Raw genomic sequence first — 115,343 nt, forward strand, 5'->3', positions numbered from 1 at the left:
TTATTTTAGCGGCCGCCTTAGGGATAGCCTTCAGCAGCAGTGTACACCTTCCATCTGCGGCAGCAGCACAACCGACTTCGATCGCTATACCGACCAATTTGGCTTTAGGCGGCAAAGTAACGGCCAGCGGAGAATATGCGCCGCACCAAGGGAAAGATAAAGCGTTCGATCAGGATGTTTTTTCAAAATGGTTGACATTCAGCAGTCCGGCCTGGCTGCAATATGAATTTCCCGCTGCGAAAGTCGTGACCTCTTACACCATTACTTCCGCGGAGGATGAACCTTACAGAGACCCGAAAAGCTGGGTGTTAAAAGGCTCTAATGACGGATCTAACTGGACTCAACTGGACACACGGCAGAATCAAAGCTTTACCTCCCGGCACCAAACCAAAACTTACTCATTCACCAATCAGACCGCTTATAAATTCGTGAAATTCGATGACTTTAACAATCAGAACGGAAGCGGTATTTTGCAGCTGTCCGAAATCAAATTATTCGACGGCAGCGCAAAGACATGGAGTACCACCAAACCCACCGTTACGGCCAGCGGAGAACATACGCCTACCAACATCAAAGAGAACCTGGTGGATGGAACAAGCGTGACCAAATGGCTGATTAAAGACGATACCGCATGGCTTAAGTTCGACTTCGGCCAACAAGTGACGCTCGATGGCTATGCGCTTACGGCAGCTAATGACAGACCCGAACGCGATCCCAAAAGCTGGGTTCTTCAAGGCTCCAACGATGACAAAACCTGGACCAGTATAGACACGAAAAGCGATGAGAACTTCAACGTTCGGCATCAGCGAAAGCATTACCTTCTATCGAACAACACCAAGGCCTTTCAATATTACAGGCTCAACAACATAAAAAATCACAGCGGAAACTCCATACAATTGGGTGAAGTAGAATTTTCGCGCACCAATGACATCGGGCATGCCGTTAGCCCCGTCATCGAAGTAAAGAACCTGGATGCATCGGGCAACGGCAGCTTATTCACCAAAGCCCTTCCCAATGCCGAGAAAGAAATATTGGCAGTCGCACGTAAAGTACACGAACTGTTATACAGTAATCCCGCAGATGCCCCTGTTGACGTCAAAAAAATCTTAGTAACCATTGAAGATGTTCCCGGAGTGGCTTGGACATCGGGAGACGCTACTCAGAAGACGGTCGGTTTCAGTTCCCAGTATCTGAAAAAATTCGTAGCCAGCCCTTCCAAATCGCTTCGCGAAGAAATCATCGGCATCCTTTATCATGAGATAGGTCATGTTTATCAGTACAGCAACTTTGACGTGGAAGCGATAGCCGACAGCTTGCGTTATGAAACAGGCTACCATGACCGGTACAGCGCCACCAAGGGTGGAACCTGGCAGACGAAAGGAACGGCGAACTTCCTTCGCTGGATTGAAGATTCGAAAAAACGCGGCTTCATCCGTGAACTGAACGCGGCTCCGATCCCTTACAACATCATCGGGAATGCCAATGAAATTCAGTTGTGGAAAGAACGCCAATTTAAAGTGATTACCGGAACAGACGTGAACACGCTTTGGAGCCAATATCAGGCGACGTTGTCTGATTAGTGGTGAAAGTTAATGATGGTTGAACGCAGATGAAATTATTTTGAAGAACGTGAATTTTCGGATGTATTTCCGAGGTTTGCGTTCTTTTTTTGTTTTTGATGGAAAGGAGGTTAGGGGTTCGTTTAGTTCGTAAAAAGAGAGATATAATGACTACGTAATCTGGAGCGTGGATATGTTATGCAATTGGGGAAAAGTAAATCTTTCGACTTTCCGCATCCAACTGAGAAGTGGTGATGGCCTATGACAACACAAAAAAGTATTCAATAGATTAGCAAAGGAAAAATCATCATATTTGCTGCAACACGTGCATAATGTGGTGAATTGGTTCCCTTGGTCGGAAGAAGCGGTTGAGGTCGCCAAACGCGATAACAAACTTTTCTTCTTAATCTATTGGGTAATTGCTATTTATTGACCCACACGTACCTATCATTGATGGGATGAATCAATTTAATAAAACAACTGTTAATAAATACTGGTGGAAGTTTCTTTTACTGTGATATAAGAAGAAACATTCGTCATATTATTCCATTTAATAGTATGATATGACTAAAGCTCATAGGTACAATTTCACTCCTAGTTTGTTCGTTTTTTAATAGTGTTTTGTTAGACTGATGAACTTCGTAAATATTACATTATACGAAGCACATCAAAAGCAGTAAAACAATGAAAACCAATAAAGCCATGAAGAGATTATTTAATGAAATCAAGCCATCACAAATTAAGAAAAGATGTGGTCAATAAACTTTCTCAAATATCTCCGCTTATACAAGCCAAGTTTATTCAATTTTATTAGTTAAAGTATAATGAAAATATGAAAGCTATAGGAGTTAAAATACATTGTCGAAGTTATTGTTCACTAATTTTCTTCTGAATACTTTTTTCTAGTGGTAAAGATGAATTTTACATTAAAACCGATGGTGGGAAGAGAAAACTTAATACTCGAATTGAATTAAAGTCTAGAAGATAAATTTAATACAACATAACTCCTAATTCAAAGGCGCACCTTCTGTCATGCTTTTACGAAGTAACTTGGAAAAGCTATGTTTCAATATGGGCCGGAGACCAGTTTTGAGCGAACATGATTAAATTAATAGGCTGAAGAAAATCAATAATGGAGGCAAGTTCGAGAAGTGATTCTGTGGTATAAGAACAATATACAAGCAGCGACTTCTAACGGAGCCTTGGTCTGCGTGATGGATTTTAGAGAGGCATTTGAACAGACAACCTCTTGCGGGGTTCATGAAAATAAAATGTTATAGGAAAACGTCAAGCACATATACAACGAAAAAGGAAGATCAATAGATATGAAGTCCAATGATTCTATAAGAATTGTAAGGTTCGCTGACGAGGGGTTTGATCTAAAAGAAAAAAGAGAGGGAACGTCCTTTTATGACTTAGAGGTCGATGATTACTGGAATGATTACTCAATTATTAGAGAGAAAGACAATATTAATAAGGGCATTTATGGATGCTATTCTCATTTTTATAAATTCAATATGATGAATCTGAAAGATACAGGTATACTTGGATTCCGAAAGGGACATCGAATAAATGTTGGGTACCTACCTATGGATTATTCGGTATATGCCAGGAATATGAGACCAGATTGTAACAAAACTAGAATCGTTAAAGTTTTTAAAGAAAATGAAAATCCGTTTGATAAATCAGTCTATTTAACTCAGGATGACTCTTATTGGGATGCGTATGCTTGGGTAAAGATGAAACTTTCACTATTAGTACGTAGAACAGAGGAATACCTACAGTTAAATAATACCAAAATGGTTCCAGAGCATATTAGTGAAATATTTCTTACAGCTATAGATATAGAGAATTTAAAAAATAGAAAACGTATATTTTTTGGATTTCCAATAAAGTGTATACCTTTGACAAAAGAAAGTTAGTAGTAATTTAAGAAACGATTTTTTCAGCGTTTGGCAGCAATTCAAGACCTTATAACCCCGTAGACTGGTTTCCTTGATCAGAAGAAGCTTTCACCAAAGCTAAGCAGGAGAATAAATTTGTCCTCATATCTATTGGGTACAGCTAGTTGTTGACTACCAAAATCATATGTAACTAAATGAATGATGGAACATATCTACCTAGAATTTAGATTTAACGAAAAAAAGCTGACACCCAAAGGTGCCAGCTTTTTTTCTATTTCTCCTGCAGCATCATTTCCCACAGCTGCGGGGTATCGTAGCCGAGACGCCAGGCGGCGACGCCGGCCAGGTCGTACTTGCGCGCAATAGCGAGGCGCTGCTTGACCGTGTCGTTGTCTTCCAGCCAGAACACGTGCTTTTTGCCGTCTTCGGTATAGTCCACTCGGTACTGCTTGAACTCGTTGTCCCACGTTTTAACGGCTTTCTTGGCCGTGATGAGCGCGGGGATGTCCTTGAGCAGGATCGCCTTGTTCTCTACAGGCTTGCCTGCGGCATCCAGGGTCCAGTCACGGACATAGTAGGGGATGCCCATGATCAGCTTGTCGCGCGGAATCCCGTAGCTCAGGAATTCGATCACGCCCTGCTCGGCCCAAGGAAGACCGGATACGGAACCCGGCTCCGTGCTGCCTTTCCAGTATTGGTCATAGGCCATGATGGCAATGTAATCCACGTATGAAGCGAGCTTCTCATGATCATACGCGGTTTTGTCGTTCCATTTGATGCTTCCGCGCGGCAGATCGACCGAAACGCTCAATTTTTTCGCGTGGGCGGCATCCGCAAACTGCTTCACAAAGGCGGTGTAGCTCGCCCGGTCTTTGGCGCTCAGGCTTTCAAAGTCGAGATTGAGCCCGTCCACTTTCAAAGCGGCGGCTTTGTCGACGATCTGGCGGATGAAGGCGGTCTGTGCCGCGGGATTCGCCAAGAAAGCCGAGGTCATTTCCGCATTAAACTGATTGTTGATCAGGGGATACACGGTAAATCCCTGCTTTTTGAGCCAGTCGACCGTAGCCGCTTCGGATTTGTCGTCGACTTTGCCGCTCGCGTCCGCGAGCTGGAAGTAGGTGGGCGATACCACATCAAGGCCGATGGTACCGGATGCTTGCGCTTGGATGGTCGAGGCTGCGGAAGAGCCCGTCCAGCCCCAGTACTGCATTTTGCGGAGATTATCCCAGATGACATTGCGGTCCAGGGTGCGGATCGTGCTGTTCGAGTATTTGGATGCGTACTCCAGCGCCTGGGGAATGGTGTTAAAATCTCCGATCAGCGTATTGTTCTGCAAAACCTGATAATACGGATAATTGCTCCAGATAATTTTGCCGTTATAGGAAATTTCGCTATGTGCCCAGCGGGAAGCGTATGCCGCGGCCGCGTCCAGCGACTGGAATTCACTCAGGAAATTATCGTTCTGATACACTTTGTAGGAAGCCTCATTCGTATGCACAACGGTATTGTCTGTCGTTCTGACGACTTTGGAACCTCCCCATTTGAGAGATTCGTTGATCGCATCTTCCAGATAAGCGAAGCTCCAGGCGGGCGGCGAATATGTATCCTGATAGACCCGGTAGACAGGCGTTCCGGAACGGAGCGAGCTTTTGTCGGCGGCACTGATATTGTCCCAGACCCACTTATTCGTGCTCAGATCGATGATGTGGGCATGCCTCCATTTACGGGCTTCGGCGGTCGCGTCAGCCAGCGTCGTGAAATCCCACGATGACTGCGTGTTGTCGCCCTGATAGACGCGGTATTTGGGATAGTTGTTCCAAACCCAGCCGCCGCTCTGCAAATCTCTTACGCTCGCATGCCCCCAGCGTCTGGCTTCGGCAACGGCCGCGTCCAGGGTAGGAAACGTCCACTGAGGCTGTGTAAAATCATATTGAAACACCTGATAACGGGGAAAGTTGTTCCAAAGCCACTTGCGGGTGGAGATTTCTTCGACGTGGGAATTTTTGAACTGTTTGGCGTAGGCCTCGGCCTGACTGTAGTCGGAGAGCTCCGTTACGATTTTGTTGTTCTGGTAAACCCGGTATTTCGTGGTTTTGTCCGCCGCCTGAGCCTGCAGGGGGGAGCAAAGACTGACGACGACGGCTCCTGTTAGTATCCAACGCACTGCTTTCATTTATCACGCCTCTTTCTATCAATCTTCCTATTATTTGACGTTCAGGCGTGCCGTTTAGTTGCGTTTTTCGGCATAAAAAAAGAAAAAGCCTCCCCGGCTTCTGCCGGAAAAGGCTTTTTTTCCACTCTCTTCGTCTATTCGTGGATATAAGCGACGATTTCGTCTTCGAGATCGAGCTGGATCTGGTCGCGGAAAACGCGAATTTGCTGCTGGCTCAGATACTGCATGATGGCCTCATAAATGTTAGCCTCGATCAGAATCTGATTGCGGCCTTCCGCAAATACTTCCGCCGAGAATCCGAGATCCTCGTCCCACATGAGGACAACCTCGACTTGGGAAGGGTGGAGCTGTTTGCGCTGCGCCATGTTGACGCATAACGCGTTGGTGATTTCCTGTTCGGTCAGTTTCATGTCAGGTTGTGCTTCTCCTTCATCTTATCGGCTTTACGCTTGTCCATGAAGTAGACGACAATGCGGCGGATCACCATTACGATGAGCAGGATGGCAAGCATGTTGACCATGAAGCCGAGTACGTTGCCGAGCATTCCCATGCCGCCGAACAATCCGCCGAAGAGCATGCCGGCCAGACCGCCGATCAGAAGGCCTTTCATCAGACCGCCGCTGAAAAATCCGCGTTTTTGAGTCGGAGCGGTGGATGTCGTTTTGGACGAATTGCTTGGTGTCGATTTGTTCACGTTTGTATCGTTGGATTTATTGGTTGTGGATGGTGTATACGATTTTTTGGTGGAGCTGTACGACTTCTTGGCCTCGACGGTTCCGGGCATAGTCACCGAAAACGTGAGCATACAGGCCATAACTAAAAGCAACCATTTCTTCAAAATAAATGTCCCCCTTAAATAATTATGCGAACGAGGTTCGTCTGCAAACATGCTATACGTACGGAAGCGGGCGGCGGTTTCACTTTTTTATAAAAATTTTATAGGAAGGCTCAAAATTTCGACAATCACTGATAATAATTATCATTATTGGTTACAATGGCTGTAGAACTAAAAAAAGAGGCCCGCGGAAGGCCTCTCTTTTCGGGTAAGCATCAGGACAGTTTCGATTCGAAGGTTTTGCAGTCGGTTTCTTCGGAATGACGGGTCTGATTGCCGTGGTGGCTCACGACATAAATCGATTCGGCCGCGCATTTGTTTCCGTTGGACCAGTGTTTGCAGGAATTCACTTCACACAGAACATCTTTAGCCATGCTGATTCACCTCCCTTTTCCAGCTTTATTAGGGTGGGCGTATTTGGCATGGTTTTATACGTGCGCGGCCAAGAAAATTTTAAATTTTGCGGGCATTCGGGCAAGTTTTTTAACGATGTTCCGGTCTCTGGGGATATACGTCTAAGGCGACGTTGGACGATGCCGCGTATTTTGGTTAACATGGAAAAGAAGGCATGATGTCGGCGATTATTTGGGATGAGGGGAAGCGGACTATGGAGCGTTATCCGAAAGAAGTACTGAATTATTTGGTTCATTTTCACGGGGATCGTGATTTTTTTGAGTGTCACGAGATTTTGGAAGAATACTGGAAGGAAAACCCGGGCCATCCGTATGCGGAAACGTTGGTCGGTTTGATCCAAGTGGCCGTCGGCCTTTACCATCAGCGGAGAGGGAACAAGGCGGGGGCCGTTAAAATGCTGGGCAGTTCTCTTGCTTATCTGAAAGTGGAAGATTTGAAAGGTCTCGGCTTGGCGGGGGAAGACCTGGTTGCCCGGGTGCGGCAAAGAGTGCGGGAAGCGGAGCTTGATGCGGTACCGTACGAAGATCTGGATCTTCCCGTAGAAGATCCTTCCTTGCTGGAAGCGTGCAAGCGGGAGTGCGCTCTGCGCGGCTTCGGTTGGGGAGAGGCGAGCGACGCAAGCAATCTCATGCTGGTCAACCGCCACAAGATGCGGGACCGCAGCGATGTCGTGGAGGAAAGAGCCCGCCAGTTGGAAGCCAGGAAGCTGCGCCGGAAAGGAGGCGAGGACCAATGAAGGACAAAATCGCGGTCGTCGACGACGAGCCGTACATCGCCGAAGTGGCCCGCCTCTATCTGGAGCATGCCGGGTACCATCCGCTGCTGGTGGATCACGCGGCGGAGGTGCTCCCTCTGCTGCGCGAGCACAATCCGTCGCTCGTGATCCTCGACGTGATGCTGCCGGACGGGTCCGGCTTCGACGTGTGCCGCTCGATCCGCTCCATGAGCAAGCCGCTCTGCGACGTCCCGGTCATTATGCTGACCGCGCGCGGCGAGGCGTTTGACAAGCTGGAGGGCTTCAATGTCGGAGCGGACGACTATCTCGTGAAGCCCTTCGATCCCAGCGAGCTGATCGCGCGGGTCAAAGCGGTTCTCCGGCGCAGCAAACCGGAAGAAGCGGCCATCGCGCCGGCCGATCCGTCGCTGCCTCTGCCGATCCGCATCGGCGCCCTGACCATCGACTTCGCCCGTTACCGGGTGGAGCTGGAGGGGAGCCGGATTGATTTGACGCCGAAGGAGACGGAGCTTCTCTATTTCCTGGCCAGCAAGGCGGGGAGGGTGTTTTCGCGGGACGATCTGCTCGCCGGAGTCTGGGCGTTCGATTTTCCGGGCGGCACGAGAACGGTGGATGCCCACGTCAAAAATTTGCGCAAGAAGCTGGGCAGCCATCCCGAATGGCGGATCGAAACGCTTTGGGGGATCGGCTATTCGTTCGAGGTGACGGCGCATGAGAAGGGCTGAGCGCCTTCTGGAGTTTTGGCGGGGGCGGTTCGGCAGTTTGTATCTGCGGGTCTTTCTTCTGTTCCTTGCCGTGTGCGTGCTGTTTTTCGTGGGACTGGCCTTGTTCTGGAACATGTATTTCCAAAATTTCTTTTACAAAGACAAGCAGGAATTTTTGAAAAAAGGCTACGTGGAGGTAACCAAGCTGCTGGCTCCATTCCAGGAAGGAACCTTGTCCACCCGGGAGCTGCGGATGGCGACACGCATCGTCGCGCGCGGAGTGAACGGGCGTATTTTTCTCGTGGACGACAAAGGAGTTATTCTGAACGGGTCCACCGAATATGAGACGTTCAAGCTGCCTCCGACTCTGGAAAAAACGCTGGGCAGCGGCCTGGAAGGCAAGTCGGGCTTCCTCTTCGACCAGCCGCCGAGCGAGAGGCGTCCGGGCGACAAGCGCCCGATGGACACGCTGCTGACGTACTATGCGCCGGCCCAGATCGGCGGCGAAACGATCGTCGTATTCCTCCAGGTGCCGGTGGCCGAAATACGGCAGACGATCTCGGTCATCCGGCTGATCATCCTCCTGCCGCTTCTGTTCTCGCTGCTGGCCGTCGGACTGCTGCTGTATTTCATCTCGCGCCGGATGACGGCCCCGCTGAAGCAGATGAACGAGCTGGCCTCGGCCATCGAGCAGGGAGACTTGTCCCTGCGTGTGCCTGTCACCTCGAAGGACGAGGTGGGCGAGCTGGCGGAGAGCTTCAACCGCGTGGTCGACCGGCTGCAGGAGTGGGAAGGCACTCGCCAGGAGTTCCTGGCCCAAGTCTCCCACGAGCTGCGCTCCCCGCTGACCTCGCTCCGGGGGCTGATCTCCGCCATGCGGGACGGGATTATCGAGCCGGACAAGTACGGCCACTACTTCCGGATCTGCGAGTCGGAGGTCCGTCGTCTGGAGCGGCTCGTCCAGGAGCTGCTCGATCTGGCCCGCATCCAGAACGGAGCCGGACTGCGCGAGCTGAAGCCGGTGGACATGGTAGCTCAGACCGGGGAAGTGCTGGACGTGATGCGGGAGATTTTCGCCCGCAAGCGGCTGGAGCTGTCCGAGCGGGTCGACGTGCCAGCCGGGGAAGGGCTGTTCGCCAGTCTCGACGCCGACCGCTATGCGCAAATTGTGCACAATTTGCTGTACAATGCGGTTCAATTCACGCCCGAAGGCGGGGCGGTTAAGGTCCGGCTGGAGGGGAAAGCGGACAAAGCGGTTCTCACCGTGAGCGATACGGGAATCGGGATGACGGCGGATGAAATCCAGCGGATCTGGGAGAAGTTCCACAAAGTCGACCGGACCCGCGGAGGCACGACGGAAGGCGTCGGACTCGGCCTGACGATTGTAAAGCATCTGGTCGAAGCGATGAACGGCCGCATTACGGTACAGAGCCGGCCCGGGGAAGGCACTTCTTTTTACGTGGAGTTTGTGCGTGTAAACGGAAGGGTCGGATATCCGGGCGAAAAACCCGGAGATCCGGATTCCTCCGCTGGATGATTTTCACACTTCTTTTACAAATCGAGCATCTTTTCATCAAAGCCGTTTCTTATCCTGTTCATAGGGACAGGTTGAGAGGGCGGCGAGGCAAAGCAAGTGCCGGACCGTCGTCAAAACCAATCCTGTCCTTCGGGGCAGGATTTTTTGCGTTGGGGGAGGGGACCATGAGTTTTCGCGGGAAGCTTCATTTGCGCTGGATAGGGGCGGCCTGCCTGCTGCCTCTCGCGTTTACGCTTACGTTTGCGTTTGCGGGCAGTTGGTCTCCTCATACGGATACGCTTGAACCGGTGGCGGAAGCGTTATCCGCTTCTCAGCCCGGTTACGAAGCGAACGGGGCTGCCGCTTTTCAAGGCGGGAACCGCCCGGAAAATACGGAACCTGCCATCCAGACGAGCAGGGAGCGCCTTCTTGTCTTGTTTTGCGCAACGCTGCTCGAGGTCGGGAAAGAAGCGGGCTTTTCGCTTACCCCGGCGCAGGCGGAACAGCTTGCCGGGATTCTTCAGCACAGCGTCGGCCGCGGTGAAATGACGCAGGAGGAGAGCGAAGAAGCTAAACACCTGCTTACGGGGAAGCAGAGGGACATGTTTGAGAAGGTTTTTGCGGACGACGCCAAACGAAGTTTACAAGGGCGCGCCCTCGAAACCGGAGGAACCCCGGAGCACTGCGGCGATACCGCTCCCAATTTTTACGGAAGCGTTCCTAACGGAGGAACAGATGCGGCCGGGGAATCTTCGGCTCTCCGGCCTGCCGAATGCGGGCCGCTTAAGGAAGAGCCGGAACTAAATCTGGAGCAGCAGACACTGCATATGTTGAACCGCCAAAAATCAGCGGCCATCACAGGGAGGAACAAATAGACGATGAAATGGTCAGGTAAAGTAATCGGAATGAGCTTGGCCGGCGTTCTGCTGGTCGGGGGCGGAGGCTATTTTGCTTTCGGAGCCGTTAAAAAGCCGATGGCGGGCGCCGCCGCTCAAGAGGTCGTGGTTGCCGTCAAGAAAGGGGATATCCGCTCCACGGTTTCGGGGACGGCCCAATTCGAGCCGAAAGAAAAACAGACGATCGTCTCTCCTGCGGACGCCACGATTAAAGCGATGCATCTTACGCGGAATATGCCCGTTAAAGCGGGGGATGTCCTTGTAGAGCTGAGCAGCCCGACACTGGAAAATAATTTACAAAAAGCGCTGATGACCCAGGCGGACATCGAGAAACAAATCGCCGAGCTGCGGCGGCAGCAGGCTAATATGGGCACCTCCGCTCCAATCGGAGGACAGCTTGTGCTTGCTCCTAATATTGAAGTCGGTTCGAACGTCAATAAAAATACAAAGATCGCCACGGTCAACGATACGACCAATCTGCTGGCAACGGTGCTTTTCCCGTATGAGGAAGCTTTGCAGCTGCGGAGCGGAGAAGAAATCGACCTGGCGGTCGACGGATTTTCTATTACCAAAACAGGCAAGGTAGACGCCGTGAACAAGACCGCCAAGTCCGACGGAAAGGGCGGAAAAGCGCTAGAAGTGCAGATCCGCATCCAAAATGACGGCACGCTTGATGCGGGACTTAAAGTGAAGGCATCCGCACGGATCGGAAACGTCTCTGTGGATGCGGTGGCCGAGAGCTCGCTGGACTATGCCAAATCGGCTCCGGTCGTAGCGGGTGTGCAGGGCACGATTTCTTCGCTTCCGAACAAGTCGGGAACTGTGGTTAAGGCGGGGGCCAGCGTGGCGGTGCTGGAGAACGATACGATCCAGAGCGATATTTCCGATAAGGAAGCGGCGCTGGAGCAGCAGAAGCTGGCCGTGCAGGAGGCGCGGGACAAAGTGGCCGATCTCGTTGTAAAGGCCCCTTTTGACGGCGTGTTCTCGACTGATTTCGTCAATACGAAAGAGAACATTCTGGCAAGCCTGACGCCCGGAGCGAAGGTCAAAAACGCGTTCGAATTCGGCGCCGTGGCGAACATGGAATTGATGCAGCTTCCGATCCAAGTGGATGAGCTCGATTTGAATGCGATCAAAACCGGAATGAAAGCCGAGGTATCGGTCGACTCCCTGCAGGGGAAAAAGTTCGAAGGCGAAGTGACGCAAATCTCCAGCATGGGCACGACGACCAACGGGGTGACGTTCTACGACGTGATTTTGGCCGTCAAAAATACAAACGAGCTGAAATACGGCATGACGGCGACCGCGAATATTTTGATCGAAAACAAAACGGGTGTCCTGTACGTGTCACCGGAGGCGCTTCAGTCGCGCCAGGGCAAGCGGTACGTGACCCTCAAGAAAGCGGACGGCACACTGGAAGCGCAGCATGAGGTGAAGATCGGCATCCGCAGTACGACCCAGGTGGAAATCACCGAAGGGCTGAAAGAAGGAGACAAGGTCGTGGTGCCTCAGAAAACCCAGCAGACGAAAATGACCCAGCAGGAGATCGACCGGCTCAGACAGCAGTACCAAGGCGGTCAGGGCGGTCAGGGAAGCGGAGGCTTCCAAGGCGGAGGCGGATTCCCGGGCGGCGGTCAAGGGGGCCAGGGGGGCCAAGGCGGCGGAGGCCAGCGTGGGAACCAGACGAGATAAGGCAGGTCGGTCAAGGAGGTGATTGGCATGAACATGATTGAACTTCAGGGCATTACGAAAGTGTACCGCCAAGGCGCCCAGGAGCTGACGATTCTGAAGAAGCTGGATTTATCGGTCGCCGCCGGTGAATTTGTGGCCATCGTAGGTCCGAGCGGTTCCGGAAAATCCACGCTGATGAATACGCTGGGTCTCCTGGACGTTCCGACGACCGGCAGCTACTTTCTCGACGGTGTCCAGACCGAGCGATTATCGGACAATCAGTTGTCTGAACTGCGCAACCGCAAGATCGGATTTATTTTTCAGCAGTTTAATCTGCTCCCTCGTTTGTCGGCTTTCGAGAATGTGGAGCTGCCGATGATCTATGCGGGCATTCCCGCCAAGCAGCGGGCGGAGAAAGCGAGAGCCGTGCTGGAGAAGCTCGGCATGAAGGGGCGGGAACACCACAAGCCCAGCGAACTGTCGGGGGGCCAGCAGCAGCGTGTGGCCATCGCCCGCTCGCTTACTTTGTCGCCGCCCCTGCTGCTGGCCGACGAACCGACGGGCGCGCTGGATACGCGGACCGGGCAGGAAGTGCTGGAGCTGATTCTCGAGCTGAACGGGCAGGGGCATACCATCGCGCTGATCACGCACGATCTGCATATCGCGGACTGCGCGAAACGTATCGTGTCGATCCGGGACGGGGAAATCGTGGGAGACCGGCTGAGCCTGCCGCAGGCGGCGCAGGGGGTGCCTTCATGAAATTCACCGAACTGATCCGGATGGCGATGAAGACGGTGACCGGAAGCCCGCTCCGTACGTTTCTTACGATGCTGGGTGTGATCATCGGCGTCTGCTCCGTCATCGCGCTCGTTGCGCTGGGCAACGGAACGACCGACAAGATCAAGGCCCAGTACGAAAATCTCGGCACGAATCTGCTCGTCGTGAACGTAAACGGCATGGGCCGCGCCACTCAGCTGGATTACAATGAGCTGATGCAGTTCGAGGGCTTCCCCGAAATTAGCGCTATCGCGCCCACGATGACCAAGAACGGGGCTCATATCAAAGCGGACCGCACGCAGGATACGTCCAATGTGATCGGGACGAACGACCGTTACCAGAGCATCGTCAAAGCCGATGTGGCTTCGGGCCGGTTTTTAAGCCCGTCGGATCTTGAGTTCCGGAGCAAAGTGGCGGTCATCGGCAGCGAGGTTGCCAAAACGTATTTCGGGGGGCTGGATCCGGTAGGAGAGACGATCCGCATTGAAGGCATTCCTTTTACCGTCATCGGGCTGTTGAAAGAAAAAGGCTCGAATATCGGCGGCACCTCCGTGGACAGCTCCATTCTCGTGCCGCTGGAGACGGCGCGCCGCCAGTTCCAGCTCGGAACGATCCGGACGACCTATATCGAAGCTCCGACGCGTGATGATATTTACAAAGCGCAAAACACGATGAAGTCGTATCTGACTTACAAATTTAAATCCGATACCGGATTTACCCTGATCAATCAGGATGAGCTGCTGGCCGCAAGCACGAAAGCGACCGATACGCTTACCAAACAGCTTGTCAGCGTGGCTGCGATTTCTCTGCTTGTAGGGGGCATCGGCATTATGAACATCATGCTGGTCACCGTAAGCGAAAGGACCCGCGAAATCGGAATCCGCAAATCGATCGGAGCCAAGCGCCGGAGCATTCTGCTTCAGTTTCTCGTGGAGGCAACCGTCATCAGCGGGCTGGGCGGCCTGTTCGGTCTTCTGCTCGGCATCGGCATCGTGTACGGGTGGCCGCTCTTTTCCAAAGAGCAGACCTTGCGCCTGTCGCTGGACGTTTGTGTGTACGCGTTCGCGTTCTCGGTGCTGGTCGGCGTCGTATTCGGCCTTTATCCGGCGAACAAAGCGTCCAAGCTGCATCCGATCGACGCGCTGCGTTCCGATTAAATCCGCCCGAATTCATCTCAGGAGGTAACGAAGTGGAAAAAGACAAACGCAACAAGCTCCCTAAACTGCTCGTCACACTCACAGCCACTGTCGCCATCTCTTCCGCCGGCTGGTCTGGCCCGTTCACCGGCAAGGCTTCTGCAGGGGCGGAAGGGATTTTCGTATCGCCGAAAGTTTACTTTACCGTCGAAGACGTATCTTTGGCCAAAGGGACAGGCAAAAGCTCTCTGCACTTCACGCTGCTGCTTCACAATGAAGGAAGCGGAACCGTCGATCTGAACGCGTTTGCGGTCAGCGTAAACGCGCCGGACGGAAGCAGATACACGCCTAAGCTCAGCGGAACTTCCTCCGCCCGGGTATGGCCGGATTCGACGGGACGCTACATATATACGGCCGAGGTTTCCTCGCAGGCTTCGCTCGATACCTTGAAGCTTTCGCTGAACCGCTGGGCTTCGGACGGGATCTCGAAGGGAGCGGGCATCGGCAGCCTGCCGCTTGCGGCCGACGCGGCTCCCGCCCCGGATAAGCCGGTCCGGGTTCAACTGAACGAAGCGGATGCGTCGCTGCCCGAGGATGCCGTGCTGACGATCCGGGCGAAGGACTCCATCCGCTGGAACCGCGACAGCGGCCAGGAGCTGTACACCCACTTGACGGTTGTCAATCAGGGATCGGCAGCCCTCAAGTGGAACGACAACGTCCTGCTGTCCGTGCAGGACGCCAAGGGCCGCACCTACACGGCTGCGGTCGTCGGTGGAGCGGACACCCTCCTGGAGCCGCAGGAGCCGGCCGTCCTGACGGTGAAAACATCCGCTGCGGGCAGCGCATCGCCCGGAACGGCCTTGAAGCTCGTCCTCGGCGCGAAAAACAGCGGAGGCGCCTTCACGATCGGGACTGTGCCGGTTCCGGATGAAACGACTGCCGTGGGCGTGGGGGACACCATCCCTTACGTTTACGGCGACGGGCTTGAACTGACGTACCGCAGCGCGGTGGTCAACGCCAAAACCGACGGGACGACCGTGCAGACCGTAGTCGAATTCCGCAACACGGCCAAGGAGTACGTCCGGCTGCCGGATTTGTCCGCGGTGTACCAGTTCGGCAGCCGCGCAACCGTCGACGGCGTGATCGACGCGAAGCCGGCCTTGGCTTTTCTCGCTCCGGGCGAATCGGCGTCGTACCGCTACACCGCGTCTCTGCCGGCGGGCGTCTCCAAACACGCGATCGAGCTTCTGCTGCTCGCGAAGGAGTCGTCGGCGGAGACCGCGCCCGAGAGCGGCGGCGGATCAACCGGCTCGGCAGCCGCATCCGGTACGCCGGGCACGTCCGCCTCGGGCGCGAAGGCAACCGCGTCGTCCGCCGGGACGACCGCGGGCAGCGCGGCCTCTTCCGCGGACAAAGCGGCCGCCTCGGCGGACTCTTCCTCCGCAGCCGCATCATCGTCCGGCTCCGGCAAGAACACGTCCGCCGGCTCGACCGGCTACGTGCCGGCGGCCGCGCTGTCCCTCGCCAAGGCGGAATCCGGCAAGGGCGGCGAATATGCGGCCGCCCGGCCGTACACCCTTGGCGAGAAGCTGCCGCTTCCGAATGGAGCGCTGGAAGCGGGGCTCGGCGTTTCGCTTGTGGAATTCCACAAGCACGAGAACGAAGAGTACGGCTATCAGACCGCCGTCGCCAAGTACAAGTTCACCAACACGTCCGGCAAAACGCTGGATCTGCCGCAGCTCGGCATGGAACTGACTACGCCGGACGGGCTCGTCTACGCGGGCGCTCGCCAGTCGTCGGCAACCGCAAGCATTCTTCCGGGTACATCCGCGGTGGTGAGCTACTCCTACATGATCCCGCCGTCGGACAAGACGGAAACGCTCGCCATGACGGTCACGGACGCCAACAAGATGTCGCTCGGTTCCTACAAGGTCGCCTACCAGGCGGAGGCGGAGAACGGGCCGGTATCGTTCTATCCGTTTGAGGTTGCGTTTAACGATTCCACGGTCGGCTGGACTTACAGCACGAAGACCGATGCTCAGTATACGTATAAACTGACACTGGATATGACGATTACACGCAAAGAGCAGGTGATCGTGGATTCGAATTTCTCCAAAATGGAGATCGAACTGCTTGATCCCGACAACCGCTCTCTGGCCAGTCAGACGGTTCCGTTCCTGGGCACCGGCCGCCTCGTATCCGGCAAGCAGACGTTCTTCTTTAACGATGTCAAATCGGAGCAGTTCAGCTCGGGCGCCCATTTTAATATCTACGAAGTGATTGAAACTCCGAACGGTCCCGTGAGACGTCTGATCAAAACGATCCAGGGCTGACCGCCGCAAATGAAATCACGAAAAAACGCCGCCGACAAGCGGCGTTTTTTTTTTTTTTTGAAAGAAAAAAAACTTTCTGGAGTGATCTCATAAAGACTTTTTTCAATTATATATTGTTAAATAAAAATTAACGTTGTAAAATTCCGCTTCCTTTACTAGCATAGAGGGGACGCGTAAATCCGGAAAGCAGGGATGCGGGCACTTATACAGAATACGATTCGGGCGCTCAGCGGATAGCTGGTCCTGTCGATAGAGGAGTGAGTCGGAGTTGAAACGTTTTGCACAGGCATCCTATGTCATGTACTTTCTGGCGGGATTGGTTATCACGACGATCGGTTCCGTGCTGCCGCAAATTTTACGGCATTACGAGGTCACTTACACAATGGGAGGCCAGCTTGTTTTCTGGGGATCTATCGGATTTCTGGTCGGAGTGCCGGTGGCGACTCTTTTGTTAAACCGCTTTAGCGAAAAGCAGATCTTGGCGCTGGCGTGTCTGATTATTGCGGGTTCCCAGTTTATGATGTGGTCGCTTCCGCCGTTTTCGGCTCTGCTGGCGATCAATTTTACGAATTGCCTCGGAACGGCTGCCGTCGAAACGATTGTGGCGACGCTCATGATGGAGGTTTTTGTGAAGCGCCGGGCGGTTGTGATGAGCTACCTGGAAGTCTCGTTCGGCCTGGGGGCCCTGCTGATGCCCGTCATTTCCAGCCTGCTGATCTCGGTGGATTTGTGGAGATACTCGTTCGTGGTTACGGGAGTCATGGCCCTTGCGATGACGGGAGTGTGGGTCGTTATTACCTACTCCAAAACGGACCTCGACGAAAACGCCGCGAAGGACGCAAGCAACATGGCGCCGCCCGAAAACATTTCGGCCCGCCTGAAATGGCTGCTGCTCGTTTTCTTCGGCTTTATGATTTTTATGTACTGCGGAATCGAAGGAAGCATGAACAATTTCCTGTCTTCCATCTTTATCTCGTACCTGGATGCGGCGCCTTTCCTTGCGGCACTCAGCGTCGGTCTGTTCTGGGGAGCGATGGTTCTGGGGCGTCTCGCCACGGGCTGGATTATCCGGAAGGTCACTTACAGCCGGTTTCTGTTTATCAGTATGGCAAGCAGCCTGATCGTGCTGGCCGCCTTCATCGTGCTGCATAACATCTGGACCGGGTATGTCCTGATTATTGCGCTCGGCTTGCTGCTGTCCGGCGTGTATTCGATTACGATGGTGTATGCCAATCATACGTTTCCGGGTCTCGCCCGGCTTGTGACAAGTCTGATTACCGGCCTGGCGGGTCTGGGGGGAGCCGTTTTCCCGGCGTTGATCGGATATGTCATGGATCAGGCGGGCAGTTCCTGGGCGCTCTGGATGACGGTCGGCTTCGCCGTGTTCTATCTGCTCGGTCTTGCGGTGGTCGAAGCCGTCTACAAAAAAACGGGCGGGTCCGGCAATCCCGCGCAAGCTTCCTAAAGCAGGAAGTCCGGCAGCGGACGGCCGCCGGTACGTACAAAAAACCGCCTTCGGGCGGGCGCAATGCGTTTGCAGCGCCTGCCGCCGAAAGGCGGTTTTTTTGTATGTAACCAGGTGGATGAGTGACGTCCCGTTCATTAAATGAACGGAAACTCTTCCGGGTTCGTTTTTACGGGGGTGGCGTCGTATCCTTCCGTAAGCAGGTCGAGTTTGCCCGTTTGTGGGTTCATGACCAGGCCGTGTACCGGAAGGTTTTTCGGCAGAAGCGGGTGATTGCGGATAATGTTCACGCTTCCGATGACCGCTTCGTCGATCTGCTCGAAACCCGTCAGCCACTTGTCGAGGTTGATGCCGGAGTTGTGCAGGGTGTCCAGCACTTCGTTCTGCACGCCGCGTTCCCGCGCCTTGCTCAGAACCTTCTCCGAGTTCAAGCCGGTCATGCCGCAGTCGCGGTGTCCGATTACGAGTACTTCATCGGCGTCCAGCTCGTACACGGCCACGATAATGCTCCGCATAATACTTCCGAACGGGTGGGAGACGAGAGCGCCGGCATTTTTAATGATTTTGGAGTCGCCGTTGCGCAGGTTCATCGCTTTGGGAAGCAGTTCCACCAGACGGGTGTCCATGCAGGTCAGGATAACCATCCGTTTATCGGGAAACTTGGTTGTCAAATACTGCTCGTACTCTTTGGATTCCACAAACGCTTCATTGTAATTTAGAATTTCGGAAATTAAACTCATATAAATCCTCCGCTTCTTTTGTGTGGTTTCTTTTTATGGCAAAGACAGCCTGGGGGCCGTCTCATGCTAATTCACGCAGTTGACCAGTCTCATGGCCGGATTGTAGGTCTGCTGGCTGCTTTTCAGGACATAGGTTCCCCGCTGGGGCATATAGTCGACCGACAGATTCTCCTCGAAGAAAACTTCTTTGCGAGGATCGTACTGCACGGTGAACGCATTGCTCTGCGCTTCTACGTCTCCTTCGGTATGAACGGCTTGTATGTGAAGAGCGGCTACGCCGGCCAAGGCGCATCCGCAGCCTTCCGTATCGTAAAAAAGCCTAAGGATCGCGCCTTCGGGCAGACGGTTAGTCAGGGCTTCGACGGCCGCTTCGCTAAAGTGAATATACATTCGTAAGCTCCCTCCTTTTTATCAATTGTATCACAAACGGAAGAATTTGATTATCTCCCGCATAGAAAGTATGATGACAGTATACCTGTTTAGTGAAAGGAGAATCCACCATGAGCCAGACAGACTATCAGGGCAAACTGGATGAATTCCGCAAATACATACGTAAGATCAAACATTATGAAGAAGCAGTCGGCCTCATTTATTGGGACTTGCGCACCGGGGCTCCCAAGAAGGGCGCATCCGAACGTTCCGAAGTTATCGGCGAGCTGTCCACCGAAGCGTTCCGGTTATCGGTATCCGACCAAATGGGCGAATACCTGGATTTCTTCTCCAATGCGGCGCGCATCGAGGAGCTTGACGAAACGAACCGGCGCATCGTTCAGGAAGCCAAGAAGGAATTTGACCGCAGCAAAAAAATTCCGCCTGAAAAATACCAGGACTACGTCGTGCTGACCTCCAAAGCGGAAAGCGCATGGGAAGAGGCGAAGGAAAAGAACGATTTCGCCATGTTCCAGCCTTACCTGGAAAAAATCGTGGAGACGAACCTGGAATTCGTCGAGCTTTGGGGCTACAAAGGGCATAAATACAATACCCTTCTCGATATGTACGAACCCGGCATGACCGTCGAGAAGCTGGACGAAGTGTTCGGGGCTCTTCGCAGCGAAGTGGTGCCTCTCCTGGCCGAAATCAAGAAAGCGCCGCAGCCGGACCGTTCATTCCTGCGCCAGACGTTCGACAAAGAGAAGCAGAAGCATTTCTCGTTGTTCATCTTAAAGGAACTGGGCTACGACTTTGAAGCGGGACGTCTGGACGAGACCGTGCATCCGTTCGCGACCGGCCTGAATCCGGGCGATGTCCGCATCACGACCCGTTATCTGCCTGAAGACGCGACAAGCGCGCTCTTCGGTACGATTCACGAGTGCGGGCATGCGCTCTATGAGCAGAACATTTCGGAAGATTTGATCGGAACGAATCTGTGCACGGGAACGTCGATGGGCATTCACGAGTCACAATCCCGTTTCTGGGAGAATATGGTAGGAAGAAGCCGCGAGTTCTGGTCCCGCTATTACGCCGATCTGCAGCGGACCTTCCCCGGACAGTTCGACAAGGTGAGCGAAGAGGCGTTTTACCGAGCGATTAACCATACCGAGCCTTCGCTGATCCGGATTGAAGCCGATGAACTGACCTACAATCTCCACATCATGATCCGCTACGAGCTTGAAAAAGCGCTGTTCAGCGGTGAGCTCAAGGTCGCCGATCTGCCCGAAGCCTGGAACGCGAAATACCGCGAGTACCTGGGCATCGAGGCGGACACGAACGCGGAAGGCGTGCTTCAGGATGTGCACTGGGCCGGCGGTTCCTTCGGGTACTTCCCGTCTTATGCGCTCGGAAACATGTACGCCGCCCAGTTCACCAACACGCTGCGCAAAGAAATTCCGGCGTTTGACGAGCTGCTGGTCAAAGGCGATTTTGCTCCGATCAAACAGTTCCTGGTCGAGAACATTTACCGCTACGGCAAATCCCAGACGCCTAACGAGATCGTCCGCCGCGTGACGGGCGAAGATCTCAATCCGCAGTATCTGGTGGATTATCTCAAGGACAAATATAAGCCGCTTTACGGCTTAAGCTGATAGAAGTTGTAAAAAAACGCCCCGGATGACGTTGGCCGCTTCGGCCACCGCCTTTCGGGGCGTTTTTTTTGCGTGGAGGGCCTTCCGCCCGTTAACCCGCCCGCCTGCTTGTGCATAAGCTGATAGCAATCAAGAAGAATGGAGGAGACGCCATGAAACGAAGATCTATCGTCTTCCTCCTGCTGTCGGTGCTGTTGGCGGGATTGGTTCTGCCGGGCTGCTCGAAACAGGAAGAAGTCAGCAAAATCCGTATCGGTGAAGTCACGAGATCGATCTTTTACGCGCCTCAATATGTCGCGCTTTCGCAAGGCTTTTTCAAGGACGAGGGACTGGAAGTGGACCTGACCACTACGGCCGGAGGGGACAAAACGATGACCGCGCTGCTCTCCGGCGGCATCGACGTGGCGCTGGTCGGATCGGAAACGTCGATTTACGTGCATCAGCAGGGAAGCGACGATCCCGTCATCAATTTTGCCCAGCTTACACAGACGGACGGCACCTTTCTCGTATCGCGCACGAAACCGGCCGGAGATTTCGATTGGAACTCTCTTAAGGGAGAAACCTTCCTCGGCCAGCGCAAGGGCGGAATGCCGCAAATGGCCGGCGAATTTGCGCTGCGGAAGCACGGCATTGACCCTCAAAAGGACCTAAACCTGATCCAGAATGTCGATTTTGCGAACATCGCTTCCGCTTTTTCTTCCGGCACCGGGGAATATGTCCAGCTTTTCGAGCCTCAGGCATCTGTATTCGAGAAAGAGGGAAGAGGATACGTGCTGGCCTCGTTCGGCGTCGAAAGCGGCAAACTGCCGTACACCGTTTACATGGCGAAACAAAGTTTTATCAAGAAAAACCCGAACGCGGTCCAGAAGTTTACGAATGCCGTACAGCGGGCCCAGAACTGGATGCACTCGAAAAGCATTAACGAAATCGCGGATGCGGTTCTGCCTTATTTTAAGGATACCGATCCGGAAATCGTGAGAAGCGTGGTGAAACGGTATAAAGATCAGAACACCTACTCGGCCGATCCCATCATAGACGAAGCGGAATGGAGCAACCTCCAGGACGTCATGACTCAGGCGGGTGAGCTGAAAACGAAGGCCGATTGGAGCAAGCTGGTGGACAACAGTTTTGCCGAGAAAGCCAAGGTGAACGCGAAGTGAGCAGGCATGGCCTGCCTAATGCCGCGGCTGCCGGCTCTGGCCGGGTGGCCTTTCTCATGCAAGCGGATAAGGAGGGATGCGGTCATGGATACAGCGGCCACGGTTCAAGTTAACGGCATGACGCATGTGTACGTGTCGGACGCCCAGGCGAACCCGGCACTGGAAAATATCGGGCTGACGATCCGCCCCGGCGAGTTCGTCAGCCTGCTTGGCCCGAGCGGATGCGGCAAAACGACGCTTTTGTCCATCATCGCCGGTTTGATCCGGCCCACCCGGGGGCAGGTGCTGATTAACGGCCGGGAAATCGTTTCCCCTACTTCCCGGGTCGGGTATATGCTTCAGCAGGATTACCTGTTTCCGTGGAGGACGATTTACGGCAATGCCGTCATCGGACTCGAGCTGCTGGGCAGGCTGAACAAGGAAACGGAGGCGTACGTCGATCATCTCCTGGAGGAGATGGGGCTTGCCGCATTCCGCGATTACCGGCCCGCCCAGTTGTCGGGCGGAATGAGGCAGCGCGTCGCTCTCGTCCGGACGCTGGCCGCGAAGCCCGAGCTGTTGCTTCTGGATGAGCCGTTCTCCGCGCTCGATTACCAGACTAAGCTGCAGCTGGAGGATCTCGTCGTGCAGACGCTCCGTTCACGGGGCAAAACGGCGCTGCTCGTCACGCATGATATCACGGAAGCCATCGCGATGAGCGACCGGATTATCCTGCTTGAACCGCACCCGGGCCGGATTCGGCGGGAGATTGCCGTGCCTGAGCACATCCGGCGGACGCTGCCTGTCGAAGCGAGAGAAAAGCCGGGATTTCACGAGCTTTTCCACGAGATATGGCAGGAATTCGAGCGTATGGGCGGAAAGGAGGCGGAAACGTGAACCATCATCCGGCAAATGAAACTCCGCAGAATCAAGAAGCCGGTATCCACGCACAGGTGCAAGGCCGGGAGCATACGGACGGCAGAACGCTTGCGGATGCTATCCATGCGGCTCACCTGGAGACCAAACGCAAAGTTGCGGTTCGGGTCCGTGTCACCCAACTGCTTATCCTCGTGATCGGCCTGGGCATATGGGAAGCCGCGGGCCGCCTGAAATGGATCGATGTGCTGCTGTTCAGCTATCCGAGCAAAGTGTTTGTTCTCCTGGCTTCCAAAATTGCGGACGGATCCATTTTTCCCCACACGGGATACACCGTCTATGAGACGGTTGTCGGCTTCGTGCTCGGCACGCTTTTCGGGACGGCGCTGGCGATGCTGCTCTGGTGGTCGCCTTTCCTGTCGCGCGTGCTCGATCCGTACATCGTCGTGCTGAACAGCATGCCGAAAGTGGCGCTGGGTCCGCTGTTTATCGTCGGCTTCGGTCCCGGGATGCTGTCCATTATCGCGACGACGCTTTCGGTGACGGTCATCATTACGACGCTTGTGGTATACGGGAGCTTCAAGGAAGTCGACGACAATTACGTGAAAGTCGTCCGGATCTTCGGGGGGAGCCGAGGCGAGGTCTTCCGCAAGGTGATCCTTCCCGCCTCTTTCCCCACGATCGTGGCAACGTTGAAAGCGAACGTCGGCCTCGCCTGGGTCGGGGTCATCGTCGGCGAGTTCCTGGTTTCCAAGATGGGACTCGGCTACCTCATCGTGTACGGTTTCCAGGTGTTCAATTTCACGCTCGTCATAGCAAGTCTGGTCGTCATCGCGATCGTCGCGACCTTTATGTATCAGGCCGTCGTCTACCTGGAGAATAAATTGATGTCCCGCCGGTAAGTCTGATAGAAGCGTAACATGCCGGCTCTTGTGACCGGTGGACTTGAACAATATCGCCGAACATGGAATAATCGAAGCAGAAAAAATTCACTCGACGGAGCAAACATCTATGAACATTCCTTTCATCGGCATTCGCGTCTTAAAAACGGCTTTGGCCGTCATCGTATCGATTACCTTGGCCCGGTGGATCGGCTTAACCAGCCCGAATTCCGCAGGGCTTCTTGCTATTTTGGGCATTCAGGTAACGAAGCGCAGAGGCATCAACAACGCTTTTCAGCGGATTGCGGCTTCCATTCTGGCCGTTCTTTTCGCATCCGTCCTGTTCGGCCTGCTCGGCTTCCGCGTTTGGGTGCTCAGTTTGTTCGTACTTATCGTTTTCCCGGTCCTGCACCGGATCAAGCTGAGCGACGGAGCGGTTACGGCTTCCGTAACCATTTTTCACATCTATAATGCACAGGCGATCAGCGCTCCGCTTATTTTAAATGAAATCATCCTTCTTATCGTCGGGCTGGGAAGCGCCACGCTGATCAACATTTCGTATATGCCCAAAGCGGACAAAGAAATCGAATTTTACCGGTCCAAAGTCGAGAGACTTTTCTCGGATGTATTTCTGCATATTGCCGAACATCTGAGGGATACGACCGTCGTCTGGAACGGCAAGGAACTTCTCGAGCTGGACGATGTGCTGAAAACGGGAACCGAAACGGCAAGCCGGTCGCTTGAGAACGCGCTGCTTTTCGGCACGCATACGTATACGGACATGCAGCTCTATTTTTACATGCGCAACGAGCAGTTCGAATCCCTTCAGCGGATGGCGCTGCTGGTGTCCCAGGTCAGTAAGGAGCTGCCTCTCGGGGAAAGTCTTGCTTCGATTTTCGAAGAGCTTAGCAAAGACTGCAAAGTAGACTATTACACCGGACGCTCAGAGAAAAAGCTGGCCGCCCTGCAGGCGAACTTCAAGATGGAGACGCTGCCGCAGACGCTTTCAGAATTCGAGGCGAGAGCGGCCCTCCAGCAGTTGACCCGCGAGCTGAGCCATTATTTGAACATCGCCAAAAAGCAAAAAAAACAGAAGCCCGCATCCGCGCGCTCCTGATCATGTTGTTGCCCTAGGCGACTCCCCCGAACCAGACGGCCCGGGGCTTTTTATATCGTTGAAATGAAGACTATGCCAGTTTCTCGATTGAAAGAGAAGCGCTTACCGTCGGTGTTCCTCCGCCGATTGCGTTTTGTAAAGTCAACGCGCCCGTATTATCGATCCGGTTTAAGGTCAATACTCCACCGGCCGTTAATTGAACGACAACCTGCCCGGGGTAGGGGTTGTTTCCGGCATTGGTTCCGTAGTTGCTGCATGGGACTAAAGCTGGAGGGAGCGGACCGGCACCATCCGGGTCAAAGAACAAGCCGAAAGCGTTATTTCCGGGTGTAGGGAACACCTCATACGTTATTTTATAAAATCCGCTCTCGTTTATGACAATGCTGGACGGAGGTGCGAATGTGACGGCTGTCGCATTGATGACGAAGCCGTTAAAGGATACGGCCCCGCCTTGCCCCCCCGGTGTGGGTGCAGCGGCTATCGTCTGCGCCTCTGTGCTGCACAAAAAGGCAAACGATGAAATTCCGCCTGCGGGTCCCTGGGGTCCCTGGGGTCCTTGAGGTCCGGCAGGACCTTGGATTCCCTGCGGTCCTTGCGGACCTTGGGCACCGGGGAGTCCTTGCGGTCCTTGCGGTCCAGGAACAGGCGTTACGTTTACGGTAGGCGGGGGACAGGATACTCTTACGATTTTCTTTTTTACAATAACAACTTTCTTTTTTCTTTTCGGCTTACACACGATAACCGTTTTTTTATGACATCTCTTTTTGTGTGGACAACTCATTAAGATACCTCCTCGGAATGTTTAATACAAGATCATCCTATGACAGGTATCTAAGGGTTGAAAGGACTATAACCTATTGTCGGAAAAAGAGGTTAACGCGGAGAGGCAGCCGTTTAGTGTCTATCAATTAAGTCCAGTCAAAATTTTATAGGTTTCATAAAGTGATAGTGGACAATGAGATGCCTCACTATTCAAGGCCCCTTTTAGGGGCTTTTTTTATTCAAAAGATTCACTAAACCCGTAAGATGTCAGACTCAGATCCCTGCTTTATACGGTAACAGGCATAAATATCCCGCGATGAAGCAGTTTGTCTCCCTCGAATCTCTTTTTAGCCACTCTATTCGTTACTGATTTTATGAATAAACGCATTCGAAACATCGAATCGTGGACCCGTTTGCGGATCGCCCGTCAGGCCGGAGCTTCGATAATCCAAAGAAAAGAGCAATAACGCAAGTTTTGGTATTTCCGGTACAACATCTCTTAGTAAGGCGAATGTCCTCCTGGTGGGAGAGGGCTGCACAGGTGTCTTTGCGAAGGAGGATGTCGCTAACCGATGAACCCATCGTGCGGGGGCTGCATCAGCTTCAATAAAGAGCCGTAGCGCATAAAGAAGTTCCGCGCAACCGGGCCGCTTGCTTTGAGCATGGTTTCGGAAGGCTTTGAAGAATCTTCGTGCGGGGTTCTTTTTATCCGCGGTAACGATTCCGTTCGCAGCGGATAAAGCAGCCGATCTAAGTGCCATGAGGAATGGCTGTCGATGGTTTGGGGGCTTATGGCAGTGGAAACACGGCACGGCCAAAGCTCGATTCGTGAAGCGGAACGAAAAGATAACCGGCTGCGTTCAACCGCAGCCGGCTATTGAAGAGTGACCGTTATGGGGCCTGATTTCATCGGGATCGGTTTATTTCCATTTAACTAGTATAAGAAGACGAAGCTTGATTTAATGCGGAATTTACAAATTATCTTGATTTGATTGCGTCCGTTCAATCAACAATCGCCTATGTCCTGCATACACTTGTAATGAATGATTGCATGGAGGAGGTTGAAAGGATGTCAATAGATAGAAATTTGCAAAGCAGAGAGATCATCGTGAAAGCTGTCTGCGGCAAAGGACGCAAATTTTCGCACGTAAGTCATACCGTGACTCCGCCTCATGCTCCAACCAGTATCTTAGGCGCCTGGATTATCAACAATCAGTACGAAGCCGTCAAGTCTGGAGAGGGAGTCGAGGTCGTCGGTACTTACGATATCAACATCTGGTATTCGTATGATCGGAATACGAAAACCGATGTCGCGAAAGAAACGGTATCTTATGCGGAGGTAGTCGGCTTGTCGTACCTCGACAAGCGGCACAAGTCTGCCACAGCGGAAGTTTCTGCGGTCGCAACGCAGGAACCGAACTGTGTGGAAGCGAGCATCTCCGGAGGCGGGAACGTGCTGATCCGCGTAGAGCGCGAATTCCATGTGGAGCTGACGGCGGAAACGAAGGTGCACGTGATCGTGGATCCGAGCGGCGGAGATTACGAGGAGAAGCATGTAGACTTCGATCTCATCGGCGATGATGGAGATTTCGAAGATTTGAACCCCGATCTGCTGGAAGATGATTTAAGTTAAAGGTTACTTCATCATATGCCGCGAAAGAAGCTGGGGCAGAGGGCATTTGCCCTCTTTTTTGTTTCTCCGGGTAAAAATGGGCAGCCGGGAGGAGGACGACTATGCAGCTCTTCGTGCAGTACTCCGGGCGGGATAAGCGGACGGCTTCTGTCATGAGCCGGGAACTGGATCTCCTGAACATTCCGCACGGGGAAAAGCTTCCGGACAAGACGCCTGTGAGAATCGCGGCCTGGGGCAAACTGTCGGCGGAGCAGGAGCGGGTATTGACCGCACTGCCCCGGCGCGCTCTGCTGCAGCCTCCGGAAGCGGTCTCCCTGGCGCTCCGGGAAGAGGACGCAAGGATGCAGCTTGCCGTACACGGCATCCGGACGGTCCCGAACTCCGCGGGAGAGGCGGAAGATCGCCGTGCTCGCGGCAGCCGTCCGGGCGGGCCGTATTCCTACGAATACCGCATACCGGTTTTCCATATGGAGGCCCTCGCCGTTTACCGGCAGAAAAACAACTTGCTGCTGCTTCCCGGCACGGCCGGAAAAAAGCCGTCCGGTTTCCAAGAAGTCAGCCTGGACCAGCAGACGTTTCACACCCAGCGCGCCGTCCGCGAGTCGGTCAAGGCGGTGTACGCCCTTGGCCTCGACTACGGCCTCGTGCATATCGCCATCGAGCCTTCCGGCAGGACGCTCGTGCTGCGCGTAGATCCGTCACCGCCGCCGGATGAGCCTCTGGCGGCGCTCTTCGCGCAAGCGATCGGACGCTATGCCGATCAGCTCTCGCAGGAGCTGGCGCGGACGGAGCCCGCAGTACTCGGGAGCGATCCCGAGTTTCTGCTGGTTAATCCGCGCGGCAAAGTCGTGTCCGCCTCCAAGTATCTGGAGCGGGAAGGCCAGGTCGGCTGCGACGCGATCGTGCTCAGCGGCCACCGCGTCATTCTGCCGCTGGCCGAGCTGCGGCCGCAGCCGAGCAGCGAGCCGGCGCAGCTGGCCGCCAACCTGCGCCGGACGATGCGTACGGCCGCGCGCAAGATTGGCGACGACAGCCTTGCCTGGATCGCCGGCGGCATGCCGCTGCCGGGCTTTCCGCTTGGCGGGCACGTTCATTTCAGCCGCTGCTGGCTGAATTCGCACTTGCTGCGCGCGCTGGATAACTACCTGGCTCTCCCTCTTATGATGATCGAGGGGGAGACGACAGCGCAGCGCCGCCCGCGCTACGGGCTGCTGGGGGATTACCGCCGTCAGCGGCACGGCGGATTTGAGTACCGGACGCTTCCGAGCTGGCTGGTTTCGCCCGAAATCGCCCTCGGCGTGTTCGCGCTTGCGCGGATCATCGCGGACCGTTATTTCGAGCTCGATCAGAGGCCGCTGGACGAGATGGAGGCCCAGGAAAATTATTATGCCGGCAATAAGCCGGCCTTGGCGGATGCCGCGGAAAGCTTATGGGCCGATCTTGAGAAACAGCCTATGTACGGGGAATTCGCAAGGTATCTGCGTCCGCTCCGGGAACAGTCGCGGCGCATGGAAGGCTGGCAGGAACTCGCCGATTTCCGGCGGAGCTGGAAAATCGGCCCCTACGGACGGAAACAGGATACCGTGCAGGAAAACATGCTATAATAGAAGAATCATAGACAGCCTTATCCGCTGAACGTTTCGTCGGAGGTTTAGAATGACTCAATACACACCCATGATCCAACAGTATCTGGCAATCAAGGCTCAGGTGCCGGATGCTTTTTTGTTTTTCCGTTTGGGAGATTTCTATGAATTGTTTTTCGAAGACGCCATCAACGCTTCCCGCGAGCTGGAGATAACCTTGACGGGGCGCGGCGGCGGTACGGAAGAACGGATCCCCATGTGCGGGGTTCCCTATCATTCCGCGGACAATTATATTTCCCGTCTCATCGAGAAAGGCTACAAGGCCGCCATCTGCGAGCAGGTCGAAGACCCTTCCGCAGCCAAAGGCGTCGTCCGCCGGGAAATCGTCCGGATCGTGACGCCGGGCACCGTGATGGACGGCAAGACGCTCGGGGACGCGAACAACAATTACATAGCGGCCGTCGCACAGGTCGGCGGCCGGTACGGCTTCAGCGCCTGCGACGTGTCCACCGGAGAATTGTATGCAACGTCCCTGTCGGACTCGTTCCAAATGCTGATCGACGAGCTGAACGCGTACGCTCCGGCAGAGATTATCGGGGACGGACTGCTTCTTGACCGGGTCCGGGACCAGATTCCGCTTACGGCGAAGTCCACGGTGTTTACGGCGTGGGAGCGGGCGGCGGACGACAAGCTCGCTCCGCAGTTCGGAGGAGAGGCGGCCGGGAAGCTGGACGCCTCCGCAAGACGCGTCGTTTCGCTTCTCCTTGCCTATTTGCATGAAACGCAGAAACAGAGCTTGACTCATATCAAAGAAATTCGCGCCTACTCGCCCCAGCAGTTTATGACGATGGACCCTTTCACCCGGCGCAATCTTGAGCTGGTGGAAACAGTCCGGGAACGCAGCCGTAAAGGGTCGCTCCTGTGGCTGCTGGACGAAACGGTTACCGCCATGGGCGCCCGCATGCTGCGCCGCTGGATCGAGAAGCCGCTGATGCAGGCCGATGCGATCCGCAGCCGGCACGACGCGGTGGAAACGCTGTACAAACAGTTTATACTGCGCGACGATTTGCGCACCGTTTTGAAAGAAGTGTATGATCTGGAGCGGCTCGTCGCCCGGATGGCCTACGGAAGCGCCAACGCCCGGGACATGATTGCGCTCCGTGTATCGCTGGAGCAGGTGCCCCGGCTGAAAGACGTGTGCGCCGGCGCGGGCGCCCGGGTACTCGAACGTCTTGTCGACGAAATGGATCCCTGCTCCGACATCTCGGAGATGATTCTGGGAGCCATCGAAGATGATCCGCCTGTGTCCGTACGCGACGGAGGCATGATCCGCGAAGGCTACCACGACTACCTGGATCAGCTCCGCGAAGCGAGCACCAACGGGAAGAAGTGGATCGCCGAGCTGGAAAGAAGCGAGCGCGAGGCGACCGGTATCAAGTCGCTTAAAGTCGGCTACAACAAAGTGTTCGGTTACTACATCGAGGTAACCAAAGCCAACGTCGGCTCCCTTCCCGAAGGGCGCTACGAGCGCAAGCAGACACTTGCGAACGCGGAACGCTTCGTCACTCCGGAATTGAAGGAGAAAGAAGCGCTTATTCTCGAAGCGGAGGACAAACGCACCGATCTGGAGTACGAGCTGTTCGTTCAGCTTCGCGAACGGATTTCCGCCCAGATCGGACGCCTCCAGAAGCTGGCCGAGGCGATAGCGGAGCTGGACGTGTACCAGTCGCTGGCAGCGGTGAGCGCGTCCAACCGGTTTGTCCGGCCGGAGATCGGCGACGGTTACGACCTGCATATCGAAGAAGGCAGACATCCGGTCGTCGAGGCGGTGCTTGAAAGCGGGGCGTTCATCGAGAACGAGACGAAGCTTACCGCCGGCGACGGAAGCATGCTGCTGATTACCGGCCCGAACATGGCGGGTAAGAGCACGTATATGCGGCAGGTTGCCGTAATCTGCCTGATGGCGCAGATCGGCTGCTTCGTACCGGCAAGCAGCGCCAGGATTCCGATCATCGACCGCATTTTTACTCGGATCGGCGCAGCCGACGACTTGATCGGCGGCCAGAGCACGTTCATGGTGGAGATGATGGACATCCAGGTCATGACGGAGAAGGCCACCGAGCGCAGCCTCGTCATTATCGACGAGCTGGGCCGGGGAACCTCGACAGGGGAGGGCATGGCGATCGCCCAGGCGGTCATCGAGTTCCTCCATCACGAGATCGGGTGCAAAACGCTCGTCTCCACCCATTTTCACGAGCTGGCTCACTTGGAGGAAAGTCTTCCGCAGCTGAGGAACTACTGTATGGCCGTCAAAGAAAGCGGCCAGCAGGTTACGTTCCTGCGCAAGCTGATCCGGGGCGCGGCCAGTACGAGCTACGGCATCTACTGTGCCCAGATCGCGGGCCTGCCGGACGCCATTATATCCCGCTCGTACGAGCTTCTGCAGACTTTCGAAGCACGTGCGGCAGCCGACGGGCCGGAACCGGGAGCCGGGTCATCCGGCGGGGCCGTTCTGACGGAGGAACCTGCGCCCCGTACGTCCGCGAATGCGACAGGGGCCGGGGAGGCGACCGCTCCTTACGGTGTGCCGGATGGAGCGGTGCCCCAGCGCTCCGCCGTGGAGCAGTTGAGTTTTTTTGAGGAGGCGAAGCCGCAGGCACAGGCGCCTTCCGCCAAGCCGGACGCGCAGACGCAAGCGGTCATCGACGAGCTTAAAGCGCTGGATCTGCTGAACATAACACCGCTGCAAGCGATTAATGTCATTTACGAGCTGAAGAAAAAATTACAGGCCTGACAGCGGAAAACCGCTTTTTTCTAATTAAATGGTTCCAAAGAAGAATGACGCACGAAGCCGGGATTAAACGATACCTAGGGTCCGCCCTCCGTTTTCCTACGCATCGTATCTTAATAAAAGGGTGATTATGAATGGGTTTTCCCGGTATTCGTAAATTAAAAGCGGCCGCAGCCGCCGCAGTCGTGTTCGGTGCGGTAATCCCTGCTTCGGCATGGGCTCAGGAGAGCGCGCGCACAACGGATGAAGTAAGACAAGTACTCGGCCAATACCATGTAAGCGGGATTACGACCGATGAGCTTAAAGGTCTGAGCATTGCCGACATGCTGAAAAAAATTAACGCCAAGGACCCGTACACAACATATTTCACTAAAGAACAGCTGGAAAAATTTACGGACAGCCTGGAAAATAATTATTACGGAATCGGCGCCCAGATGGGCTATGACGAGACCGGCGTGTATGCGGACAAAATTTTCGAAGGATCCCCTGCGGAAAAGGGCGGACTAAAAAAAGGCGATTACATTCTGAAAGTCGCCGGCGTTTCCACGCAAGGGAAGAACCTGAGCGAAGTGGTAAGCGGAGTTCTCGGTCCCGAAGGAACCAAAATCGAACTGACAGTCAAGCGGGACGGCAAAGAGCTGAACTTGACATTAACCCGGGCGAAAATTCATTTGCCGAACGTGGAAGGCTACCTCATCACGCCAAGCACCGGTTACATTAAAATCGACAGCTTCTCAAGCGATGCCGATGAAATTTTCGATGCGACGTTTTCGGCTCTGCAAAAAATGGGCATGAAATCGCTGGTCATCGATTTGCGCGATAACCCGGGCGGTCTCGTGGAATCGGCGCAAAATATCGCCTCCAATTTCATCAAGGAAGGCGTCTTCGCCCATACGAAAAACCGTAACAACGAAGATACGCCTCTGCAAATCAAAGGCGGATCGACTCAGAACATTCCGGTCTTTATGCTGCTGAATGAAAATAGCGCCAGCGCTTCCGAAATGCTTGCCGGGGCCTTGAGAGACTATGGAGTTGCCAAAGTGATCGGCATGAAGAGCTACGGCAAGGGAAGCATGCAGAGCTTGCACAGTCTCAGCGACGAAAGCGCCGTGAAGGTGACCTTCGAAGAATATTTGACGCCCAAAATGAAGCCAGTCAACGGAATCGGCATTGCACCCGACATCGAAGCGGACGGTTATACGGCCCAGCTCATTACGGCCCTGCGCAAAGCGGGAACGAATTCCTTCGAGGTGCGGGTAACCAAGCATGACGTAACCGTCAATCAGATGGAAGTGACGGAGCCGTATAGACCGATCCGTGAAGGAGGAAACGTCTTTGTCGCTTCCCGTACGCTGGCAGCCCTGATCGGCGCCGATATCAAGTGGAATCAGGCCGAACAGGCGGTTAACATAAGTACCGGTAAAGGAATCCACACATTCCCGATGTCGCCCGACACCCTTCTGCTCAAGAACGGGACGAGCTACATCAATCTGGATAAATTCGACGATATCTATCCGCAGCTGCACTGGGAAGATGCCGATAATCTTTTGCAGCTGGAGACGGAGAAGGAGTAGGTTAAGATGGGCAAAATTCGGCTTCTTGACGAGCATATCGCCAACCAAATCGCAGCTGGCGAAGTTGTAGAGCGTCCGGCATCGGTCGTAAAGGAACTGGTGGAGAACTCCATTGACGCCGGAAGCAGCCGCATCGATGTCGTGGCGGAAGAAGGCGGATTGCAGCTCATCCGCGTAACCGATAACGGTTCGGGAATCGAGAGCGAGGATTGCGAATTGGCTTTCTACCGCCATGCGACGAGCAAAATTCAGTCGGGGAAAGATCTTTTTTCCATCCGTACCTTGGGATTTCGCGGCGAGGCGCTCCCGAGTATCGCGGCCGTTTCCAAGACGGAATTCGTGACGTCGACGGACGGGAGCGGTCTCGGACGCAAGCTTGCCGTGGAAGGCGGGGACGTCGTTACGCAGGAAGAAACGTCCGCCCGCAAAGGGACGGATATTTCGGTCAAAGAGCTGTTTTACAACACTCCTGCCCGGCTGAAATATATGAAAACCATCCAGACGGAGCTGGGTCATATTTCCGACTATATGTACCGGCTCGCGCTGGCACATCCGGAAATCGCTTTTACATTGAAACATAACGGCAATAGTCTGCTCCAAACTCTCGGCGGAGGCGACCTGCTTCAAGTTATCGCGGGCGTGTACGGGTCGGCTGTCGGCAAGCAGATGATCGCGGTCGGGGGAGAGAGCCTGGATTACAAAATTTCCGGCTACATCTCCCGTCCCGAGCTGAACCGCGCGAACCGCAGCGCCATGTCCATCATGGTAAACGGCCGGTACGTGCGGAGCTTTGCCGTTCAGCATGCCATTATGAGCGGATTTCATACGCTTCTTCCGATCAACCGTTTTCCGGTGGTCGTTTTGCATATTGAGATGGACCCTTCTCTTGTGGATGTGAACGTGCATCCGTCCAAGCTTGAAGTCCGTTTCAGCAAAGAGCCGGAGCTGGTAAAAATGATCGAGGACATGATCAAGGAAGCTTTGGGGCGTCAGGTCCTGATTCCGAAAGGCGTTCAGGCTTCCGCCCGGATCAAGGAATCGTTCGTTCAAGAGACGATGACGCTGTACCGTCCGGAAGCGGATCCCTTGCTGAAGCAGGGAATTACCCCGGCACAGTGGAGAGAACAGCTGTCCGTCCCTGAGGACGGACAAGCCCCAGCTTCCGCGGACAACCGCGAAAGGGCCGGGGAAGGGGATGACATCGCCCAAGAGGCGGACGAGCGCCGGCGCAGCCTGGCTTCGCTCGACTCGCTTGCTCCGCCGGATGCCGCCGGCGAAAGCGGAGACGGATCGGCAGGCTCCGCGGCAGAGGCCCTCGCACCGGACGGTGCCGGCAGGCGGGAGCAGCAGCTCCCTGCCGCCGGCGGACCAACCGGCGAGCAGGCCGGGGCCGAAGCGGCACACAGGCCGCCGGGCGGCGCGGGAGCGCAGGGCGCCGGCAGCGGAGCCGCAGGCTCGTCCGGGCGGGCCGCGGCGGGCGACCGGCGCATAGGCTCCGCCTCGGGCGCGGAAGTCCCGGACGGCGTGCCCGCGCCTGCCGCGCAGGAAGCGGCGGCTTCCCGCCTGCGCGAGCCGCAATCCCGGCCGGCCGCGTCGGAGCCCTACGGCGCTCCGTACGGCTCCGCGGCATACGGTGGCCAGCCGCGCGGCGGGGCGGCCGCCAGTGCTGTGGGCCGTACCGGCCGCGCACCGGCGCCGGACGACCGGCCCTACTCCCGCGAAGCGGCGGGGAGCCTGCTTGCCGCGCTGCCGACGCGCAGCGACAAGGAAGCGCTCAAGCGGCCGGATTTTCCGTCGCTTTCGCCGATCGGCCAGCTGCACGGCACGTATTTGCTCGCCCAGAACGAAGCGGGCTTTTATATGATCGACCAGCATGCCGCCCACGAGCGGATCAATTACGAATACTACTACACCAAGTTCGGAGAACCGCAGGAAGCCAGCCAGGAACTCCTTGTTCCGATCCCGCTGGAGTTTACTTCGGCGGATTTTCAAGCCCTTCGGGACAAGCTGCCGCTTTTGGAGCAGGTAGGCGTTTATCTGGAAGCTTTCGGGGGTAATACGTACCTGGTGAGAGCCTATCCGCACTGGTTTCCGGCAGGAGACGAGCAGGCGATCGTAGAGGAAATGTGCGAATGGATTTTAACGGAGCGCAAAGGAGTGGACCTGTCCAAGCTGCGGGAAAAATCATCCACTCTATGTTCCTGCAAAGCTTCTATCAAAGCCAACCAGAGTCTGAGTACCGCGGAAATGGAGGCCCTGCTTGACCGCTTGGGCGGATGCGGCAATCCTTACACGTGTCCTCACGGCAGACCGATCGTCATTTCGTTTTCGACCTACGAGCTGGAGAAAATGTTCAAACGCGTCATGTAAAAGTTGGCATCCGTCCGCTTGGTTGAAGCGGCAAATGCCCAGATACGGCGTGCTTTTCCGGCCTGTGCCCGATTCGAAGGGATACGAACACGCGTTTTGACGTGCGGAAAGACTTTGTGATATGGTGTACATGTCCTTTGGCGGAACGGGCGACCGTCCTGTCATCGGACTTAAAACTCGCTAACGGATAATGAGGGAATGTTGTGCTTGTAACCACATCGTACGACCCAGCCTCCGAAGACGTGGACAAAGCGATCGCCGCAGCCCGGACGCTGGGCGGCCGCTTTGTACCGCGAAAACGGCTGACGCTTTCCGGATTGCGTTCGCGTTTCGGAGAAAACGAAATCCTTCTGATTACGAAGGAAGGCTTAAAATATGACTTCGGCGGTCCTCACGCGCTCTTTTTCCATCCGAGCATGGCACTGGTCCGCTATAAACGGCTTCGGCAGGGTTCTTCCGATCCGCTTCTTGAGTTGTCGGGAGCAGGCCGCGGCGATGCCGTTGTAGACTGCACGGCCGGACTCGCTTCCGATTCGATCCTTTTTTCCTTCGCAGTAGGGGAGGAAGGTTCAGTAACGGCTTGGGAGCATGGCCGGGTGCTGGCCTATTTGCTCGAGCAGGGCCTTGGCTCCTACCAAACGGGAGAAGCCGAATTCGACGCCGCCATGAAGCGCGTTGCCATCCGACAGGGAGATCATCTTGACGGGCTGCGCGCCATGGAAGACAACAGCTGCGACATCGTGTATTTCGATCCGATGTTCCGGGCGCCGATCCAGGAGTCTTCAGGCTTGTCGCCTCTGCGCAGTGCGGCGGACGACCGCCCTCTGGAAGCGGTCGCCGTGGAAGAAGCCCGTCGTGTCGCCCGGCGCTGCGTCATCCTCAAGGAAGGCCGGCAAAGTGGAGAATTCGAGCGGCTCGGTTTCCGGGAGACCGTCCCTACGGGCAGCAAGCTGGCGTACGGGGTGATCCGATGCTGAACAGCCCAGGCGCCAAACCGAAGCTGCTTGTTCTGATCGGCCCCACTGCGGTCGGCAAAACAAAGCTGAGCCTTGAAATAGCGGAGCGGTGGAACTGCGAGATCCTTTCCGGGGATTCCATGCAGGTCTACAGAGGGATGGATATCGGGACCGCGAAAGCGACGCCCGAAGAGAGGGCCGCAATCCCTCATCATATGATCGATATTCACGATCCGGGTTACCCTTACTCCGTCGCCGAGTTTCAGCAGCGCGTCAGGCAGCTTGTGCCTGAGATTACAGAGCGGGGGAAGCTTCCTTTTCTCGTCGGCGGGACGGGACTCTACGTGGAATCCGTCTGCTACGAGTATCAGTTTCTGGAAGCCGGGGCGGACGAAGAATTCCGCCACGAGAAGAATCGGTTCGCGGAGGAGCATGGAGACGAAGCTCTCCACCGGACGCTTGCCGAGGTGGACCCGGATTCTGCGCTTAAGCTGCATCCCAACGACCGGCGGCGCGTCATTCGCGCGTTGGAAGTGTATCATCTGACGGGAAAACCGTTATCGGCCCATAACGCCGCCCAGAAAAAAGAATCCCCTTACGAACTATGTATAGTCGGACTGACCATGGACCGTCAGCTGCTGTACGGGCGCATCGAAGAGAGAATCGACATCATGATGGCCGAAGGGCTGGTTGATGAAGTGAAAAGACTGCTCGAAAGCGGAGTGCCCCGCCAATCGGTTGCGATGCAGGGTCTCGGCTACAAGGAAATGGTCTCTTACCTGGACGGGGAGATCTCCTTGGAAAGAGCGGTCGAACTCTTGAAACGGGACACGAGACACTTTGCCAAAAGGCAGCTTTCCTGGTTCCGTCACATGAAGGATATCCAGTGGATAGACGTCACGGATACCGCAAACTTTTCTGGGCATCTCGAACATTTCCATGCTATAATAACAGGAAAGTTTGTACACGATAACGAATATAATGCATAAGCAAACGCTTGCTTTTAGACTTGGCTTAGTTTGATTATGTTAAGGGGGACCTTCTGATGAAACAATCGATCAATATTCAGGACAATTTTCTGAACCAGCTCCGTAAAGAAAGCATTCCCGTTACCGTTTACTTAACCAACGGGTTTCAAATCAGAGGGTTGATCCGCGCTTTTGACAACTTTACGATCATTATCGACAGCGACGGCAGACAGCAAATGGTGTACAAGCACGCCATCTCCACGTTTACGCCTCAGCGTTCCGTATCTTTGATGCCGGCGCCTGAGCAGTCCGCTGCCGAATAAACGATCGGCAACTTTTTGTTTACCTGCTTCGTCTAAATTACAGAACCGTCCGGAACAACCTTATTTTATAGGGTTGTTCTTTTACTAGTATGACACTTTTGCAAGGCAGCCAGCCCCAGAGAGAGCCATGCACAGAAAGAGAGGGAGCGTTGATGGCAGCAAGCAGTAAAACGCCTTCGAAAGGCAAGAAACCGAAAAAAAAGGGGAGTGCGGCGAAGGTTATATTGGGTGTGATTATTGCCGCCCTTCTCGCGCTCATATGCGCGATGAGTATTTATTTAGTCGTTTATTTGAATGGTCTTAAAATTCTTACCGCGAACATAGACAAATTGGACGATGCCCTGGGAGCATCGGTTATTTATGATGCCGACAAACAGGAAATCGCCAAGGTCATCAAGGAGAATCGCGAGAATGTCAAATTCGAGGAGTTTCCGAAGCAGCTTGTGAATGCTTTCGTGGCGACGGAAGACCGCCGCTTTTTCGAACATGCGGGGGTTGATTTCTGGTCGCTCGGCCGTGCGGTCGTCAAAGACGTTATTGCTCGCAGCGCAGTCGAAGGTGGCAGCACGATTACCCAGCAGCTCGCGAAGAACGTATTCCTGAACTCGGATAAAACGTTCTTCCGTAAAGGGACCGAGATGTCCATTGCACTGGCTATCGACAACAAGTACAGCAAGGAACAAATCCTAGAGAAATACCTCAACCGGATTTACTTCGGCAGCCAGGCTTACGGGGTAAAAGCGGCGGCAATAAGGTATTTCGGCGTGTCCGACCTCAACCAGCTTCAACTGTGGCAAATCGCTACATTGGCCGGTCTTCCGAAAGCACCATCGAAGTATTCGCCGATCTCGGATCCCGAGGCGTCCAAAGATCGCAGAGCCGTCGTTCTCAAACTTATGGCGGATCAGGGGCTGATCACCGAAGAGGAACGCGCCCAGGCGGCGGCCGTCGATTACGATCCTAAATCTCAGACACCGGTTGCGCAAAGCAACCTGTTCCCGAGCTTCCGTGACTACGTCATTAAAGAAGCTTACGATTTATACGGGGTTACGGATGAGCAGATCTCGAACGGCGGGTATAAAATTTATACGACGCTGAACAGCACGGCCCAAAAGGCAATGGATAAGGCGTACACGAACGCGAAGCTGTTCCAGCCGGACGGACCGGAGCAGCCGATGCAGAGTTCGATGGTCATTATCGATAACGCCAGCGGCGGGATCGTTGCGATGACAGGCGGCCGGGACTATAAATCGGGAACGTGGAACCGTGCGTATAAGCCGCGGCAGCCGGGCTCCTCGTTTAAACCGCTGGTTGTTTACGCGCCTGCGATCGAGAAGAAGGGCTACCTGCCTACATCCATGCTGGACGACACCAAGCAGGAATTCGGCAAATACGCACCGAGAAACTATGACGGGCAGTATCTGGGTCAAGTCGATATGACCTATGCGATCAAGAAATCCAAAAACATTCCGGCCGTTTGGACGTTAAGCAAAATCGGCATCAACACCGGTAAAGATTTCGCCAAGCAGCTCGGCATTACGTTCGACGAAAACGACAATAACCTGGCCATGGCCCTGGGCGGTATGACCAAAGGGGAGTCTCCGCTGCAGATGGCGCAAGCTTATGCGGCCTTTGCGAACAACGGCGTTTATAATCAGGGTCACGCGATCTTGAGAATTGAGAAAAGCGACGGAACCGCAATCGATTATAAAGCCGAGCCTAAGAAAGTGATGAGCGAGAAAACATCCTGGTATATGACCCAAATGATGAAAGAAGTCGTATCCAGCGGCGGAACGGGTGTAAGAGCGGATTTCGGCCGTCCTCTGGCCGGTAAAACAGGTTCGACCCAGCTCGATTTGAAGGGGCTGGAATCGCACTACCGCGATATCTGGTTCGTCGGTTATACGCCTCAGTGGACCGGGGCCGTCTGGGCCGGTTTCGACAAGACGGATTCGAAGCACTATATCCGCAAAAATTATTCGGACCGCGCCAACATGGTCTTTAGCGCCGTCATGGCCGAAGCGATGAAGGGCATTCCTGTAAAAGATTTCGAGCGTCCGAGCGGAGGCAAACAAATCGAGCAGGAGAAGCCTCCGGTCCAAGAGAAGAAGAGCGTGACGGACTTGAGAGCAGGCTGGCAAAACAGCGGCGTGCGCTTGAGCTGGACGGCTGCCGAAGGAACAAGCGCCTACCAGGTCTTCCGCAAAGGACCGGGGGAAACCGACTTCAGCCAGCTTACGCCTTCCAACTCAACGGAATACATGGATCAAACCGTCCAGCCCGGCGGCACTTACGAGTACTATGTCGTTCCGGCCAACGGAGACGCCGCAGGGGTCCAATCCAACGTTGCGTCCGTTAACGTTCCGGGAACGGAGCCGACTCCGCCGCCTTCCAACCCGGATGAGAATAACAACGGGGAGAACGGCAACGGAAACAATAACGGGAACGGCAACGGCAATGGCAATGGAAACGGAAATAACAACGGAAATGGAAATGGACATAACAACGGAAACGGCAACTCAGGTAAAGATAAAGATAAAGACAAAGATAAAGACAAGGATAAAGACAAAAAACCGGGCAATACGGGCGGCGGCACAGGAAACGGAGGCAGTACCGGCGGCAGTACCGGAGGTACTGTTTCTCCGACACCGACCCCAACGCCGTCTGAACCGGCAGGATCGGGAACCACAGGTTCCAGAGACGGTGACCTGCAGCCGAATAACGGCTAGCAGCCGTACATTCAACATCCCTTACTTAACAGGTGAGGGGTGTTTTTTTATGAGTTGAAAATAGCTGTAAATTATTTCAATTCGCCTCTTGTATTTCTTATTAATCCCAGTATAATACTAGGTATAAGATGCTGAAGGAGCTGATGGTCATGCGAACCCCCTCTGTACAAGAATGGTCCCGTAAATGGGTAGATGATCATCTCGATCTGTATAATTACGCCGGCTCCCTTGGAGATACGGAGTGGCAGCAAGCGATAATGGAATTGCTCAAGTTCAGGGACAACTACGTTCAGCAGGAAATTCGGGCGAGGTTGAGACAAGATCTTTGGAAAATGTATGATTCGATTAATTTAAAAATGCTGGAGCTGTTCGAACAGCTAAGGCAGTGCAAGGACAACACTCAGATTGAAACGATCCGGGAGCAGGTATGGGTTCTTAAATCGCAGAGGATTGAAATATCGAAGAAAATATTAGCGGTCAAGTAAGATGGGGATGTTTTGAAGTTTATTCGGTTTCTTACGCCGTGAAGTCTTAGAAAGCAAAAAAAAAGACATGCGGTCGTCCGCTCTGCCGGGATGATGACCCTACTCATTGTGGGATGAATAGGCGATTCAGTTAGGAAGTCCGGATTACATAGACATTTGTTTCATCTCGCTCATCATCTTCATCATCATTGTCATTTTCTCGTCGCACTCTTGCATCTTGCCCATCATCATGTCCATATCCATGTTCATTTCGGACATCATGTTCATCTGCATCATGCTGTCCATCATGGATTTCATGGTGTTCATTTTGCACATCATTTCATCCATACACATGGTCATCATCATTTGCATGCACATTTTTTCCATGTTTGTCGCCTCCTTTCACTATCAAATTTTTACTACTCTAGTAAGATACCCCATTTACCAATAAAAGACAACCTATATCGGACAATTCGGCAGAAATATTTCTGTCTTTTTTTGGATTTTAACAGAATTGTCAAGATATCCGGACCCGGACAGCAAAAAACTGACGAGAGAATGTCTCTGCGTCAGTTTTTTATCGTTAACCGCTGCGATATCTTCTCAACCATTAACGACGGTGCCTCCGTTGACGTGAAGAATTTGCCCCGACATGTAGGAAGAGTCGTCCGAAGCGAGGAAGACGTAGCTCGGAGCGAGCTCCTCGGGCTGCCCGGCCCTTTTCATAGGTGTATCCGAACCGAAAGCCGCTACCTTGTCCTCCGTAAAGGTGGACGGAATAAGCGGTGTCCAGATCGGTCCCGGAGCTACGCCGTTTACGCGGATCCCTTTTTCGATAATGGATTGGGAGAGCGCGCGGGTAAAGGAAACGATGGCCCCTTTGGTGGACGAGTAGTCGATCAGCGTCGGGTTTCCTTTATAAGCGGTGATGGAAGCCGTGTTGATAACAGCACTTCCTCTTTTTAAATGAGGGAGGGCTGCCTTCGTAAGGAAGAACATCGAGAAAATGTTGGTTCGGAACGTTTTTTCAAGCTGCTCCGCCGTAATATCTTCAAGGCTGTTCTGCGGATGCTGCTCCCCCGCGTTGTTGACGAGAATATCGAGTTTGCCGAACTCGCCGACAGTCTGGTCGATCACTTTTTTACAGAACGATTCGTCTCCGAGGTCGCCCGGGATCAGAAGGCATTTGCGGCCCTCCCGCTCTACAAGGGACTTGGTTTTCTCCGCATCCGAATGCTCGCTTAAGTAAACGATGGCCACGTCCGCCCCTTCCTGTGCGTAGGCCACGGCAACCGCACGCCCGATTCCGCTGTCACCTCCGGTAATGAGCGCGACCTTGTCTTTAAGCTTGCCGGCCGGCCTGTATTTGCTGTTCTCGAATTGCGGCTGAGGGGTCATTTGCGTCTCGATACCGGGTCGATTGTTCTGGTGCTGCGGCGGGAATGTCTGCTTCTGCTCCTTGTTCGTCGTCATGAAAACCGTCTCCTTTCTGTTCTAGCTTCCTTTTGCACGGAAAAAAATCATGTTGCTGCATAACCCTGTAATGGTAGCTGAATTCGGGCTTGAATCCTGCGCTTTCATACAAATGAAGAGCGGCCGCATTGTCCTGCAGCACTTGCAGGAAAACGGACTGTGCGCCGTCGTCGGCGGACCAGGCAGCCAAATGAGCCAGCAGCGCTTTCGCGAAGCCGTGTCCCCGGCGGTCTTCCCGGACAATGATGTTGGACCAGATCGCCCGGCCGCCGGAGGCAAGGGCCGTACCCAGTGCGACGGTCTCGCCATCGCGCGACAGCAGGCGGACGAATGCCTTCGGAGCGGGCATGCGTTCCAGCAGACCTTCGTAGAAGGAGCGTGCTTCCTCGGCATGACCCTCCAGCAGCATGTAATCTTCCATCCATGCCGGGTCCGGGGACGCAAACAGCTCGGCGGTGATGTCGGTACGGTCTTGATGCGGGCGCAGCCTCGCGTTCAGTTCCGTTGCCGGAGCGATCATACCGAAGCAGGGGGCCGTTACAATGCCGCCCCTCTCTTCCAGCATGAAATCCAGCTCCGGCGGCGACGAATCACTGATATGAAACACGGCTGGCAGGCCGCGGTCACGATAGAATCGGCATATCCGCTCATACCAGTCGGGCTCGGCCGGAAAATCTCCGACGGCAAGCACGCTGTTTGCGCGCTTCGTAAATCCGCCAGACGCTCTCAGGCGCCAATGGCCAAGCACTTCGCTTTCCTCGGGAGGCCACTGGTCCGCCGCCCATTTTTCCAAAGCAAGCCAATCCATCTTCTTGTTCATCGGGTCATCTCCTTGACCTAACTCGTCTTTACCACACACGGGAAACAACTAAACGAGCCGGCATCTTATAAACATGCATAGATATGTATAAAAATACAGCCTTCTTCATTTTTATTCAAGCATTTTCATGATCAGCTCCGCTGCCGGTACGAAAATATCTTTTTCGACAAAAATGATTTAAAATAAAAGAAAAACGCTGTGGAGGTCCCTATGCTGTTTATCGATAATCAATCCATTACAAAACCGCAAATCAATTTGGCGATAGAGGAATATGCACTCAAAAATTTGCCTGCAGACGAAACCTATCTGCTTTTTTACATAAACGAGCCTTCGATTATTATAGGAAAAAATCAGAACACGGTGGAGGAAATCAACACGGAGTATGTGGAACAGAACGGAATTCACGTTGTCAGACGCTTGTCGGGAGGCGGGGCCGTTTATCACGATCACGGAAATCTGAATTTCAGCTTCATCACCAAGGATGACGGCGAATCGTTCCATAACTTTCGTAAGTTCACGGAGCCCGTTGTACAAGCTCTGCGCAAGCTGGGGGTGGATGCCGACCTGAGCGGACGCAACGATATTCAGGTGGGAGAACGCAAAATTTCGGGCAACGCCATGTTCGCGACGAAAGGGCGCTTGTTCAGCCACGGAACGCTGCTTTTTCAATCCGACATCGAGCATGTCGTTTCGGCGCTGCGGGTCAAAGCGGACAAAATTCAATCCAAAGGCATCAAATCCATCCGCAGCCGTGTCGCCAACATTACGGAATTCCTTAATAAGCCCATGACGATCGAAGAATTCAGACAAGAGCTTCTGGAAACTATTTTCGGCATGAGCGCATCGGAAGTGCCTCAGTATGTATTAACGGAGAAGGACTGGAAGGCGATCCACGAGCTTTCGGCGGAGCGCTACGGCAACTGGGATTGGAATTACGGCAAATCGCCGAAAAGCGAACTCGTCAATTCCAAGCGTTTTCCGGTGGGAACGATTGATGTACGGATGAACCTGGAGGAAGGCCGCATCGGTAAAATGAAAATTTACGGCGATTTCTTCGGGGTCAAAGATGTCGAGGAGATCGAACGCCTGCTTACCGGCGTGAAGTACGATACCCAGTCGCTGGAACAGGCACTCGAGGGGACGGATATTACCGCCTATTTCGGCGCAGTCGGCAAGGAAGAATTTATCGGGCTGCTGACTTTGAAAGGAGAGGAGGCGTAATGCCTCGTCTTTCCCGCAAATCATCGCCTCCGGCGGCATGTCCCCAGTGCAGCGGCAAGAAGTATATTTCGTTTAACTGGGCCCGGTTCCAGCACGGCCACGATGCCGAATCGAAGCAGGTGCAGCGGGCGCTCAAGATCGAGAGACAATTGAAGCATGGCTGGGAATATGCGTGTGAGAACTGCGGCAGCAGATGGTACCTCGGAAGAGACGGCATTATGATGTCGTATATTCACCCTTCCAAAGCCGGTCTGGTGGAGCATTGGAATGCGGGTACCTACGAGGTATCCGATGAGATTTGGGACGAGCTGGGGAAAATCGGGGCCACGGCTCAAGGCAGCATTGCCGGCGGCCGGACTTCCGCGGAAGTTCCCTGCCGGGTGACGACCGTGCGCGGCGAAACGTTCGACATGGCGTACGTCAGCTTTCAAAGCCGGCCACCGATCGATTTGTGGCAGGACGGCCGCCGTATCCGTTTTTGCGACGAGGTCGCAAGCGTGGAGCCGTCTCCTTATACGCTTCCGGCCGATGTCAGGCTGGCCACTTCCCGGGCGCAGGAGATCCGGATGGGCTACGCGCCTACTGCGGTTCAGGCGCCTGACGGCCATCTTTTCCAGTTGAACTGGGCGAACGATTTTTTTGCCTCGGGACCCTATAAGGGTGAAGATCTGAGGCTTACCGACTTGGCCGGGGATTGGGATCAGGCGGACATGGCAGGCGTGCCTTCGGAGTATATCCTTTACTTTATCGCGGATTGGCGTGCCGATCTGGATTCGCTTTATTTGGACGCGGCAGGCGGCCGAGCTTCGGAGCAAATTTCCGCGGCGCTGGATGAAGACGGTGACACTTCGGCAAAGGATGCATCCGGAGAGTTGGAGCAGGCTGAAGGCACGGAAAACCGTGAATAATGACTTCGTTAAGTCGATAAATATCTGATTCGTGCCTGTTTTTTGAAATGTATAGATAGAGCAAAGAGGGGCGGAAGATCCCCTCTTTTTTATGGTTAATATGAAGCTTTTGCGGGAAGGAAAAGGAAAGTCTAAACCCGGTTTACACTCGTTTAAAGAGTTTTCTAAAAATCAATGGAGTATTCTATAGGTTTTGGGGCTTTGGAAGAAACCGTTTCAACAATCCCCCGGTCATATTGAACCTCTCTTACATAAATGGATTTGTAATATTGTTTATAAATATCGGTCTGGCGCACCTGCGTGGAAGAGGTATCGTACTGGACAGCTCCATAATAATCACGATGAAAAGGCGCGGTTTCCGGTGCGGTGTACACCTTGGAGTGAGGCCATGCATAGCTGAATTCTCCCGAAGCGTTTCCGACCACGGCCAGCCTTACAAGTTTGACGATACCGCTGTTGTAGACTCCGCTGATTTGCAGAGAAGCGGTTATTCGCTTAGGTTCGGTTAGGGTATGACTGCTGCCGCGAGCAGTGGACACTAGGAAAATGTCATTTTCTCTCGGGCTGGATGTCGAGCTCGTCATGCTCGTTCCCGCGTTCGAATAGACGGAGTGATCATAAACTTCGGAAATTTGTTCCGCAGGATCGAGAGCAGGTTTACTTTGCAAGGCAGGACTCTTCTGTTTACGCTTGGGATCCGTATACCGAACGGCCGCATCTGTGATTCCCCGGTGCTCGGACAGAATGCTGAACGTGCTGAACCGGATACCGCTTGCGGTGTCCGTATACTCGGATTCTATAGCTGCACCATAAACCGCAGTGGCAGGGGTGACTGCCGTAAAAACTGCGGCAAGCAGTGCCGGAACTAATTTCTTCACGGATTCACTTCCTTCAAAATGAGGATACAAGGCGACCTTAACATATGTTCCAGTATATGGCAATAAACGATTGCTTCGGAAACCCGGTACCCGGGCCTCAAGCTCCCTTTAAATATGCGTACGTCCCGCCGCCAAGTTTGTTGCATGACCCCGTTCCTTCCCTGCATATAATTACGAAAGAGGTGAGGAGAATGGACGCAACTTCAAGACGAATAACGGTCAGAAGCAATTCACAGATCAATATTGTGTTCAACAGTCAAGAGGCTGCGCCGCTTACACAGGAACCGGAAAACACGACCCTGGATATCCAATCCGAAACGTTCAACGAAACGCTCAAGGAACTGAACACGATGATCGGCCTGCAGGAAGTGAAGGATCTCATTTATCAAATGTACGCGACGCTGCATATCAACAAGCTGAGAAGCGCAGCCGGACTTAAAGATAACGCACAGGTTTACCATATGATTTTTAAAGGCAATCCGGGGACCGGCAAAACGACCGTGGCGAGAATACTGGCCAAGTTGTTTAAAAGCCTGGGAGTTCTGAGCAAAGGACATCTGATCGAGGTGGAGCGTGCCGATCTCGTCGGAGAATATATCGGGCATACGGCCATCAAAACGAGGGATTTGGTCAAAAAAGCGCTCGGCGGCATCCTTTTTATCGATGAAGCCTACAGTCTGGCAAGAGGCGGCGAGAAGGATTTCGGCAAGGAGGCGATCGACTGCCTCGTGAAAAGCCTGGAAGATCACAAAAATGATTTTATATTGATTCTCGCCGGGTACCCTGACGAAATCGATTATTTTTTATCGACGAATCCGGGGCTGCCTTCGCGTTTTCCGATTCAGGTTGATTTTACGGATTACAATGTGGATCAGCTTATTCAAATCGCGGAATTGATGATGAGCGAGCGTGATTATACCATGCGCCTCGAATCGGTCAATAAACTGAGGGACGTCATTATAATGGAGAAAGAAACGAGCCTTAATTTCAATAATGCCCGGTTCGTGCGCAACGTGATTGAGAAATCGATAAGAAATCAGGCGGTCCGGTTATTAAGCCGGTACAAAAAGCCGTCCAAGCAGGACCTGATGGAGATCCTGCCTCAAGATGTGACGGTAACGGAAAATAAGCTTAAAATGGAGTACGGCGTTTCTTAACCCGCCTAAATGGAGAGTGTACGGCTAAAGCAGTGCCGCAGGCTGGCATGAAAACCGCCGACTAGAGCTCGGAGCACGGTCTGCCCGGCATAGGGCGAAAAAACTTATCTGCAAAAAGATAAGTTTTTTTATTTGCAAGCTGCTTGTGCTTTTCCGGCTTAAATGCGCCTTAACGGCTGCGTGAATAGACTCCGTATAAGCGATGAAAGGATGAGACCTCGCCGAAGGCAAAAGAAATTGGTGAATACCTTTGTAAAAAAGGTAATAATGAGAGATAATGATGCTTTAGATCCCTTAACGAGCCTATAATTCCCACCAATATGGCGATACATATACCCAAAAGGAGACACTGTATGAAACAAACAGGTCATGAAGTCAGAACCGGAATGAAAGACCGCGCTATTCTTGTAAGCCTGGTCACGGATAATATGAAAAAACACGAAGAACTCGTGGCTTACTCTCTCCAAGAGCTGATCCAGCTCGCGGAAACGGCCGGCGTCGAAGTGCTGGAAACGTTGACGCAGAACCGGGAAAGCGCCGATACGAAATGGTTTATCGGCAAAGGCAAGGTCGAAGAGCTGAAAGCGCTGATCGATGAGCACGAGGCGACGACGGCGATCTTCGACCAGGAACTGTCGGGCGCGCAGGTGCGCAACCTGGAGGAAGCGCTGGATGTCAAAATTATAGACCGGACGCAGCTCATCCTCGATATTTTTGCCGGGCGCGCCCGCACCCGCGAAGGGATCGTGCAGGTGGAGCTGGCGCAGCTGAGCTACCTGCTCCCGCGGCTTTCGGGGCACGGGAAGAACTTGTCCCGTCTCGGCGGGGGCATCGGGACAAGAGGTCCCGGCGAGTCCAAGCTGGAGACGGACCGCCGGCACATCCGCGGCCGCATCAGCGAGCTGAAGGCGCACCTTCAGGAGATGGTCCGCCACCGCACGCTGCACCGCGAACGCCGGCGCAAAACCGGTGTCTACCAGGTGGCGCTTGTGGGGTACACGAACTCGGGCAAATCGACGCTGCTGCGTCAATTGACGAACGCGGACGTGTACGTGCAGAACGAGCTGTTCGCCACGCTCGATCCGACTTCCCGCACGCTGGAGCTTCCGAGCGGCAAGGAAGTCGTCCTGACCGATACGGTCGGATTTATCCAGAACTTGCCCCACGATGTCGTTGCGGCATTCCGGGCCACGCTGGAAGAAGCGTGCGAAGCCGATTTTCTGCTTCACGTCGTGGACAGCTCCAGCCCGATGCGCGAGGAGCAGATGCGGGTGGTGAATGAAGTGCTGGGCGATCTGGGAGCGAGCGGCAAGCCTCAGGCGGTGCTTTTTAACAAGATCGATTTATGCACAGAGCAAGAGCTTCAAATGCTGACGACGAACCTGCCGAACTTGCGGATCTCCGCCTATGACGAGGAAGACCAGGAAAGAGTAAGACTTCTGATTCAAGAAACGCTGATGGGAGACAGCCGCACGTTCCGCATTCCGGCGGATAAGGGAGATATCATCGCTCTTGTGTACCGGGTAGGCGACGTGGCGGAGAGCGGGGCGGAAGAAGACGTACTGACGTTCCGGGTGAACATTAATAAGGATGATTACGATAAAGTGCAGTATCTGCTTGCTCCTTACGAAGTCAAGGAAGAGAAGGACAAGCAGGACACGCAGGGAGAATAAGGGAGAGGGAACGGACGATATGCAATTCGATTCAGACATCATGGCCATTATGGAAAAGGCGGAAGAAGGCGTTCAACCGCGCTTCCGTGAGATTGAACGGACGATCGACCACAATCAGTGGAAGGTGATCGCCGCTTTTCAAAACCAGGGCATAAGCGATTATCATTTCGCTTCTTCTACGGGTTACGGCTACAACGACAGAGGCCGCGAGCTGCTTGATCTCGTGTATGCGGAAGTGTTCGGAGCGGAGGCTGCGCTCGTGCGTCCTCATTTCGTATCGGGGACCCATACGATCGGCACGGCGCTTTTCGGCGTATTACGGCCGGGGGACGAGCTGGTTTATATCACGGGCAAGCCTTACGATACGCTGCATAAAGTAATCGGGAAGCCGGGTGACGGCACCGGTTCTCTCCAGGACTTCGGGATCGGCTACCGGGAGGTACCGCTTCTGGGCGACGGCTCCCTCGACGAAGCCGGTATCCGTGCGGCGATTACGCCGAAAACGAAAGTCATCGGCATCCAGCGTTCGCGCGGATACGACTGGCGCGCGTCCTTTACCGTTGCGGCCATCGGGGAGATGGTGAAGCTTGTGAAAAGCATCCGTTCGGACCTGATCGTATTCGTCGACAACTGCTACGGCGAATTTACCGAACGGCTGGAGCCAAGTGAGGTCGGAGCCGATCTTATCGCCGGGTCTTTGATCAAGAACCCGGGAGGCGGGCTTGCGGCTTCGGGCGGGTATATCGCCGGCCGCAAAGAGCTTGTCGAACTGGCGGCCTACCGGCTGACGGCGCCTGGAATCGGCGGCGAAGTGGGGGCCATGCTGGGAACGACCCGCTCGCTGTATCAGGGGCTGTTCCTGGCCCCCCATCTCGTCGGACAAGCCGTGAAGGGGTCGGTGGTCGCCGCGGCCGTCTTCGAGCAGCTCGGCTTCAAAACCCGGCCGAGACCGGAAGATCCCCGCACGGATCTGATTCAGGCGATCGAGTTCACGAGCGCCGAGCATCTGATCACGTTTGTGCAGGGGGTTCAGCGGGCATCGGCGGTAGACGCGCATGTGACGCCGGAGCCGTGGGATATGCCGGGGTACGAACACCCCGTCATTATGGCGGCAGGCACCTTCATCCAAGGGGGAAGCCTGGAATTGTCCGCCGACGCTCCGATCCGGGAGCCGTATATCGCCTACATGCAGGGCGGTTTGACCTATTCCCACTGTAAATTGGGCGTGTTGACGGCTCTACAGCATATGAAGGAGCGGGGTTTGCTCTAAATCTCATGTGAGGTTCGGGCAAAAGGTTGAGGGTAATCCGCGAAAAGCGGAAAAGAAACGGGCATTTCGGCTTTTTAAGGGGCTGAAATGTCCGTTTTATTTTCTCTTGTAAATTAATCTAACATGACTTGACATGTTTCCGTACTTTCCTTTACAATAAGAGCAGAACTTAACGTTCAGGAGTGAATCGATCATGAGTGATGATATCCGCAGAAATATGGCTCTTTTTCCAATCGGTATTGTAATGAAACTGACCGATTTGACTGCCAGACAAATTCGTTACTATGAGCAGCACGAACTCGTGATCCCGGCAAGAACCTCCGGCAACCAGCGGTTGTATTCGTTCAACGATGTGGAGAGACTGCTTGAGATCAAGGATCTGATTGAGAAAGGCGTTAACATTGCGGGCATTAAACAAGTGCTGCTGCCGATCTCCAAAGACTCCGAGGAAGCTACCGTTATTACCGAACAAACCGAAGTGAAACGCAAAGAACTGACAGACACCCAGCTGCACAAAATGTTGAAGCAGCAGCTGCTCGGCGGGGGCAAGCGTCCGGGTCAGGTATCGCTGATTCAAGGTGAGTTATCCCGATTTTTTCCAAAATAAAAAACAATGGGGTAAGAGGAGGAGAAGTTTATGACAGTTTCTTACACGAAAGAGGATATTCTAAAAATCGCCAAAGAAGAGAACGTCCGTTTTATCCGTCTTCAATTCACCGATCTCCTTGGCACGATCAAAAACGTGGAAATCCCGGTCAGTCAGCTTCAAAAAGCGCTTGATAACAAAATGATGTTCGACGGTTCGTCCATTGAAGGTTACGTGCGTATCGAGGAATCCGATATGTATCTGTACCCGGACCTGAATACGTGGGTCATCTTCCCTTGGGTGACGGAAAGCAAAGTTGCCCGTCTGATCTGCGACGTTTATCTGCCTGACGGGACTCCTTTCCCTGGCGATCCGCGCGGAATTCTGAAACGTGCTCTGAAGGAAGCCGAGGAAATGGGCTACACGTCGATGAACGTAGGTCCCGAGCCGGAATTCTTCCTGTTCAAAACCGACGAGAAAGGCAACCCGACCCTCGAACTGAACGACCAAGGCGGATATTTTGACCTGGCTCCTACGGATCTTGGCGAGAACTGCCGTCGTGAAATTGTGCTTAAGCTTGAAGAAATGGGCTTCGAGATCGAGGCTTCCCACCACGAAGTGGCTCCGGGACAGCACGAAATCGACTTTAAATATGCGGATGCGATTAAAGCTGCCGACCAGATCCAGACGTTTAAACTTGTCGTTAAAACGATCGCCAGACAGCATGGGCTGCACGCAACGTTCATGCCGAAGCCGCTCTTCGGCGTAAACGGTTCCGGTATGCACTGCAACCAGTCTTTGTTCAAAGGCGGAGAGAACGCATTCGTAGACGAGAAAGATCCGTTGGGCCTCAGCGCAGACGCTCGTCACTTCATGGCCGGTGTCCTGCAACATGCCCGTGCATTCGCAGCGATTACAAACCCGACCGTCAACTCTTACAAGCGTCTCGTGCCCGGTTACGAAGCACCTTGTTACGTAGCCTGGTCTGCGAGCAACCGCAGCCCGATGATCCGTATTCCGGCTTCCCGCGGCCTCAGCACGCGTGTTGAAGTTCGTAACCCGGATCCGGCGGCTAACCCGTACCTGGCTCTGGCGGTTCTGCTGAGAGCGGGTCTGGACGGCATTAAGAATAAAACTCAGCTGCCGCCTCCGACCGACCGCAATATCTATGTCATGACCGAAGAAGAGCGTATCGAGCAGGGAATCCCTAGCCTTCCGGGTAACCTTAGAGAAGCGCTTGACGAGCTGATCAAAAGCGAAGTGATCAGCGACGCGCTGGGCGAACACGCGCTTGCGCATTTCGTGGAACTGAAAGAAATCGAGTACGACATGTACCGCACTCAAGTTCACGCTTGGGAACGCGAGCAGTACATGACGCTTTACTAAGATAGCCGGGCCGGGTAAGGCCGATCGAAGAGTGGTATTCAAGATCATACGATCAGCTCCCGGGCTGCCGCATAAAAAAAGAACCCGCAGAAAGCAATTTCTGCGGGTTCTTCTATGTTATTAGCGTAATAGGCAGCTGCATTGCCAAGGCCGGATTAATGGATGTTGCGGAACAGACCAATCACTTTGCCCAGAATCGTCACATTATTGAGCAAAAGAGGATCCATGGTGGAATTCTCGGGCTGCAGACGGATATGATCGCGTTCTTTGTAGAAACGCTTCACCGTCGCTTCGTCTTCATCGGTCATGGCGACGACGATGTCTCCGTTGTTCGCCGTCTGCTGCTGACGGACGATCACCATATCTCCGTTGTGAATGCCGGCTTCGATCATGCTCTCGCCCACGACATTCAGCATAAAGACGTTATAGTCGCTAACGAGGTGCATCGGAAGAGGGAAGTAGTCTTCAATGTTCTCGGTAGCCGTAATCGGCATACCTGCGGTTACTTTGCCGATGAGAGGGACTTGCGCGATGGAAAGCGCGAAATCGGAATCTCCGTCCGTAATCTCGATGGCTCTCGGTTTCGTCGGATCGCGGCGGATCAGCCCCTTCTTCTCCAGACGTTCGAGATGCCCGTGCACCGTCGAGCTGGATGCCAGACCTACGGCTTCCCCGATTTCTCTGACGGATGGCGGATAGCCTTTATCTTTCACTTCATTCTTGATAAATTCAAGGATGGCCAGTTGGCGCTGCGAGACCTTGCCCATTACGTATCACTCCAGTATGTATAAATTACCTAGAGTATAGCACAGAACCGGAGTTCGTACAAACATAAGTTCGAAAAAATGCGTTGACACAAACATTCGTTCGTGTTAAATTCAAAACAGAACAAATGTTTGGAGGCGTTATTGATGAATGCATACTTTGCCAATCCGGAACTTTCCTTACATACAAGAAGCGGGGATCAGCCCGCAACCGACAAGACTTCACCGCACACAACGGCAGCTAATAGAGCGAACGATCATCGGGAGAACAGCAGCCGTTATACGTCGCGTGTTTCCGATTTCAAGAGCGAACAGGGTGCCCTTAAAGCGGGAGAGAGAACAAATGTTCGATATGCAAAAAATTCTAATCGCAATATCGTCCGCACGGCCGTAATCGCGATTGTACTGCTGATCGCTTTCAGCTGCGGCATTATGGTTCAAGCGTTCGCGAGCGGCGAGAACAGCCCGGCCGACGGACAACGTCAGGCAGCGGTTCTTAACAAGCAGGAGAACGCAGAGCCTTCCGTCATCGTACAAAGAGGGGACACGCTGTGGAGTATCGCTGCGGCTCAGGTTCCGGAAGGTTCCGATGTGCGGGCGTATATTTACAAGCTGCGCAAGGTTAACCAGTTATCCGCGGGAGACGTCCTTAAAGCAGGCGATGTCATCAAACTGCCGTAAGTCTTTCTTCTATTAGAAGGTTTTCTCCGCAAGTATCTGCATGCCCCACACGCAGCCCGTTAACGGACCCGAAATGAAAATACCGAATAATCAAAAGACATGTCCTGTCAGGATATGTCTTTTTATCGTTTATCGTGTCCGTTTAAGTCAGGCGGCTTCTTGACAATCCCCATAGCGAATGGCAAAGTATAAGATATTGAACGGCTGAATAGGAGGTTTACGTATGAGTGACAGTTTCCAACTTAAAGTACAGCGCATTAACGAGTTGGCCCGGAAAGCAAAAAGCGTCGGATTATCGGAGGCTGAGCTTGAGGAGCGCAACGAACTGCGTAAAGAATATATTGCAGCTATGAAAACACAGCTAAGAGGTCAGCTTGATTCCATCCATTATACGGATGAACAATAAATCATCGGCCGACTGAGGCAGTAAAGGGGATCTATAAGATGACGGTAAAAGCAATTTTGTTCGACTTGGACGACACTCTGCTGTGGGATGACCGGAGTGTGAAGGAGGCGTTTCAAGCTACCTGTGAGGAAGCGGCCCGCCATGCGGATGTGAGTCCGGCGGAGTTGGAAGCCTCCGTACGCAAGGAAGCGCGCGCTTTGTATGAAACTTACGAAACGTTTCCTTTCACCCAGCACATCGGAATCAACCCGTTTGAAGGGCTGTGGGCCAACTTTACGGAAGGAAAGCAGGAAGAGTTCCGCAAGCTGCAGGCTCTGGCACCCGGTTACCGCAAAGAAGCGTGGACCCGCGGACTCGCCGCTCTCGGCGTTAACGATCCGGAGCTGGGAGCGCGGCTCGCCGAGCAGTTTCCCGCCGAACGGAGATCTCGTCCCATCGTTTATGAAGAGACGTTCGAAGTGCTCGCCGAGCTTAAGAAGTCTTACAAATTGCTCCTGCTGACGAACGGATCCCCCGATCTGCAGCGCGAAAAACTGGCGGGAGTCCCGGAGCTGGCTCCTTACTTCGATCGCATTGTAATCTCCGGCGAATTCGGCGACGGTAAGCCGGCCGTCACGATTTTCAATCACGCCATGGAGCTTCTCGGTCTTCAAGCCGGGGAATGTGTAATGGTAGGCGACAAGCTGACGACCGATATTCTCGGGTCCTTCCGCTGCGGGATGAAGAACATGTGGATTAACCGGCACGGTATGCTCTTTAACGGAGAGGCCAAGCCAACGTTTGAAATCACCTCTCTTCGTGACATCCGGGGTATTCTGGAAGCGGAGCGGGAAGTTCAAATATCGGGATAAAAACAAAACCCGCCGCTCGTTTCTATACGAGCGGCGGGTTTTTTCTCGGATAAGTTAAATGAGTAAGCGCCGTTGTCCGGCTTGAGGCGTCTTATGCTTTTTGAAAAGTCGGATCCTCGAACGGGTGGGCAATCCAGCCTTCGGTTTCGATAAAGAGGCGGACGGCAACGATTTGACGATTGTCCATCAGAGTAAAGAAGTGCGGCTTGTGTTCCGGTACGGAAATGACATCGCCCGCTTCCAGCTCTACGTTGAAATAACCGACATCGTCGGAACCTTTGATGATAAAAATTCCTTTACCTGCCGTGATGGCACGGACTTCGTCCTCGGTGTGCGTATGCACTTGTTCGAATTTTTTAAGAAGCTCGTCCAGGTTCGGAGTCGCATCGGAAAGTGCGATGATGTCCCATGTCTGGTAACCGCGGCGTTTGGCGAGATCGCGGATTTCTTCGTCGAAGGTGCTCAGAATTTGAGCTTTCTCCTCGTCGGACAAAATGAATTTCTCCTGAATGTCGGCAGGCAGCTTGTTCGGATTCCAATGCTCGTACAAAACTTCCTGGCGGTCCAGAAATGCCCGGACATTCTCCTCTCCGGAAATGCGTTCACCCGTGTTGCGAATATGAATTTCAGCCATTTCTCATCCCTCTTTCTTTCTCGGAAATAATAGCCGCCCGTAGGTCGGAATAGGTTTATACCTGATTATAGAGGATAAACCTCCGGCTGTCGATGATTCCCGGCAAAAAACACGACTTTTCCGATGGGATTTGAAAAGAACGCTTCTCCTGCTGGAGAAACGCTCTCTTTTTTTGCCGATATAGAGGTCCGGTTAAGGAGCCGAGTCGGGTTGAAATCGTCAGGATTGTTTATCCCGCTCGGTCGTTTCGATGCTTTTCTCCACATCGTCCACCATTTCTTTGGTTGACGTGCGGAATTCGCGCAGCGTATCCCCGAAAGCGCGTCCGAGCTGCGGCAGCTTGGAAGGGCCGAACAAAATGAGGGCCAGCATCAAGATGATGAGCAGTCCCGATATGCCGATATTGTTGAGCATGGGAATGCCTCCTTTCCAAGTTGATTTAGGTGTTCAATCAAACTTAACTGGTTCCGGCGGACAGGTTCATCCTGCGGACGTAGCGGGCGGACAGAAGGATGCTGCATTCAAACAGCGCAATCAGCGGAATCGTGACGGCAATGTGGGAGAAGAAGTCGGGAGGCGAGATCGAAGCCCCGACGATTGCCAGTCCGATGTAGGTATATTTGCGCGTTTTACGCAAGTTTTCGGGCGTCAGCAGACCGAGCCTTGTAAGAAACAGCACGAGAAGCGGCAGTTCGAACGCGATTCCGAGCGGGAACACGACGTTGAAGACGAGACCGAAAAACCGGTCGATGCCGTAGGTCTCGGCGGCCCCGATGCTGCGGTTGATAGTCTGCATAAACCGGATCATCATCGGAAGCACGACCGTGTAGCCGAAAGCGGCGCCCGATAAGAAAAGCGCGAAGGAAACAGGGACATAGATCAGCGTCCCCTTGGCTTCCTGCTCGCTCAGGCCCGGCCTGACAAACGCCCACAGCTGATACAAGAGCAGCGGCAGAGTGAGCAGGACGGCGAACAATACGGCGCATTTCATGTAGATGGCCAAGCCGTCCGGAAGGGCGAACACGTTCCAGTGAAACGAAAGCGCCGCCGGAGAATCTTTTACCGCGTTCAAAATAACGGGGGAAACGTAAAGCCCTCCGATCAGAGCCAGCAAAAACCAGGCCGCCACCAGAATGAGCCGTTTGCGCAGCTCCTCCAGGTGACCGATCATTTCGGATGGCCGGTCCATAAGCCGTCACCTCATTTCTATGCCCAGAGCCCTGACGGTTCAGACCAGCGGGCCGCTTTTTTTCAAATAAGTCAAAATTCCCTCGGCGGCGCGGTAAGCGAGTGCCCCCAGTGTTCCGGTCGGGTTATACCCGCTGTTGTGAGGGAAAGCGGAAGCGCCGACGACAAACAGATTTTCGACATCCCACATTTGCATGTAGCTGTTGACGGCGGAGGTTGAAGGATCGGCCCCCATGATGACCCCTCCCGTGTTATGGGTGGACTGATAGGGCACGATGTTATAGGTGCTGATCGTGTTGGACGTCTCGACCTTGGTCGGTTTCATTTCCTTCATCACGGCCGTCGTTTTCTCGGCAAGGTATTTGACCATCTCCTTGTCCTGGTCTTCGAAATCGTAGGTCAGGCGGAGCAGGGGAAGCCCGTAAATATCCTTGTAGGTCGGATCGAGATCCAGATAGTGGTGCTGCCAAGGCATGTTGGCGCCCTGCGTGCTGACGTTCAGGAACCGGTTGGCGTATTTGATCGTGGTCTGCTTAAATTCTTTGCCCCACCTCGGGGTGCCTTGGGGCGCCGGGTTGTGGGCGATCGGACGCAGTCCGGCCTGGGTAAAGCGGATGTTCGCCCCGTGCAGGAAATTAAGGGGGCCGTGGTCGAAGTTGTCGCCGTTAAAATCGTCGAAGCAGCTCCCCAGGGCCCCCGCCCCCGCGAAAATGCTGAACTCCTGATCGTCGTAGAAGCCGGCTGCGCCCCCGCCCGTAATCTGATAGGCATAATTTTTGCCGATGACGCCCGTTCCGCTTTTGGGATCGTAAGGTTTGCCCAGATTGGACGTGAGCAGAAGCCGGACGTTGTTGAACACATAACTCGCCAGAATGACAAGGTCCGCAGGCTGCTCGAATTCTTCGCCGGTAGGCGTATTGACATATACGACTCCCGTCACTTTGCCCCCGGTGTGCAGAATTTTGGTGACGTTCGAGTTGGTGCGGATTTCGAGATTGCCGGTTTTCTCGGCAACGGGGAGAACGGTAACGACGGGATCGGCTTTCGCCCCGTACTCGCATCCGTACCGTTCGCAGAACGCGCAGTATTGGCAGGCCGCACGGGCGATTCCGTCGGGATTCGTGTAGTTCTCCGACAAGTTGGCGGACGGGATAACATACGGGTGATAGCCGAGCTTCTTGGCGGCGTCCTCGAAAAGGACCATCCCCGGCGTCTTTTTCATCGGGCCGGTCGGAAAGGGGGCGGAACGTTTGCCGACCATTTCGTTTTGCTCTTTTTCACCGGAGATCCCGGCCATTTTCTCGTACTTGTCGAAGTACGGTTCCAACTGGTCGTAGGTGATGCCCCAGTCCTGCAGCGTCATGCCCTGCGGAATTTTATTTTTGCCGTAGCGTTCGATCGTTTTGGTACGGATTTCAAAATCGTAGGGCAGAAAACGGTAGTTCTGGCCGTTCCAGTGCACGCCGGCGCCGCCGACACCGTCTCCCATCAGGAAGGAACCGTAGGAGCGCATCGGAAGGGCGCGTACTTTCTCGCTGCTGCGGAACGTCACCGTCTCCTTCGACAAGTCCTGCATAAGCTCGTAACGCTGGGAATAGCGGAGTTCGTCGTGGGCCATGTAGTAGTCTTCGGTTTTGCGGCTTTTGCCGCGTTCCAGTCCGACGACTTTGTGCCCGGCCTTCGTTAACTCCGAGGCCAGAATACCGCCGGACCAGCCCATTCCGACGATCAGGATAGGTACTTTGGGAAGTTTGGTTGCCATTCTTCGTTGTTCCTCCTAGTCAGGAATGATTCGTATGGTCGTGCAAGCTGAGCGGTTCCATGACGGTAAACTCTTTTTTGTCAATGATCGCCGTGTAACTCATCTGATCGCCGGGGTACTTGCGCATCCTCCAGCCCGCCATGTTTTTGTTGCCGCCGTAAAGCGGGTCCGCATACGCACCCTCGATGGTCAAACTGCGCAGCATTTCGAAAAAAGTCTGGCTCGGTACGCCGTTCAACTGCACGTCTTTGCCGCTTTCGAAAGCTTTCAGCACTTCGTCCTGCTCGTTCTCGGCCAGGTCCGCAAACCCTTTCTGGTACTTTTGCTTGCTGTGGTCGTTCATGACCGTGAGGCCCATCACAAACAGCTCATGCCGCTTGTAGCTTGCCTGATAGCCCTGAGTCGCCTCGGCTTTATAAAAGGGACCCATCATATAATCGCGGGCGTTCATCCCCCACTGGCCGGCAAGCTGATGGTCGATATAGTAAGCGACACCAAGCTCCTTGGCTCCGGGGCCCAGTTCGTCCTTCGGAAAAATACGCTCCGTCGCGGCTTCCGTAATACGCAGCTGCTCTTGATTGAAAAACATGGGAGCCTGGTTGTAGTCCTTGGTGTTGCCTGCCTGAGCCTGCCCTTGTCCTTGGGGGCTGCCCGGAGCGGCCTGTTTGTTCTTGGCCATGGAATTGCCGACGATACCGCCGACGACTCCTCCCGCCACAATTCCGCCGAGCGCTACGCCGGACAGTTTCAGAAACTTCCGCCGGGACTCGTCCCGGGGCTGCTTGGTCTGCTGATTTTCTGACATGATGTTCCTCCTGTAAGGGAAGTGGGGTATTCGAGATAGGTGGTTATATCCAAGTATCACCTTTTTGCCGATATGTATGTAAGAAAAAAGAAAAAACGGAATCTATCGGAAGATTCCGTTTTTTAAAGCTGTTCCGTGTGCTTGTCGGAAGTACTCGTTGAATGCTTAAACGTGGAGACTGCGACGCTATTTCTTGGCGGCGAGCCATGCGGCCAGCGCCTGAATATCGGTATCGCTCAAGTTGCCCTTGAAAGCAGGCATTCCGCCTCTTCCGTTCAGAACAATGTTCTTGACGTCCGCCTCGCTGAGGCGGCTGCCCGCCTTTTGAAGGTTCGGGCCTACGCCGCCGCCCAGATCGGCACCATGACAGGCGATACACTGGGCCTTGAAAAGAGATTCGGCTTGGGCCGTCTGGCTTCCGCTGCCTGCGCCTTCGGGCGCGTTGCCGCCTGCGGCGGCTCCGGGGGAAGCGGTCGGCGACGCCGCGGGCGGTGCCGTTGAAGCCGGAGTCGTCGGCTGAGGCGTAGGCGCGGTTTGCTTTTGGCCGCAGGCCGCCAGCGAAGCGGTTACGAGCAGGGTGCCGACCAAGGCTGTCATCCGTTTGTTCATGCAAATCACCTCCGTTCGATTACATTCAGTAAAAGTTTCCCGACTATAGTTTGGCGTCCGTGTCCCGGAGATATTCTCGCTGGCTCATTACGGTTTCGAAGGCTTTTGCAATCCGTTGGGTTTTACGGTGAAAAAACGACAATTTTCTTTTCTTCGCCCCACGTATCTGCTAAACTATTTCTTAACTTGTGCGCTTTTCTACGTTAAAGGGCGCGTTCTAGCAGGAGGTTCGTGGAAAGGGTAGGGTGGACGATGAAACCTAGTTTGAAGGAACAATTACAGAAAAAAATTCTCATTCTGGACGGTGCCATGGGCACGATGATCCAGCAGGAAGATTTGTCGGCCGAAGATTTCGGAGGAGAAGAACTCGACGGCTGTAATGAAATGCTCGTTCTTACACGTCCGGATGTCATTCAGCGCATCCATGAGAAATATTTCGAAGCCGGTTCGGATATCGTTGAAACGAATACGTTCGGGGCAACGAGCGTCGTACTTGCCGAATACTATATACCGGAGAAGGCGCGTGAGATTAACCTTGCCGCAGCCAAACTGGCCGTCGAAGCCGCCCGGAAATATTCAACTCCCGAATGGCCGCGTTATGTCGCCGGCGCACTCGGTCCGACGACGAAGACGCTTTCGGTAACCGGAGGCGTTACGTTCGAGGAGCTTGAAGAGAGCTACTACGAGCAGACGATCGCCTTGATCGAGTCGGGCGTCGATGCCATTCTGCTGGAGACTTCCCAGGATACGCTCAACGTAAAAGCGGGCGGAATCGCGATCCAGCGGGCTTTTAAGACGACGGGCATCGAATTGCCGATTATGATTTCCGGCACGATCGAACCGATGGGTACGACGCTGGCCGGGCAAAATATCGAATCCTTCTATATTTCCCTGGAGCACCTCAATCCGATTTCGGTCGGACTGAACTGCGCGACGGGACCCGAATTCATGCGGGATCATATCCGGACCTTGTCCGGGCTTGCCGGCACTTATATTTCGTGTTATCCGAATGCGGGTCTTCCCGACGAGAACGGACATTATCATGAATCGCCCGAATCCCTGGCCAAGAAAATGGCCGCATTTGCCGAGCAGGGCTGGCTGAACATCGCGGGCGGCTGCTGCGGCACGACTCCCGCTCATATCCGCGCGCTGGCCGAAACGCTGAGCGCTTACAAACCGCGTACCGAACTGGGTACGCACCCGTCGGCCGTATCCGGTATCGAGACGGTATATATCGAGCCGGAGAACCGCCCCTACATGGTCGGCGAGCGGACGAACGTACTCGGTTCCCGGAAGTTCAAACGCCTGATCGCCGAAGGCAAGTATGAAGAGGCTTCCGAGATCGCCCGTGCCCAAGTTAAAGGCGGGGCCCACGTCATCGACGTCTGTCTGCAGGACCCGGACCGTGACGAAACGGAAGACATGACCAAGTTCCTGGAGCTTGTCGTCAAAAAAATCAAGGTTCCGCTCATGATCGATTCGACGGATACACGTGTCATTGAGCTGGGGCTGAAGCATTCGCAGGGGAAAGCGATCATCAACTCCATTAACCTCGAGGACGGGGAAGAGAAGTTCGAGAAGGTGCTTCCGCTTATTCACCGTTACGGAGCCGCGGCGGTAGTCGGTACGATCGACGAGCGCGGCCAGGCGATCACGCGTGAAGATAAGCTGGAAGTCGCGCAGCGTTCGCACGATCTGCTCGTCCACAAGTACGGAATGAATGCCGAAGATATCATTTTCGACCCGCTTGTATTCCCGGTGGGCACCGGGGACCAGCAGTATATCGGTTCCGCCAAGGAAACGATCGAAGGCATCCGTCTCATTAAAGAAGCGATGCCCGCAACCAAAACCATTCTTGGTCTCAGCAACGTTTCGTTCGGTCTTCCCGAAGCCGGACGCGAGGTGCTGAATGCCGTTTATTTGTACCACTGCACGAAGGCGGGTCTCGATTACGCCATCGTGAACACGGAGAAGCTGGAGCGGTACGCGTCCATCCCCGAAGAGGAAAGAACGCTTGCCGAGAAGCTCATTTACGAGACGAACGATGAGACTCTGGCCGAATTCGTGGCTCATTTCCGGGTAAAGAAGGTTGAGAAGAAGGAAAAGATATCAACCCTTACACTCGAAGAGCGGCTGGCCTCTTACGTGGTCGAGGGAACGAAGGAAGGGCTTCTTCCCGATCTGGAGCAGGCGCTTCAAAAATATTCGCCCCTGGAAGTGATCAACGGTCCTCTGATGGAAGGGATGGCGGAAGTCGGACGCCTGTTCAACAACAACGAGCTGATCGTAGCGGAAGTGCTTCAAAGCGCCGAAGTTATGAAGGCGTCCGTCGCTTATCTGGAGCAGTTCATGGAGAAGAACGAGACGGCGGTGAAAGGAAAAATTATTCTGGCCACCGTAAAAGGCGACGTCCACGATATCGGCAAAAACCTTGTGGAGATTATATTATCCAACAACGGCTACCAAATCGTGAACCTCGGCATCAAGGTTCCGCCGGAACAACTGATCGAGGCTTTCCGCAAAGAAAAACCGGACGCGATCGGGCTGTCGGGTCTGCTCGTGAAGTCCGCGCAGCAGATGATCATCACGGCGCAGGATTTGCGCAACGCCGGAATCGACGTTCCGATCATGGTGGGCGGCGCCGCTCTGACGCGGAAATTCACCAAGACGCGCATTTCGCCGGAGTATGACGGTCTCGTGCTGTACGCCAAAGACGCGATGGACGGTCTGGACATCGCGAACAAGCTGAGCGACCCCGTGCAGCGGGAGCGTCTTATCCAGGAGCTTCGGGAATCGAAGGATTCCGATGTGATGGAAGCCGGCCGCAAGGAAGGGACCGAAATGCCGGTCCTTACGCGAGTATTCTCGTCCACGGTCGACCGCACCCTGCCGGTGTCGGTACCGCCGGATCTGGACCGCCATGTTCTGCGCGATTACCCGATCAGCCATCTCATGCCGTACGTGAACATGCAGATGCTTCTCGGGCATCACCTGGGCCTGAAAGGCAAGGTCGACAAGCTCATCGCCGAGCAGGACCCGAAAGCCATGCAGCTGAAGGACACCGTAGATACTATCCTGTACGAAGCGCAGAAGAACGGCATCATCCGTACTCAGGGGATGTACCGGTTCTTCCCGGCCCAAGGGGACGGAAACGATGTCGTCGTGTACGATCCCGAAGACACGTCGAAGGTGATCAAACGCTTCACCTTCCCGCGCCAGGGAACCGAGCCGTTCCTGTGTCTGGCCGACTATCTGAAGCCGGTTGACAGCGGCGTCATGGATTATATCGGCTTCCTCGTCGTCACGGCGGGGCAGGGCGTAAGTGAGCTGGCGCGCGAATGGCGCGAGCAGGGCGATTATCTGCGCTCCCATGCGCTTCAATCGACGGCTCTCGAAGTCGCGGAAGCTTTTGCGGAGCGTGTGCATCATATTATGCGCGACGTGTGGGGCATTCCGGACTCCGCGGAAATGACGATGCAGGAGCGCTTCGGGGCGAAGTACACCGGCCAGCGGTTCTCGTTCGGGTACCCGGCTTGTCCGAACCTGGAGGATCAGGAGCCGCTGTTCGAGCTGATGAAGCCGGAGGATATCGGGATCGAGCTGACCGAGGGCTGCATGATGGAGCCGGAAGCGTCCGTGTCGGCTATCGTGTTCTCCCATCCGCAGGCGAGATATTTTAACGTCGATAAAGTTTAATGTTTCGTCTCGTCCGCAGATGAGTATGAATAAATAGGCGGCTGAAGTAAGGTTCGGCCGTCAGGCTGCGCAAAGCAGGACGGTTCTTCCGAGAGCCGTCTTTTTTGCCCTCTTCCGGAGGCGGAAGGATCGGGGCTGCGAAGGACTTTGCGGGAACATCCTGCGGGATGTGAGCCGTTTGACTTCGGGAACGAATTTTTATAGCATGTTAAAAAGCAGGGAAACTGACATCTGCAGAAACGAGGAACAAGGTCGTGGAATTGTATTTTCTCGGAACGGGAGCAGGCATGCCTGCCAGGCACCGTAATGTGACATCCATTGTGCTGAATTTGCTGCCGGAGCGGGGGAGCATCTGGTTTTTTGACTGCGGGGAAGGGACGCAGCATCAGATCTTGAGATCGCCGGTCAAGCTGAGCAAGTCAGAGAAGCTATTCGTTACGCATCTTCACGGCGATCATATATTCGGCCTGCCGGGACTTCTGAGCAGCCGTTCTTATCAGGGTGGGGATACGCCTTTTACGATTTACGGACCCAAAGGCATTAAAGCGTATGTGGACATGTCCCTGCAGCTTAGCCAGGTTCATCTCGACTATGAGCTCGCTATCCGGGAAATCCCCTCCGAAGGCGGAGTCGTCTTCGAGGACGAGTCGTTTCGGGTCGAAGCCGCTCCGCTGGACCACCGGATCGAATGCTTTGGCTACCGCATCGTCGAGAAAGACCTCCCGGGCAAGCTCCAGCAGGAGAAGCTCCATGAGCTGGGCATTACCGCCGGACCGCTTTACGGCCGTCTGAAGCAGGGCCAGACGGTCAAGCTGGAGGACGGACGGGAGCTGCGAGGAAGCGATTTCGTCGGCCCTTCGATCAAGGGTCGGACGGTCACGATCCTCGGCGACACGAAGCCGTGCGACAATTCGACGCTGCTGGCGGAAGGCGCCGACGTGCTGGTTCACGAGGCGACGTTCGGAGCCGAACGGGAAGATCTTGCCGCGGCGTACGACCATTCGACGACGGAACAGGCTGCGCGAACAGCCGCGGAAGGCGGCGTGGGCGCGCTGATCATGACGCACATCTCCTCGCGTTATCAAGGGGAGGGAGCCGAGCGTCTTCTCGAGGAAGCGAGAGCGATCCACCCGGATTCGTGGCTGGCCGAAGACTTCTACAGCCACGCTATCCCGCGCAGGCAAAGCTGAGTCGGGCTATTCACACCGGCCGGTCTCGGCGATTTACGGCGGATTCACCCCGCAGTGCGGGCTGACGGGGAAGCTTCCGACAGCGTAGAGGCGTGGGATGCGTCTCATGCAGCCTAAGCATGATCCGGGGATAGATCCGGCGGATGGCACACTGGGCACGGCTGCCGTTCCGCCCGCCCCGTCTTTGGCCCCGCGGTGACTATGTCTCCTGCCTGCCGTCAACCGATGTAAGCGGAAGCTTCCGGCAGCGGTATGCGGAAATCGCTTGAGGACGGATACAGAAGTACACAAACGCATATAGAAAAAGTCCCGGCTGGATTTCAGCCGGGACTTTTTTCTATTACAGCCGCTCAAGAGCCGCCGTGTGCTTCCGCTCCACCGGTGAATCCGGTCACTCGGTCGTTTCGAATTTGGCTTCATCCTGCAGTTCGCTTTTGAAGCCGCGGACGCTTTGACGGCGGCGTTCGTTTTTGGCTTCCAGCGTTGCTTGTTCCGTTGCGGAAATTTCGTCCGCATGCTCGTCCAGATATTCCTCAGATTCTTGAAGACGGGCTTCCGTGTTCCGGATGCTGTTTCTCAGGTGAACGGCATTATCCCCTCGGTTATCTTTTTTGGCCATCGGTATCCCTCCTTTCCATCTCCTACGATTCGCTTTTGGCGCACGCCGTATTCATAAAATCTTCATCTACTGCTAACGCTTAGATGATGCAGGCTTGCTAGGCTGATCCCAGGGGAGTCGGGAATACCCCGAAGGAAAAGCAGTCAAGGGGGAATGAGCATGGATACGGGTAGTCATCTGCTTATCGGAATCACCTTGGCGGGGGTGGCGACACTGCAGCCGGAGGTCGCGCACGATCCGCTTCTACTGCAAGCGGTGCTGGCCGTAACCGTAGCGGGCTCGCATGCGCCGGATCTGGATACGATCGCGCGTCTGAAAGGGTACGCCGTCTATCTCAGGCACCACCGGGGAATCACGCATTCGCTGCCTGCCCTGGTGGTCTGGCCGGCTTTGCTGAGCGCCTTGGCCGCTGCGCTTTTCGGCGGCATGTGGGACCATTACGTTCTCCTTTACGGCTGGGCGGCTATGGCCGTCATACTCCACGTCGGAATGGATTTGCTGAACGCATACGGCGTACAGTGTCTAAAACCCTTTTCCTCCCGCTGGCTCCATCTCGATATTCTGCCTCTTACCGATCCTTTTCTTTTGGCGCTTCACGGATGCGGGGCTCTTTTGTGGGTGGCCGGAGCCGCAAATCCGGGAATATGGATGGCTGCCGTATACGGGGCCAGCTTTATTTACGTAATGGCGCGCTGGCTTCATAAGCGCCTCCTTCTCCGCAGGTTGACCGGTTATGCGAAAGACTTGCTCGGAGCAGCCGGTCCGCTGCAGCTGGTTCCGGGTTTGACCTGGAGAAGCTGGCAGTTTGCGGCGGAAACGGAATACAGTTTTCACAGCGGAACGGTGCGCGGGGCGAGAATCGTTCTGAAAGATACCTACGTCAAGGACCGGACTCATCCGGTGATAGAGGCGGCCATGGCTGCCGAAGGTGTCCGGGCGTTTCTGGATTTTGCGCAGAGTAGTCATGTAAGCTGGGATTCGCATGGGGAAGGCTATGTGGTGAAATGGCGCGAAGTGAGATTTTGGCACGAGCACAAACTGCCGTTCGGCATTGACGTGACGCTGGATAGGGAATTGAAAGTTCTGTCCGAACAATTGGGATGGACAAAAAAAGCCTGGGAACCTCCCTATGTATAAAGAGAGGCCCCAGGCTTCCCGGCCCGGCTATACCGGTTCGGATTATTCGAAAGCGTTCCCGAATCGCCCCGCGAACAAGGTCTCTTTGAGCTCGCGTCTTCCCGACGGCTGCTCGCGCTGCAGATGCTGGTCGGAGAGCGACTGCGCATCTCCGTGATACCCGATGGCGATGACGGCGTGGATATCGTAATCGTCCGGCACGCCGAGCAGCCGGCGGGCACTCTCCCGGTCGAATCCGGCCATGGCATGGGAGATCAGTCCCTGACGCACCGCTTCCAGGGCCAGATAGCTCCAGGATGCCCCTGCATCAAACGCGTGAGAACCGTTCACACCTCCGGCGGGCGACGGCGTATGGGAGAGAATGAGAGCAAGCACGGGCGCTTTCAGGCACCAGGTTTTGTTGGAAGCTGAAATAAATTCGGCGAACATCCCCTTCTCTTCCTCCGTACGCGCGACAATGTAACGCCAGGGCTGGAGATTGCTGGCGGAGGGAGCCCAACGGGCCGCTTCGAACAGGCTCATCAAAATTTCACTCGAAATTTCCTTTTCGAGAAAGGCCCTCGACGACCAACGATTAAGAAAAATCGGATTGATATCATAAGCGGCATGACGCTCATTTTGTACGTCGAAACGATGTTCCGGCATGACCATTCCTCCTGTCTTTTTCTGACACGAAATCAAAAACGGTTCACCTTCTTATTTGGACGCAAACGGCGAATCCTAAACAAACCGGCGTATGACAAAGGAAAAAACAGGGCATGCTAGTACAGCTTCTTTTTAACAAAATGGGGGTGCTGAACATGAACTTTACAAGCCAGGATATCATTGTGATTGAAAGAGCGCTTCAGCTTGCCATCCGCAGCGAGACGAAGGAGACGAAAGCCGAGGAATACCGCGAGGTACTTCATAAGCTCCAGCTTAGTTCCATGCAGGCTCTGCAGGAACAGAGCGTCGTCACAACCGCCGTTCAGGATGGCATCCGTTATGATTATGACGATTCGTCGGATCTCGTGTAAGCGTCACGGAACGGATAGCTAACGGGAACCGGCTTCTGCCGCCGACATACGGCTGAGCGCGGCCCTCGGTGTCTCTCCTCCGGGATGTGTGTTTCCGTCCGCATCATAAAGGCCTTGAATCCGGCGGTCCGCGATGGATGGCCGGAAGAAGGCCGGGTTCAGTCCGTCGGACCGGACATCCGCCCTATAATATTCCGTACATGGAACCGCCCGCCCGACTCGGCAATGTCTTCCGGGTGGAATATCCGTTCCACTCCGGTGTTCACGACGAGCCCGCCCGGGTTCCGTGTAGGACGAGTGCATACCTACAGCGCTTGATTGCGGGGCCAAACCTCGCCGTTACGTAGCGTGATGATCGTTATTCGATACGACAAACTAAGCCGGAACGAAGCTGACGGGAGTTTCTACTCCCTGTACTTTTCCGCGCCGTATAGAGATATGCCCCACCGGAATGGACGCCCTGATGTCCACTCCTTTTTTGCGTGCCGGCCTTTCCAGCGCTTTGCTAAGGATAAGCATGTTCACCTGTGCTACTTCTCCGATCATTTCGCCGGCAGGATGACGAGGCGACGGGTAGGGACGTATCTCCCCCTCGCACCCGGCGCCAGTGTTTCGCATAACGAAAGCCCCGTATAAAAACTGGGGCTTTTTTTCTTTTGCCCGGGGAGCGTATAATAAATGAGAACAGCCGTTCTAAGCAGTTGAGGTTAAGAAGGGACGCGAACCATGAGGAAGAAACAGCTTGCCGAATTAATTCAGGAACTCCGGACCGATGAAAATATAGTGAACTGGCACGAGATCGAACCCCGGGAAGCGAAAACGAAAGCCATTCCCGGGAGCGTGGATGACCGGATCAAGTCCGCTTTGACAAAGCGGGGGATCACGGAGCTGTACACCCATCAGCACACCGCTTATGAGACGGTGCACACCGGACAGAACATCGTGGCGGTAACGCCGACGGCTTCCGGCAAAACGCTCTGCTACAATCTGCCTGTGCTTCAGGCCATAGCGGATGACGATACGAGCCGCGCGCTGTATCTGTTTCCGACGAAAGCTCTGGCGCAGGACCAGAAGAGCGAGTTGAACGAAATCATCGGTGAAATGGGCATCGATATCAAAAGCTACACTTACGACGGGGATACTTCGCCGGCCATACGGCAGATCGTACGAAAAGCGGGGCATATCGTCATTACGAATCCGGATATGCTTCATTCCGCCATTTTGCCGCATCATACCAAATGGGTCAGCCTTTTCGAAAATTTGAAATATATCGTCATCGACGAGCTGCACACGTACCGGGGCGTATTCGGCAGTCATGTCGCGAACGTTATCCGGCGCCTGAAACGGATCTGCAAGTTTTACGGCAGCGATCCGGTGTTTATCTGTACCTCCGCCACCATTGCCAACCCGAAAGAGCTGGCGGAGCAGCTCACGGGCTCTCCGATGAGGCTTATCGACGATAACGGCGCACCTAGAGGGCGGAAGCATTTCGTGTTTTACAATCCGCCCGTTGTGAACAAGCCTCTTAATATCCGCAGAAGCGCCGCAGCGGAAGTGAATAACCTGGCCAAGCAATTTCTGAAAAATAAAATTCAGACGATCGTTTTCGCGAGAAGCCGGGTGAGAGTGGAAATTATTTTGAGCCGAATCCAGGAGCTGGTAAAAAACGAGCTTGGGACCAAATCCATCCGGGGGTACCGTGGCGGTTATTTGCCTAAACAGAGGCGCGAAATCGAGAGAGGCTTGCGGGCCGGGGAGATTTTAGGCGTTGTCAGCACCAACGCGCTGGAGCTTGGCGTAGACATCGGACAGCTGCAGGTTTGCATTATGACCGGCTATCCGGGAAGCATCGCGAGCACTTGGCAGCAGGCGGGACGTGCCGGACGCCGGCATGGAGAGGCGCTTATCGTGATGGTAGCCAGCTCTACCCCTATCGATCAATATGTCGTCCAGAACCCGGACTATTTTTTCGACAGGACGCCGGAAGCTGCCCGGATCAATCCGGAAAATTTAATTATTTTGGTCGATCATCTGAAATGTGCGGCTTACGAGCTGCCATTCAAAGAAACGGAAGAATTCGGCCCCCTGGAAGTTGCCGAGATTATGGAATTTTTAGTGGAAGAACGCGTGCTGCATCATAACGGGGATACGTTTTATTGGGCCAGTCAGTCGTTTCCGGCCAATGAAATCAGCCTACGCTCGGCTTCACAGGAAAACGTCGTCATCGTCGACCAATCCGATGTGGCGAATGTGCGGATCATCGGGGAGATGGACCGGTTCAGCGCCATGACGCTTCTGCACGACGAAGCCATTTATTTGCACGAAGGCGTGCAATATCAGGTCGAGAAACTGGATTGGGAGCACAAAAAAGCTTACGTGAGCGAAGTCGATGTGGAGTACTATACCGATGCCAATCTGGCTATCCAGCTTAAAGTATTGGAAATCGACAAAACGTCGGACCGGGACCGTTCTTCCCTGAATTTCGGGGATGTCACGATTAATGCCATTCCGACTATTTTTAAGAAAATCAAACTCACGACCGGAGAAAATATCGGATCGGGGCCCATCCACCTGCCGGAAGAAGAACTGCATACAAGCGCCGCATGGGTAGAGCTGAAAGAACCGAATTTGGAGGTAGGTACGAAAGCTCTGGAACAAATTTTATGGGGTATCGCAAACGTGATGAAGCATATTGCGCCTGTTTTGGTGATGTGCGACCGGAACGACGTTCATGTCATTTCTCAAATCAAAGCGAACCATACCGGACTGCCGACGATTTTTCTCTACGATCATTATCCCGGCGGTATCGGCCTTGCCGAAGAAGTCTATACGCGTTTTGACGAAGTCAGAAAGGCCGCGAAAAATCTCATTCAGAAATGTCCGTGCGAAGACGGCTGCCCGTCATGTATCGGGTCCGAGATTGAGGGAATCCATGCGAAGCGAACGAGCCTAGAGCTGTTGGACCAGTTTTAATCAACGCGAGTCTTCTAGGCGGTAAACTTATGAAATAAACGGAGGTGTCCGTATGGTCGCGTTAGAACTCATGTTGCCCGAGCAGTTTAACGAGTGGCTGCTGCTTTCCGTAAAAGAATACGCCGAAAGTAAAACAAAAGCCGGAAACGTGGCGGCTGAGAAAGCGCAGGAAGATTCGGCCCGTGAATTTAAAGAGCTGTTACCGGATGGATTAAACACGGCGGACAGTTATATTTTTAATGCGACGGACGAGGAAAGCAATCAAATCGTCGGCACGTTGTGGATCAAAATCCGAAGTGAACAGCAGGACGTATTTATTTACGGGATTCGCATGAGTGAAGATTTTCGCGGGAAAGGGTTTGGCAAGCAAACGCTGCAGGCTCTGGAAGCTTTCATTAAAGAGAGAGGCTTTCCTCCAAAAATTTCGCTACACGTCTTCGGAGACAATGAAATCGCCCTGAACCTTTATAGATCGGTCGGTTTCGAAGCGACCAATATTCGTATGTCCAAGGTTATAGGCGAATGAATGTTAAATACGCGCTACCCGAAAATGCCCATGTAAGGATGGATGCCCGTCATGTACCGGTACCGAAACAGAAGGACTGAACATTACATCGAAAAGCCTGCATCTGCCAAAGAGGCTGTGGCGATTGAAACTTGCGAGACCGGCGGTTCACAAGAGAACCGCGAATCCCTCGAGGCGCGCGGCTTTGGCGGGGCAGCGCCGGGAGCGGCCCGATGAGCGGGCTGCGTGATCGGCTTGCCCGGCATCTGAAGCCGGGCAAGACCGCAGCTGCGCCGGAGGCGGGAGCGGAACAGCAGCAGGCTGAGCTGAGGCCGGAACAGGCGCAGCATGGCCCGGCGGAAGGCGGCGAACCGGCTGCATGTCCGCTGAGCGAGTCCGCCGTCGGCGCGGGGGCCAGCCCGGCCCGCGAGCCCGCGACTGCGCCCGACGCCGAGGAAAGTGCGCGGGCGGAGGGGGCCCCCGGCTATGCCGGGCACGCCGCCGGCGGCTCTCCGGCGGACGCGCCGTCCGGCAGCGGGCAGGCGGACGAGCCTGCGGCTCCCGCAGCACCGGCTTTGGCGCATCCGGAGGCCGCAGCGTGGGCGAAGCTGGACGCGGAGCTGTACGAGTTCTCGGCAGGCTCCTTCGTACGGCGCGTACGCACCTACCCGATGGATGCCTACCATGGCCGGTATCGGCTTGACGCGCTCCATGCGCATGTCCGGGAGCTCGAAGCGTTCCACCCCGAAGCGGAGCCGGTCCATGCCGAAGGCCTCCTCTTCTTCGATACGGAGACGACCGGTCTTGGAGTCGGGGCGGGCAATGTTGCCTTTCTCGTAGGCATCGGCTATTACGAAGGCGGGCGTTTTGTCGTCGAGCAGCTTTTTATCCGGCATCCTGCCGAAGAGCGTGCGATGCTGGCTTATCTGGAGGAGAAAATGAAGCGGTTCACCCATGTCGTCTCTTACAACGGGAGGACCTTCGACTGGCCGATTTTGCAGAACCGGTTTATTCTGAATCGGATGCGGCCGGACATCGACCGTCTGCTTCATCTGGACCTGCTGCATCCTTCCCGCAGTCTATGGAAGCATTCCATGCCGTCCGTACGGCTGGGTAAGGTAGAAGAAGCGCAGCTCGGGTATGCACGGGAAGACGACGTTTCCGGGGCGTTCGCTCCCGAGCTCTATGTCCTGTATCTGGCCGAAGGTAAGACGGACGTGCTGCGGGGCGTCTTCGTCCATAACGAGCGGGATATAGTGTCGCTTGCGGCATTATCCGCTCTGATTACACGGTATTTGGCCGATGAAGAGCCTCTGGAACCGAAATCGCCCGGAGATCTGTTCCGTCTGGGCCAGTGGCTACTGAAAATGAACCGGCTTGCATCCGCCGAAAAGATACTGGAACTGGGATTTTCCAGACTCCAGGAGCAGGGGGAAGAGGGGCGTGCGGTCAGCGGCGATCTGCTTCTCCGTTACGCGGCCTACTACAAAAAAGCCGGCGTCCGCGATAGAGCCGTCGAATTGTGGACCCGGCTGATTCGTCAGGCGGGACCTGCGGCTGCGGCGCCGGTAGAAGCCTATATCGAGCTCGCAATGCACTATGAGCACGGATGCAAAGATTATGTGCTCGCTTTGGAGCTGTCGCGCGAAGCGCTGGACGTCCTGCGCCAAAGACGCAGACTCTTGCGGCGCAGCGAGAAGGCGGCCGACGAAGAGCGGCGGATCGCGCATCGGATCGATCGGCTGCAGCGTAAGCTCCGGGATTGCGGCAAATCCGTTTCGGAGAGAAAAACGTCCGTTAAAGCCGCTATTCCGTCCAGACCGTCCAAGCCCCCCGGTCAAGCCAGGTCCGCTAAGCCGTCCGGCAAGCCACGGCCCGCTTATGCGGCCGACAGTTTGTTCGACGTGGCCCGGAACCCCGGCTGAGCCGGCGGGCAGTGTCGCTGTTTGCCGCCCCAAATTACCGCGGAATACAATTCCGCAGTCCGATTTTCCAAACGTCATGCCCATTTACGGGTGTGGCGTTTTCTTTTTTTTACTGAATAAAAACGGAGAATGTCTGTCAAAGGGTCAACGATCCGGTACTGGAGGTTGTGTTTTTGCTGAGTTCGACTGCCCCCTGTGAAAGCCAAGGCGCCTGCCCCCAGAAAGCCAGGGGCATGCCGTTCCGTCTGCCCAAGGGTTTCGCGCCCGAAACGGTGCTTATGAATACCGCCGAATTGCGGACCGATCAGACCGCACTCGTCGTGTTGGCCGTGGGCATCCGCAGCCTCCATTTTGATGGCCTTAAACGAAGAATAATGCCTGGTGCGGGTCGTTTTTCACGGTCTGCGTTGTTTTGCGAGAAGGCTGAGAAGGCCCTGACGTTTAAAGGGAGGAGAGCGGGGACATACCAGTAAGAAGCCGGAGAAAGGATGTGGCCTCATGCCCGAATGGCCGGAAATGGAACATTATCGGCAGGAATTGAACAAAAGGATTCAAAACCGCGCGATTAGCGGTATTACCGTAAATAGACCGAAATCGTTGAACGTGCCGGAAGAAGAGTTTCGGTCGACCATCCTGGGAGCGGTCGTGGAGCGCGTCGACCGGAGGGCGAAGCAGCTCGTTTTCGTGTTGAGCGGAGAACGCTATCTGCTCCTTCATCTTATGTTGGGCGGAATGATGGTTCTCGGCACGGAAGCGGACAAGCCGGAGCGGACGACTCAGATCGAGCTTCGCTTCGGGGAGACGGTCCTGTATTTTATCGGGCTGAGGCTCGGCTATCTGCACCTTTACGGCAAGCGAGGACTGGAGGCGGAGCTGGCTTCCCTGGGACCGGAGCCGTTTGACGCGGATCTGACCGCAGGCCGGTTTGCAGACATGCTGAAAACCGGCAAGGGCAATTTGAAAACGTGCCTGACCGATCAGCACTGGCTGGCGGGGATCGGCAACTGCTACTCCGACGAAATTTGCTTTGCCGCGGGTCTCCTGCCTTCAAGGCGCCCGGCTGCTTTGGAGGAGCACGAGGCGGCTCGTTTGTACACCTCCATGCGCAGTGTCCTTACCGAAGCGCTCCGGGCAGGCGGCTACATGGAAATGCCTCTCTACGATGGGGATGAGCGGACGGGCGGCTTCAACGAGCTGTGCCGTGTCTATGACCGGGGCGGCGAGCCGTGCGTAAGATGCGGGAACCAGATTGTGTTCCGGACGCTGTCTTCGCGTAAATGTTTCTTTTGCGGAAACTGCCAGACATGATAAGCGGAGGGGGAGAGAAGAACCATGGCGCGCAAAAAGAAAAAAGATCTTCACATCGGAGCGCATATCAGCACCCGGAAAGGGTTTTACGGGGCCGCAGTGACCGCTTCCGCAATCGGAGCCGGGGCTTTTCAATTTTTTCCGAAAAATCCCCGCAGCCTGATTCTGAAAACAAACGTAGACTGGAACGACGCCCGGCGGTGCGCGGAATATTCCCGGGAGAACGGCGTTCTTTCCATCGGGCATGCCCCCTATCCGCTTAATCCGGCTGCCGAAGGCGGCCAGCAGGACGTGATGGTGGAGGCGATGCTCAATGCGCTGGAGATTGTGGACGCGTGCGGTTCCGTAGGTCTGGTCGTACATTTCGGGAAGTTTTCCGGAAAAGATCCGTTACAAGGCTATAAAAATATAATACAATGTACGAATAAGACGCTGAGCCGGTGGCGGGGCAGCGCGCTTCTCCTGCTTGAAAACCAGGCCGGCAGCGGTTCCCAGATGGGCACGACCATGGAGGAACTGGCCCGGATCAGAGAGCTTTCGGACTATCCGGACAAAATCGGTTTCTGCCTCGATACTTGTCATGCGTTTGCGGCAGGTCTTTGGCACGGGGACGATTGGGACGAGGTGGAGAAAAAAGGCGGCGAGCTTGGGTATTTCGACCATTTGAAGGCCGTGCACCTTAACGATTCCCTCTATCCCCACGGCTCGGGCAAGGACCGTCACGCCAATATCGGCGACGGGTATATCGGCCTGGAAGGATTCAAATCCTTACTGGCTTCGGATATCGTGCGGGGGATTCCGCTTGTGCTCGAAACGGGCAGCGGACCGGACGGTACGCACAGGAAAGAGATTGCGCTAGTCAAGCAGACAGCCGGGGCGGCGGGAAAGGAATCCTGATGAAGATTCACGTTTTTTTGGACGATCAGCGCAGATGTCCGGCCGGTTTTACTCTTGCGCGAAATGTGGAGGAATGCCGGCTGCTTTTGCAGGATTGCGAGGTGGACATCCTGTCGCTTGATTACGATCTGGGCTGGGACGAATCCGGGTGGGATATCGTGGCCTGGATGATCGGGACCGGCACTTTTCCGGCCCGCATTTACTTGCACACGTCCAGCCTGGAAGGCCGGAACCGGATGTACCAAGCGTTGTACGCTTCAGTTCCTTCGACGACCTCTCTTCATCCGGGACCTCCCCCTGCCGGTTTATTGGCCGAGCTTGCCGGGGGTTGACTCATTTATACGTTTTTATAGAGAAGAGAGGAGTCTTCGACATGATTCATTTGAACGATATTCATTTTATACGCGAAGAACGGCATATTCTGCAGGATGTATCTTTTCATGCGGAAAAAGGCGAGCACTGGGTTCTGCTGGGCAAGAACGGGTCGGGCAAAACGACGCTCCTTGAGCTTATGAACGGCTACCAGTTCCCTTCCAGAGGCAAAGTCGAGGTGCTGGGCAACCGGTACGGACAAGTAGACGTGCGCGAAGTCCGCAAGCGTATTGGCTATATTTCCCAGTCCCTTTTTGAGAAAATGAATCTGGCGGATACGGTGTGGGAAGCGGTGGCGACTGGCGAGTACGCCTATCTGCGCTTTTACCAGGAAATTCCCGAAGATGTGAAAAAGAAAGCGATCGGCATGCTGGAAAGAATCGGACTGCCGCATGTCGCGATGCAGTCGATCGGAACACTTTCGCAGGGCGAGCGCAAAAAAGTGATGCTGGCCCGTTCCATGATGCAGAAACCGGAGCTTCTGATTATGGACGAGCCCTGCTCGGGGCTGGACCTTTACGAACGCGAGAAACTGTTGGCGGCGATCCGTGAATTCAGCGATCAGGATATGACGGTGCTTTACGTTACGCATCATATCGAAGAAATCATCCCGATGTTTACACATGTGGCGCTTATCGAACAGGGACGGATCATTGCGGCCGGACCCAAGGAAGAAGTGCTGACGCCGGAACATCTCTACCAAGCTTTTCAGGTTCCGCTCGAAGTGGAGTGGTTCCGCAATAGACCATGGATAAAGGTGCTGTAAGGAATGACAGAACATGATTCGACTACAAACACGGCCCGCCTGATCGGCACGGCCAACCGCGGGTTTGCCCAGCATGCCCAGGAAGAAGTGCGGCGGCTTATACCCGGCGTGAAATTCCGGACGCTCGTTCCGACGGAAACGTTTCTGGCGGAGGCGCCCGGAAGCTGGGAGGAAATCTCGGAAGCCATCCGGGTCCAGGAGCCGATTTTTCTCCGGCATATGCAGCCTGTCCAGGGAGAGCGCGTTTTGTCCGGAACGGACGAGGATATTTTGGCGGCCGCGGAACTTGCGTCCGAGCTCGGCGTTCTGCACGCCGGCAGCAGCTCCGCGGTCCAGGTAAGAATCGCCGACGGGACGGAAGTGCCTTACGGCGCCTCCGATGTCCGCGCGGCTTGCGAGATCGCCATGAGCGAGGCCACGGGGGCCGAGACGCTGGTGCGTCATGCGGACAAGATCCTTTCGGTCTATGTCGGGCATCAGGCGATTTATGCCGGGGTCTCCGCACCGGAAGAGAATTTGTCCGACTGGAGCGGCGGCGCCATCCGCTTTCAGCGCGAAGAGAACCAAGTCTCCCGCGCGAAATTCAAGCTGCTCGAGGCGGAGCGCAAGTTTCATCTGCATTTTGCGGATTTCCGCAAAGCGGTCGATGTAGGTGCGGCTCCCGGCGGCTGGACTTCGCTCCTGCTGGAGCGTGGGCTTCACGTGACTGCGATCGACCCGGCCAAAATGCATCCGAGCCTCATTAAGCACCCGCGACTTACGTATCACGGCAAGAATGCCGCGGATGTGAAGCTGCGCGAGGGCGAGTTCGACCTGCTTGTCTGCGATATGAGCTGGAGCCCGCGGCAGATGAGCCGGCTAATCCTTGATCTCCTGCCTGCGCTTCAAAGCGGGGGAACAGCGATCATCACGGCGAAACTGATGCACAAAAAACCCTTTCAAACGGTGAAAGAGCTGAAGCAGGATTTTGAAGGCCATCTGGAACTGCGGCAGGCGAAGCAATTGTTTCACAACCGCGAAGAGCTTACGCTATATTTTGTCAAAAAATAAGCCCGCCAGAGTCATTCGGTGTTCATCATTAGTATGATCCACGTAAACAGAGTCGTCAGGCAGCTCCAGACCAGATAAGGCAGGAGCAGCCAGGCGGCTTCTTTTGAGAGCGGCGCGGTCAGGACAAGCAGCCACCAGCCCGAAAGAGCGGCGAGCATGCTGTCCGCCAAAGCCAGCCCGAAGCTTTTCGCTTTGAAAAGAAAAAAGCCATAGGCCTGGCCGGCTAAATAATGGAGGATCGCAACGAAAATCCAGGCGATCCCCACATTTTGAAATCCGCCCGTTTTTATGTAGACGAGCGCGACGGACGCGGCCATACAGGCGTGCATAAATCCCCTGGCGCTTATGATCAGCTGACCGGAAGGAGCCCATGCCGGCTTTTTGACGGAAGAATACCACCGCATATCGGCAGGGAACAGGGCGGCGGACAAGAGAAAGAGTCCGTACGTGACAACGGCGGCCAGCATAAATGGGTAGAACAAAAAGGCACCCCCTCCCGGATTGTTTGTCCATTAATATAGGTATATGGGAATGAGGGACGGGTATGCCTCTAAAAAACGAAAAATAATCGTTGACCATCTGGGTAATTATGGTATAATTAGCGGTAATTAAACAACCGGATGCACAAAAGCGGAAGCACCGCTGATGTGGAAGAACACGTTTCTTCCTGTCAGTGGTGCTTTTTTGTGTTCATTTCCGGTACTAAGCGAGGTGAACGATGACACGGCAAACCAAATGGCGTATCGCGCTTGCCGCAGGCGTGTCCGGCGCGGTACTTATACTTGGCGGGATTGTACAGTGGACTGGCTGGTAAGGAGGCTGAAAGATGAAAAGGCTGTTGATCTTGATCGGGCCCGACAAGGAATTCGCGTCCACAATGGAACGGTTTATCCGGGAAGGGGAGTACTGTGACCGGCTGAATATCCGGTCGTTTACCCATTGCGAACACGCCGGAACGTTTATGAACGAGAACAAAGGTGAGTCCCCGGTGATCCTTCATGAGGAAACGATTGCGGATGAAGAGGTCATCCGTTGGTTCGGCGAAGGACATAGCGGACTTGTTTACCGGTTGTCGGAAACCCCGGAATGCACGGATTTGCAGGCTGGAAACCGGATATACCGGTATCAGCCGTTTCGAACAATGCTCAGAGATTTGCTGCTGCGCGCGGCCGAACAAAGCGGCGGTCCCGGACCTGGGAAGACCGGATTCCGAAGCGGCCGTACGAGCGTTCTCGCCGTGTATTCGGCTTTCGGCGGAAGCGGCAAAAGCGTTCTTGCGCTGAATATGGCGACGCAGCTTGCCGCACAGGGACGGAAGGTTCTGTATGTGACTCTGGAAGCGGTGAGTTCTTCCGCACTGCTGATGAAGGACGGACCGCCGGATTCCTTTTCAAGGCTTCTTTACGCGTGGAGGAAGTCCCGTGACCGGACGGCGGACTATGCGGACCTGCTTCAGTGCCGTCATCCCGCTTACGGTTTCGATTATTTGGCTCCTCTGCCGAACATCCGGGAAGCGGACGAGCTGCAGGAGGAGGACGTGAGCGGGTTGGTCGGGCACATAGCCGACAGCGGAATTTGTGACGTCCTGCTGCTCGATCTGGACAGTGTCGTCCAGCCGAGGACCTTAGGTGCCCTGCGGGCCAGCGATATCGTCTTGTGGCTGGTTACGCAAGACGCACACGCTTTGTACAAAACCCGGAAAGTCCTGGAGGCCATGAAGCCTATATTGTCCATGTCGTCCATGGAGTCCTGTGCAAGCAAGAGCTTGTTTGTTGTGAACAAATATACGGGAGGGGATTTGGGCTTGGCGGAGGAGTATGACGTTGCGGTATTCGAAACGCTTCCTTATATTCCTGCCTGGAAGACCGTTTCGGACCCCGCCGACTGGCTTGGCGAGCCTTTTTTTGCCGCGCAAGTCGGCCATATGCTGCGCAGGTTTTCCGAGGGGGCTGAGGCGTTGTGAATGAAGAATGGGTCCGTACGTTCAAGGAAGCCGTCAACGCCCGTCTGGATCCGACCCAGTCCACTTCGGACGGAGAATTGATGGAATTGATCGAGGAGGTGGTGCTCCGGGAAACAGGAGACGGAAGGCTGACGGCAGGAGAAAAGTGGGAGATGGTGCAGCGGATTTTTCACTCCTATCGCGGCCTTGATATTTTACAGCCCTTAATCGACGATGCGTCCGTAACGGAAATTATGATCAACAGCCACCGGGATATTTTTATCGAGCGTGACGGGCGGGTCAGCCGGAACGAAGCCCGGTTCGAAAGCCGGGAGAAACTGGAGGACATTATCCAGGCCATCGTCGCCAAAGTGAACCGGACCGTGAATGAAATGTCGCCGATCGTAGACGCCAGACTGCAGGACGGCTCCCGTGTCAATGTGGTGCTCCCCCCTGTGGCGCTTCAAGGTCCGACGATGACGATCCGTAAGTTTCCGGCGCAGCCGCTGACCATGAGCGATCTGATTGCCGTAGGAGCATTGACGCGGCAGGCGGCGGAGCTGCTCGGCGTTTTTGTGAAGGCGAAATACAATATTTTTATCGGAGGCGGCACCGGTTCCGGCAAAACGACTTTTCTTAACGCTCTGTCCCAGGGAATCCCGGCGGACGAGAGGATCATCACGATTGAAGATTCGGCCGAGCTGCAAATCCGCACGGTTCCTAATCTTGTGAGTTTGGAGACGCGTAACGCGAATACCGAAGGCAAAGGTGGAATCGGGATCCGGGACTTGATCCGTTCCTCGCTGAGGATGCGGCCGAACCGAATTATCGTTGGGGAAGTACGCGGAGTGGAGGCACTGGATATGCTTATGGCCATGAATACCGGACATGACGGTTCGTTTTCCACTGGGCATTCCAACTCAACCGCCGACATGCTGAGTCGTCTCGAGATGATGGTGCTCAGCGCGGCGGACCTTCCGGTAGAGGTAATCCGAAAACAAATCTCGTCGGCCATAGATCTCATGATTCATTTGTCCCGGATGCGGGACGGTTCCCGGAAGGTTGTTGAGATCAGCGAGCTGGCCGGGATAGCAAATGGCGAAATTTTTTTGAACCCGTTGTTCCGGTTTGAAGACCAAGGTGAGGATGACAACGGCAAAGTGAAAGGGGAGCTGTTCTATACGGGGAATCCGCTCGTTCATGGCTGGAAATGCCGCATGGCGGGAGTGGAGCTTCCGGGCTGGATCACCCGAGAGAAGGAGGCGGCATCATGATGCTTCCGGTTGCGGCCTGTCTGGCCGGGTTGGTTCTCTGGCTAGTTTTATTGACGCAGGATAAAAGAAAGCGGCGGAAATTGGCGAAGGGAGGCGATAATGGCGGGGATAAGGGATATGAACGGCAATTCGTGAATGAGGTCCGACTTCCTGAAAGGAAAACGGAGGCACGCCCTGCTCCCGCAGGTCTTACGGATTACGGCAGCTACCGGATGACGGGCCGTGAAATGCTGTTGACGTCCGGATTATCCGGACTCGTTTTTGCGGGGATCGCGTTCATTTTTTACAAAGAGCCTCTGCTTGCTATGCTCTGCGCACTGCTCGGCTTACTGGTTCCCCGTTTCCGCAAAGCGAGGCTGATAACCGGGCGGAAAGCAAAATTGATCCTTCAATTCAAACAGGCACTTTACTGCATGTCCACGTCTCTTACAGCCGGAAGGTCCGTAGAAAATTCAATCCGCGAAGCATGGAAAGATCTCCAACTGCTCTATCCGGATCCAAACTGCCTGATTGTCCGGGAATTCGAAATCATCGTAAGGCGGCTGGACAACGGGGAACCGATTGAACATGCCGTTGCGGATTTTGCGTTGCGGGCGCAGTGCGACGATATTACAAATTTCTCCGATGTATTTACGACCTGCAAGAGAACGGGCGGCAACCTGGTGGAGGTCATCCGCCGAACTGCCGGCATTATCGGAGATAAGCTGGACATTGAGCAGGACATTTCGGTTATGGTCGCCCAGAAAAAACTGGAATCGAGAGTTCTGCTTGCCGCTCCCGTTTGTATGGTCGCAGTACTCAGTTTCAGCTCCCCCGACTATATGGCTCCGCTGTACAGCGGAGCGGGACCGCTCATTATGACAGGAGGGCTGCTTGCTCTGGGAGGCTGCTTGTGGCTGACGGGCAAGATTATGGACATAAAGGTGTGACGACATGCTTTTATTGCTGTGTTTAAGTATGGGTTCATTTTTAACGCTGCTGTTCTTGTACGCCTTGGGTTCCGGGCGTTTTAAGGATGTGAGGACGGACTATCCCTGTACGCTGCATATGAAAAAACTGGCTCCCGCAGGTCTATATGCGGTTGAATGGTTCAAAACCATGGAGCGTTTCCCGGATGCGGGCGTCCGGATTATGCAGCGAATCCGTTCGCTTTACGGTCACAAGGATACACTTGTCATGTCCAAGCTTGTGATGGGGGACATGCTTCTGACCGCACTGCTCGTTCTGATGTTGAGCGGCCTGCTGGGAATTGCGGGAGGAGGAGATCCGGCTGTAGCTCTCCTGGGTCTGCTGGGCGCCGGTTTGACTCCTTGGCTCATGCTAAGACAGCTCGATCAGCAAATCAGGCTGCGAAAACGCACGATTGTTCTTGAGCTTCCGGAAGTGCTGAGTAAGATGATTTTGCTCATCAATGCCGGTGAAACCGTCCAGAAGGCGCTTATCCGCAGTGTGGATATATCGCGGGCGGGGGCATCTCCGCTTCATGCCGAGTTTGGGCAAGCGGTGCGTGAGCTGGAAATGAATGTTTCACTTCCCAAAGTGCTCGAAGATTTGAGCAAACGGTGCGCCATGCAGGAGATGGCACTGTTCACAACGACAATTTTGCTGAATTACCGGAGGGGAGGAGAAGATTTTCTGGTCGCTCTGCGCTCGCTCGCGAAGGAATTATGGGACCGCCGCAAGGCGGAATCCCGCAAGCTGGGCGAGGAAGCTTCCTCGAAGCTGGTGTTCCCGATGGTTGCTATCTTTCTGGTTGTCATGATTATCGTTGCTTCGCCGGCCGTCCTGTCCATAAACGGATGACGGTAAACCCGAACCACACTTTTTGGGAGGTCATAAACCATGAAAAACCGATTACAGACGTCCATGATCCGTTTCTGGAACGACGAAGAAGGACTGGGCACGCTTGAAATTTTGCTCATCGTCGCCGTACTCATAGCCGTAGCCGTTATTTTCCGGAAGTGGATTATTAAATGGTTCAATGAACTGATTGGTAAAGCGGACACGGAATTTAACAATTCCAAAAGCGATGATGCCATTAAAACGCCGTAGGTGGGAGCTCACGGAATTACGGAAATACGGGACCCGGATTCGCTTATTCCGTTCTCAAGCCGGTAATTTCGCCCTGGAAGGAACTTTGCTGTTTCCGGTAGTGATCTTAATTACTTTAACGCTTATCATTTTCGGCATGTTTGTATACAATCGGGTCGCCTTGCAGCAGCAAGCCGGCGTCGCCTCCGAACGAGCCGCGTTTTCGTGGAACAACAGCCGCAAAGATCCTGCGACAGGAGCTTTTACACCGGGAACCGGTGATGGGCTGTACTGGCGTTTAACGCAGGACGGCATCCTCGGCATTTTCGGCCATAGCGGAAAATCCTCGGTCGTCCATATACCGGACACGTCTGTTAGAAGCGGTCCTGCGGGTAAACTTTGGCGTGCGGCCGCTCTTCTTCCGCCGGGGGTTCATGGCTCAATGTCTTACGTGAATCATATATGGGAACGGGAAGTTTCGGCTGAGCTGGAAAAGCCATTCCGCACGCGTTCCTTTCTGCCAGGGAACGTCATACGCGATCAAGTGACGGGGCAAGGCGCTTCCCACGTAGTGGACCCCGTTGAACTTATCCGGACTGTTGATCTGACACGCAGCTACATCCCCGCGATAAAGAACCGCATAACCCCCTCAAAAGCCAGAGAAGTGCTGATAGAGCCCGCAGCCGAGGCTATCCCTCCGACAAACGCCATCACGAGCGAAGCGCAAGCAAGCGCTTATATCCGGAAACTGGTCAGCGGTCGGAAAACGGAGCTGATTACTCCGGAGGGAGAGAAAAGAACGATTGACGCTTTAGATGCTGGTGGCACGGCACATCTTGCTTTCTACACGTTCAATGAGAAAAACCTTAAGGAACAAATGCGTAAAGACGTTCTTCTGAAAAAGGAGGGGACACAGGTTAAAGGGATCGTGTGGCACTTTTTCAAAACCAAGTCGGGAAAGGCGCCTTCACAAGCCATCCAGCGGGAGCTGGCTCAAAACGGCATCTCCGTCATTTTGCATGAATAAATCAAGGGCGGCTTCGGCTGCCCGGAAAGGAGCGTGTTTTGAGAAGCTTCTATAACTCCGAGACGGGTGCCGTTTCCATTTATTTGATCATTATTCTCGTCCCTATCTTTTTTCTGCAAGCGGTTCTGATCGATTTCGCACGAGTAAAGGCGGCTGAAAGAGAAGCGGATACGGCAGCAAGGGCCGCGGTCCGTTCCGTTCTTTCCGCATTCGATACGGAGCTTCAAAAATACGGACTGTTCGGACTTACCGGAGAGCCGGAAAGCTCGGAATCCCTTTTTAGCACGATATACAAAGAAAATCTTTCCGGCAGTTCAAGCGGGGGTTTTTATAAAATGTTGGATACAAAGCCGGAAGAGGGGCACGCATCACTGATCTCACTATACACGCTTGCCAATCATACGGTGTTTAAAGAACAAATCCTTGAACATATGAAATACACGGCGCCGATTGAATTCGTGTTGGAGATAACGGATAAGCTTCAAAAACCCGGTGCGGTCAAAATGCTGGCAAACGGATCGGCATACGCCAAGGATGCGGAGAAAATCGAAAAACTGCTTGTCAAGCGGGAAGAACTGCTCGATCGGGCATGGACGGAAACAAACAAACTGAAGGAAGAGCTGAATGGCCGGCACCATACCTATCGGGCACGAATAACCGAGCTGAATCGTCTTGCGGAGCTGATCGGCTTAAACACCGCGGACGGGGTAAGGTCGCAAATCAAAACCTTGGAAGAACAAATCCGTTCGCTCTCGGACTCCGTTTCAAGCTTGAACGGCTCCCTTGCAGCTGCCGCTGCAGCAGGACCGGGAGGGGCCGTGGCCATTCAAGGGATGATGGACAGCATGCGTTCGCTTCAGGACCAGCTGACCGAACTGCAGCGCAGGCTTTCGGATCTAAAGACGCTGCTAGATAATATTGTGAAATACACCGCACTTCTGGCGGCAACCAAACTTGAAATCGTCAATGACGATGAAAAAGTGCAAAACCTGCAAAAATCCGTTCAAGAGCTGCTCGGAGAAGCGAAGAAAGCAAACGATGAGTTAAACACGGAGCTGAAACGCGTATCATCCGCTGCGGGCAATGAACTTAAAGTCTTCGAAGCCTTTAAAAGCTTGAAAATTCTTAGCGAAGACGATTTTCGTACTTATCAGACGGGAATCGCTTCAAGCGCGGCATTGTTCAGCGGTTTTCGCAGCGGCCTCGGAAGTATCAATCTTTTCACGAATGCCAACGCTCAAAAGATACACGCCGCAAACGATGCCTATCAGGCCCAGATGGACGAAACCTATCAAAAACAACTTGTCATTGAAACGGAGCGAAACAAGCGGAACGAAACGATCCGTAAAGAAAAAGAAAAGCAGCGCTCGAAAATACAGGCGGCGTTGGCTCGGGCCAGACAGGCAATGGGAGACTGCGGCACGGATCAGACGGCTGGCTCGGTTTCGGCTTACTATGAGACTTTGGAGGGGGAGGACGGATTATACGGAAAATACTTGACGCTAAACGAGAGTCCTTCGAATGCCGGCGGCAGTCCGGTGTACGATCTGGAGGGCAAGCCTGACACGGAAATTCAGCATGCCATGAGTTTGCTGGAGCGGCTTGGCCAGACGGGGGAAAGTATCCGCAATGAACTGTTCATAAACGAGTATGCTTTGTCTCAGTTTAACTATAGAACGTACGGGCGGGAAGTGGACGGATCGGGTCAGCCAAAGCCGCTTCACGCGCTGTCCGAGCCGTTGGGTCATAAGCTTCCCGGCCAAGAAGTCGAGTATTTACTGTACGGATTCAATTCCTGTGCCAAAAACATGTCATCGGCTTATGGTGAAATGTTCGCTTTCCGTTTTGCAGTCCGGATGGTGGAAGAATTGATGGACCCGAAAAACGAACTGCTTCAGGCAGGTTCTCCGCTGCTGGTACTTCTGGTCAGTGCTGCCGAGGCAGCTGTCAAAGCACTGGCGGATATGGACAGCTTAACGGAAGGAAAAGCAGTTCCGATATCAAGCAAACTAACGAATCCTTTGTTTACTTTCACTTATAAAGACTATTTGCGGATATTTCTTCTCCTGCACAGCTCTGACACGAATCTGTTGGCTCGGCTTCAATCCTTGATTGAACTGAATACAGATCGGACGTTGGACCATGCTGTAACGTACTTACAAGGCTCAGCCGAATCCTCCGTATCGTTATGGTTTTTGCCGGGTGTAATGAAGCTGATGAACGGGACGGGCATTTCTTCCTGCGAAGTGAGAGAAAACCGGTGCCGCTTTATCAGTCGTGCGGATTTGGCCTATTAGATAAACGCGCGAACCGAACAGGACGGGAGCGATGCGTAATGCGCATGTTTGGAAAAAGCGAGCAAGGGGGAATGGTGCTGGAAGCGGCGCTTATTCTGCCGATGTTCGTGGGTTTTATCGTCGCCCTTATCGTATGCATCCAGATAGCGGTGGCGGATATGGCGCTGCGGTCTGCGGTAAGTGAATCCACAAAGGTTTTAGCCGCGGGGCTTTATCCGGCAGAGGTGCTGTACAAACAAGGTAAAGAAGCTTTTGATCAGTCAGCACTGGCGTCAGGAGGGCAGCAGGTAATGGATACTCTTCAAAACTTAAGAGAACAAGCCGCGCAAGCGGGAGAATTTATCGATTCTGTTGAAGCCTACCTCTCGGATCCGGTAGTCGGACTTCTGTCATGGGTTCGCCAAGCGGGCGAAAGCGGTGTGGATGGGGCAAAGGAAGCGGCCAGTTCGGCACTGCGTGATGCCATGAAGCCGGTTGTGTACAGTTTTGCGGACAAACGGATTCTAAAGAAGGACCGATTCCGCATCACCGGGGTGACATTACCCAGTATAACTAACCGGGAACGGGCTTATCTGGGATTCGAAGTTACCTATGATTTCCCCCTTGCCGTTCCTTTCTTCAACCGTACGCTTGTTTTGAAAAAGAAAGCGCTGGAGCGGGTCTGGCTGGGCGCGTAAAAGGAGACATCACTATGGAGGAGCTGCTGCTTTCTCTTCTCATTCTGGTTGCGTTTGTAACCGATGTACGAAGATCGATTATTCCGAACGTCTTGACTGCCGCAGGCGTCGGTATCGGAATGATGTACCATCTTCTTACAAATGGCTGGAGCGGACTTGTTTTCTCTGTTGCGGGATTTGTGACCGGTTTTATTGCGCTTTTTATTTTGTATGCGGCAGGAGCGCTCGGTGCGGGGGACGTTAAGCTGTTCGGGGCGATTGGAGCTTTAACGGGCGGGGTCTATGTTTTTACGTGCGCGCTTTATTCTTTATTGTTCGCGGGAGCGATCGGTTTGTGCTTGCTGCTTGCGAGAAAAGAAGGAGCAAAAAGGCTCGGGCGCTTATTCGGGGGATTGGCCCTATGTTTGTTTCTGAAAGATTTGTCGTTTTGGAAAAGCTTGAGACAACGTGATCAACTGCGTTTTCCCTTTATGTATGCGGTACTGCCGGGGGTTCTGGCTGCTTACTGGTACGGAAGCCTTGCTTTTTGACAGAATCCCGCCAGAGATGCGAAAGGATGAAGCTATGGAAATATTCGGATTGCAGGCAAGCATACGGTTGTCGCAAGGCAGGTGGCTGGAAGTGGGCTTGGAAGAAGAGCTGAACATTGAACGCCTGGCGCCCTTGCAGCTAAAGATGCTTGAAGAACACGCTATTCCGCGGGTACTGTCTTTGAAGGTGGAAGAGATCGATAGTCGTATCAGGCTGCTCTATAACCTCGCCTCCAGACGGTCTCTGGCAGCAATCCTTAAAGAGCGCAGTCCAGATCCCGCCGGATGTCTTCAACTGCTGTACGAAGCGGCGGCTTGTGTAAGCGATAGCGGCAATTTTATGCTGAATGAGGCTCAGTTTGTAGTGGATAAAAATTACATATATATCGAAAGGGGCTGGGCAGACGTCTCGCTGCTGTGCCTCCCTATAAAGGAAATTCCGGCTGCATCTGCATCCGTCATGTGGAGCGCGCTTGTTCGAGATTTGGGCAGCCGGCTCCGAGCGGAAGAGCGTGGAAGTCTCGAGAGACTTGCCAAGTACTGCGAGCGTGAAAACTTCTCCGTTCGAGAATTCAAAAGGCAAATTTATGTGGAAATAAGCGAGAATAGGCTAAGAATTGAGGAAGACATCGGGAAAGGAGGCAAGGAGTCGGACACGATTGTTCGAGCTTCAAACGTTCCGAACTCAGAAATGTCTGGTTCTGCAGAGTTCAGTGAGCGGAGCGGTTATGCGTTTTCCGTTTTGAAGAAGCCGGGGCAAGATATTCATGAAACGGACGCGCTGCATTTTCAGAGAGAAAGTAATGATGTCGGTGACGGACTTTTGCGAAGAGAGAGCGCATATGTGCCCCAAGGCGGGACTGGACCGCCTCATAGGCTTGTGGACGAAAGCCGAACAGATACCAAGCCGCGAGGAGCTGCAGAAAGGTTTATCCGAAAACGTCAGCTAATTGCTGCGGACGGTTCCGATTATCCTGTGCCTGTTGAAGCGAACTATACGGCTTCTGCTTCAGCCGTTTCGAGCTATACGCATCCGGTGTCGCGGGACAATGCCGCTTCCGCTGCGGGCCTCGATCCGACTCCGGCAACCTTAGCAAAAGGTTCATCCGCAGACGCTTCTGCGGCCGTAACCCGCTTTTCCGCGAGCGCTGAAATAACTCCCGCTGGCATTGAAGTGCCTGTTCACCGTACGGCAGCTCCGCGCATCGTCTCACCTGCAGCGGCCGCTTCAAGCGCTGCTGCGCAAACCGTGCCGCAGTCTGCCGCGGCTGTGCCGTTCAGCTGGCGGCAGACCGGCTCCGGCGGGCAGGCGGCCGGGCAACCGCCGCAGCTCCACGACGAGCCGCGCGCAATGCCGCAGCCGCACAGCGCGTCGCACGGAGCGTCGCAGCCGCACATAGCGCTGCACGCAATGCCGCAGCCGCCGCAGCGGAAAGCCGCGCCCGCCGGAGCGGCCGCCTCCGCAGGACCGCTTCGCGGGTCCCGCGTCAAAATCCTCGCGCTGGGAGGCGCATTCCTGATCATCGGGATGATCTGGAACGCTTATTTCAGCGCGCCCGAACCCCCGCTGCTGTACATCAGCAGCGGAGCGACGCTGCTGGTGCTGGATGCCGCTTACGTACTGCTGGCAATCGGCCTTCCGGGCCGGCGTAACAGCCAGTTGGAAGAAGCGGCCTCCTCCGGCAGCAGCCCGAATCCGCCTGCAGCGGCACAGGAGCCGGTATCGCTTGAGCAGTACTACGCCGGACTGGGCGAACGTACGACGCTCCTGGCTCCGCCGCTATCTGCGGTGAATAACGCAGATGAAACCGTCTTCCTCGGTGCCGCGTCAGCCCCGCCGCATACGAAGTTCCGCCATCCCGTGCTTGAAGTAATGCGGGAAGGGCGGAAGGAGACGATCCTGCTCGACGCGGATTCTTTTATAATCGGGCGAGGAGGAGGAGATGCCGACTATATCGAAGATGTACTCGGAATCTCGCGGATTCACGCGCAATTTTTACGGACGCCGGAAGGTTATGCGGTCAAAGATCTCGGTTCGCGAAACGGTACGTTTCTGAACCACGGAATGCTCGTTCCATATCAAATGGTCGCTTTGAAAGACGGGGATGTGGTGCGGATCATTCATACCGAATTTAACTTCCGATTCGGCTAACCAGTTCCTGTCGTGGAACGATAATGGTATAATGGACGGGTTGTTGAAGAAACGGGAAAGAGGAGAATGTACAATGATTACACATGTCGTGTTTTTCAAGCTTAAAGACCGCAGCCCGGAGTCCGTCGAACAAGCAAGAACCAAGCTGCAGAACATGGAAGGCAAAATTTCCGAACTGCTGCATATCGAAGTGGGCGCGGATGTGATCCATTCCGAACGTTCTTACGACCTGGTTTTGATCACAAAGTTTAACTCGCTTGAAGATCTCAAAGCTTATAATGTGCACCCCGTCCACCAGGATGTGCTTGCTTATATGGGCGAAGCCAAAGACGGCGTCGCTCCTTGCGTAGACTTTGAAAGCTAATTTTTTACGAAAAAAATCGAGTAACGCCCGTAAGAACTTGCCTGTATTCGCGGCAGGTTCTTTTTATGGCGAAGCCGGCGGCAAAACACTCGATGTGAAAGTCAGAGTTGCCATCATTTCCAGGTGAGCGGATTCCTATGTTCCGATGTTATTCAACGCAGTAATCCTCTCTCCGAATAGCGCAGTGCCACTGTAACTCCATCTGAAATAACGCGGCCGCATAAAGCTCTCCTTCTGAATCCCCTTATCTTAATGTTGCCGAAGGATTAACCCATGCCTTACTTAAATAACTCGTCCAGCTTAGTTTCCCCCAGGTCTTCTGTATTATGATTTCTGCTGCCCGGGCATCAGCTCTTAGCCGCCAGTTTTTCCGTAAAAAAAACGACCGGTTCCAGTTCAGGAACGGGCCGCTTTTCATAGCTGCATTAGATTCGATAACAGTATTATATCCTTAAACAGTATTTAGTCTTACATCCGCATGCGTGCACTTGTTGCAAAATCGGATTAGTTCGCGATAAACTCTTGAACCCATTCGCCGTTATAGTAAGCGACTCCGATTTTCGTAAAGTTCGGGCTCAAAATGTTTTCACGGTGACCCTGGCTGTTCATCCACGAGTTCATTACTTCTTGCGGAGTGCGCTGTCCTTTGGCGATGTTTTCGCCTGCATACGTATAAGAGATGCCATAAGATTTCATCATATCAAATGGAGATCCGTACGTCGGAGAGTTATGGTCGAAATAGTTATTTGTATACATATCCTTCGCTTTGTCCAATGCCATCGCGGCAAGCGCGCTGTCGGAAGCGAGCGGTTTTAAACCCGCTTTGGCACGTTCTTGGTTCACCAGCGTTACGACCTGATCCGCGAATTCCGATTGGGAAGAAGCAGGTTTTTCAGTTGGTTTCGGCGCCGGAGTCGCGACAGGTGCGGACGGCTTGGTTGTCGGTTTCGGCGTGCTTACGGGTGCCTGAGTTTCCGGAGCGGGCGTGCTCGGTTTTACCGGTGGTGCGGAAGGTTTCTGGGCTTCCGGTTTCTTTTCAGGTGCGGTTGGCGCAGACGGCGCCTCGGCAGACGGTTTCTCCGCAGCGGGAGGTGCGGCCGGTACGACGATCTGCGTGCCTTTCCAAATGAAATTCAGATTATTGAGCTGCGGATTGGATGTAAGAAGAGAGGCAAGATCAATGCCGTATTTGTTCGAAAAGGTCGCGAGCGTGTTTCCGCCGGAAACGTTGCATGGCTCGGCGGACGCGGATGCGGCGCCTGCACCGAAAACGGACGTAAGGGCAAAAACACCAACGAGAGTTGCTTTTTTAATAGATTTCAAGTTAAAATCTCTCCTTTTATCGGCCTGCGAGGTTAGCTGACGGATTCGGGTCAAAGAGCAATCACCCGGCCATGAACATCATGGCTTCACCCCAAATATGGGTTCCCCCGTGCTTCCACAGAAGCTTCGGCCTTATTTTTTTGCTTTCTGTCTGAGAAGAGGAGCGGGCATGTCCCGCGGCTTTGCATCTCTCTCGGAAGAAGCCTTTTAATCCTAGCATGCGATTTGCTAGATTTCACGGGACAAAGTTTTCCAACCGCGGCCGGATTGTTTTTCCCGAAACGGGTTTATCGTTTGAAAACAACGGGGAAACAGTGTAGTATCACCAGTAAGACTGCTTTTGCAGGCATGCCGATTTGGCGTAAATTTCCGGTATTCACAATCGTTTTTACGGAAACTTGCAAGATTGTAAAATAAGTGAGAGTCTCCAAACGGAACTTCACCGGTTAACTTTACCTGCACCGGCATAACCATACGGAAGGATAGAACCCGGCGGCTCTGCCTGCGACAATTAGGGTTGATGGATAGAGGAATTTTTGGGGTATTAAGTGGAAGCAAGTCTTTACATAGCGCTCAGAAACGGACACCGGCCGCCGGTCAGGCGGAGAGCTTTACCGTTAAACGGTTTCGTTTGCAGAGCGACACTACTCGTACCGGGATAGGAAAAGGAGAGGTTGAGTTTATGGAGCAAGTAAACAGAACGTATCTGCTGGAAGTGCTGGACATGCTTTTGCAAACGCCAAGCCCGAGCGGATATACTCACCACATTATGGATAAAGTGAAGGCAGAGGCCGAGAAGCTGGGCTACAAGCTGGAACTGACAAATAAAGGCTGCGGCATCATTACGATTCCGGGCAAACGGAACGATTACACGATCGGGCTCTCGGCTCATGTGGACACGCTCGGGGCGATGGTCCGGTCCATCAAGGACAACGGGCGTCTGCGCCTTACGTCGGTAGGCGGTTTTATGATGGCGGCCATCGAAAACGAGTACTGCCGCGTTCATACCCGCCAGGGACTCAGCTATGAAGGCACTATTTTGACCACTAAGCCTTCGGTTCACGTTTTTCCGGATGCGAGAGACCATAAACGCGTCGAGGAGAACATGGAAGTTCGCCTGGACGAGCTAGCTTTCAACAAGGAAGACGTACAGAAGCTGGGAATCCGGGTCGGGGATTTCGTCTCTTTCGAGCCGCGTGTCCGCATGCTGGAGAACGGGTATGTCAAGTCCCGTCATCTCGACGATAAAGCGAGTGTGGCCGCACTGTTCGCCCTTCTGGATCTTTTGAAGAACGAGCTGATCGAACCGGCCTGCACCGTTAAAATCATTTTGACCACTTACGAGGAAGTCGGTCACGGGGCTTCTTACATCCCGGCTGACATTGACGAGCTTCTTGCCGTCGATATGGGCGCCATGGGGGATGATCTGACCTGCACCGAGCAGGACGTCTCCATCTGTGCAAAAGACTCCAGCGGTCCCTACGACTACGCGATGACCTCGCAGCTTATACGCCTCGCGGAACGCTCCGGGATCCGACACGTGGTGGATGTGTACCCGCAGTATGGCTCGGACGCTTCCGCGGCGCTCCGCGGAGGCAGCAACATCCGTGCCGCGTTGATCGGTCCCGGCGTTCATGCCTCGCACGGCATGGAACGCACGCATGTGGACGCCATCGCGGGAACGGCCTCTCTGCTGCTGCAATATATTCTGCACCCGGCCGCGGCAGCGAGCGATCCCGGACAGCCGGAAAATCCGGTCAGCCCGGTTTAAACCCGAAGAAATCGATTATACATCCGGCTGGTCTCATCCGTACGCCCGACGGCGGGCATGAGAGCAGCCGGGTTCATTTGGCGCGGCACTTAAGGACGGAGGAACTCATGAGTATTATTCATGCCGAACATCTAGTAAAAACTTACGGAGAGAAAGTTCTCTTCGACGATATTTCCTTTACGATCTCGGAAAAACAGCGGATCGGCCTGATCGGTGTCAACGGCACCGGCAAGTCATCCCTGCTGAGAATTTTGGCCGGTTTGGAAACGCCGGATTCCGGATCGATCGTTCATTCCAATCATTTCCGAGTGGAATACTTGCCTCAACAGCCGGAGTTCGATGAACGTTCAACGGTTCTGGAGCAGGTTTTCTACGGAGAAACGCCGCTTATGAAGGTGCTCCGCGACTACGAGCAGGCGCTTGCGGCCCTTGAAAGCAGCCCCGAAGACGAGGCTGCCCAGCAGAAGCTGATGCGGGTGCAGGCGAGAATGGACGAGCTGGACGCGTGGGAAGCCGGCACAACGGCCAAAACAGTCCTCACCAAGCTGGGCATCACGGAATTCGGCAAGCCCGTAGGCGAGCTGTCCGGCGGCCAGCGTAAGCGTGTAGCTATGGCCCGGGTACTGATCCAGCCCGCCGATCTGCTTATTCTCGACGAGCCTACCAACCACATCGACAACGAGACGGTGGACTGGCTGGAGCAGTTTCTGAGCAAGTGGAAAGGCGCTCTGCTGCTCGTCACGCACGACCGCTATTTCCTGGAGCGTGTGACGAGCCGCATCCTGGAGCTCGACCGCGGCAGCATATACAGCTATGAAGGCAATTACACGACGTTTCTGGAGAAAAAGGCCGAGCGCATGGAGCGTGAGGCAGCCAGTGAAGACAAGCGGCGCAATCTGCTTCGCAGAGAGCTCGCCTGGCTGCACCGCGGCGCGAAAGCCCGCACGACGAAGCAGAAAGCTCGCGTCGAACGGGCGGAGGAGCTGCGCGACCGCAAAGTCGACGGGCCTGCGGCCAAGCTCGATATGGCTCTGGCAGGCAGCCGCCTCGGCCGCAAAGTCATCGAGCTGAAGCAGGTGAGCAAAGGCTACGAGGGCCGTGAGCTCATCCGTGATTTCAGCTACATCGTGCTGCCGGACGACCGGATCGGCATTATCGGCCGCAACGGAAGCGGCAAATCGACGCTGCTGAATATGCTGGCCGGACGTCTCAGCCCGGACAGCGGCGAAATCGAGCGGGGGAGCACCGTCAAACTGGCCTACTACACGCAAGAAAGTGTAGAGATGGATGACAAGCAGCGTGTCATCGAGTATGTCCGCGAGGCGGCCGAGGTCATCCGGACGAAGGACGGAGAGAGCATCACGGCGGCGCAGATGCTGGAAAGATTCCTGTTCCCGCCGAATCTCCAGTGGACGCCGATCGGGAAACTTTCCGGGGGCGAGAAGCGCCGGCTCTATCTGCTGCGTACACTGATGGGAGAGCCGAACGTCCTGCTGCTAGACGAGCCGACGAACGATCTGGATATTCAGACCTTGTCCATTCTGGAAGACTATCTGGAGCAGTTTCCCGGCGCCGTCATCACGGTATCCCATGACCGTTATTTCCTGGACCGGACCGCCGACCATCTGTTTTCGTTTACGGGCGGGGGCGAAATCGAATCGTATATCGGAACCTACTCCGAATACCTGGAGCTCAAACAACAGCGTGAAGCTTCCGAGCTTAAGCCCGAAGCCAAAGAAAAAGCCCGAGTCCAGGACTCCGCACCATCCGCACCATCCACCGGAACAGCCGGAGCGGTTTCGGGCGGGGAACGCGCGAAGAAGAAAAAACTCTCCTTCAACGAGCAAAAGGAATGGGATACGATCGAGGACCGCATCGCGGCTCTGGAAGAGAAGCTGGAGCGGATCAAGAGCGATATCGCGAAGGCCGGAAGCGACTACGGCCGGGTACAGGAGCTGTACGCGGAGGAGATTGCCGCCGGTGAAGAGCTGGAGCAGGCGATGGAACGCTGGACGATTCTCTCGGAGCTCGTGGAGGAAATCGAGCGCGGCAAGTAAGCTCATTCCCGCAATTACGAGCGGGGAGTCCTTTTTTATGCTATACTAGAGGGAATTGGCTTGGAAGAAGCCGCGATTATACAAAAAGGCAGGTTAACCGCACTCATGATTACTGTAACGGATGTAACGCTTCGATACGGCAAACGCGCTCTTTTTGAAGACGTTAATATTAAATTTACTCCCGGCAACTGCTATGGCCTGATCGGCGCTAACGGGGCGGGAAAATCCACGTTTCTGAAAATTTTGTCCGGCGAAATCGAGCCCAACAAAGGCGACGTTCATATCGCACCGGGCGAACGTATGGCGGTTCTGAAGCAGAACCACTACGAATTCGACGAAACCGATGTTCTGAAAACGGTCATGATGGGTCATGCGCGCCTCTTTCAGATTATGGAAGAGAAAGACGCTCTCTACGCGAAATCGGATTTCTCCGAAGAAGACGGTATCCGTGCGGGCGAGCTGGAAGGCGAATTCGCCGAGCTGGACGGCTGGCAGGCGGAATCCGATGCGGCCGAGCTTTTGATCGGTCTCGGTATTCCGAAAGAGCTTCACGAGCAGAAGATGAAAGATCTGGACGGAAACGAGAAAGTCCGCGTCCTTCTTGCACAGGCTTTGTTCGGCAGCCCAAATATTCTGCTGCTCGATGAGCCTACCAACCATTTGAATCTCGAATCGATCCAGTGGCTGGAGAACTTCCTGGCCAGATTCGAAGGCACCGTCATCGTGGTATCCCATGACCGTCACTTCCTGAACCAGGTTTGTACGCATATCGCGGACATCGACTTCAGCAAAATTCAGATGTACGTCGGCAACTATGACTTCTGGTACGAATCCAGCCAACTGGCTTTGAAGCTTGCCAGAGAGCAAAACAAGAAAACCGAAGAGAAGCGCAAGGAACTCGAAACGTTTATCGCGAGATTCAGCGCCAACGCTTCCAAATCGAAGCAGGCGACATCCCGTAAGAAACAGCTCGAGAAGCTTACTCTGGACGACATTAAGCCTTCCAACCGCAAATATCCGTTCATCAACTTCAAACCGGAGCGGGAAGCGGGCAAGCAGCTTCTGGCGATTGACGGTGTGAGCAAGACCGTTGAAGGCCAGAAAATTCTTGACAATATTTCCATCACCGTGAACAAAGGCGACAAAATCGCTTTCGTAGGTCCGGACGGACACGCGAAAACGACCCTGTTCCAGATTTTGATGGGCGAAACGGAAGCGGATGAAGGCACCTACACATGGGGCGTCACCACAACCCAGGCTTATTTCCCGAAAGACAACTCGCAGTACTTCGACGGTGTCGATATGAACCTCGTCGACTGGCTGCGTCAATATTCCAAAGACCAGGACGAATCGTTTATCCGCGGCTTCCTGGGCCGGATGCTTTTCTCCGGCGAAGAAGCGCTTAAGAAAGCGAGCGTTCTGTCCGGGGGCGAGAAAGTGCGCTGCATGCTGTCCAAAATGATGCTCGCAAGCGCCAACGTTCTTATTCTCGACGAGCCGACGAACCACTTGGATCTCGAATCCATTACGGCTCTCAATAACGGGCTGATCGATTTTGACGGCACGATGCTGTTCGTATCGCATGACCATCAGTTCATTCAGACGATTGCCAACCGCATTATCGAAATTACGCCTAAAGGCGTGATTGACCGGATGATGCCTTACGATGAATATCTGGAAAACGAAGATGTGCGCCGTCTGCGTGAAGAGTATTACGCTTAAACGGTAGAGGCATGCGTTCATGATACACAGAAGAGGCGCTTGGATGTTTATCATCCGGGCGCCTTTGCTGCGCTCCGGAGATGCGGCTGCAGACGGATTTTCCGTTTGCGGCTCCACACTGCCGTACCGCAATGAACACTGATCGAAAAGGAGCTGTCCGGTATGTTTGATCCGACGGTTTACGAGAATTTAAAAGTCGTCTTGGAAGGCGCTGTCTACGATTTGGATCTGTCCGGCGAGATTCTGGTTACGAACCGGTCGGACGTCATGGATTTATCCAGTATGGGCCGCCATTACCGGATACGCTTTGTCCTCCGCGGCGGCGAAGAGAACACGGCTTCTCCGTGGGCGGAGCTTCATTTGACGGCTGAACTGGAAGACTTGGCCGCGGAGCTGTTGAGCCGCAAAGGAGCAGAGCCGGGCTGTACGCTTACGGTGAGATTCGGATTCCTTGTCGGCGATCCGTCGCGGGACTGTCCGGCAGTCGGCTCGTCTCTGGAATCCATCTGGAGCGGAAGACCGCTCATCACCCAGACGCTTTCTTACGTGTTCGGCTCCGAAAACGAAGGCTGGCACAATGAGGTTTTGCTTGAGTTCGGCCGCAAGGTCAACGAAAGTCATCTCGACGACTTCGAAGGGCTGCTGGAACATACGTTATTGTCGCTGTCTGTGCTTAGGGACAACCATGCTTTCTAAAACGGAGAGTCCCTCCTTCTGCGCCAGGCTGCTGCCCTTTAAGGAATTTTTTTAGTCTTATATATCCGGAGGTTTGCAGCCGGAACACGGCTTTTTTATGGAAAGGAGATCGGTATGCAGGAATGGAACGATGACCAAATCAAGCAGGCCCTCATAGAAAAACAGTCGTTCGCCGTATTTTTTCATACCCCTTTTTGCGGAACTTGCAAAGTCGCCCGGCGAATGCTCGACGTCGCTCTGACGATCGAGCCGGAACTGCCCCTTAAAGCCTGCAACGCGAATTACGCGGGGGCATCCGTGCAAAAGTGGAAAATCTCGTCCATCCCCTGTATAGTGGTGGTAGAGAAGGGAACTGCCGCACGATTCATTTATGCCGTGAAATCGGTCGACTATTTGCTGGCCGAGCTTCGTCATTTGACGGGGATGCAGCATTTGAGGATCGTCGCGTCGTCGGATTTTCCCGACAATACTCCGTAACAGAGAGGAGCATCCACTTATGAACTATAGAAACGAAAGCACTGCTTCCGTCGGTGATCTGGTCATAGCATCTTACAAAACAGGGGAGTATATAGGCCGAATCGTGGAACCGCCGTCCAATATAAAAGCAGCCGTTCAGGTTCTTGCGGTCGTTAAGCATCCTTCCCAAGGGGATCTTCATAATCCGCAGCAGGGGGATGTCCCGTTCTTTCACCAGCGCCGCGCGCTGGCTTATCAGGAAATTGCGCTGATGCCGCTGTCGGGCATCCATGCCTATCACGGGAATGTGCCGGATTACACCCTTTCGCTCCAGCAGGCTCTCGAACGCGAGCTGAACATGCTGTATCAGACGGAGGAATGGGCAAGGCGTTCCATTGCGGAGCTGGAAGAGCTGCATCGGGACTATTTCCCGCAGTAATTCGGCGCTGCACATGTTTTAGAGCCATGATTAACAGGTAACATGCGTAAATAAATCCGTATAAAAGCAGAAAAAATCCTGTATTCACTCATCGTGAACAGGATTTTTTTGCTTTTCAACGCCTTCCAGTAAGTTTCGTAGCTCGCCGGGCTCGTAGCCATAACCCGAAGGCCGCAGGTTCAAATCATGCCCCCCGCAATCCCTTGCATTCATGCAGAAACTCGTGACAGCTATTCGCTTCATTTATTGGAGTGGGTATTCACGCAGTGACTAATGTTTGGGTACTTCCACGACAACCTCCCCTCCGATTACGTTGGGCGTTTGCGTCTTGTTATAGAACCAGAAGCCAGGCGTGTCTTTAATACCGTGCAAAGTGAGCCGGAATTCCTTTTTGGGCAGGCGGTCCGACCGGATCAGCAGATTGCTGCCGTCAACCGAGATTTCCCCGGGATTGAGGGTAAAGCTCTGCGTTCCTGCCGAAACCGTCACGTTTCCTTCGACTTTCGCCGAGCCTTCGTCGATTCTTTTCTGAAAAGGGATCTTTATTTCCGTGCGTGAAAGCCGCTGCGCTTTGCTGGGTGCGGGCGCATCCTTATACATATAACCGCCCAAATGGTATTCGTACGCGGTCCAGGTGGAATAGCCGAGCGCGCGAACGGAATCCGAAAAAGCGCTCACCCACCCGCCGTCCTTCACCATTGATAGGGCCGAGCCGATATCCGCCTGAACCCCGAGCGGAAGATCGGGATGCTCCGCTTTGATTTTATCCGCAAAAACCCGGTAATGCTTCACGTAATCGGGAGGAAGGCTCTCCTGCGGTTTGAGCCAGTCGGGCCAGTGGGTTTGAAGGAAGTGGATGTCCGGCTTAACCTGGCCGACCATGGCCGCGGCATCAAGGCCCTGCAATTCCCTCAGCTTGTCGAAGGAACCGGGACCTGCGTCTATAGCCAAAGACCAGGTCGCCACCAGTATGCCTGGGCGGGCTTCCCGCACTCCGCCTTTTCCATTCATGAGCTCGTTCAGGAAATCGTTCACGGCTTCAACCCGGAAATCGACCCACTTCAGGTAGGCCGCCGTGTCGGTTAAATAATAGCGGGGAGAGGAGGCGTTGGTGAAATCCGGCATCTCCAGGCCCGTTTTGTCGCGGAACGCTTTCTGCGCGAGCGGCCCGACGTCTCCGTACACGCCGCGGTTGATTCCGTCCCATTCGGGAAAGTAAGGCTCGGCGACCTCGATCCCGTCGAAAGGATAATCGCGCACGAGCTTAGCCAGCGCCTGCTTTTTCCAGTGAACATAAGCCGGGCTGTGGGGAGAGAACCGATAATACCCGTCGTTCAGAGGCTTAAGCAGCTCCATCTGCCACGAAGGCCAATCCGCCGGAAAACGTGCCGTAGAGTAACTCCCGTTACCGAGGACGAGCGCCCATACCCCGATGCCTTTTGCCTGGAGGGCTTCGATAAAGCTGCGATTCACCTCATTTTCGTTGACGACAAAATAATGGACCGTTTTGTACCCGCGCTGAAGAAGCTCGTCGGCTATGCTTTCGGGCGACCGGTTCTGATAATACGGAAAAGAGGGATCTACCTGGATGGAAGGGCCTTTCAGGGCGGCTTCTTTGCGTTTTTTCTCCGCCGCTTTGGAGTGAGGGGGCGGGGACAACGCCGAATCTTCCTGCGCGAATGCGGACGCGGCCGACAACAGGTGAACGAGGAGCGTCATCAGAATCGTCAGCGTAAGGGTTTGAACCAGCCTTCCCTTGCTCCTCCGGGGACCTGTACCGTGCTTTTTCCAATTTGACATGTTGTCATACCTCCTTGCTTTCCGTTAGGATGGGCATTGCGGGGAGGGATTTATAAGTCGTACATAAGTTAAAATATTTCGCATTTTTATTATATTACGGTGAAAATATTCTTTATATGTCCGTGTGTAAAAAAAGACAGCGTTTTATTCTTTCGAAAACCGCTCGGAGAAAACCTTTTTGAAAATATAGCCGGAAGGCTGATGCTGTCCTTCATTTGTGTTAAAATAAAGCCGAACTTACTTTAACGTGATATCGGAGGGTTTTGCACAATGGCACTCAATGATGAGATCAGAATCGGCGTCATCGGCGCGGGCAATATCGGTAACGTGCACATACTAGGGCTGCTTGAAACCCCGGGCGTTACGGTAGCTGCGGTAGCTGACGTGTTTCTTCCGCTTGCCGAAGCGCGGGCCAAAGAACATCAGATCTCTAAAGTTTACGGAAATGGTGAAGATTTGATCCATGATCCCGACATAGATGCAGTGGTTATCGCCGTATCGAACGAATGGCACGCACCCCTCGCGGTAAAAGCGCTTCAGGCCGGCAAGCACGTCCTGCTCGAGAAGCCGATGGCCATTGATGTCAAGGCCGCGAAGGAAATCGTCCTGGCCGAACGCGAAAGCGGCAAAGTACTGATGATTTCTCACCAGCGCCGCTGGGAACCGCTCAATATGCAGGTGAAGGAGCTCGTTCAGCGCGGCAAGTTGGGCAATATCTACCATGCCAAAACCGGCTGGCTGCGCCGCAAAGGTATTCCGGGCTGGGGCACCTGGTTCACCCAGATGTCCAAATCGGGCGGCGGTCCGCTGATCGATATCGGCGTCCATATGCTGGATTTGTCCCTCTCGTTGATGGGAAATCCCCGTCCGGTTTCCGTCTTCGGCGCGACCTACTCGGAATTCGGTCCCAAACGCCGCGGAATCGGCAGCTGGGGCAAACCGAACTGGAGCGGCAGCTATGACGTGGAAGACTTGGCGACAGCCCTGATCAAGATGGACAACGGGAGCACGCTGACGCTCGACGTGAGCTGGGCGGCGCTGACCGAAACCGACAATCAGCCGTATATTCATCTTCTCGGCACGGAAGGCGGAGCCACCTTGAGAGGAAGTACCTACGGTAAGCTGTTTGCGGAAATGTTCGATAAAGAAATCGACGTGGAGCTCCAGCTGCCCGAGCAGCAGACCGATCCGCGCCTCCTGATGAACATGCATTTTCTGGAATGTATCCGGACCGGAAGCGAACCGCTGACATCCGTCATGTCGGGCTACACGAACAACTTGATTCTCAATGCAATCTACGAATCGTCCCGTACCGGCAAAGAGGTTGAACTGGACTGGGATTTATCTAACTAACCCGGGGGAGCTGCAGAAAAGTGGATTGGATGGCGTTAAGCTTAATCGGAACGATCGCGTTTGCCGTCAGTGGCGCGATTGTCGCAATGGAAGAAGATTATGATATCCTGGGCGTTTATGTCCTGGGCTTTGTTACCGCATTTGGCGGAGGGGTAGTCCGCAACCTGCTGATCGGAGAGAAAGTGACGATGCTCTGGCAGCAGGGATTCCAGTTCACGATTGCGCTGGCCGCAATGACGCTGGTTTTTATATTTCCGCTGGCCTGGATCAAGCGGTGGAAATCCTGGGAATCGTTCTTCGATGCCATCGGTCTGGCGGCCTTCTCGATTCAGGGGGCGCTTTACGCATCCAACCAGGGGCTTCCTGTAAGCGCCTCGATCGTTGCGGCCGTACTCACGGGAATCGGCGGCGGGGTTATCCGCGATCTCCTGGCCGGGCGCAAGCCTCTCGTTTTAAGAGATGAAATCTACGCGGTCTGGGCCATGCTGGCCGGCTTTCTTATCGGCATCGGCTGGCCCCAGAATCCGCTCGGTCTGATTATTTTGTTCATGATCGTAGTCGTGTCCCGGATGTTCTCCGTGATCTTCAAATGGAAGCTTCCGCGCCGTTCTCTCCGGACGCTGCTGCAGCAAAATGACGTGCCGAACAAACAGCGGCCTCCCGCGCTGCAGGAAGAAAGGAGAGAGTTCGATGTCAGCTGAATCTTTCTCGGCCCACGGCAAAATTTCAGGGGATCTCCTGCAGGAAAGACTGGAAACGGTCAAAGATTTAAAGCAGAGCGAGCTGGAGATGTACGCCTTGTCCAAAGATAAGGAAACCGGCGAGCATTACGTGCATTACGCGTACAAACACAGGCAAATTTCGGGTACGGGGGAAGAAGAGCAGTTTCATCAGCTCCTCCCAGTGGAGAGCGACGATGTGCTTGGAATCCTGTTCTCGGAGCAGCCGTACGAATATCCGGACGCCTGGAACCGGCCGTTCCTCCGCAACGGTCCCGAAGGGTTCTACATCTGGTTTGATCCCGCTTACGCCGAGGATACCGATGCGGATGAACATTTTGCCCGGGAAGTCCGGGAACGGCTGCTCAAAATGAAGCAGGCGGGCAAAGTGGATGAAGAAGCGGTAAGAAAGCTTTTTCGCGAGCTCGATGACTTGAAATAAATGTTCCGGAAAGCGTCCTTGCGAGGGCGCTTTTTTTCTGCTCCTCTGGCTGGAGAAAGGTGAACCGCCAAAGGAGCAGATTCATCTGCGGAAAGTAAAAATCTCCTTGCACCATGCGCAAGGAGATGAAGACGTACCAGGAAAGTATTTATTTGAAGTACGAAGTAGTGAGAGGGACGAACATGCCACCGTCTCCCTTGATATCCGCGTGGACGAACAACTCTTCGACGCCGGCGATATCGACTTCGATGGTCTTCAGGCCATCTTGGATGGCGATTGTCGTTGTTTTCAGTTTGATATCTTTTTTGCTGTCTTGCACAAAAAAACTTTCGATATCATTGCCGGTCGCGGCTACCTGGAGAACAAGCTTCTGGTATTTGCCTTTGGGATACAGCATGAAACTGCTGCCCCGGCTCGATTTTGCGTTATCGAAATAAACGTCTTTGTAGTCCTTGCCCTTGTATGTAGTCAAAGCGGGATCTTTCGTGTGATAGGACGAATCTTCGAAGTCCTTGGCCAGTGCGATCCCTTCCGCTTGCTCGCCTAACAGGACCGTATTGGTTGCTCCGTCGTAATTGACGGCCACGTTCAAGGTTTTGGCAATGCTCCGGACAGGCAGATAGGTGTTGCCGTCATACGTGATCGGAAGCACGACAGCTCCCTGCTCATCCTGCAGCTGGACAGGGGAACCGTTATATTTGACCGTAATGGAACCGTTCAGGTAAGCTTTAATTTCCTGCAGGTTGGCACCGGCCAATACTCCGGTTCCCATACTCAGCACCATGGCGGCACCGATTGCGGTTGCTGCTAGTTTCTTCTTCAAATCATTCTCACTCCTCTTCGGGATTAGGTCACCTGAAAACGGGAGTTGAAAAACCCATTCAGGCGACTTGGTTACTTTATATACGTCAGGTTCTTACATTAGTTGCAGATAATTAACATTATAAGTGGAAATTAATTGATTAATAAGGGGCGCAATACCCAAATTATTCGGAAAAGCATCCTTGCGAGGGTGCTTTTTTTCGAACCGGGCAACGGGGAAGGGATAACTTTTAAAAAAGAACAGGCGTGGGAAGAATAAGAAGCGGTACGGCTCAAGCCGGAAACCATTCGACGGGAAGACATCCGACAGATCCGACAGGAGGCTTAACACATGAAGACGAACGGATACACGTTTGCCGAATTGAACGGAAAAGAAGAACTGATTGAAGAGATCCGCAGCCTGGAAAGCAAATTGCAGGAACAGACTGGGGAACCGATCACCTTGATCGCTTACGAAAAAGAGCGGGCCGGGAACGGAGAACGGGCATGATTAAACAATACTTCGCCGAAGTCGTACTGGATGAGAGCGCAACACTGAGCGATAGTCTGAACAGTCTCGTGGACCGGGCGGAGAATGAATTCGGCACCTCTTATATTGAGATAGCCGCGATCGTGCCGACGAAGCCGGACCGGTTTACGGTCATTTTGAATCTGGATTTCAACCGCAAACTAGGGGAGGACAAGGCTTAACGCCGACGTCCTCCGGAAAAGAGGCTGACTATGGCAAACGCATATAAAGTCCGCGCGACTTGCGGATCTTCCTCTTGCGCGTACGTGCATCCCCGTGAAATTATCCGGGCGGTCAATTATGAGTCTTCCTACGCCATGGCGCTGATGCTCAATGACATCCCTGCCTACATGAGCTGTCCTTCCTGCGGAAATGATCTGCATTTTTATCCGTTTGCGCTTATCGAGGAGGCGGGAACTTGACACCGCTTGTTCTTTTGACAGATAGTTAAAAAGAGAGAACGCAACATGGGAAGGAAGAACACAGGATGACCAGCACACCAGCCGATTTCATGCGGCAATGGGAACTCCCGGAGAGTATTACAAATCGGCTCCTTACACTGCGCGGCCGAATTGAATCGGGGCAGCTAACTGAGGAACAGCTCCGTTTAATCGGAAAACCGGGGTTCGTTCCCGCACAGCCCGAAGTGTTAACAGATGCGATCATCGCTTTGGCGCTCGGCAAGCCCGTTTTGCTGAAAGGACCGACGGGTTCCGGCAAAACGAAGCTGGCCGAGCACTTGTCTTTTCTGACGGGCCAGCCGATGCACAGCGTCAATTGTTCCACGGATCTCGACGCGGAAGCTTTGCTTGGGTTCAAGACCCTAAGCCGGTCCGGGGAAGGCACGACGATTGAATTTGTGCCGGGGCCGGTCATTACCGCCATGAAAGACGGGCATATTCTTTACATAGATGAAGTAAATATGGCGAAACCCGAGACACTGCCGCTTATTAACGGAGTTCTCGACCACCGGAGAACGCTGACCAATCCGTTTACGGGCGAGACGGTGACGGCTCATGAGGATTTCCGCGTCATTGCGGCGATTAACGAAGGATACATCGGAACCGTTCCGCTTAATGAAGCGCTGAAGAATCGTTTCGTGGCCGTCGACGTCCCTTACCTTCAAGGAGATGCGCTCCTCGGCCTGCTGACGGAACGTACGGAATTGCGGGACACCCGGCTTCTCGAAGCGTTTGCGGCCCTGTCCGCCGATTTGCTCGCTCTCGTGCAGATGGGCCAGCTGTCCGACGAAGCGGCCTCCGTCCGCGCCCTGCTGGACGCGTGCGATCTCGCCGCGTTCATGCCGCCCCGGAGGGCCGTGGAACGGGCCATTGCCGCCAAGCTGGAAGACGAACGCGAAAGGGCCGCCGTGCGCAACGTGGCGGAGACGCTCTTTTAGCGATGTTCGTCGGGAAACTGAATCTGCTCGATAACCGGCTGGAAGCCTTTATGCTTATGCAGCTTGTGGATCTGGCCCGGACCTTCACCCGGAATGGGGATCTGGAGCTTCAGCTCGCTTTTCATTCCCATTATGAGGAAAAGAAGGCGCTGCTGACGGTCAGCCAGTTCTGGCGGGACTGGAAACCGGCACAGCGGGAAGCCGGCATGAAAAGCGACGTCTATCTCCGTGCGCTCGGCAGTGCGTGGTATTCGGGACGGCGGGAAACCGAAGCGTTCCTGGAGTCCGCTGCAGAGTCACCGCTTTCCAGGCTGGGCATTGAGTTGTTCGCCCTTTGCGAGGACTTGCGGCTGGAACAAATCTGCCGTCGCATTCGTCCCGGAACCTCAACCGTGTTTGAGGAGAGAGCGGACGTGTACAAAGGATATTTCACGCACAAATTCAAAACGCACCTCGCCCGTCACGAGTTTGCGGACGCGCTGTTCGTTTCCGTTTACCTTTGGTTTAAAGGGGCGGACGTGCAGGCGCTCTATAGTGAAGCGGGCAGCAGGATAGGCGAAACTTCCGCGGCATCTGCCTCGCCGACGAAGCATGTAGAAGAACTGCTCCGGCTTATGCAGCCGCTGCTGGAGGAGGCCGAAACGGCGGAGACGACGGCGGAAAACGCCCGGCTGTGCCTGCAGATGCTGGAGCTGCTGGAATACCGGCTGGAGCGTGATGCGGCGGTCGCGTATTTCTCGGCTCAGCCCGGAAGCGGTACGGACGCGCCCTTGAGACGCGGAGAACGTCCTGCCGGCAAGAAGGCGAAACGCCTCGCGAATGACGATGCGGAGCGGCTAAGCCCCCGGCAGGACAAAGACCGCAGCAGCGAGCGCCAGTCGATGTGGCACCGGGAGACGCGGAGCACCGCCGGGGAAGCGCTGCGGCAGTCGGTCGAGCGGGGCACGAGGACCGCTAGGTTCAGCGGGGCGGCGGCGAGGCCCGGGGACGACACGTCCGAAGAGGCGATGACCGCCGCACGCGGGCGTTCCGCCGCTTCCGAGCGGAAATCCGAGCCGCCGCCGGACAGCAGCGCGCCGTTCATACCGTCCGGTGCTTCCGCCGGAAGCGGGGACGGCTCCTCCGGCCTGCGCGCCGTCGCCGAGCTTCAAGCCCCGCGCAGGCCTACTCCCGCCGAAGAAGAGGCATACCGCGAAGCGATCCGTGCGGTGAAACCGCTGACGAGGCAGTTGACCCGCACGGTGAGGTTGACGCTGGAGCGCAAGCGGGTCGCTCCGCGGAGCGATCTGCTCTACGGGCGGCTCGGCCGAAGGCAGCTGCTGCGCTACGTGACGGACGAAGCGCCGCGGCTTTTCACCAAGAAGCAGAACCCCGCGCCCGAGCTCGATGCGGCCTTCTCGCTTCTTGTCGATTGCTCCGCTTCCATGTACGATAAGATGGAAGAGACGAAGCTGGGCATCTCGCTCGTTCACGAGACGCTCCGGACTCTGCGCATCCCGCACGAGGTGACGGGCTTCTGGGAAGACGCGGACCGGGTCACGGCCGAAGAAGCGCCGAACGTGTTCCACACGGTCATCGACTTCGGCTCGTCCTCCGCTCCGCGGAGCGGCGCCGCTCTGCTGCAGCTGGAGCCGCAGCAGGACAACCGTGACGGGTTCGCGATCCGTCACGCCGCCCGGCGGCTGCTGCGGCGCCCGGAGAAGCAGCGCGTGCTGCTTGTCTTCTCCGACGGCGAGCCTTCCGCCGCCGAATACCAGGAGGACGGCATCCTCGACACGTACGAGGCCGTCTTGGAATGCCGCAGGCTCGGGATCGACGTCATCAGCGTCTTCCTCGCCAGCGGCGAGGTTCACGAGACGCAGCGGACCACGATGCGCAACATCTACGGCAGGCACGGGATCGTGGTCCCGCACGCCGCCGAGCTGCCTGAGCATCTCGCTCCGCTCCTGCGCAAGCTGCTTCTGCGCAGCGGCGGGTAGGGCGTCGTCCCGAATAATCGGCAGTCTCTTTTTCGGCGCCCGTTGTCAAGAACGGTATCACACATGGGAATACTTGCCTAACCGCAAGCTCACAAAATATAGAGGCACACTGCTGCACTCTGGGGAGAGGACACCGTATGTTTGGAGCACCGCTATCAGGGAAATCGAAGAAAATTATACTGCTCGGTTCCGGGGAGCTTGGCAAAGAAGTCATTCTGGAGGCGCAGCGGCTCGGAATCGAAACGATCGCGGTCGACCGTTACGATCACGCGCCTGCCATGCAGGTGGCGCACCGCAGCTATGTCATCGACATGCTCGACAGGCAGGCGCTTCGCGAAATCATCGAACGGGAGCGGCCCCATCTGATCGTGCCCGAGATTGAAGCGATCGCCACACAAGAGTTGGTCGAGCTGGAGAAGGAAGGCTACCGTGTCATTCCGACCGCGAACGCGTCGCGCCTCACAATGGACCGGGAAGGCATCCGCCGGCTGGCTGCCGAGGAGCTCGGTCTGCGTACGGCGAAGTACGGCTTTGCCGATACGCTGGACGAGCTTTATGCCGCGGTCGCGGAAATCGGTACGCCCTGCGTCATCAAGCCCATCATGAGCTCGTCGGGCAAGGGCCAGAGCGTATGCCGGTCCGAAGCGGACATCGAGGCCTGCTGGAATACGGCATTGGAAGGCGGACGGGCGAAAAAAGCCCGCGTCATCGTCGAGGCGTTCGTCACGTTCGAGTCGGAAATTACGCTGCTCACCGTCCGCTCCGTAAGCGGTACTTCCTTCTGCGCTCCGATCGGTCATGTGCAGAAGGAAGGCGACTATATCGAATCGTGGCAGCCGCACGCGATGAGCGAGGCTCATATCGCGGAAGCCGAGCAGATGGCGCGGACGATCACCGATGCGCTCGGCGGATACGGAATCTTCGGCGTCGAGCTGTTCCTCACGAGCGAAGGCGTATATTTCAGCGAGGTTTCGCCGCGTCCGCACGATACGGGCATGGTCACGATGGCGACTCAGGATCTCTCCGAATTTGCGCTCCACGCAAGAGCGATTCTCGGGCTGCCGATTCCGCAAATCCGCCTGCTTACGCCAGGCGCTTCCCATACGCTGAAGGCGGACCGCGGCAGCACCGATTTCCAAATCGGGGGGCTGGATGAGGCGCTCGCGGTGCCGGATGTCCAGGTGCGGATTTTCGGCAAGCCGGAAACGAAACCGGGCCGCCGGATGGCGGTTGCCCTTGCCGCCGCGCAGGACACGGAAACGGCCAGAGCGATGGCCGCCGAGGCGGCGGGCAAGCTTTTTATCCGGTACGGGGAATAAAGCCCTGTACCCGTAAACGTTAGCGTTTCGTATAGCCGGGACGGAAGTTGAAGTTTACAAGCTTTCGCTCCGGCCGACGAGAAGGAGGTTTTATCCATATGGAAGCGAAACCGACGAGCGTCTCCCGCTCCATTATGACGGAAGTCATTTTTCCGCTGGATACGAACTATCACGGGACGGTTTTCGGCGGCAAAATCATGGAATATATCGATAAGATCGCGACAATCGCAAGCATGCGACATTGCCGTCGAGGCGTCGTTACGGCTTCGAGCGACAGTCTCGACTTTCTGGCCCCCGTGCATCTGGGTGAAGCCATCGAGCTGGAAGCCTTCGTGTCCTGGACGCACAGGAGTTCCATGGAGGTTTACGTGCGCGTAGTGGCCGAAAATATGTTTACCGGCGAACGCCGGACCACCGCCACCTCGTTTATCACATTTGTGGCGTTGGATGACGAAGGCCGACCGACTCCCGTTCCCGCGGTCATACCCGAGACGGAACGGGAAAGGCGCTTGCACGAATCCGCCCCGGCACGCTACGAGGCGCGAAAGAAACGCAAGGCGGAGCGGGAAGCCGATTGAACAATCGGCGCGTGCTTAAATTTTTTCGCCGGAAGCGGAACCGGCGTCTTTCCGAGCCGTACCAAGAGGTAAAGGTACGTGTTAACGATATCGGTCCCTATTCCAATGAACAGAGGAGTGCTTGTGCTTGAACGCTCACGAGATTGATTATGTCATTCATGGCAATGAAATGCAGTACGTGGAGATTGAGCTTGACCCGCAGGAAAGCGTCGTTGCCGAAGCCGGCAGCATGATGATGATGGAAGGCAATATCGGTATGGAAACGATTTTCGGCGACGGATCGGGCGGCGGCGGCCGGGGTCTGATGGGCAAGCTGATGGGAGCGGGCAAGCGGCTGCTCACCGGGGAAAGCTTGTTTATGACCGTGTACACCAACCACGGGCGGGGCAAAGAGCACGTTACGTTCGCGGCTCCGTATCCCGGCAAAATCATTCCGATGGATCTGCATGCGCTGGGCGGCAAGCTGATTTGCCAGAAGGATTCGTTCCTGTGCGCGGCCAAAGGCGTATCCATCGGCATCGAGCTGCAGCGCAAGCTGGGAGCGGGCTTTTTCGGAGGGGAAGGCTTCGTCATGCAGAAGCTGGAAGGCGACGGACTCGGCTTCGTGCACGCCTGCGGTTCTATTCTGGAGCGCGAGCTTCAGCCGGGTGAGGTGCTTCGTGTCGATACGGGCTGCTTCGTTGCGATGACGCCGGACGTCCAGTATGACATCGAGTTTGTAAAAGGCATCAAAACAGCCGTTTTCGGCGGCGAGGGGCTGTTCTTCGTCACTTTGAGAGGCCCCGGCAAAGTGTGGCTGCAGTCTTTGCCGTTCAGCCGCCTGGCCGAGAGAGTGCTCGGCGGAGCTGTCCGGGGCAAGGAAGAAGGCAGCGTGCTCGGGGGCCTCGGCAATCTGTTCGAAAGGCACTAGTGCTGCCAAAGCCCCAAGCAGTCGGGCGTTTCCGCTTTCAGAGAACGGCTGGCGCTTCGAGAGGTTCCGCGCGGGGCGCCTGTCGGTTAATCGCTCCGCGTTGTCCATGGCCAATCGAACCTACGCATATATAATTGAAAAAGGCAGTTCCTTTCATCGGAAAGGAACTGCCTTTTTATGTGAAAAGCCCGGGGGCTTCTGTTTTAATCAATATTGCAGCAGCATTTGATCCAGACGCTCGTTAAACTCGCCCATCGAAATCAGCTCGACTTGGCGTGCGTCGTAATCCTGTTCGTCGAGATAAGAGTCCACATCGACTTCGCCAGGTACATTTTCCACGACGATATCATTATTCAAATATACGATTAGAACGCGTTCGGCGTCAGCGGTAAAATTGTTGTTCATCTTTCTTTGACCTCCAATGAAGCAAATGATTTCAAAGCTTGCGTGCTTGTTTCCAACATAACTCCCACGCCTTTCTTACACGCTGCAAGCGCGTTTGAAACGGGGATTTTTTTCCTCGGAGTCAGGCGGACCGGCACTTACAATTTTTACAAAAAAACGTATTGACACGATTTATAGGCGATGCTATATTGATGTATAAATAATTCTTACTAAACTTATAGGATTTGTTTATTTTGTCCACCGGATCACCGGAGACGCGAAGAAAAAGTTCAGTAGGGAATGTGAAATGCTAGACAACGAGGTGCCAAATTCGAAAGGGGTATATGTACATGGCTGCTTTAAAATCGCATTCTTTCAAAAGGGTTCTCGGACGCTCGATTTCCGTCCTTGCCCTGACTTCGCTGCTCACCGGTTTAACCGCATGCGGCGGAGGAAACGAAACAACATCTACGAAAACGGGAACCGAAAACGGCGGCTCTGCACCAAAATCGGTCGAACTGCTTAATGTATCCTATGACCCGACGAGAGAACTGTACCAGGCATACAACGAAGCTTTCATCAAGTACTGGAAAGAAAAGAAAGGCCAGACCGTAACGGTCAGCCAGTCTCACGGCGGTTCGGGCAAACAAGCCCGCTCGGTCATCGACGGACTGGAAGCGGACGTGGTTACGCTTGCGCTGGCTTACGATATCGATCAGGTTCAAGCGGCGGGTCTTATTGATAAAGGCTGGGAAACGGAATTGAAAGACAACAGCACTCCATACACATCGACGATCGTATTCCTCGTACGCAAAGGCAATCCGAAAGGAATCAAGGACTGGGACGATCTCATCAAGCCGGGCGTGTCCGTCATCACCCCCAATCCGAAAACTTCCGGCGGAGCGCGCTGGAACTACGTGGCGGCCTGGGGCTACGCGCTCAAGAAAAACAACAACGACGAAGCCAAAGCCAAGGAATTCGTAACTCAACTGTTCAAAAACGCGCCGGTGCTCGGAACGGGAGCGCGCGATTCAACGACGACCTTCGTGGAAAGGGGCCTCGGTGACGTCCTGATCGCTTGGGAGAACGAAGCCTACCTGTCGCTCAACGAGCTGGGCAAGGATAAGTTCGAGATCGTAACGCCTTCGATCAGCGTGCTGGCGGAGCCTCCGGTAGCGGTAGTCGACAAGAATGCCGACAAGAAAGGCACGAAAGAAGTGGCCCAGGCTTATCTGGACTACCTGTACACGGAGGAAGGACAGAAAATCGCCGCGAAAAATTACTATCGGCCCCGTCTGGAATCCGTCGCGAAGCAGTACGAAAATCAATTCAAGCCGGTGAACCTGTTTAAAATCGACGATCCCGAATTCGGCGGCTGGGCCAAAGTCCAGAAAACACACTTCGCCGACGGCGGTGTATTCGACCAGATTTACAAACCGAAATAATTATGCGTGCCCGGGTGCGACGGTACAAACCGGCACCACTCGGTCTGCGATCAAGGGGACGTGTTCGCAATGGGAAGACGAAACAAAACGAAACGTATTTTACCCGGGTTCGGCTTGTCGATGGGCTTTACGGTGCTTTACTTGAGCCTGCTCGTGCTTTTCCCGCTTTCCGCGGTCGTGTGGAAAACGACGGGGCTGACCTTCGACCAGTTCTGGCAGGCAGTCACCGATGAACGGGTGGTCGCTTCCTACAAGCTCAGCTTCGGCGCTTCTATAGCGGCTGCGCTGGTCAACACCGTATTCGGCCTGCTCGTGGCCTGGGTGCTTGTGCGCTACCGCTTTCCGGGCAAACGGTTCGTCGACGCGCTGGTCGACATGCCTTTTGCGCTTCCGACGGCCGTGGCCGGCATCGCGCTGACAAGCCTGTATGCCGACAACGGCTGGATCGGCAGCCTGCTCGCTCCGCTCGGCATCAAGGCGGCGTATTCGCCGCTTGGCATCATCATCGCGCTCACGTTTATCGGGCTTCCGTTCGTGGTCCGCACCGTGCAGCCCGTGCTGCAGGAGCTGGAGCACGAAACGGAAGAGGCCGCCGTGAGCCTCGGCGCTTCACGCTGGCGTACGTTCCGCCGCGTCATTTTTCCGCAGCTCGTGCCCGCGCTGCTGACGGGGTTTACCCTCGCCTTCGCCCGGGCGATCGGCGAGTACGGCTCTGTCGTCTTCATTTCAGGCAACATGCCGATGAAGACGGAGATTACGCCGCTGCTCATCATGACGAAGCTGGAGCAGTACGACTATGCCGGGGCCACAGCCATTGCTCTGGTCATGCTGATCATCTCGTTCGTGCTGCTGCTCGTCACCAACGCGCTGCAGATGAAATCCAACCGGCGGGTGAGCGGATGACCGCGAAAGGAGCTGAAGCATAATGGCAGGCAACGTAGCTGCAAATCTGAACGGACCTTCGTCGGAACCGGCGAAGCATATCACCGAGCCTAGGATCGTCCAGTGGCTTCTGATCGGAGGAGCCCTGCTGTTTCTCGCCCTGCTTCTGGTGCTGCCGCTTGCGACGGTTTTTATCCAGGCGTTCAAAAAAGGCACCGAAGTGTATCTGGCGGCCTTGACCCAGAAGGAGGCGTGGGCGGCTATCCGCCTTACGCTGACGACCGCGGCGATTGCCGTTCCGCTGAACGTGGTGTTCGGCGTGGCGGCCGCCTGGGCGATCACGAAGTTTAAATTTCGCGGCAAGAACGTGCTGGTTACGCTGATCGACCTTCCGTTCGCCATTTCGCCCGTCATTGCCGGTCTCATGTTTATCCTGCTGTTCGGGACGAAAGGCTGGTTCGGTCCGTGGCTGGCCGATCACGATCTCAAGATCGTGTTTGCCCTGCCGGGCATCGTGCTCGCGACCGTCTTCATCACCTTCCCGTTCGTTGCGAGGGAACTGATCCCGCTTATGCAGGCTCAGGGCACGCAGGAGGAAGAAGCGGCGGCGACACTCGGCGCCAAAGGCTGGCGCATTTTCTGGAAAGTGACTCTTCCCAACATCAAGTGGGGATTGCTGTACGGCATCATTTTATGTAATGCGAGAGCGATGGGGGAGTTCGGCGCCGTCTCTGTCGTCTCGGGTCATATCCGGGGCAAGACGAATACCGTTCCGCTCCATATCGAGATTTTATACAACGAATATCAATTTTCGGCTGCGTTTGCGGTTGCTTCCCTGCTCGTTATGCTGGCCGTGCTGACGCTGATCGTGAAAAGTCTGGCCGAATGGAAGTTCCATCAGTCCAACCGGCAGCATGCCGATTCCGGCTTAAACCAGGCAACGGAGGGGAGTTAACCTATGCATATCAGTGTAAGAGGAATCAACAAGTCGTTCGGCTCCTACGAAGCCGCCAAAAACATCTCGTTCGACATTGAACAGGGCAAGCTGATCGGCCTTCTGGGACCGAGCGGAGGAGGCAAAACGACGATCCTCCGGATGCTTGCCGGACTGGAGTCGCCCGATTCGGGGGAGATCCTGTTCCATGGCGAAAAGGTGAATGCCCTTATGCCGCAGGAACGCCATATCGGGTTTGTTTTCCAGAACTACGCGCTGTTCAAGCACATGTCCGTGTACGACAACATCGCTTTCGGCCTCCAGGTGCAGAAGCGCGGCAAAGCGGAGATCCGCACCCGCGTCCATGAACTGCTTCAGCTGACCGGCCTGGCGGGTCTGGAGAAGCGGCTGCCGCACCAGCTCTCCGGCGGCCAGCGCCAGCGGGTGGCCTTCGCCCGGGCGCTCGCTCCCGAGCCTCAGCTGCTCCTGCTGGATGAACCGTTCGCGGCGATTGACGCGAAAGTCCGCAAGGAGCTGCGAAGCTGGCTGCGGGAAATGATTTCCCGGGTCGGCATCACGACGATCTTCGTCACCCACGACCAGGAAGAAGCGGTCGAGGTAGCCGACGAAATCATGATCGTCAACAAAGGCCGGATCGAGCAGAAAGGCTCGCCGATCGACATTTACCGCGAACCGCTGACTCCGTTCGTCGCTTCCTTTATCGGCGAATCTTCGCCGCTGGAGGAGGCCGGCTCCCTGATCGGGTTCGCCGATGCGGGCGAAGCGTCCGCTATCGTCCGACCGGAGTTCGTGGAGATCGGGCTGCCCGGCGAAATCAGCCGCCAGACGGCATCGGCGGAGGCCGTTGTCAGAAGCACCTATTTCCGCGGATCAAACTGGCAGGTCGAAGTGGAAAGCGGGCCTTACCGACTGGTCGGTTACCGCTCGCTGGAACTGCCCCAACTGGAAGCGGGGGACCGTGTCCATGTTCTGGTCCACCGGCTGTACATCTTCGACGGCAACCAGACTAGAACCGTTGAAAATGCCTTAAAAAACGATCCCATGCCGGTTCATATCTGATCCGGACCTCACAGAAGCGCACATGCAGAAAGGACTAGGGCTATGGAACATCACATCACAATCCCGAGCGGGGATTTGGAACTGGCGGCTACGCTGCACTATCCGACGGACGGGGAGGCCGCCGATTGCCGGGGAGGCGCGGGCAAATGGCCGGTTGTCATTATCTGCCACGGCTTTATCGGCAATCGGATCGGCGTCGACCGGCTGTTCGTCAAGACGGCGAGGGCTTTGAGCAGCCAGGGCTACATGGTGCTCCGCTTCGATTACGGCGGCTGCGGCGAAAGCACCGGCGATTACGGAGCGGGAGGACTCGATCCGATGATCGCCCAGACACGCCGGGTGCTGGATTACGCGCTCAGCCTGGACTGCGTGGACCCCGGCAGCGTGACGCTGCTGGGCCACAGCCTGGGCGGGGCGGTCGCCCTGCTGACCGCCGCATCCGACCACCGCGTGCGGACC

General features: G+C 54.7%; 107 protein-coding genes, 2 pseudogenes and 1 riboswitch (2 of these 110 running past the window's edge). Of the genes and pseudogenes, 84 read left to right on the forward strand and 25 right to left on the reverse strand.

The annotated features are described in order from the left end of the window. From KVT34_RS02305 to KVT34_RS02320, 4 genes and pseudogenes are all read left to right on the forward strand, one after another. On the forward strand, positions 1-1,580 hold the 3' portion of the coding sequence (locus KVT34_RS02305; RefSeq protein WP_217556469.1) for a basic secretory protein-like protein. It extends 19 nt beyond the left edge of the window; 1,580 of the gene's 1,599 nt are visible here — the last part of the coding sequence; its start codon lies beyond the left edge, outside the window; the stop codon is at positions 1,578-1,580. Between the two features lie 316 nt (positions 1,581-1,896). Continuing rightward, the gene (locus KVT34_RS32925) at positions 1,897-1,992 is read left to right on the forward strand and encodes a hypothetical protein (RefSeq protein ID WP_483311426.1); all 96 of its coding nucleotides are present in this window, start codon (positions 1,897-1,899) and stop codon (positions 1,990-1,992) included. A gap of 892 nt (positions 1,993-2,884) precedes the next feature. Further along, entirely contained in the window at positions 2,885-3,481 is a 597-nt protein-coding gene (locus KVT34_RS02315; protein WP_217556471.1) for a hypothetical protein, read from the forward strand. A 17-nt stretch (positions 3,482-3,498) separates the two neighbouring features. Then, a pseudogene (locus KVT34_RS02320) lies at positions 3,499-3,624 on the forward strand (DUF255 domain-containing protein); the annotation flags it as partial. A gap of 110 nt (positions 3,625-3,734) precedes the next feature. Here KVT34_RS02320 and KVT34_RS02325 read toward each other — a convergent pair. The 4 genes from KVT34_RS02325 to KVT34_RS02340 form a co-directional block, all read right to left on the reverse strand. Continuing rightward, positions 3,735-5,636: a glycosyl hydrolase family 18 protein gene (locus KVT34_RS02325; RefSeq protein ID WP_217556472.1), complete on the reverse strand. Its 1,902-nt coding sequence runs from the start codon at positions 5,634-5,636 to the stop codon at positions 3,735-3,737. Positions 5,637-5,770: 134 nt separating this feature from the next. After that, entirely contained in the window at positions 5,771-6,046 is a 276-nt protein-coding gene (locus KVT34_RS02330) for a DUF2653 family protein (RefSeq protein ID WP_009674362.1), read from the reverse strand. Continuing rightward, positions 6,043-6,474 (reverse strand): hypothetical protein, encoded by a 432-nt coding sequence (locus KVT34_RS02335; protein WP_174446790.1) that lies wholly within the window; start codon positions 6,472-6,474, stop codon positions 6,043-6,045. The genes KVT34_RS02330 and KVT34_RS02335 overlap by 4 nt, the downstream gene beginning before the upstream one ends. Positions 6,475-6,686: 212 nt before the next feature. Then, on the reverse strand, positions 6,687-6,845 hold the full coding sequence (locus tag KVT34_RS02340) for a DUF1540 domain-containing protein (protein WP_217556473.1): 159 nt from the start codon (positions 6,843-6,845) through the stop codon (positions 6,687-6,689). A gap of 233 nt (positions 6,846-7,078) precedes the next feature. On the opposite strand from KVT34_RS02340, the gene KVT34_RS02345 reads away from it, so the two are divergent. The 9 genes from KVT34_RS02345 to KVT34_RS02385 all read left to right on the forward strand — a co-directional run bounded on the left by KVT34_RS02345 (position 7,079) and on the right by KVT34_RS02385 (position 18,119). Next, positions 7,079-7,621, forward strand: coding sequence for a DUF309 domain-containing protein (locus tag KVT34_RS02345; RefSeq protein ID WP_217556474.1), 543 nt, complete (start codon positions 7,079-7,081; stop codon positions 7,619-7,621). Then, positions 7,618-8,346 carry a response regulator transcription factor gene (locus KVT34_RS02350; protein ID WP_217556475.1) on the forward strand — a complete coding sequence of 243 codons (729 nt, stop codon included), beginning with the start codon at positions 7,618-7,620 and terminating at the stop codon, positions 8,344-8,346. The genes KVT34_RS02345 and KVT34_RS02350 overlap by 4 nt, the downstream gene beginning before the upstream one ends. Beyond that, positions 8,333-9,862 (forward strand): sensor histidine kinase, encoded by a 1,530-nt coding sequence (locus tag KVT34_RS02355; RefSeq protein WP_217556476.1) that lies wholly within the window; start codon positions 8,333-8,335, stop codon positions 9,860-9,862. Before KVT34_RS02350 ends, KVT34_RS02355 begins: the two co-directional genes overlap by 14 nt. A gap of 164 nt (positions 9,863-10,026) precedes the next feature. Beyond that, positions 10,027-10,716, forward strand: a complete 690-nt coding sequence (locus tag KVT34_RS02360; RefSeq protein WP_217556478.1) for a hypothetical protein — start codon at positions 10,027-10,029, stop codon at positions 10,714-10,716. A gap of 3 nt (positions 10,717-10,719) precedes the next feature. Then, entirely contained in the window at positions 10,720-12,429 is a 1,710-nt protein-coding gene (locus tag KVT34_RS02365; RefSeq protein ID WP_217556480.1) for a permuted SH3 domain-containing protein, read from the forward strand. A 27-nt stretch (positions 12,430-12,456) separates the two neighbouring features. Further along, positions 12,457-13,167 (forward strand): ABC transporter ATP-binding protein, encoded by a 711-nt coding sequence (locus KVT34_RS02370; RefSeq protein WP_302694946.1) that lies wholly within the window; start codon positions 12,457-12,459, stop codon positions 13,165-13,167. Further along, positions 13,164-14,342: an ABC transporter permease gene (locus tag KVT34_RS02375; protein WP_217556482.1), complete on the forward strand. Its 1,179-nt coding sequence runs from the start codon at positions 13,164-13,166 to the stop codon at positions 14,340-14,342. Before KVT34_RS02370 ends, KVT34_RS02375 begins: the two co-directional genes overlap by 4 nt. 32 nt (positions 14,343-14,374) lie before the next feature. Then, entirely contained in the window at positions 14,375-16,654 is a 2,280-nt protein-coding gene (locus KVT34_RS02380) for a hypothetical protein (RefSeq protein ID WP_217556483.1), read from the forward strand. A gap of 268 nt (positions 16,655-16,922) precedes the next feature. Then, on the forward strand, positions 16,923-18,119 hold the full coding sequence (locus tag KVT34_RS02385; protein ID WP_217556484.1) for an MFS transporter: 1,197 nt from the start codon (positions 16,923-16,925) through the stop codon (positions 18,117-18,119). A 137-nt stretch (positions 18,120-18,256) separates the two neighbouring features. Here KVT34_RS02385 and KVT34_RS02390 read toward each other — a convergent pair whose 3' ends face one another. Both KVT34_RS02390 and KVT34_RS02395 read right to left on the reverse strand, forming a co-directional pair. Next, positions 18,257-18,859, reverse strand: a complete 603-nt coding sequence (locus KVT34_RS02390; RefSeq protein ID WP_217556485.1) for a beta-class carbonic anhydrase — start codon at positions 18,857-18,859, stop codon at positions 18,257-18,259. A 66-nt stretch (positions 18,860-18,925) separates the two neighbouring features. Beyond that, a complete protein-coding gene (locus tag KVT34_RS02395; protein ID WP_217556486.1) occupies positions 18,926-19,249 on the reverse strand; it encodes an iron-sulfur cluster biosynthesis family protein in 324 nt (107 codons plus the stop codon). Between the two features lie 110 nt (positions 19,250-19,359). Between KVT34_RS02395 and KVT34_RS02400 the strand changes: the two genes are divergently transcribed. The 5 genes from KVT34_RS02400 to KVT34_RS02420 all read left to right on the forward strand — a co-directional run bounded on the left by KVT34_RS02400 (position 19,360) and on the right by KVT34_RS02420 (position 24,893). After that, complete coding sequence (locus KVT34_RS02400) at positions 19,360-20,880, forward strand: carboxypeptidase M32 (RefSeq protein WP_217556487.1); 1,521 nt, start codon at positions 19,360-19,362, stop codon at positions 20,878-20,880. A 152-nt stretch (positions 20,881-21,032) separates the two neighbouring features. After that, positions 21,033-22,040, forward strand: a complete 1,008-nt coding sequence (locus tag KVT34_RS02405; protein WP_217556488.1) for an ABC transporter substrate-binding protein — start codon at positions 21,033-21,035, stop codon at positions 22,038-22,040. A gap of 84 nt (positions 22,041-22,124) precedes the next feature. Then, a complete protein-coding gene (locus tag KVT34_RS02410; protein ID WP_217556489.1) occupies positions 22,125-22,916 on the forward strand; it encodes an ABC transporter ATP-binding protein in 792 nt (263 codons plus the stop codon). Further along, positions 22,913-23,797 (forward strand): ABC transporter permease, encoded by an 885-nt coding sequence (locus KVT34_RS02415; protein WP_217556491.1) that lies wholly within the window; start codon positions 22,913-22,915, stop codon positions 23,795-23,797. The genes KVT34_RS02410 and KVT34_RS02415 overlap by 4 nt, the downstream gene beginning before the upstream one ends. 109 nt (positions 23,798-23,906) lie before the next feature. Beyond that, positions 23,907-24,893 carry an aromatic acid exporter family protein gene (locus tag KVT34_RS02420; RefSeq protein WP_217556493.1) on the forward strand — a complete coding sequence of 329 codons (987 nt, stop codon included), beginning with the start codon at positions 23,907-23,909 and terminating at the stop codon, positions 24,891-24,893. Between the two features lie 70 nt (positions 24,894-24,963). On the opposite strand, the gene KVT34_RS02425 is transcribed toward KVT34_RS02420, so the two are convergent. Continuing rightward, positions 24,964-25,674 carry a collagen-like protein gene (locus KVT34_RS02425; RefSeq protein WP_217556494.1) on the reverse strand — a complete coding sequence of 237 codons (711 nt, stop codon included), beginning with the start codon at positions 25,672-25,674 and terminating at the stop codon, positions 24,964-24,966. Between the two features lie 1,050 nt (positions 25,675-26,724). Here KVT34_RS02425 and KVT34_RS02430 point away from each other — a divergent pair. The 10 genes from KVT34_RS02430 (at position 26,725) to KVT34_RS02475 (ending at position 41,067) form a co-directional block, all read left to right on the forward strand. Continuing rightward, positions 26,725-27,288, forward strand: coding sequence for an outer spore coat protein CotE (locus tag KVT34_RS02430; protein WP_217556495.1), 564 nt, complete (start codon positions 26,725-26,727; stop codon positions 27,286-27,288). Between the two features lie 101 nt (positions 27,289-27,389). Then, positions 27,390-28,892 carry a putative amidoligase domain-containing protein gene (locus KVT34_RS02435; RefSeq protein ID WP_217556496.1) on the forward strand — a complete coding sequence of 501 codons (1,503 nt, stop codon included), beginning with the start codon at positions 27,390-27,392 and terminating at the stop codon, positions 28,890-28,892. Between the two features lie 52 nt (positions 28,893-28,944). After that, positions 28,945-31,665, forward strand: coding sequence for a DNA mismatch repair protein MutS (gene mutS / locus KVT34_RS02440; protein ID WP_217556497.1), 2,721 nt, complete (start codon positions 28,945-28,947; stop codon positions 31,663-31,665). A 131-nt stretch (positions 31,666-31,796) separates the two neighbouring features. Next, positions 31,797-33,236, forward strand: a complete 1,440-nt coding sequence (locus KVT34_RS02445; protein ID WP_217556498.1) for a S41 family peptidase — start codon at positions 31,797-31,799, stop codon at positions 33,234-33,236. Positions 33,237-33,242: 6 nt separating this feature from the next. Next, positions 33,243-35,606, forward strand: coding sequence for a DNA mismatch repair endonuclease MutL (mutL, locus tag KVT34_RS02450; protein WP_217556499.1), 2,364 nt, complete (start codon positions 33,243-33,245; stop codon positions 35,604-35,606). Between the two features lie 203 nt (positions 35,607-35,809). After that, positions 35,810-36,583: a class I SAM-dependent methyltransferase gene (locus KVT34_RS02455; protein ID WP_217556501.1), complete on the forward strand. Its 774-nt coding sequence runs from the start codon at positions 35,810-35,812 to the stop codon at positions 36,581-36,583. Beyond that, the gene (gene miaA, locus KVT34_RS02460; RefSeq protein WP_217556502.1) at positions 36,577-37,551 is read left to right on the forward strand and encodes a tRNA (adenosine(37)-N6)-dimethylallyltransferase MiaA; all 975 of its coding nucleotides are present in this window, start codon (positions 36,577-36,579) and stop codon (positions 37,549-37,551) included. Before KVT34_RS02455 ends, miaA begins: the two co-directional genes overlap by 7 nt. 56 nt (positions 37,552-37,607) lie before the next feature. Beyond that, positions 37,608-37,853: an RNA chaperone Hfq gene (hfq, locus tag KVT34_RS02465; RefSeq protein WP_009674373.1), complete on the forward strand. Its 246-nt coding sequence runs from the start codon at positions 37,608-37,610 to the stop codon at positions 37,851-37,853. 152 nt (positions 37,854-38,005) lie between these two features. Further along, positions 38,006-40,582 carry a transglycosylase domain-containing protein gene (locus KVT34_RS02470; protein WP_217556503.1) on the forward strand — a complete coding sequence of 859 codons (2,577 nt, stop codon included), beginning with the start codon at positions 38,006-38,008 and terminating at the stop codon, positions 40,580-40,582. A gap of 149 nt (positions 40,583-40,731) precedes the next feature. Further along, complete coding sequence (locus tag KVT34_RS02475) at positions 40,732-41,067, forward strand: hypothetical protein (protein WP_217556504.1); 336 nt, start codon at positions 40,732-40,734, stop codon at positions 41,065-41,067. Positions 41,068-41,211: 144 nt separating this feature from the next. Here the strand turns inward: KVT34_RS02475 and KVT34_RS02480 are convergent, their stop codons facing one another. The 3 genes and pseudogenes from KVT34_RS02480 to KVT34_RS32570 form a co-directional block, all read right to left on the reverse strand. Next, a complete protein-coding gene (locus KVT34_RS02480; protein WP_009674360.1) occupies positions 41,212-41,433 on the reverse strand; it encodes a hypothetical protein in 222 nt (73 codons plus the stop codon). 216 nt (positions 41,434-41,649) lie between these two features. Continuing rightward, complete coding sequence (locus tag KVT34_RS02485; protein WP_217556505.1) at positions 41,650-42,519, reverse strand: SDR family oxidoreductase; 870 nt, start codon at positions 42,517-42,519, stop codon at positions 41,650-41,652. Positions 42,520-42,598: 79 nt separating this feature from the next. Then, positions 42,599-43,339: pseudogene (locus tag KVT34_RS32570) on the reverse strand (GNAT family N-acetyltransferase); the annotation flags it as partial. Positions 43,340-43,549: 210 nt separating this feature from the next. Here KVT34_RS32570 and lplA point away from each other — a divergent pair. Then, complete coding sequence (lplA, locus tag KVT34_RS02495) at positions 43,550-44,560, forward strand: lipoate--protein ligase (RefSeq protein ID WP_217556506.1); 1,011 nt, start codon at positions 43,550-43,552, stop codon at positions 44,558-44,560. Beyond that, positions 44,560-45,468: a hypothetical protein gene (locus tag KVT34_RS02500; RefSeq protein WP_217556507.1), complete on the forward strand. Its 909-nt coding sequence runs from the start codon at positions 44,560-44,562 to the stop codon at positions 45,466-45,468. Before lplA ends, KVT34_RS02500 begins: the two co-directional genes overlap by 1 nt. 164 nt (positions 45,469-45,632) lie before the next feature. On the opposite strand, the gene KVT34_RS02505 is transcribed toward KVT34_RS02500, so the two are convergent. Further along, on the reverse strand, positions 45,633-46,346 hold the full coding sequence (locus KVT34_RS02505; protein ID WP_217556508.1) for a hypothetical protein: 714 nt from the start codon (positions 46,344-46,346) through the stop codon (positions 45,633-45,635). A gap of 191 nt (positions 46,347-46,537) precedes the next feature. Between KVT34_RS02505 and KVT34_RS02510 the strand changes: the two genes are divergently transcribed. The 5 genes from KVT34_RS02510 to glnA all read left to right on the forward strand — a co-directional run bounded on the left by KVT34_RS02510 (position 46,538) and on the right by glnA (position 52,418). Continuing rightward, on the forward strand, positions 46,538-47,503 hold the full coding sequence (locus KVT34_RS02510; RefSeq protein ID WP_217556509.1) for an AAA family ATPase: 966 nt from the start codon (positions 46,538-46,540) through the stop codon (positions 47,501-47,503). A 353-nt stretch (positions 47,504-47,856) separates the two neighbouring features. After that, on the forward strand, positions 47,857-49,176 hold the full coding sequence (gene hflX / locus KVT34_RS02515; RefSeq protein WP_217556510.1) for a GTPase HflX: 1,320 nt from the start codon (positions 47,857-47,859) through the stop codon (positions 49,174-49,176). A 19-nt stretch (positions 49,177-49,195) separates the two neighbouring features. Then, the gene (locus tag KVT34_RS02520; protein WP_217556511.1) at positions 49,196-50,446 is read left to right on the forward strand and encodes a methionine gamma-lyase family protein; all 1,251 of its coding nucleotides are present in this window, start codon (positions 49,196-49,198) and stop codon (positions 50,444-50,446) included. 193 nt (positions 50,447-50,639) lie between these two features. Further along, a complete protein-coding gene (locus KVT34_RS02525; protein WP_009674344.1) occupies positions 50,640-51,053 on the forward strand; it encodes a MerR family transcriptional regulator in 414 nt (137 codons plus the stop codon). 30 nt (positions 51,054-51,083) lie between these two features. After that, on the forward strand, positions 51,084-52,418 hold the full coding sequence (gene glnA, locus KVT34_RS02530; protein WP_217556512.1) for a type I glutamate--ammonia ligase: 1,335 nt from the start codon (positions 51,084-51,086) through the stop codon (positions 52,416-52,418). Positions 52,419-52,573: 155 nt separating this feature from the next. Here the strand turns inward: glnA and lexA are convergent, their stop codons facing one another. Continuing rightward, positions 52,574-53,185 carry a transcriptional repressor LexA gene (gene lexA / locus KVT34_RS02535; protein ID WP_042228118.1) on the reverse strand — a complete coding sequence of 204 codons (612 nt, stop codon included), beginning with the start codon at positions 53,183-53,185 and terminating at the stop codon, positions 52,574-52,576. 144 nt (positions 53,186-53,329) lie between these two features. Between lexA and KVT34_RS02540 the strand changes: the two genes are divergently transcribed. From KVT34_RS02540 to KVT34_RS02550, 3 genes are all read left to right on the forward strand, one after another. Continuing rightward, positions 53,330-53,863, forward strand: coding sequence for a LysM peptidoglycan-binding domain-containing protein (locus KVT34_RS02540; RefSeq protein ID WP_217556513.1), 534 nt, complete (start codon positions 53,330-53,332; stop codon positions 53,861-53,863). Positions 53,864-54,086: 223 nt separating this feature from the next. Further along, positions 54,087-54,269, forward strand: a complete 183-nt coding sequence (locus KVT34_RS02545; RefSeq protein WP_009674341.1) for a DUF896 domain-containing protein — start codon at positions 54,087-54,089, stop codon at positions 54,267-54,269. A gap of 38 nt (positions 54,270-54,307) precedes the next feature. Next, entirely contained in the window at positions 54,308-55,120 is an 813-nt protein-coding gene (locus tag KVT34_RS02550; RefSeq protein ID WP_217556515.1) for an HAD family hydrolase, read from the forward strand. A gap of 91 nt (positions 55,121-55,211) precedes the next feature. Here the strand turns inward: KVT34_RS02550 and KVT34_RS02555 are convergent, their stop codons facing one another. The 6 genes from KVT34_RS02555 to KVT34_RS02580 all read right to left on the reverse strand — a co-directional run bounded on the left by KVT34_RS02555 (position 55,212) and on the right by KVT34_RS02580 (position 60,118). Then, on the reverse strand, positions 55,212-55,754 hold the full coding sequence (locus KVT34_RS02555; RefSeq protein WP_217556516.1) for a 1,2-dihydroxy-3-keto-5-methylthiopentene dioxygenase: 543 nt from the start codon (positions 55,752-55,754) through the stop codon (positions 55,212-55,214). 219 nt (positions 55,755-55,973) lie between these two features. Then, a complete protein-coding gene (gene tatA / locus KVT34_RS02560) occupies positions 55,974-56,168 on the reverse strand; it encodes a twin-arginine translocase TatA/TatE family subunit (protein WP_217556517.1) in 195 nt (64 codons plus the stop codon). A gap of 43 nt (positions 56,169-56,211) precedes the next feature. Further along, positions 56,212-56,943 carry a twin-arginine translocase subunit TatC gene (gene tatC, locus KVT34_RS02565; protein WP_217556518.1) on the reverse strand — a complete coding sequence of 244 codons (732 nt, stop codon included), beginning with the start codon at positions 56,941-56,943 and terminating at the stop codon, positions 56,212-56,214. A gap of 39 nt (positions 56,944-56,982) precedes the next feature. Beyond that, positions 56,983-58,704: a GMC family oxidoreductase gene (locus KVT34_RS02570; RefSeq protein WP_217556519.1), complete on the reverse strand. Its 1,722-nt coding sequence runs from the start codon at positions 58,702-58,704 to the stop codon at positions 56,983-56,985. A 19-nt stretch (positions 58,705-58,723) separates the two neighbouring features. After that, entirely contained in the window at positions 58,724-59,509 is a 786-nt protein-coding gene (locus KVT34_RS02575) for a gluconate 2-dehydrogenase subunit 3 family protein (protein ID WP_217556520.1), read from the reverse strand. Positions 59,510-59,695: 186 nt separating this feature from the next. Next, positions 59,696-60,118: a c-type cytochrome gene (locus KVT34_RS02580; protein ID WP_217556521.1), complete on the reverse strand. Its 423-nt coding sequence runs from the start codon at positions 60,116-60,118 to the stop codon at positions 59,696-59,698. Positions 60,119-60,370: 252 nt separating this feature from the next. On the opposite strand from KVT34_RS02580, the gene metH reads away from it, so the two are divergent. Beyond that, a complete protein-coding gene (gene metH / locus KVT34_RS02585; RefSeq protein ID WP_217556522.1) occupies positions 60,371-63,814 on the forward strand; it encodes a methionine synthase in 3,444 nt (1,147 codons plus the stop codon). Between the two features lie 254 nt (positions 63,815-64,068). Beyond that, entirely contained in the window at positions 64,069-65,004 is a 936-nt protein-coding gene (gene rnz / locus KVT34_RS02590; RefSeq protein WP_217556524.1) for a ribonuclease Z, read from the forward strand. A gap of 391 nt (positions 65,005-65,395) precedes the next feature. On the opposite strand, the gene KVT34_RS02595 is transcribed toward rnz, so the two are convergent. Continuing rightward, positions 65,396-65,623 carry a small acid-soluble spore protein Tlp gene (locus KVT34_RS02595; RefSeq protein ID WP_217556525.1) on the reverse strand — a complete coding sequence of 76 codons (228 nt, stop codon included), beginning with the start codon at positions 65,621-65,623 and terminating at the stop codon, positions 65,396-65,398. Positions 65,624-65,782: 159 nt separating this feature from the next. Between KVT34_RS02595 and KVT34_RS02600 the strand changes: the two genes are divergently transcribed. Continuing rightward, the gene (locus tag KVT34_RS02600; RefSeq protein WP_217556526.1) at positions 65,783-66,760 is read left to right on the forward strand and encodes a metal-dependent hydrolase; all 978 of its coding nucleotides are present in this window, start codon (positions 65,783-65,785) and stop codon (positions 66,758-66,760) included. 42 nt (positions 66,761-66,802) lie between these two features. Here the strand turns inward: KVT34_RS02600 and KVT34_RS02605 are convergent, their stop codons facing one another. Further along, positions 66,803-67,405, reverse strand: a complete 603-nt coding sequence (locus KVT34_RS02605) for a nitroreductase family protein (protein ID WP_217556527.1) — start codon at positions 67,403-67,405, stop codon at positions 66,803-66,805. 113 nt (positions 67,406-67,518) lie between these two features. On the opposite strand from KVT34_RS02605, the gene KVT34_RS02610 reads away from it, so the two are divergent. The 9 genes from KVT34_RS02610 to KVT34_RS02650 all read left to right on the forward strand — a co-directional run bounded on the left by KVT34_RS02610 (position 67,519) and on the right by KVT34_RS02650 (position 77,572). After that, a complete protein-coding gene (locus KVT34_RS02610) occupies positions 67,519-67,776 on the forward strand; it encodes a hypothetical protein (RefSeq protein WP_217556528.1) in 258 nt (85 codons plus the stop codon). A 726-nt stretch (positions 67,777-68,502) separates the two neighbouring features. Next, complete coding sequence (locus KVT34_RS02615) at positions 68,503-70,749, forward strand: DEAD/DEAH box helicase (protein ID WP_217556529.1); 2,247 nt, start codon at positions 68,503-68,505, stop codon at positions 70,747-70,749. Positions 70,750-70,801: 52 nt separating this feature from the next. Beyond that, the gene (locus KVT34_RS02620) at positions 70,802-71,275 is read left to right on the forward strand and encodes a GNAT family N-acetyltransferase (protein ID WP_217556531.1); all 474 of its coding nucleotides are present in this window, start codon (positions 70,802-70,804) and stop codon (positions 71,273-71,275) included. 212 nt (positions 71,276-71,487) lie between these two features. Beyond that, on the forward strand, positions 71,488-73,179 hold the full coding sequence (locus tag KVT34_RS02625; protein WP_217556532.1) for a ribonuclease H-like domain-containing protein: 1,692 nt from the start codon (positions 71,488-71,490) through the stop codon (positions 73,177-73,179). A 498-nt stretch (positions 73,180-73,677) separates the two neighbouring features. Beyond that, positions 73,678-74,487, forward strand: coding sequence for an Fpg/Nei family DNA glycosylase (locus KVT34_RS02630; RefSeq protein WP_217556533.1), 810 nt, complete (start codon positions 73,678-73,680; stop codon positions 74,485-74,487). A gap of 24 nt (positions 74,488-74,511) precedes the next feature. Continuing rightward, a complete protein-coding gene (locus KVT34_RS02635) occupies positions 74,512-75,384 on the forward strand; it encodes a deoxyribonuclease IV (RefSeq protein ID WP_217556534.1) in 873 nt (290 codons plus the stop codon). Then, positions 75,384-75,716: a cyclic-phosphate processing receiver domain-containing protein gene (locus tag KVT34_RS02640; protein ID WP_042228078.1), complete on the forward strand. Its 333-nt coding sequence runs from the start codon at positions 75,384-75,386 to the stop codon at positions 75,714-75,716. The genes KVT34_RS02635 and KVT34_RS02640 overlap by 1 nt, the downstream gene beginning before the upstream one ends. A gap of 41 nt (positions 75,717-75,757) precedes the next feature. Next, positions 75,758-76,522 (forward strand): ABC transporter ATP-binding protein, encoded by a 765-nt coding sequence (locus KVT34_RS02645; RefSeq protein ID WP_042228077.1) that lies wholly within the window; start codon positions 75,758-75,760, stop codon positions 76,520-76,522. Between the two features lie 3 nt (positions 76,523-76,525). Beyond that, positions 76,526-77,572: a 23S rRNA (cytidine(2498)-2'-O)-methyltransferase RlmM gene (locus KVT34_RS02650; protein WP_217556535.1), complete on the forward strand. Its 1,047-nt coding sequence runs from the start codon at positions 76,526-76,528 to the stop codon at positions 77,570-77,572. Positions 77,573-77,583: 11 nt separating this feature from the next. Here KVT34_RS02650 and KVT34_RS02655 read toward each other — a convergent pair whose 3' ends face one another. Beyond that, positions 77,584-78,054, reverse strand: a complete 471-nt coding sequence (locus KVT34_RS02655; protein ID WP_217556536.1) for a TspO/MBR family protein — start codon at positions 78,052-78,054, stop codon at positions 77,584-77,586. A 344-nt stretch (positions 78,055-78,398) separates the two neighbouring features. Between KVT34_RS02655 and KVT34_RS02660 the strand changes: the two genes are divergently transcribed. The 11 genes from KVT34_RS02660 to KVT34_RS02710 all read left to right on the forward strand — a co-directional run bounded on the left by KVT34_RS02660 (position 78,399) and on the right by KVT34_RS02710 (position 89,866). Further along, positions 78,399-79,535: a CpaE/TadZ family protein gene (locus KVT34_RS02660; RefSeq protein ID WP_217556537.1), complete on the forward strand. Its 1,137-nt coding sequence runs from the start codon at positions 78,399-78,401 to the stop codon at positions 79,533-79,535. Further along, complete coding sequence (locus tag KVT34_RS02665; protein WP_217556538.1) at positions 79,532-80,788, forward strand: TadA family conjugal transfer-associated ATPase; 1,257 nt, start codon at positions 79,532-79,534, stop codon at positions 80,786-80,788. Before KVT34_RS02660 ends, KVT34_RS02665 begins: the two co-directional genes overlap by 4 nt. Beyond that, a complete protein-coding gene (locus KVT34_RS02670; protein ID WP_217556539.1) occupies positions 80,785-81,717 on the forward strand; it encodes a type II secretion system F family protein in 933 nt (310 codons plus the stop codon). The genes KVT34_RS02665 and KVT34_RS02670 overlap by 4 nt, the downstream gene beginning before the upstream one ends. A 4-nt stretch (positions 81,718-81,721) precedes the next feature. Continuing rightward, entirely contained in the window at positions 81,722-82,591 is an 870-nt protein-coding gene (locus KVT34_RS02675) for a type II secretion system F family protein (RefSeq protein WP_217556540.1), read from the forward strand. 39 nt (positions 82,592-82,630) lie between these two features. Further along, positions 82,631-82,840: a Flp1 family type IVb pilin gene (locus tag KVT34_RS02680; RefSeq protein ID WP_042228068.1), complete on the forward strand. Its 210-nt coding sequence runs from the start codon at positions 82,631-82,633 to the stop codon at positions 82,838-82,840. An 85-nt stretch (positions 82,841-82,925) separates the two neighbouring features. Continuing rightward, positions 82,926-83,846 carry a hypothetical protein gene (locus KVT34_RS02685; RefSeq protein ID WP_254634507.1) on the forward strand — a complete coding sequence of 307 codons (921 nt, stop codon included), beginning with the start codon at positions 82,926-82,928 and terminating at the stop codon, positions 83,844-83,846. A gap of 38 nt (positions 83,847-83,884) precedes the next feature. Continuing rightward, entirely contained in the window at positions 83,885-86,143 is a 2,259-nt protein-coding gene (locus tag KVT34_RS02690) for a hypothetical protein (RefSeq protein ID WP_217556541.1), read from the forward strand. 38 nt (positions 86,144-86,181) lie between these two features. Further along, a complete protein-coding gene (locus KVT34_RS02695) occupies positions 86,182-86,820 on the forward strand; it encodes a hypothetical protein (protein ID WP_217556542.1) in 639 nt (212 codons plus the stop codon). A 14-nt stretch (positions 86,821-86,834) separates the two neighbouring features. Further along, positions 86,835-87,350, forward strand: a complete 516-nt coding sequence (locus KVT34_RS02700; RefSeq protein WP_217556543.1) for an A24 family peptidase — start codon at positions 86,835-86,837, stop codon at positions 87,348-87,350. A gap of 34 nt (positions 87,351-87,384) precedes the next feature. Then, on the forward strand, positions 87,385-89,502 hold the full coding sequence (locus KVT34_RS02705) for a DUF6382 domain-containing protein (RefSeq protein ID WP_217556544.1): 2,118 nt from the start codon (positions 87,385-87,387) through the stop codon (positions 89,500-89,502). 73 nt (positions 89,503-89,575) lie between these two features. After that, positions 89,576-89,866, forward strand: a complete 291-nt coding sequence (locus tag KVT34_RS02710) for a Dabb family protein (RefSeq protein ID WP_217556545.1) — start codon at positions 89,576-89,578, stop codon at positions 89,864-89,866. 504 nt (positions 89,867-90,370) lie between these two features. Here KVT34_RS02710 and KVT34_RS02715 read toward each other — a convergent pair. Further along, the gene (locus KVT34_RS02715; protein WP_217556546.1) at positions 90,371-91,189 is read right to left on the reverse strand and encodes a CAP domain-containing protein; all 819 of its coding nucleotides are present in this window, start codon (positions 91,187-91,189) and stop codon (positions 90,371-90,373) included. Positions 91,190-91,195: 6 nt separating this feature from the next. Further along, a riboswitch (cyclic di-AMP (ydaO/yuaA leader) is annotated at positions 91,196-91,331 on the reverse strand. A gap of 540 nt (positions 91,332-91,871) precedes the next feature. Here KVT34_RS02715 and KVT34_RS02720 point away from each other — a divergent pair. The 7 genes from KVT34_RS02720 (at position 91,872) to kapB (ending at position 98,330) form a co-directional block, all read left to right on the forward strand. Beyond that, positions 91,872-92,960 carry a M42 family metallopeptidase gene (locus tag KVT34_RS02720; protein ID WP_217556548.1) on the forward strand — a complete coding sequence of 363 codons (1,089 nt, stop codon included), beginning with the start codon at positions 91,872-91,874 and terminating at the stop codon, positions 92,958-92,960. 107 nt (positions 92,961-93,067) lie between these two features. Next, on the forward strand, positions 93,068-95,017 hold the full coding sequence (locus KVT34_RS02725) for an ABC-F family ATP-binding cassette domain-containing protein (protein ID WP_217556549.1): 1,950 nt from the start codon (positions 93,068-93,070) through the stop codon (positions 95,015-95,017). 105 nt (positions 95,018-95,122) lie between these two features. Further along, positions 95,123-96,739 (forward strand): ABC-F family ATP-binding cassette domain-containing protein, encoded by a 1,617-nt coding sequence (locus tag KVT34_RS02730; RefSeq protein WP_217556550.1) that lies wholly within the window; start codon positions 95,123-95,125, stop codon positions 96,737-96,739. A gap of 19 nt (positions 96,740-96,758) precedes the next feature. Further along, positions 96,759-96,881, forward strand: a complete 123-nt coding sequence (locus tag KVT34_RS32320; RefSeq protein ID WP_302694961.1) for a hypothetical protein — start codon at positions 96,759-96,761, stop codon at positions 96,879-96,881. A 20-nt stretch (positions 96,882-96,901) separates the two neighbouring features. Continuing rightward, positions 96,902-97,435, forward strand: coding sequence for a hypothetical protein (locus KVT34_RS02735; protein WP_217556551.1), 534 nt, complete (start codon positions 96,902-96,904; stop codon positions 97,433-97,435). Positions 97,436-97,549: 114 nt separating this feature from the next. Next, positions 97,550-97,912 carry a thioredoxin family protein gene (locus KVT34_RS02740; protein ID WP_217556552.1) on the forward strand — a complete coding sequence of 121 codons (363 nt, stop codon included), beginning with the start codon at positions 97,550-97,552 and terminating at the stop codon, positions 97,910-97,912. A gap of 19 nt (positions 97,913-97,931) precedes the next feature. Next, a complete protein-coding gene (kapB, locus tag KVT34_RS02745) occupies positions 97,932-98,330 on the forward strand; it encodes a kinase-associated lipoprotein KapB (RefSeq protein ID WP_217556553.1) in 399 nt (132 codons plus the stop codon). Between the two features lie 270 nt (positions 98,331-98,600). On the opposite strand, the gene KVT34_RS02750 is transcribed toward kapB, so the two are convergent. Then, on the reverse strand, positions 98,601-100,130 hold the full coding sequence (locus tag KVT34_RS02750; RefSeq protein ID WP_217556554.1) for an N-acyl-D-glucosamine 2-epimerase: 1,530 nt from the start codon (positions 100,128-100,130) through the stop codon (positions 98,601-98,603). A 270-nt stretch (positions 100,131-100,400) separates the two neighbouring features. Here KVT34_RS02750 and KVT34_RS02755 point away from each other — a divergent pair, with 270 nt between their 5' ends. From KVT34_RS02755 to KVT34_RS02765, 3 genes are read left to right on the forward strand one after another with little or no spacing between them, the layout of a single operon-like run. Then, positions 100,401-101,483, forward strand: coding sequence for a Gfo/Idh/MocA family protein (locus tag KVT34_RS02755; protein ID WP_042228048.1), 1,083 nt, complete (start codon positions 100,401-100,403; stop codon positions 101,481-101,483). Between the two features lie 20 nt (positions 101,484-101,503). After that, positions 101,504-102,184 (forward strand): trimeric intracellular cation channel family protein, encoded by a 681-nt coding sequence (locus KVT34_RS02760; protein WP_016424035.1) that lies wholly within the window; start codon positions 101,504-101,506, stop codon positions 102,182-102,184. Further along, on the forward strand, positions 102,174-102,644 hold the full coding sequence (locus KVT34_RS02765; protein ID WP_217556556.1) for a hypothetical protein: 471 nt from the start codon (positions 102,174-102,176) through the stop codon (positions 102,642-102,644). The genes KVT34_RS02760 and KVT34_RS02765 overlap by 11 nt, the downstream gene beginning before the upstream one ends. Positions 102,645-102,792: 148 nt before the next feature. Here KVT34_RS02765 and KVT34_RS02770 read toward each other — a convergent pair whose 3' ends face one another. Further along, on the reverse strand, positions 102,793-103,467 hold the full coding sequence (locus KVT34_RS02770; RefSeq protein ID WP_217556557.1) for a stalk domain-containing protein: 675 nt from the start codon (positions 103,465-103,467) through the stop codon (positions 102,793-102,795). Between the two features lie 330 nt (positions 103,468-103,797). Here KVT34_RS02770 and KVT34_RS02775 point away from each other — a divergent pair, with 330 nt between their 5' ends. From KVT34_RS02775 to KVT34_RS02810, 8 genes are all read left to right on the forward strand, one after another. Beyond that, positions 103,798-103,956 carry a hypothetical protein gene (locus tag KVT34_RS02775; protein ID WP_164977125.1) on the forward strand — a complete coding sequence of 53 codons (159 nt, stop codon included), beginning with the start codon at positions 103,798-103,800 and terminating at the stop codon, positions 103,954-103,956. Beyond that, positions 103,953-104,156, forward strand: coding sequence for a hypothetical protein (locus KVT34_RS02780; RefSeq protein WP_217556558.1), 204 nt, complete (start codon positions 103,953-103,955; stop codon positions 104,154-104,156). Before KVT34_RS02775 ends, KVT34_RS02780 begins: the two co-directional genes overlap by 4 nt. A 30-nt stretch (positions 104,157-104,186) precedes the next feature. Continuing rightward, positions 104,187-104,396 carry a hypothetical protein gene (locus tag KVT34_RS02785; RefSeq protein WP_217556559.1) on the forward strand — a complete coding sequence of 70 codons (210 nt, stop codon included), beginning with the start codon at positions 104,187-104,189 and terminating at the stop codon, positions 104,394-104,396. 65 nt (positions 104,397-104,461) lie between these two features. Then, positions 104,462-105,373, forward strand: coding sequence for an AAA family ATPase (locus tag KVT34_RS02790; RefSeq protein ID WP_217556560.1), 912 nt, complete (start codon positions 104,462-104,464; stop codon positions 105,371-105,373). Positions 105,374-105,375: 2 nt separating this feature from the next. Further along, positions 105,376-107,352, forward strand: coding sequence for a vWA domain-containing protein (locus KVT34_RS02795; protein WP_217556561.1), 1,977 nt, complete (start codon positions 105,376-105,378; stop codon positions 107,350-107,352). A gap of 137 nt (positions 107,353-107,489) precedes the next feature. Continuing rightward, positions 107,490-108,671 carry a formate-dependent phosphoribosylglycinamide formyltransferase gene (purT, locus tag KVT34_RS02800; RefSeq protein ID WP_217556562.1) on the forward strand — a complete coding sequence of 394 codons (1,182 nt, stop codon included), beginning with the start codon at positions 107,490-107,492 and terminating at the stop codon, positions 108,669-108,671. Between the two features lie 98 nt (positions 108,672-108,769). Next, positions 108,770-109,249, forward strand: a complete 480-nt coding sequence (locus KVT34_RS02805; protein WP_217556564.1) for an acyl-CoA thioesterase — start codon at positions 108,770-108,772, stop codon at positions 109,247-109,249. 127 nt (positions 109,250-109,376) lie between these two features. Beyond that, positions 109,377-110,159 carry a TIGR00266 family protein gene (locus KVT34_RS02810; protein WP_217556565.1) on the forward strand — a complete coding sequence of 261 codons (783 nt, stop codon included), beginning with the start codon at positions 109,377-109,379 and terminating at the stop codon, positions 110,157-110,159. Between the two features lie 207 nt (positions 110,160-110,366). On the opposite strand, the gene KVT34_RS02815 is transcribed toward KVT34_RS02810, so the two are convergent. Next, positions 110,367-110,564, reverse strand: coding sequence for a hypothetical protein (locus KVT34_RS02815; RefSeq protein WP_042228037.1), 198 nt, complete (start codon positions 110,562-110,564; stop codon positions 110,367-110,369). Positions 110,565-110,893: 329 nt separating this feature from the next. Here KVT34_RS02815 and KVT34_RS02820 point away from each other — a divergent pair, with 329 nt between their 5' ends. From KVT34_RS02820 to KVT34_RS02840, 5 genes are all read left to right on the forward strand, one after another. Next, positions 110,894-111,988 carry a sulfate ABC transporter substrate-binding protein gene (locus tag KVT34_RS02820; protein WP_217556566.1) on the forward strand — a complete coding sequence of 365 codons (1,095 nt, stop codon included), beginning with the start codon at positions 110,894-110,896 and terminating at the stop codon, positions 111,986-111,988. 69 nt (positions 111,989-112,057) lie between these two features. Beyond that, positions 112,058-112,891, forward strand: coding sequence for a sulfate ABC transporter permease subunit CysT (cysT, locus tag KVT34_RS02825; RefSeq protein WP_217556567.1), 834 nt, complete (start codon positions 112,058-112,060; stop codon positions 112,889-112,891). A 22-nt stretch (positions 112,892-112,913) separates the two neighbouring features. Continuing rightward, positions 112,914-113,825, forward strand: coding sequence for a sulfate ABC transporter permease subunit CysW (cysW, locus tag KVT34_RS02830; protein WP_217556568.1), 912 nt, complete (start codon positions 112,914-112,916; stop codon positions 113,823-113,825). Positions 113,826-113,828: 3 nt separating this feature from the next. Next, positions 113,829-114,884 carry a sulfate/molybdate ABC transporter ATP-binding protein gene (locus KVT34_RS02835; protein WP_217556569.1) on the forward strand — a complete coding sequence of 352 codons (1,056 nt, stop codon included), beginning with the start codon at positions 113,829-113,831 and terminating at the stop codon, positions 114,882-114,884. 42 nt (positions 114,885-114,926) lie between these two features. After that, positions 114,927-115,343, forward strand: partial view of an alpha/beta hydrolase family protein gene (locus tag KVT34_RS02840; RefSeq protein WP_042228027.1) — the 5' end (the start) only. It continues 417 nt past the right edge of the window; 417 of the gene's 834 nt are visible here — the first part of the coding sequence; the start codon lies at positions 114,927-114,929; the stop codon falls past the right edge of the window.

This window comes from Paenibacillus sp. GbtcB18, from assembly GCF_019091125.1.
Classification (GTDB): Bacteria; Bacillota; Bacilli; order Paenibacillales; family NBRC-103111; genus Paenibacillus_F; species Paenibacillus_F chitinolyticus.

Excerpts from the sequence above, each read along its gene's own strand:
- KVT34_RS02315 (WP_217556471.1), top strand. The coding sequence starts at position 2,885 with ATGAAGTCCAATGATTCTATAAGAATTGTAAGGTTCGCTGACGAGGGG.
- KVT34_RS02325 (WP_217556472.1), bottom strand. The coding sequence starts at position 5,636 with ATGAAAGCAGTGCGTTGGATACTAACAGGAGCCGTCGTCGTCAGTCTT.
- KVT34_RS02330 (WP_009674362.1), bottom strand. The coding sequence starts at position 6,046 with ATGAAACTGACCGAACAGGAAATCACCAACGCGTTATGCGTCAACATG.
- KVT34_RS02340 (WP_217556473.1), bottom strand. The coding sequence starts at position 6,845 with ATGGCTAAAGATGTTCTGTGTGAAGTGAATTCCTGCAAACACTGGTCC.
- KVT34_RS02345 (WP_217556474.1), top strand. The coding sequence starts at position 7,079 with ATGGAGCGTTATCCGAAAGAAGTACTGAATTATTTGGTTCATTTTCAC.
- KVT34_RS02350 (WP_217556475.1), top strand. The coding sequence starts at position 7,618 with ATGAAGGACAAAATCGCGGTCGTCGACGACGAGCCGTACATCGCCGAA.
- KVT34_RS02355 (WP_217556476.1), top strand. The coding sequence starts at position 8,333 with ATGAGAAGGGCTGAGCGCCTTCTGGAGTTTTGGCGGGGGCGGTTCGGC.
- KVT34_RS02360 (WP_217556478.1), top strand. The coding sequence starts at position 10,027 with ATGAGTTTTCGCGGGAAGCTTCATTTGCGCTGGATAGGGGCGGCCTGC.
- KVT34_RS02365 (WP_217556480.1), top strand. The coding sequence starts at position 10,720 with ATGAAATGGTCAGGTAAAGTAATCGGAATGAGCTTGGCCGGCGTTCTG.
- KVT34_RS02370 (WP_302694946.1), top strand. The coding sequence starts at position 12,457 with ATGAACATGATTGAACTTCAGGGCATTACGAAAGTGTACCGCCAAGGC.
- KVT34_RS02375 (WP_217556482.1), top strand. The coding sequence starts at position 13,164 with ATGAAATTCACCGAACTGATCCGGATGGCGATGAAGACGGTGACCGGA.
- KVT34_RS02390 (WP_217556485.1), bottom strand. The coding sequence starts at position 18,859 with ATGAGTTTAATTTCCGAAATTCTAAATTACAATGAAGCGTTTGTGGAA.
- KVT34_RS02395 (WP_217556486.1), bottom strand. The coding sequence starts at position 19,249 with ATGTATATTCACTTTAGCGAAGCGGCCGTCGAAGCCCTGACTAACCGT.
- KVT34_RS02400 (WP_217556487.1), top strand. The coding sequence starts at position 19,360 with ATGAGCCAGACAGACTATCAGGGCAAACTGGATGAATTCCGCAAATAC.
- KVT34_RS02405 (WP_217556488.1), top strand. The coding sequence starts at position 21,033 with ATGAAACGAAGATCTATCGTCTTCCTCCTGCTGTCGGTGCTGTTGGCG.
- KVT34_RS02410 (WP_217556489.1), top strand. The coding sequence starts at position 22,125 with ATGGATACAGCGGCCACGGTTCAAGTTAACGGCATGACGCATGTGTAC.
- KVT34_RS02420 (WP_217556493.1), top strand. The coding sequence starts at position 23,907 with ATGAACATTCCTTTCATCGGCATTCGCGTCTTAAAAACGGCTTTGGCC.
- KVT34_RS02425 (WP_217556494.1), bottom strand. The coding sequence starts at position 25,674 with ATGAGTTGTCCACACAAAAAGAGATGTCATAAAAAAACGGTTATCGTG.
- KVT34_RS02430 (WP_217556495.1), top strand. The coding sequence starts at position 26,725 with ATGTCAATAGATAGAAATTTGCAAAGCAGAGAGATCATCGTGAAAGCT.
- KVT34_RS02435 (WP_217556496.1), top strand. The coding sequence starts at position 27,390 with ATGCAGCTCTTCGTGCAGTACTCCGGGCGGGATAAGCGGACGGCTTCT.
- mutS (WP_217556497.1), top strand. The coding sequence starts at position 28,945 with ATGACTCAATACACACCCATGATCCAACAGTATCTGGCAATCAAGGCT.
- KVT34_RS02445 (WP_217556498.1), top strand. The coding sequence starts at position 31,797 with ATGGGTTTTCCCGGTATTCGTAAATTAAAAGCGGCCGCAGCCGCCGCA.
- mutL (WP_217556499.1), top strand. The coding sequence starts at position 33,243 with ATGGGCAAAATTCGGCTTCTTGACGAGCATATCGCCAACCAAATCGCA.
- miaA (WP_217556502.1), top strand. The coding sequence starts at position 36,577 with ATGCTGAACAGCCCAGGCGCCAAACCGAAGCTGCTTGTTCTGATCGGC.
- hfq (WP_009674373.1), top strand. The coding sequence starts at position 37,608 with ATGAAACAATCGATCAATATTCAGGACAATTTTCTGAACCAGCTCCGT.
- KVT34_RS02470 (WP_217556503.1), top strand. The coding sequence starts at position 38,006 with ATGGCAGCAAGCAGTAAAACGCCTTCGAAAGGCAAGAAACCGAAAAAA.
- KVT34_RS02475 (WP_217556504.1), top strand. The coding sequence starts at position 40,732 with ATGCGAACCCCCTCTGTACAAGAATGGTCCCGTAAATGGGTAGATGAT.
- KVT34_RS02480 (WP_009674360.1), bottom strand. The coding sequence starts at position 41,433 with ATGGAAAAAATGTGCATGCAAATGATGATGACCATGTGTATGGATGAA.
- KVT34_RS02485 (WP_217556505.1), bottom strand. The coding sequence starts at position 42,519 with ATGACGACGAACAAGGAGCAGAAGCAGACATTCCCGCCGCAGCACCAG.
- lplA (WP_217556506.1), top strand. The coding sequence starts at position 43,550 with ATGCTGTTTATCGATAATCAATCCATTACAAAACCGCAAATCAATTTG.
- KVT34_RS02500 (WP_217556507.1), top strand. The coding sequence starts at position 44,560 with ATGCCTCGTCTTTCCCGCAAATCATCGCCTCCGGCGGCATGTCCCCAG.
- KVT34_RS02510 (WP_217556509.1), top strand. The coding sequence starts at position 46,538 with ATGGACGCAACTTCAAGACGAATAACGGTCAGAAGCAATTCACAGATC.
- hflX (WP_217556510.1), top strand. The coding sequence starts at position 47,857 with ATGAAACAAACAGGTCATGAAGTCAGAACCGGAATGAAAGACCGCGCT.
- KVT34_RS02520 (WP_217556511.1), top strand. The coding sequence starts at position 49,196 with ATGCAATTCGATTCAGACATCATGGCCATTATGGAAAAGGCGGAAGAA.
- KVT34_RS02525 (WP_009674344.1), top strand. The coding sequence starts at position 50,640 with ATGAGTGATGATATCCGCAGAAATATGGCTCTTTTTCCAATCGGTATT.
- glnA (WP_217556512.1), top strand. The coding sequence starts at position 51,084 with ATGACAGTTTCTTACACGAAAGAGGATATTCTAAAAATCGCCAAAGAA.
- lexA (WP_042228118.1), bottom strand. The coding sequence starts at position 53,185 with ATGGGCAAGGTCTCGCAGCGCCAACTGGCCATCCTTGAATTTATCAAG.
- KVT34_RS02540 (WP_217556513.1), top strand. The coding sequence starts at position 53,330 with ATGAATGCATACTTTGCCAATCCGGAACTTTCCTTACATACAAGAAGC.
- KVT34_RS02545 (WP_009674341.1), top strand. The coding sequence starts at position 54,087 with ATGAGTGACAGTTTCCAACTTAAAGTACAGCGCATTAACGAGTTGGCC.
- KVT34_RS02550 (WP_217556515.1), top strand. The coding sequence starts at position 54,308 with ATGACGGTAAAAGCAATTTTGTTCGACTTGGACGACACTCTGCTGTGG.
- KVT34_RS02555 (WP_217556516.1), bottom strand. The coding sequence starts at position 55,754 with ATGGCTGAAATTCATATTCGCAACACGGGTGAACGCATTTCCGGAGAG.
- tatA (WP_217556517.1), bottom strand. The coding sequence starts at position 56,168 with ATGCTCAACAATATCGGCATATCGGGACTGCTCATCATCTTGATGCTG.
- tatC (WP_217556518.1), bottom strand. The coding sequence starts at position 56,943 with ATGGACCGGCCATCCGAAATGATCGGTCACCTGGAGGAGCTGCGCAAA.
- KVT34_RS02570 (WP_217556519.1), bottom strand. The coding sequence starts at position 58,704 with ATGGCAACCAAACTTCCCAAAGTACCTATCCTGATCGTCGGAATGGGC.
- KVT34_RS02575 (WP_217556520.1), bottom strand. The coding sequence starts at position 59,509 with ATGTCAGAAAATCAGCAGACCAAGCAGCCCCGGGACGAGTCCCGGCGG.
- KVT34_RS02580 (WP_217556521.1), bottom strand. The coding sequence starts at position 60,118 with ATGAACAAACGGATGACAGCCTTGGTCGGCACCCTGCTCGTAACCGCT.
- metH (WP_217556522.1), top strand. The coding sequence starts at position 60,371 with ATGAAACCTAGTTTGAAGGAACAATTACAGAAAAAAATTCTCATTCTG.
- KVT34_RS02595 (WP_217556525.1), bottom strand. The coding sequence starts at position 65,623 with ATGGCCAAAAAAGATAACCGAGGGGATAATGCCGTTCACCTGAGAAAC.
- KVT34_RS02600 (WP_217556526.1), top strand. The coding sequence starts at position 65,783 with ATGGATACGGGTAGTCATCTGCTTATCGGAATCACCTTGGCGGGGGTG.
- KVT34_RS02605 (WP_217556527.1), bottom strand. The coding sequence starts at position 67,405 with ATGCCGGAACATCGTTTCGACGTACAAAATGAGCGTCATGCCGCTTAT.
- KVT34_RS02610 (WP_217556528.1), top strand. The coding sequence starts at position 67,519 with ATGCTAGTACAGCTTCTTTTTAACAAAATGGGGGTGCTGAACATGAAC.
- KVT34_RS02615 (WP_217556529.1), top strand. The coding sequence starts at position 68,503 with ATGAGGAAGAAACAGCTTGCCGAATTAATTCAGGAACTCCGGACCGAT.
- KVT34_RS02620 (WP_217556531.1), top strand. The coding sequence starts at position 70,802 with ATGGTCGCGTTAGAACTCATGTTGCCCGAGCAGTTTAACGAGTGGCTG.
- KVT34_RS02625 (WP_217556532.1), top strand. The coding sequence starts at position 71,488 with ATGAGCGGGCTGCGTGATCGGCTTGCCCGGCATCTGAAGCCGGGCAAG.
- KVT34_RS02630 (WP_217556533.1), top strand. The coding sequence starts at position 73,678 with ATGCCCGAATGGCCGGAAATGGAACATTATCGGCAGGAATTGAACAAA.
- KVT34_RS02635 (WP_217556534.1), top strand. The coding sequence starts at position 74,512 with ATGGCGCGCAAAAAGAAAAAAGATCTTCACATCGGAGCGCATATCAGC.
- KVT34_RS02640 (WP_042228078.1), top strand. The coding sequence starts at position 75,384 with ATGAAGATTCACGTTTTTTTGGACGATCAGCGCAGATGTCCGGCCGGT.
- KVT34_RS02645 (WP_042228077.1), top strand. The coding sequence starts at position 75,758 with ATGATTCATTTGAACGATATTCATTTTATACGCGAAGAACGGCATATT.
- KVT34_RS02650 (WP_217556535.1), top strand. The coding sequence starts at position 76,526 with ATGACAGAACATGATTCGACTACAAACACGGCCCGCCTGATCGGCACG.
- KVT34_RS02660 (WP_217556537.1), top strand. The coding sequence starts at position 78,399 with ATGAAAAGGCTGTTGATCTTGATCGGGCCCGACAAGGAATTCGCGTCC.
- KVT34_RS02670 (WP_217556539.1), top strand. The coding sequence starts at position 80,785 with ATGATGCTTCCGGTTGCGGCCTGTCTGGCCGGGTTGGTTCTCTGGCTA.
- KVT34_RS02675 (WP_217556540.1), top strand. The coding sequence starts at position 81,722 with ATGCTTTTATTGCTGTGTTTAAGTATGGGTTCATTTTTAACGCTGCTG.
- KVT34_RS02680 (WP_042228068.1), top strand. The coding sequence starts at position 82,631 with ATGAAAAACCGATTACAGACGTCCATGATCCGTTTCTGGAACGACGAA.
- KVT34_RS02695 (WP_217556542.1), top strand. The coding sequence starts at position 86,182 with ATGCGCATGTTTGGAAAAAGCGAGCAAGGGGGAATGGTGCTGGAAGCG.
- KVT34_RS02700 (WP_217556543.1), top strand. The coding sequence starts at position 86,835 with ATGGAGGAGCTGCTGCTTTCTCTTCTCATTCTGGTTGCGTTTGTAACC.
- KVT34_RS02705 (WP_217556544.1), top strand. The coding sequence starts at position 87,385 with ATGGAAATATTCGGATTGCAGGCAAGCATACGGTTGTCGCAAGGCAGG.
- KVT34_RS02710 (WP_217556545.1), top strand. The coding sequence starts at position 89,576 with ATGATTACACATGTCGTGTTTTTCAAGCTTAAAGACCGCAGCCCGGAG.
- KVT34_RS02720 (WP_217556548.1), top strand. The coding sequence starts at position 91,872 with ATGGAGCAAGTAAACAGAACGTATCTGCTGGAAGTGCTGGACATGCTT.
- KVT34_RS02725 (WP_217556549.1), top strand. The coding sequence starts at position 93,068 with ATGAGTATTATTCATGCCGAACATCTAGTAAAAACTTACGGAGAGAAA.
- KVT34_RS02730 (WP_217556550.1), top strand. The coding sequence starts at position 95,123 with ATGATTACTGTAACGGATGTAACGCTTCGATACGGCAAACGCGCTCTT.
- KVT34_RS32320 (WP_302694961.1), top strand. The coding sequence starts at position 96,759 with ATGATACACAGAAGAGGCGCTTGGATGTTTATCATCCGGGCGCCTTTG.
- KVT34_RS02735 (WP_217556551.1), top strand. The coding sequence starts at position 96,902 with ATGTTTGATCCGACGGTTTACGAGAATTTAAAAGTCGTCTTGGAAGGC.
- KVT34_RS02740 (WP_217556552.1), top strand. The coding sequence starts at position 97,550 with ATGCAGGAATGGAACGATGACCAAATCAAGCAGGCCCTCATAGAAAAA.
- kapB (WP_217556553.1), top strand. The coding sequence starts at position 97,932 with ATGAACTATAGAAACGAAAGCACTGCTTCCGTCGGTGATCTGGTCATA.
- KVT34_RS02750 (WP_217556554.1), bottom strand. The coding sequence starts at position 100,130 with ATGTCAAATTGGAAAAAGCACGGTACAGGTCCCCGGAGGAGCAAGGGA.
- KVT34_RS02755 (WP_042228048.1), top strand. The coding sequence starts at position 100,401 with ATGGCACTCAATGATGAGATCAGAATCGGCGTCATCGGCGCGGGCAAT.
- KVT34_RS02765 (WP_217556556.1), top strand. The coding sequence starts at position 102,174 with ATGTCAGCTGAATCTTTCTCGGCCCACGGCAAAATTTCAGGGGATCTC.
- KVT34_RS02775 (WP_164977125.1), top strand. The coding sequence starts at position 103,798 with ATGAAGACGAACGGATACACGTTTGCCGAATTGAACGGAAAAGAAGAA.
- KVT34_RS02780 (WP_217556558.1), top strand. The coding sequence starts at position 103,953 with ATGATTAAACAATACTTCGCCGAAGTCGTACTGGATGAGAGCGCAACA.
- KVT34_RS02785 (WP_217556559.1), top strand. The coding sequence starts at position 104,187 with ATGGCAAACGCATATAAAGTCCGCGCGACTTGCGGATCTTCCTCTTGC.
- KVT34_RS02790 (WP_217556560.1), top strand. The coding sequence starts at position 104,462 with ATGACCAGCACACCAGCCGATTTCATGCGGCAATGGGAACTCCCGGAG.
- KVT34_RS02795 (WP_217556561.1), top strand. The coding sequence starts at position 105,376 with ATGTTCGTCGGGAAACTGAATCTGCTCGATAACCGGCTGGAAGCCTTT.
- purT (WP_217556562.1), top strand. The coding sequence starts at position 107,490 with ATGTTTGGAGCACCGCTATCAGGGAAATCGAAGAAAATTATACTGCTC.
- KVT34_RS02805 (WP_217556564.1), top strand. The coding sequence starts at position 108,770 with ATGGAAGCGAAACCGACGAGCGTCTCCCGCTCCATTATGACGGAAGTC.
- KVT34_RS02815 (WP_042228037.1), bottom strand. The coding sequence starts at position 110,564 with ATGAACAACAATTTTACCGCTGACGCCGAACGCGTTCTAATCGTATAT.
- KVT34_RS02820 (WP_217556566.1), top strand. The coding sequence starts at position 110,894 with ATGGCTGCTTTAAAATCGCATTCTTTCAAAAGGGTTCTCGGACGCTCG.
- cysT (WP_217556567.1), top strand. The coding sequence starts at position 112,058 with ATGGGAAGACGAAACAAAACGAAACGTATTTTACCCGGGTTCGGCTTG.
- cysW (WP_217556568.1), top strand. The coding sequence starts at position 112,914 with ATGGCAGGCAACGTAGCTGCAAATCTGAACGGACCTTCGTCGGAACCG.
- KVT34_RS02835 (WP_217556569.1), top strand. The coding sequence starts at position 113,829 with ATGCATATCAGTGTAAGAGGAATCAACAAGTCGTTCGGCTCCTACGAA.